The organism is Streptomyces araujoniae (genome assembly GCF_050871195.1).
GTDB lineage: Bacteria > Actinomycetota > Actinomycetes > Streptomycetales > Streptomycetaceae > Streptomyces > Streptomyces bacillaris.
The window spans coordinates 3,032,907-3,145,835 of sequence record NZ_CP194070.1 but is presented as its reverse complement, the minus strand read 5'-3'; the positions used below and the strand labels follow the sequence as shown (position 1 = coordinate 3,145,835).

The following is a 112,929-nucleotide window of genomic DNA, read 5'->3' as shown; positions in this document are numbered from 1 at the left end:
CGGACGAACCTTTCGAGTGCCAGGCGGCGCTCAGAGGTGTCCTGGGGGTGGTCGACAGCGTCGACATCCAGTACGTACTGCCGCTTTTCGCCCTGGTGGGTACACGCCCCCACCGCCATGGCTCCGTGGTCCGCGATGGTGGCGCCGTCACCGATGCCGTCGGCCGGGGCCGGGTTCCCCAGCCGTCGCATGCTCTGCTCCGTGGCCTCCAGCGGGTCGAAGTCGGGCTCCACGATGTCTCCTCGCAGATAGAGATGGAGTGTGCCGTCCACGGACACCTTGCAGCGCGGCTGCCCCGGCTTGGAGAGGCTGTCGTCCACCTTCAATTCGTCGCCTTTGGGAAGGAAGGGTGCCACGAGGGCAGGGTCCGCCTTCGTTCCGCAGAGATCCGCCACCTCGAACGTCTCCTGACCGCTGCACCCTGTCGCGCTGAGCACTGCCACCGCGAGCAGCGCGGCTGCGCGCACCGGTGCCGTCGTCCGCTTCCTCGGTGTTCCCATCGTCATCCGCCCCCCAGGCCCTTGGCCCGGTCGTTCCCGTTGTACGCGGCTCCGTTGATCTCGTTGGTGAGGGTGTAGCGGGTGTTGGAGTGACCGGGGTTGGCCTTGGCCCACTCGTCGGCGAGTGCCTGCAACTGATTCTCCCGGCCCTCGAAGACCTTCTGGTTGTCGCGTACCAGGATGTCGTCGATCCTCTCCTGCTCCTGCGTCTGCCACTCGTACGCCACCGCGTCGATCCCCCGCTGGGCGAGGTCCCCGACGCCGGGGGCGAAGTTCACGATGGAGCCGAAGCCGTGGTACAGCCACTTCGCGTCCCACGAGGGGTCGTCCTTGTCGGTCTCCAGAGCCTGGTAGCGGGCCTGCTCCAGGAAACCGACGGTGTTGCCCGCTCGGAGCAGGGTCTCCTTCGGGTCCTTGGGGTTGTCCTCGTGGATGTCCCTGACCATCTCCCGGTTCAGCCCCTCGTTGAGCAGGCCGTAGGCGTTCTGGTCGCGGGAGATCTGCTTCGAGACCTCCAGCAACTGGTCCCGGTCCAGCAGCCTCGCGTCCCTGGGGTCGTCGGCCAGGGCGCTGGCGGAGTGGTGCACCACGTCCCCGTGGTTCGTCAGGACGATCGCCATGTCGTCCCGCAGCTCAGCGGGGAAGTCGTCGCCCCGCTGCGCGAGGTACTTGAGCGAGCTGTCGAGCACCTGCCGGTGCTGTCCGGTGTGCTCGACGGGCCGCGCGGACCGGTCGTCCGGGTCGACCCCGGTCGCCGCCGCGACCAGCGCGTCGCCGGTCGCCTCGTAACTCGCGTTCGGCCCCTTGTAGTCGCTCGCCGACTTCCCGTATCCCATGGAGTCGGGCACCACGTCGTTGAAGGGCTTGCGGTCCTTGAGGACGTGCTGGGCGTTGTCCTGCGGGTCGGTCGAGCTGAAGAACTCCGTCGCCGCGTCGGGGTTGTGTGCCAGCGCCTTCATGAACCCGGTCATCGGGTCCGTACCGGCGTCGTTGTTCTCCCCGTAGTGGAGCCGGTCGATCTTCGCGTACGACGGGAGCCTGTCCCAGGGCAGCACGTCCTCGCGGCGCTTGCCGCCGGGGCCCGGGTCCCTGACGTCCCCGGTGTTCTCCTTCTCGAACTTGACGAGTGCGTTGCCGTAGTCGTTGAGGAAGCCGGCCTCGTACGTGCCGTGGCGCATGAGGTTGCTCATCGCCTGGAAGCCGTAGACACGGGTCTGGCTGGTGCCCTTGCCGTTGCCGACGTCCTCGCCGCCGAGGGCGACGACCCGCTCCTTCCACGCCTCCATGCCCTCGCTGTTGGAGTGGGAGGCGGTGGCCAGCGTGGTGCCCAACTGCTTCTCCAGCGTGCCGAGCAGCTTCATGCGCTCTTCGCGCGCCTCCCGCGTGCCCGTACCGCCGCCGTCCCGGTTCTCCCAGCTGTCCAGGTCCACGGCCCCGGCGAAGAACTTCAGCGTCCCTTCCGGGCCGAGGCCGAGGGCCACGCGTTCGGCAAAGACGGGGTCGTTCGGGTGGGCCTTCAGCAGGGCGTTGAAGCGTTCCAGCTGCTCGTTGGTGATCTTGCTGGGGTCCAACTTGCCCAGGGCGATGAGTTCGTCGGAGTCGTCGATGGACTTCTGCGCCGCGTCGAAGCTCCGGAAGCCGCTCGATTCGAACCCGTGCTTGTCCTTGGCGTGGAAGCGCAGCGCCGTGGCCGCCGTGCTGTCGGTCTCACCCGCCGCGGTCAGAATCGTGCTGATCTCCTTGGCCACCGAGTCGATCTCCGCCTGCGTCGGCGGTTCGATCTTCGCGTCCCCGGCCGCCTGCGGCGAGGGGAGGGCGGCATTCACCACGCCCTTGTCGTTCACGTAGATGTTCTTCTTGGCCGCCCGGCTCACCGCGTCGGCCAAGTCGGCCTTGTGCCTGCTCAGTTTGGTGTGCGCGCCGCTCAGGATCGTGTGTACGCTCCGCGCGACGGTGACGACATCGTCGAACTCCCTGGCCGTGACCGTGACGAAGTCCTTGGTCACGGTCGCGTTCAGCCCTTTCCAGTCGGCCGCCTTGGCCTTGCGGTCCATGTCCGCCGCGCTGACCTGGCCGTTGCCGCCGTCGGCCACCTTGACCAACTTGTCGATCATCGCCTGCCAGTCCGTCACCGCCGCCTGGAGTCCGCCCAGCCGCAGATCGTTGAGCTCTTGGAAGGTGACCATGCCGTTCGCCCCCGTGGTTCGCCGTGGTTACGTGTAGTAGTCGCGGATACGCGATACGGAGAGGTCGTCCCCGTCGGCGGTGCGCATGTCCGTGGCGATCTTGACCTCGTCCTTCGCGCGCTCGGCGCGTGAGTAGTCGAGATGGTTGGAGATGTGCGCGCACGCCTGCTTGAGCGTTCCCGACTTCGTGATCCAGGCGTCATGCAGTTCGGTGAGGGCGGAGCCCATGTCCAGGCCGTCGTTGAAGAGCTGGACGGACGCGTCGAAGGTGTTCTGCCGGGCGTGGTCGGACGCGGTCGAGAACTGCTGCCGCAGGCCGTACGCCAGGTTGCCCAACGCTCCCAGGACGTCGTTGTGGACGACCAGGTCCCCCTGGCCGCCGCCCCCGCCGCCGCTCTCAGGCGCGACCTGGTTCAGCCGCATGGACGCATCCTGCTGCGTCCTGGTCTTCGCCTGCTCCCACTCGTCCCATGCCATAGGTCCTCCGTGAAGCCGTACGCCGATTCATCTTCCGCCGTGAGGTCGCCTCTTGTTCCACGTTATCTTCGCTCCTTGATCGTTTGCTGAAGGGGTGCCGGCGGGCATCCGGGAGCCTGCCTTCCGTTTCCTTCTGTCATGACCCGGGCAATTCTTGCGGGGGTCATCCCCGCCGCCACGTGCTGTCGAGACAGGAGCGAGAAAGCATGCGAACCCCGCCGATACCGGTATTCGTCCGCAAAGTCCGCCGTCAGACGCATGAGGCCGCAGGCGCCTCTCTTCGCCTGCGCAACCGCACCGCCACCCGCACCGCCACCGTCCTCGCCGCCGCAGGCCTCCTCGTGCTGGGCACCGCGTCCGCTGCCCACGCCGACCCGCCGCAGCACCTCCCGCAGAACGCCGGCGGTTACGAACAGAGCTTCTCGCCCGCCTACGACTACGACGGGGACGGCTGCTACGCCACCCCCGCCATCGGGCCGGACGGCACCCTCGCGCCCGGGCTGAAGACCACCGGGGCGATCAACGGGAGCTGCCGGGACAAGTGGGACCTGGACAACTCGCAGACGTACGCCCGCTCGAAGTGCAACAACGGGTGGTGCGGCATCGTCTACGCGAGCTACTTCGAGAAGGACCAGGCCGTCCACGGCAGTGGCCTCGGCGGGCACCGCCATGACTTCGAGCACGTCATCTCCTGGGTCAACCAGGCGTCGAACCAGGTGGATTACGTCTCGACCACCCAGCACCGCACGGTCAAGACCTACCCCCGCTCCCAGGTGCGGTTCGACGGCTCGCACCCCAAGGTCGTCTACCACAAGGACGGTGCGAGCACGCACTTCTTCCGGCTCGCCAACAACAACGACGAGCCGCCCGAGAACCACTACGGCAACTGGCGCTACCCCCCGATCGTCGACTGGAACGGCTTCCCCACCACGGAACTCCGCGACCGCCTCATGAACGCCGACTTCGGCGCCGCCACCATCAAGGTCACCGACAAGGACGACCGCTTCCGCAACCTGCTCAACAGCTCGAAGCCCGCCGGGATCCCCTTCGACCCCTGGGCCTGAGGCGAGGACCGTCGGGGGAGCTGTGCATCTATTGACTTTCGATAGCTGTCGATCGAAAATCGATAGATGCACAGTCTCCTGGTAGGCATCCTCCGTATCGGCATCGCGGTAACGGTTCTCTTCGGCCTCTTCGCCCAGGCCGTCATCATCCCGACGACCGCCGCCGACGAGGTCGACCTCTTCCCTCCGTACGAGCCCTACGCCCTGCCTTACACCATCGCCTCGATCATCGGCGTCGCCTGCGTGCAGGTCGCCCTGGGCGCGATGTGGATGCTGCTCTCGATGGTCGAGCGCGACGCCATCTTCACGCGCTCCGCCTTCCGTTGGGTGGACACCATCATCGGCGCGGCCGTGGTCGCGACCGTGATCGCCCTGGGGGCGGCGGTGCACCTGACCTTCGGCACCATCCCGTCACCCGACGACGGCATGGACGCCGAGGGCGCGCTGTTCGCGGCGGTGGCCTGCGTGGGGGTGGGTGCGGCATTCTCCATGCTCATGGTCATCATGCGCACGCTGCTCGGCAAGGCGATGGACATGCGGACAGAGCTGGCCGAGGTCATCTGATGCCGATCGTCGTCGACATCGACGTCCTGCTCGCCCGACGCAACATGTCCGTGGGCGAGTTCGCCGCGGCCGTCGGCATCACGCCCGCCAATATCGCCGTTCTCAAGAACGGCCGCGCGAAGGCGGTGCGGTTCGCGACCCTGGACGCGATCTGCCGCGTACTGGAGTGCCAGCCGGGGGACGTGCTGCGGTACGTCCCCGACGAGTGACCGCTCACGCCCCCGGCCGCGCGGACCGGGGCGCGAGCGGCGGGTGCGTTCAGCCCGCGGCCGCGAACTCCACGAAGGCCGCCCAGGCGGGGGCGGCCACGAGGAGCACCGGGCCCGTGGGGGCCTTGCTGTCGCGTACGGGGATGACACCGGGGTAGCCGTCGGCCACTTCGATGCAGTTGTTGGCGCCCCCGTCGCTGTAGCTGGACTTGCGCCAGGTGGCGGTCGAGAGGTCGGGAGTGCGCTTCATGATCCTCTGAACTCCTTCAGAACGCCCCTGATGAACGCGATGGAGGCGGGCGGGGGCAACGACCGATCCCGTGCCCGATCGTAGGCCAGCCGGGCGCGCGTGACGTCTTCCGGATCCTCCAGCAATTCGGAGCACTGGTTGCCTTCCATATAGGCAACCGCGCTGCCGTCCTCCTGCCACAGGAGCGTGAGTGAACCGTCCATCAGATGATGCGCACCGGCCGAGAGCGGCAGCACCTGAAGCGTGACCATCGGCAGCTCCGCGATCGCGATCAGATGCTCCAGCTGCGCTTCCCACACCTCCGCGCTGCCCACCTGACGCCGGAGCCCGTACTCATCGATGATGATCCGGACGGTCGGAGCCGGGTTGCGGTAGAGCAGTTGCTGACGGCCCAGGCGCGCTATCACCTGCTCCTCGACCGACTCGGCCTCGCTCTCCGTTTCCTGGTCGCCCGACAACAGGGCGCGGGCCACGTCCTCGGTCTGGAGCAGTCCGGGAATGCCGAGCGTGAACAGGTGCATGATGCGGGCCCCGAACTCCAGCCGCATGAACTCCTTGTACTTGTCCTTGAAGACCTCCCTCCGCGCCACCTTCCACAGCTCGACCAGCAGCCCGCCCGTCTTGTAGAAGCTGTCCAGGTCCTCCATCACCGCCGGTTTGGACAGCCGTTTCCCCGACTCCAGGCGTGACAGGTAGCTCTTGTCGTAGCGGGTCTTCTCCGCGAGCTGGCCGAGCGACAGCCCCGCCTGCTCCCGTAAGAACCTCAGCGCGCGCCCCAGCGCCGCCCGTCCTGACTCCGCTTCCACGTCCGCTTCCGCGACTTCGGTCATCCCCGACCCCTTGCCGTTGTCCTGTGCGCAGGCAATCGCGTGCCTCTGTCGAGCGTAGGGCGGCGGCCGTGACGATGGGGGCACGAACGGTAATCGCCACCCGTCAGGGTCACGTACCCCCACGCGCTAAGGACGATGACATGACCGACACCTCGCAGCTCCGTCTCCTGCCCTGGAGCTCGCCCGACGGCAAGCCCTGCTATCTGAGCAGCAGCAACCCCCACAGCCGGTTCTCCCGTCTCGCGGACGAGATGGAGGAGGACCAGATCGAGTGCGGCAACGTCGTGCTGGAGGGGGCGCAGGAGGTGCTGGCGGACGAGGCGGCCGGTGAGGTGGCCCTGCGGTTCGCGCTGACGCAGGCCCTGTTGTCCCTGCGGGACGTGCTGCTCGTCGCGTACAGCCGGGGGGAGCGGCTGCCGGATCCCGGGGACCGCTGACAGACTGGCCCTATGCCGCCGTCCAGCCCCCGCCGCCTCTCCCTCCAGCAGATCGTCGAAGGGCGGCGCCGGGCCGCGTTCGTCGGGCGGGAGGCCGAACTCGACCTCTTCCGGCGTAACTTCACCATCCCGCCCGAGGACCCCCGGCACCGGTTCGTCTTCCATGTGCGGGGCAACGCGGGGGTCGGCAAGACCTCGCTGGTACGGGAATGGCAGCAGGTGGCACGGGAGTTCGGGGCGCTCGCCGCATCCGTCGACGAGGGGGCCGACTCCGTGCCGGAGGTGCTCGCGGCCGTCGCCGCCCAATGCGCCGAGCAGGGGCACCCGTTGAAGGCGCTGGACCGGATGCTGGGCGCATACCGGCGGGCCCTCCACGCGGTGGCCGACCGGCTCGCGGCCGACGGGGACGACCCCTCGCCCGGGGCCCTCGCCGCCGCGCAGGCCGGGTTGATCGCGGCCGGGGCGATACCCGTGGTCGGGGCGCTGGCCGGGGGCATCGACCCGGCGGTCGTGGCGCGGGGCGCGGGCGGGCTGCGGGCGGTGTTCGGCGGGCGGGCGCGGCAGCAGGAGGAGGCACGGCTACTGGCGGACCCGGTAAGGGAGTTGACGCCGGTCCTGGTCGCCGAGCTGGGGCGGGTCGGGGACGCGGTGCCATGGGTCGTGCTCTTCCTGGACACGTACGAGCGCACCGCGCCCCTCCCGGACCGGTGGCTCGCGGACCTGCTCTTCTCCGGGCGGTACGGCGAGCTGCCCGCCAACCTGGTCCTCACCCTGGCCGGGCAGCGGCGCCTGGACCCCGCGCGCTGGGGCGACCGGGGCCGCCTGGTGGCCGACGTGCCGCTGGGGCCGTTCACCGAGGCGGAGTCGCGTCAACTCCTGCACGGGCGCGGGGTGGTGGCGGAGCCCGTCGTACGGGAGGTGCTGCGGCTCTCCGGCGGGCTGCCGGTCCTGGTGTCGACCCTCGCCGCCAACCCCGGCGCGGCCGGAGAGGCGAACGCGACCGCCGTCGAACGCTTCCTGGCCGGCGAGAGCGACCCGGACCGCCGGGCGGCCGCCCTCGCCTGCGCGCTGCCCCGGCGGTTCGACGAGGACCTGGTGGCCGTCGCCGCCCCCACCCCCGTCCCCGGGCTCTACGACTGGCTGCACGAGCTGCCGTTCGTCGTCGAGCCGCACTCGGGCCGCTCCCGCTACCACGGGGTCGTACGGGCCCCGATGCTCCGGCTCCAGCGCACCGGCTCCCCGCAGCGGTGGACCGAGGCGCACGACCGGCTGGCCGACGCCTTCGCCGTGCGCCGGGACGCGGCGGCGGACGGGGTCGACCCGGACCGGCTCTGGGCCGACGAACCGTGGCGCCGGGCCGCCCTGGACGTGCTGTACCACCGGCTCTGCGCCCGCCCCCGCACCGCCCTGCCCGACGCCCTGCGCGCCGGGATCGAGGTGTGCGGCCAGCAGCCCTCCGCCGCCCGCCACTGGGCCCGGACCCTGGTGGAGGCCGGGGAGGACGCCGACAGCGCCGTACTCCGCGACTGGGGCCGCGACCTCCTCGCCGCCGTCATGGACCACGGCCCCCGGCCCACCGCCGCCCTCGGCCTCCTCCTCACCCGTGCCGAGCTGACCGACACCGACCGGGCGGCCGCCCTGGTGGCGCGCGCCTGGGACCGCTTCCGCGCCGGGGAGCCGGACGCGGCCCTCTCCGACCACGGCCGGGCCATCGCCGTGGACCCGCGCAGCGAACGCGCCTACCAGGGGCGGTCGGTGGTGCTGCGGTCGCTCGGCCGGTACGAGGAGGCCCTCGCGGACCTGGACCGGGCCGAGGAGATCGCGCCCGCCTGGGCCTGGGCCGTGCGGGAGCGGGGCGAGACCTACCGGCGGATGGGGCGGCTCACGGAGGCCCTGACCGTGCTGGACCGGGCGCACGCCCTGGATCCGGCCGACGCGGTGCCGCTCGGCAGCCGCGGGCTGGTCCGGCACCGGCTGGGCCGCCACGAGGAGGCGCTGGAGGACTTCGACCGGGCGATCGCGCTGTGGCCGGAGTACGCGTGGGCGCTGGTGCGGCGGGCCCGGGTGCGGACCGCCCTCGGGGACCCCGTGGGCGCCCTGGCCGATCTGGACCGGGCCGAGGAGCTGACCCCCGGGCTCGCGGGCACCGAGGGGGAGCGGGGCGAGGTCTACCGGGCGACCGGGCGGTACGAGGAGGCCGTGGCCTGCTACGGACGGGCGCTGGCCCAGGACCCGGACTACGCCTGGGCCCACGGCAGCAGGGCCCTGGCGCTGGAGGCCCTGGGACGGGTGGCGGAGGCCCGCGCGGAGCTGGACCGGGCACTGGAGCTGGACCCGGAGTACGGGTGGGCACGGGCCCAGCGGGCGCGGCTGGGCGAGGCATGACGGAGAAGCTGCGCTGCTGGTACATATTCTGTACCATCGATGGTATGGCGCTGAAACGGACGAACGTGTACGCGGACGACGAGGACCTCGCCCTGATCAAGGAGGCGGCGGGACGGCTGGGCGTGTCCGAGGCGGAGCTGATCCGGGAGGGCATCCACCGGATCGCCCTTGCCCGGCGTGTGTGGGACGAGCCTTTCGTCACCGACGAGGAGACCTTCGACCTGGGCGGGCCCATCACGCGCGATGACGTGCGCGAGGCGGTGAACGACGCGTTCGGCGGCGGAGAGCCCCGCGACCGCGGGCGCGCCGCGTGATCGCAGTCGCTGACACATCCGGGCTGCTCGCTCTCTACAACAGCTCCGACCCGGCCCACCTTGCCGCACGCAAGGCTGTCGACCGGTGCGGCCTCCTGGTCGCGAGCCCGCTCGCCCTGACCGAGGTCCATCACGTGGCATCGGCCCGAGGTGGCCGACGGGCCGCCGACCACATCCTGCGCTCGCTCAGCAAACAGGTCAGGGAAGCGCGGCTCGTGCTCGCGCCTCCGACGGCCGACATCCTCGATGCCGCCCTCGCCGTGCGGGCCCGGTACGCCTCGCTGAACCTCGATCTGGTGGATGCCGTCAATGTCGCCCTCGCAGCTGAGTACGACACGGACGCCGTGCTGACCCGCGACATCCGGGACTTCCGGGCGCTGCGGCCGCTCGCGGGGCGCTACGCGCACTTCCGGATCCTCCCGGACGACTTCTGAGCCGTACGCGGAATCTCCTTCCTCAGCCGCCCAAAAGCGACCTGCGGGACGTCCGTCGCCATACCCGTACGTACGCCTTCCGTTCCCCGGTCGCCCCCTCTACCCCCCGTTCCCGTTCGATTACAGTGCTTGCGCGGTCGCCCGCAGAGGCCCGCACAGGCGGTGACCATGGCGGCGGCCAGGCGGCGGCGGGAGGCGGCGGGGTGAGCACAGGGACCACGGCGGTCTGGGGGCGGGCCGAACAGCAGGACTTCCGCAGCCGGGTCCGCGGGGCGCTGCTCGGCGGGGCCATCGGGGACGCGCTCGGCGCCGGGGCGGACGGCCTGGCGCTGGAGGAGATCCGGGCGGCGCACGGGCCCGAAGGGGTGACCGACTACGTTCCCGCGCACGGCAGACGCGGGGCCGTCACCGCCCTCACCCAGCTCACCCTCTTCACCGTGGACGGGCTGATCCGCGCCCAGGTCCGCCGCGACACCGGAGCCTGGCACCCGCCCACCGACGTCCACCGGGCCCATCTGCGCTGGGCCGCCACCCAGCACGACTGGGGGCCCGACGAGCGGCGCAAGGACAACGGCTGGCTGGCCGCCGAGGAGTGGCTCTACGCCCGCCGCGAGCCCACCCGGGAGTGCCTGGGCGGCTTCGGCGACACCGTCATGGGCACCCTGGAGCGGCCCAAGAACCCCACCGCCCGGGACGCCGGCGCGCTCACCCGGTCCGCGCCCTTCGGACTGCTCGTCGGGTGGGAGCCACAGCTCGTGCTCCAGCTGGCCGTCGAGTGCGCGGCCCAGACCCACGGCCACCCCGCCGCCCAGCTCGCCGCCGGGGCCTTCGCCGTACTCGTGCACGGGCTGGCGCGCGGGGAGACCCTGGACGGCTGCGTCCAGAACGCCCTGGCCCTGCTCGCCGAGCGCCCCGGACACGAACCGGTGACCGAGGCCCTGCGGCAGGCCCTCGGCTCCGTGCGCCAGGGCATCCCGGGCCCGCCCCTCATCGAGGCGCTGGGCGCGGGCGACGCCGCCGAGGAGGTGCTCGCCGTCGCCGTGTACTGCGCGCTCGTCAGCGAGGACGTACGGCACGGGCTGCGGCTCGCCGTCAACCACGGAGGGCCCTCCCGCGCCACCGGCTCCGCCTGCGGGGCGCTGCTGGGCGCGCTGCACGGCGAGACCGCGCTGCCCCCGGCCTGGCTGGCGGAGTTGGAGGGGCGCCCCACCCTCCTCGAACTGGCCGACGACTTCGCCATGGAGATGACCCAGGGCCCGGCGCTGCACAGCCCGACCGCCGCCGCGCCCGGCTGGCTGGCCCGCTACCCGCGCGGGGCGTGAAGCGGGGCCCGGGCCAGGGAGGTCCTCAGCGCATCAGCTCGCCCGCGTTGACGAGCAGCGACTGGCCGGTGATCGCGCGCGCCCGGTCGGAGGCCAGGAAGGCGACGGCCTCCGCCACATCCCCGTCCGTGGCCAGCTCGGGGAGCGCCATCCGCTCGGTGAGCCGGGCCAGCACCTCCGATTCCGGTACGCCTTCGGTGTCGGCGGTGAACCGTACGTACGCCTGCACCGGCGGCCCCCACATCCACCCCGGCAGCACGGTGTTGACGCGGATGCGGTGCGGCCCCAACTCCCGTGCCAGGGAGTACATCGCGGAGGTCAGCGCCCCCTTGGACGCCGCGTAAGCCGCCTGCCGCACCTGGGAGGGGGCGGCCACCGCGGACTGCGTGCCGATCACCACCACCGAGCCGCCGCGCTCCTTCAGGGCGGGCAGACAGGCCCGGGTCATCCGCAGCGTGCCGAGCAGGTTGACGTCGAGGACCGACTGCCAGGTGGTGAAGTCGGCGTCCTCGACCCCGCCGAAGTAGCTGTCCCAGGCGGCCACATGGACCACCGCGTCGATGCCGCCGAACCGCTCGACCGCCAGCGCCGCCAGCGCCTCGCACTGGCCCTCGTCCGTGATGTCGGTCGGCAGGTGGGCGGTGTGCCGGCCGCCGGGGTCGATCTCGGCCGCGCTCTTCGCCAGGTTGGCCGCCGTGCGGGCTCCGAGCACCGCGCGGCCCCCGTCCCGTACGACGGTCTCCGCGACCCGGTGGCCGAGCCCGGCGCCGACGCCCGACACGACGACGGTCTTCCCCGCTAGCAGCATCTCGGCGCCTCCCGGCCCTGGACGTTTTTCTGACGAATCGTCAGAGTAGGTGGCGGCGGGGGCCGATGGAAGAGGAAGGGGGCGCGGGGGATGGCGGACGAACGCGAGGGCGGGAACGAGCGGGGGCAGGGGCAGGGGCGCGGGCTCGGGAGGGCGGGCGGCGCGGGCTATGCCGAGCTGGCGGCGGTCGGTCCGTACGGGGTGCGCCCCGGGCACGCCCTGATCACGATGGTCGAGCCGCATCCGGGCCATGAGTACGCGTACAACCGCTGGTACGAGGACGACCACTACTACGCGGGCGCCCTGGCCATGCCGTGGATGTTCGCGGGTCGGCGCTGGGTGGCAACCAAGGAGCTCCAGGAGCTGCGCTACCCGGAGGATTCGGCGGTCGCGCAGCCGGTCGGGGCCGGGTGCTATCTGTCGACGTACTGGGTGACCGAGGGCCGCTACGACGAGCACATGAAGTGGACCGTCGCCATCAACAGGCGGCTCAACCGGGACGGCCGCGTCTACGGGGACCGGACCCACGTCTTCACGGCCTTCCAGGACCATGAGGCCACCGTCTACCGCGACGGGGCCGCCGGACCCCGGGACTTCCACGCGCTGGACCACCCGTACGAGGGGCTCGTCCTCCAGGTCGTCGACGCCGAGGGCCCGGAAGGGCGGGCGGAGTTGCTGGAGTGGCTGCGTTCACGGCATCTGCCGGAGCGGCTGAAGGGGTCCCCGGCCGCCTTGGTGACCGTCTTCCGGCCGACGCCGCTGCCCGGTGACCGGATGACGTACGTGAAGCAGGTCGAGGGGGTGGAGACCCGGCTGACGCTGCTGTGGTTCCTCCAGGAGGATCCCCGGGCCTGCTGGGACGCGCACTTCGCGGGGCTCGGCGCGGCTGTCGCGGAGGCGGGGCTGGGGCGGGTCGAGCTGGTCGCGCCGTTCATCCCGACGGTGCCGGGGACCGATCTCTACGTGGACCGCCTGCGGTGATCTGGACCGGCGGCTGAGCTGATGGGGTCCCACTGCGGTGATCTGGACCGGCTGAGCTGATGGGGTCCGACTGCGGTGATGTGGGCCGCATGCGGTGATCGGGGCCGGATGCGGTGATGTGGGCCGACTGGGGCGATAGGGACCGGCTGAGGTGATGTGCCCTGGGGGTGGGAGCCGTCGTGGTGACGGCCGTTGCCCCCTCGGCCAGGACGGCGGACCGGTCGAGAGGGCTCCATCAGGTGGTGCGGCCTGCGGTACGGTCAGGCGATTCCCGGACGTCGGGCGTCCGGTCAGGCGTTGATCGAGCCGGTGGAGACATCGCGCACGAACGCGTTCCACGCACCGGGGACGAAGGTGAGCGAAGGGCCCTCGGGGGCCTTCGAGTCACGCACGGCGATGGACAGAGCGACCGGGGACTTGACCTCGACGCACGCGCCGTTGCCCCCCGAGTACGACGACTTCGTCCACATTTCCGTAGCACCCTGAAGAATTGCCATGTTCACTCCGGTTCAGAGAGTCGAGCGAGTCGGGTGAGTCGCACCAGCCGGATTCCGAATTCCGATTGGCGTGATCGACGCTACTCGCCAAGCTCTGTCCGTGAGAGGGGCGTTCACTCGACCGGGTGGCATTTGGCGGGGAACCCTTACGTCATGAGGCGGCGGCGGTGTATCGTGCCGCCGCCTCATGCGCGAAGCCGTTGCGCAGCCGTTCGCTGTCCGGAGGTGCGGACCGTGCGGTGTCCTGATTCAGCCGGTGCACGGGGTCCGCGGGGTCTGCAGGGTCCATGGCGTGCACGACCTGCACGACCTGCAGGGCTGTCAGCCGTCGGCGGCCGTCGGTCGGCTCTCAGCTGGTGTACGACTTGGCGATCTTGGAGATGAACTCCCGCGTCTGGTCCACGTTCAGGGCCTGCGCCCGCAGGTGCTCGTACATCACGCTGTAGCGCTGCACGTCGTTCGCCTTCTCCAGATAGAGATCGCTCGTGACGCCCTCGATGTAGACGACGCTGGAGTCCGCGGCGTCCGGGAACTCCAGGATCGCGTACTGCCCGTTGATCCCCGGGTGCGCGCCCATCTCGAACGGCAGCACCTGCACGGTCACATGGGGCAGGTGCGACTGCTCGACGAGGTGCTCCAACTGGTCGATCATGATCTGGTTGTCGCCGACCCGCCGGCGCAGCGCCGACTCGTCGATCACGGCCCAGAGCCGCAGCGGGTTCTCCGGCGCGTTGACCCGGTCCTGGCGCCGAGAGCGTACGTTGACGCGCTTTTCGATGTCGGAGGGCGGCGCCTCGGGGAGCGCGCCGCTGATCAGGGCCTCGGCGTACGCCCGGGTCTGGAGCAGGCCCGGAACCATCTGGGGCTCGTAGACGCGCAGGGACTCCGCGTCCGTCTCCAGGCCGATGTAGACGCTGTACGGAATATCGCCGAAGGCGTGCCACCAGCCCTGCTGGCGCGAGTCCTTGGCCATCTGCATCAGGGAGTCGACGATGCGGTGGTCCTCGACCTCGTACACCCCGCAGAGGTCACGCACATCGCGCTGGCTGATGGATCGGCGGCCGTTCTCCAGGCGGCTGATCTTCGACTGGGAGACCAGCAGGCGCTCCGCCACCTCCTCGGCCGTCATGCCTTTGAGTTCGCGCAGGCGGCGCAGTTCCTGGCCCAACCTGCGTCGCCTGACTGTGGGATTGACGTTGGACGGCACGGAAAGTGCACCTCCGGCTATGTAGCTGTGCGTATCTACTGCTCAGCAGATTGCCACCCCGTGCCCCGGCCGCGCTGGGAAACAGCCACACGCAGGTGCGTGCGGTATAAGCGCCCGGCCGCGCACCGGAGCACGCACCGGCGCACGCCAGGGTGTGCGATACGGCGCGCAAGCGCGCGGGGCAGCCGGTCAAGACCGGCTGCCCCGCGCGTGGTGCGGCTCCCGAACCGGGTCCGATGACGACGGCACGGCGGTGTGCGATTGTCCGCGCGGTCCTCTGCGCGGGTCCTGCCCGGACCGTACGACGGTGTCGTACGGGCGGTGGTGACGCAGGCCTGCCCGGTCAGCTCGCGGCGGTGTGCGCCATGCTGCTCCGGCGTGCCTGTGCTTGCGGCTGCAACGGAACGCCCGCTGCCTGCTGCGTCCGGCGCGGCTGGACCGCCACACCGTTCTGGACGTCCATCACGGCGTGCGCCACGAGGCCGCCCATGGGGTCGTGCCTGATCAGGTCCCGGAGGCGGGAGCGCGATGAGCGCCCCTCGTTCCCGGGGTACAGGTGCTTGCCGAGTCCGACCGCGTGGGCCAGTGCGGCGAGCGCCGCGGTCCGCGGGTCCGGCGGTACGCCGGTGCGGATCGCACTGTCCAGCCGGGCCCTGATGTCCCGGCTGATCGCCGTGTCCGTCGCCTGGTAGCGAGTCGTCGGCAGCACCCCGCACATCTGGCCCGCCACGGCATGAACCATGCCGCACCGCTCCAGATGGGCGAGATAGATCTGGCGCAGCCCCAGCCGGGGCCCGCCGATCCAGTGGACCGCCCGGACCGGGCTGCCACGACGGCGCAGCAGCTCCAGTGCGGAGTCCAGTGTCGGATCTCCTGTCGGCCGTGGCATCACCACGGCGATACGATCCCCGTCAGGGGCTATCCGTCCTGCCAGAGCCAGCTCTACTAGCTGTGCCCCGGCCAGGCCGAGGTCGAGCGACTGCGGCTGCGCTGTGGTACCCGTGGCCGGGTCCAGAGCGAGCAACAGAAGCTCCTCCGGGATTGTTCTGCGGCTCCTGCCCATCCATGCCTCCCCGCGTGGATGTCTGACAGGGTGACCCCTCTCACATTCATCTGTCGAGAGCGCCTGACTGCTTTGTACGGGAACCAGTAGGTATGTCGTTCTCGTCTAGCAGCTCGGCCAGGGGTTCACACAGGACACTGGTAGATGGTTCGGACAACGCGGGGGTTGCCCCCGCAGTGCATCAGGAGGCATCGGTGGCGGGCGAGTCCCCCGACAAAACGGAGCAGCGGAAGTCGTCGGGGACGGCTGCGGAGGAACGCGACCCACGCATCGCGGTGTTCCGTGAACCCGGTGCGGACGACGGGGTGAAGGCCGCCGACGGGGTGACGCCGGACACAGCTCCGTCGGACACGTCTGCGTCGGACACGTCTGCGCCGGGCACGCCTCCGTCCGACACGGCCACCGCCGTCTTCCGCCCCCGGCTTCCGGAGGACGACGAGGCGGGTGCGGGTGCGGGTGCGGCCTCCGTGGCGGGTGCTGCCTCTGCGGCGGGTGGAACCGCTGCGGACGGCGTCGCTGCCGACGGTGTCTCCACCGCGGAGGAGCCTGCGGGTGGTGCCGACCCCGCCGCGGGAGAGGCCGCGAAGGCCGAGGGGGCGCCCGCGAAGGCCGAAGAGGCGTCCGCCACGGCTGAGAAGGAGCCTGCCGAGGCTGCGGAGTCCGTGGAGGGGGCCGGGAAGGCCCCTGAGGGCGCTGTAACGCCCCAGAAGCCCTCAGAGGGCCCCGGCGAGGGCCCCGAGGGCTCCGAAGCCTCCGGCGTGGCCGCGAAGGCCCCTGCGGCGGCGGGCGCGGCCGGGGACACGGACGTCGAGGCCGAGGCCGAGGCGGCTGACACGACCGAGCGTTCCGAGGACGCGCCGGAGCCCGGTGACGTACGGCTGCGCGCGGCCGTGGCCGCCTGGGTCGACGCGGCGGACGGGGACGAGAAGCCGTCGGAGGACGCGGAGCCGTCGAAGGCCGGAGCGAAGGACGAGGCCGAGGACGGGACCGAGGCCGAGGGGGAGCGAGAGGGCGAGCCGGCGGCGGACGCCGACGCCGACGCCGTCGCGAAGGCGGACGCCGAGGCGAAGGCGACATCCGAAGCCGGACCGGAGGCCGGGGCCAAGGCCGAAGGCGGACCGGAAGCCGACGCCGAGGCCGGACCTGTAGCCAAGACCGACGTCGGCACGGACGACAAGGCCGACTCCGGCACGGAAGCCAAGACCGAAGCCGGCACGGACGGTGGCACCGACACCGACACCGACAGCGACAGCGACACCGACAGCGCCCCTGCCTCTACCCCCGCCTCTGCCTCCGATACCGGCTCCGACCTGCGAGGAATCGATCAGCCCACGGCCGTCTTCAAGGCCGTCACGCCGCCCCAGAAGGTCGACCAGCCGACGACCGCGCTGAAGCTCCCGCCGCAGGACAAGCCGGCGGAGGGCGGCGACCGGGCCAGGCCCGGCCAGGACGAGCAGGGCAAGCGGGACGAGCCCGAGAGTGCCGTCGAGCGGACGAGTACCTTCGTGCCCCTGCGTTCCGACGACGTACGGCCCGCCGCGTCCACCACCGCCCCCGCACCCGACGGGACCGGCACCGACCCGGCCTCGACGAGCTCGTCCACCCCGACGGCGGCCCCGGCCCCGTCGGCGTCGGCCACCCCCTCCTGGGCGGCGGCCGAGCGGACCCGCCAGCAGCCGCTGCCGCCCAAGCCGCCGCTCGACCTGCTCGCCGAGCTGACGAACACCCCGCCCCCGCCCGAGACCCCGGTCCGTACGGCGGTCCGGCGGGTCAAGATCTGGACCCCGCTGATCCTCCTCCTGCTGATCATCTTTGCGATCGTGCAGGTGATGCGCCCGCTGCCGGAACCGGCCCTGGAGCTCACGGCGAAGCCGACGTACGTCTTCGAGGGCGGCGACACGAAGCTGTCCTGGCCGGGCCAGGGGCAGTCCGCCGTGATGGTGGACGGCGTCGGGTCGCTCGGCTCCGAGGGCGAGCAGAAGTCCGCGCCCATCGCCAGCGTCGCCAAGGTCATGACCGCCTACGTGATCCTCAAGGAGCACCCCCTCAAGGGTGACGAGCAGGGCGAGACGATCACCGCCGACCAGAAGGCGGAGGACGAGTCCAAGAACGCGGACGAGTCGGTGGCCCCGCTGAAGAACGGCCAGAAGCTCAGCCAGCGGCAGATGCTCCAGCTGCTGATGATCCCGTCGGGCAACAACGCGGCGCGGCTGCTCGCCCGCTGGGACGCGGGGAGCGAGGACGCGTTCGTCGACAAGATGAACGACGCGGCCAAGGACCTCGGGATGACCGACTCGACGTACACGGACCCGAGCGGACTGGACAAGGCGACCGTCTCCACCGCGACCGACCAGCTCAAGCTGGCCCAGGCGGTCATGAAGAACGACGTCTTCCGGACGATCGTGGACATGCCCGAGATCGAGATCGAGGGCATAGACGGCAAGATCTACAACAACAACACGCTGCTCCTGGAGCCCGGTGTGAGCGGCATCAAGACCGGCTCGTCCACCCCGGCGGGCGGCAACCTGCTCTGGTCCGCGAACACCAAGGTCGACGGCAAGGTGCTGTGGATCTACGGAGCGGTCATGGGCCAGCAGGCCGGTACGGGCCGGGTCTATGACAGCCTGTCGCTCTCCCTGACCAACAGCCTCAAGCTGATCAAGGACGCGCAGCAGGCCGTCACCTCCGCCACGGTGGTGAAGAAGGGCGATGTCGTCGGGTACGTGGACAACGGCTTCGGCGCGCGGACCCCGGTGGTGGCGACGAAGGACCTCAAGGCGGTCGGCTGGCCCGGCCTGGAGGTCGAGCTGAAGGTCACCGACAACGGCAAGGGCATCGGGCACGAGGCCAAGGCCGGCAGCGAGGTCGGCATGGTGACCGTGGGGACGGGCACCGGAAAGGTCACGGCACCGGTGGTGCTGCAGGACGACCTGGCCCAGCCGGCCTTCGGCGACAAGCTGACCAGGATCGGCTGAGCACGAGGCGGTACGGGGGAAGGCACGGGGCGGGGTGAGCGGTGTCGCTCACCCCGCCCCGATGTCACGGGAATGTGTCGGAGGTACGTGTTAGCGTCCCCGGACAACTGAAGGACGCCGGGACGCGTCCTGAAAGGTGTACGGGGCCGGCGGAGACGGGGAGAGACCGTAGTGACCACCGCGGAGCCGAGACCCGGCCGAGAGGCGGACAGCACCACCGGGACGACCGGTGGGACGACCGGCGGGACCGGCGACACCGCTCCCCAGCAGGAGGAGACCGCCGTAGGCAGCGCCGACCCGCGCGTCCGGCTGCCTTCGCCGCGCACGCCGGAAACGCCCCCGTCGGAATCCTCCACACCGGAATCCTCCGGCCTGGAGCGCTCCACACCCGGATCTTCCGAACCGGAATCCTCCGAACCGGAATCCTCCACGAAGCAGCCCGCTCCCTCCGAGGCGGGCGCCTCCGACCCAGGCGCCTCCGACCCGGGCGCCTCCGCTCAGGGCTCCGCAGACCGGGGCGCCCCCGCCCCCAACCCCAAAAGCCCGCCCCCCACCAGGACCAGGCGGCTGCTGCGCCACCCCGCGACCATCGCCACGGTGGCCGCGGCCGTCACCCACGTCCTGTGGTTCCTCTTCTTCGCCAACAGCGGCGGCGACCTCGCGGCGCAGGACGCCTGGGCCGAGTTCGTGGGACGGCACCCGGGCACCGCGTACAACCTGGCCTGGTACGGGGGCATGCACCCCGTCTCGTACAGCGTGGTCTCGCCGTATCTGATGTCGGTGCTCGGCGTCCGCACGACGATGATGATCGCCGGTACGGTCTCGGCGGGGCTGACCGCGCTGATCCTGGTCCGGGTCCGGGCCGTGCGCAATCCGCTGGCCTGTTCGCTCGCCGGGGTCTTCGCCTATCTGTGCAACGCGCTGTCGGGGCGGGTGACGTTCGGGCTCGGCATGATGTTCGCGGTCGGTGCCGTCGCCGCCGTCTTCTGCTGGCCCTACCGCTGGCGGTACAAGCGGTGGGCGAAGGCGGCCGTGGCAGCCCCGCTCGCCGCGCTGGCCACCGCCTCCAGCCCGGTGGCCGGGCTCTTCCTCGGGGTCGTGGCCGCCGCGCTCTTCCTCCACAAACGGCGCCCCGGCGCGTACGCCATCGGGCTGGCGCCCGTCGCCGTGGTGGGGCTGTCCTCCCTGCTCTTCCCGTTCTCCGGTACGCAGCCGATGTCCCTGGGGACGGTGTCGCTGCCGTTCCTCTTCTCGGTCCTCGTCTTCCTCCTCGTACCGCGTGACTGGAGCACGGTCCGCACGGCGGCCGCTGTCTACGGGGCCGGCACGGTGCTGACGTACTTCGTCGACTCGCAGATCGGGTCGAACGTGACCCGGATGGCGATGCTGTTCGCCGGGGTCGTGCTGCTGGCGGCGCTCCCGTACAGCGTCCCGCGCAGCCGCCGCTGGTACGCGCTGGTCCTCGCGTTCGCCGGGCTCAACTTCTGGATCGGCTTCAAGAGCGTCGACGACATCGTCCGCACCGCCCCCACCGCCTCCTGGGCCCGCGAACTGGCGCCCCTGGTCAACCAGCTCCAGCAGGTCGGCGCCGAGCGCGGCCGGGTCGAGGTCGTCCCGGCGAGCAGCCACCGGGAGGCGTCGGCGCTGGCCGCGTACAACCTGGCCCGCGGCTGGAACCGGCAGGCCGACATGAAGCGCAACCCGCTCTTCTACGACGACACCCTGAACGCGGTCAACTACCGGCAGTGGCTCGATCGCTGGGCCGTCCACTTCGTCGTGCTGCCCACGGGCAAGCCGGACGGCGGAGCCCAGCAGGAGGCCGAGCTGGTCGGCGGCGGGCTCTCCTACCTCCGCGAGATCTGGGGCGACGAGAACTGGAAGCTCTACCGGGTCCTGGAGCCGACCCCGCTGGCGGACCCGCCCGCGACGGTGGAGCGGGCGGGCGCCAACGAGCTGACGATCCGGGTCGAGTCGGCGGGCAGGGTCCTGATCCGGGTCCCGCACTCGCGCTGGCTCGCGCTCGTCGACGAGAACGGCAAGAGCCTGGAGCGCCCGCAGGAGACCGAGGAGTCCAAGCTGCGGACGCAGGAGGACGAGACGGCCCCCCGGACCTTCGAGAACATCCACGGCTGCCTGAACAAGATCGAGGACGAGGGTCCGTACGGCGACGAATGGACCGAACTCCTCGCGCCGAAACCGGGGGTGTACCGGCTGGCGGCCCCGTACCAGCTCCAGCCGGGGACACCGTGCCCGGAGGAGCTGAGCTGAGCGTGGGCGGTGGGTGTACGCGTAGGTGTACGTGTGCACGGACACATACGCCCACAGCCTAGGGCGGATGTTCGCTGTACGGGCCATTGTTCGTGGGCCCTCCCTCTGCGGGCGCCGCCCTGGCAAGGTGTCCTGGCATGAGGTGCCAACACTGCGGTGGTCAGCGCGGCGCGCTGCCGGGGATGGTCTGCCCCGGTTGCGGGGCGGCCCGCTCCCGTACGGCGGCCGGGGACGGCTCCTGGGTCGCGCACGAAACCCTGGCAGGCCGCGTCTCCACCCTCCCCCGTCGGCGTAAGGCCTTGCTGGTGGCGGGAGTTGCGGTGGCGGCCGGAGGGCTGGCGGCGGTGGCCGCGCTGCTCCTGGCCGGCGGCGGGAGCGTGGGCGGCGGCACGAGCCGTACGGACGCGGCGGGCCGGGCGGGCGCGCTGCCGGACGGGACCGGGGGCGGCCCGCCGACGCGTATCGGCCCCGGGGAGGAGGCCCCGGCCACGCCCCCGGTGCGGGAGCCCCCGCCGGAAGGCCGCTTCACGGAGTGGGCGGGCCCGGGGTGCGAGGCGGGGGAGTACCGGGAGTACGGCCGCTTCGAGAAGGGCGAGGCGGGCTGGTACGGGGTCGGCTCCGGCGGCTTCACCGGCGGCGGCTGCGACGGCCGGTTCAGCGCGGTCCCGATGTCCGGCAGCCCCACCGAGGACCGGGGCTCCACCGCCACCTGGTCCTGGCACCTGGGCGACGGCTTCCGGGAGTGCGCGCTGACGGTGTTCGTACCGGCCGCCCCGGAGGGCCGCGCCCAAGATGTGGCGGGCGACCCGACCGTGTACCGGGTGCTCTCGGACCCGGACGACACGGACTCCGCGTACACCGGTTTCGCGGTGCGCCAGACGCGGCACCTGGGGAGGCCGGTGGAGGTGGGCAACTACCCGGTGAAGGGCGACACGTTCGCGGTCCTGCTCATCGACCGGGGCCGGGACTGGGGCGCGGCGGACCGGGTGGGGGCACACCACGCGGCGGCGCAGATGAGGGCGTCGTGCCGGTGAGGAGTCCCGGCGGGCCCAGCAGGGCGACTCCGAGGGCGGGAGGGCAGAGGCCCACCGCTTTTCACACCCCGGACCGGACCGGAATCGGCCTGTTCCCGCCCGGCCCAGACTGTTCGGCGGCAGGCGGGGGCAGGGGTCAGAAATGACCTTGCCCCGCCACGAACGCACCTGGTCCACTACCGGGATGCCCCCGCACTCCGCCACCCTCGTCCGCACGCTGATCGCCGCGCAGTTCCCGCAGTGGGCGGACCTGCCGGTGGAGGCGGTGGACGCGAGCGGAACGGCGAACGCCGTCTACCGGCTGGGGGACGACAAGGCGGTACGGCTGCCGCGTACGGCGAGCAGCGCGGCGGACGTGGCGACGGAACACCTCTGGCTGCCCCGGCTGGCGCCGCAGTTGCCGGTGCCCGTACCGGCCCCGCTGGCGCAGGGGGAGCCGACGGAGGGCTTCCCGTGGGCCTGGTCGGTGTGCACATGGCTGGAAGGCCGGAACCCCATGCCGGATGAGGGGACTTGGGCGCCGGAACTCTTCGCGGTGGATCTGGCGGAGTTCGTCCTGGCGCTGCGCCGGATCGAGGTGGCGGGCGCCCCGCCCGCGTACCGCGGAGAGTCCTTGGCCTCCCGGGAGGAAACGACCCGCAGGGTGATCACCGACCTGGACGGCGTCATCGACGCGCGCGCCGTCACGGCCGCCTGGGACAAGGCGCTGACCGCCCCGGCGGGCTCGGGGACACCGGTGTGGGTGCACGGCGACCTCCAGCCGGGGAACGTCCTGGTCGCGGAGGGCCGCCTCACCGGGGTGATCGACTTCGCGTGCATGGGCCTGGCCGATCCGGCCGTCGACCTGATCGCCGCCTGGTACCTGCTGCCGGCCGGGGCCAGGGAGGCGTTCCGTACGACGGTGGAGGCCGATGACGCGAGCTGGGAGCGGGGGCGGGGCTGGGCCCTGTCCATCGCGGTGATGGAGCTGGCGGCCTACCGGGAGTCGAACCCGGTGATGGCGCGGAACGCGTGGTGGGTGCTGGAGGGCCTCCTGGCCGCGTAGAACTGGCGGCACGGCCTTCCGTCCACCTCGTGGGACCGGTGGCACGACCTTCCGGTCACGTCGTGGAACCGGCGGGACGGCCTTCCGGTCACGTCGTGGAACCGGCGGGACGGCCTTCCGGTCACGTCGTGGAACCGGCGGGGCGGCCGCGTGGGTTCGCCCTGGCCCCCGGTCGAGAGGGGCGGTGCCCCCCGGAGAAAGTGGGGGGCCAACCCCAGTGAGTCCCAACGCGCGGACTTCTAGCGTCTGATGGGTGAGAAACACAGAGAAGAGCACCCGTAGCCTGGCCGTTCGCAGCGCCGCCGCCATGGCCCTGCCCCTGACCCTCGCCGTGGGCCTCACCACCTCCCCGGCCCTGGCCGCACCTCCCCGGCCCTCCCCGCCGGCCTCGCCCTCTCCGGACGCCGACGGGTCGGGCCTCCGCACGGGCGGGGGCCTGGACCGCTACTACCACCAGCGCCTGTCCTGGGGCACCTGCACGCAGTCGCCCGGGGACACGGCGGGTCAGGACCTGGACAAGGCGGGCGTGCAGTGCGCGGACGTCACGGTCCCGCTGGACTACGCGGCTCCGAGGGGCCGGACGATCACGGTCGCGATATCCCGGCTGAAGGCCACCGACACCCGCCACCGCATCGGCTCGATCCTGCTCAACAACGGCGGCCCCGGCGGCCCGGCCGTGGACTCCCCGCCGGCCATCCGCACGGCGATGAAGGAGGTCGGCCCCCGCTACGACATCGTCGGCTTCGACCCGCGCTTCGTCGGCCGCAGCACCCCGCTGGACTGCGACTGGCCCGTCAGCTTCACCTGGTTCTCGGCCGGCGCGGGCCGGGCGGGCTTCGATCGCCAGGTGGCCCTGAGCAAGAGCCTGGCCGCCAAGTGCCGGGCCACCAACGCCTCGGTGCTCCCGCATGTCACCACACGGAATACGGCCCGAGACATGGACGTGATCCGGGGCGCGCTGGGCGAGCGGAAGATCTCCTACCTGGGCTATTCGTACGGCACCTACCTGGGCACGGTCTACACCCAGATGTTCCCCGGCCGCTACGACCGGATGGTCCTGGACGGAGCACTGAGCCCGGACGACTACGGCCCCCGCCTGATGAAGAACGCGGTGCGGGAGAACGATGAGGCGCTCTCCGCCTGGGCCACCTGGGCGGCCGCCCGCCACACGACGTACGGCCTGGGCCGCTCCCGTACGGCGGTGCTCGCGACCATCGACCAGGTGATGGCGAAGGCGGCCCGCGGTCCCCTCACGCTGGGCACGGCCCCCGACGTCTTCCGGATCGACGACACCCACATACCGACGCTGCTGTTCATGGGAGGGGCGGACGACACCGACGGTTCGAGGGCGTTCCTGGCCGAGCAGGTGAAGACCCTGCGCCAGGCGGCGAAGAACCGGAGGACGCCACTCCCCCCGGAGTTCGCGGAGATGCTGCGCTTCGCCCTGACGGGCGCGGACTCGGCCTTCGGCAGCGCCCAGACGGCGATCATCTGCGGGGACGTACGGGCCCCGCGCGACCCCGAGGTCTACTGGCGCGACATCCAGCGCACCCGAGCCGCGCACCCCCTCTTCGGCCCCCTCACCGAGAACGTAGGCCCCTGCGCCTTCTGGAACACCCCCCGCGAAGCCCCCACCCGCATCACCCACGGCGCCCAGGCCCTCATAGTCGCCGCCACCGGCGACCCCCGCACCACCTACCGCAGCAGCACGGCCCTGCACGCCCAACTCCCCGGCTCCCGGCTGCTCACCCTCAAGAACGCCAACCGCCACGCCCTGTACGGGGAGTACGGGAACGCCTGCGTGGACGACAAGGTCAACCGCTACCTGGCGACGGGCCAGCTGCCGAGGAAGGACGAGACCTGCGTGAAGTGAGGCCGAGGGGAACAGACCGAGAGGAAGAGCCCGAGGGGGAGAGTCCGGGAGGAAGAGATCGCGGGAGGAGGAAGGCCGGCATGGTCCCCTTCGATTTCGGTCAGTCCACCTCGATGCCGTAATCCTGGACCAGCTCCTCCAGCCCGCCCGGATATCCACGACCGCCGGTGACGAACTGCCAGTCCCCGTTGGCCCGCCGGCGGAAGGACCCCAGGACGAGGGCGGTCTCGTCGTCGCGGCCGTCGGAGACGTCCAGCCGGTCGAGCTGGGTGCCCTCGGCGTCGAGCAGCCGGATTCCGGCGTCGCTGAACCCGGAGAGATCGGCCGTGGGATCGGCGACGGGGTCGACGGCGGCGATGACGACCACCCGGTCGGCGCGGGGCGGCAGCGCGTCGAAGGAGACCTGGATGGCGGCCTTGTCCGGCGGCACGGGGGCGAGCGCACGGACCGTGCCGTCGGGCGTCCGGGGGTTGTTGTAGAAGACGAAGTGGTCGTCGTCCAGGACCTGGTTCCCGTGGCAGACGAGGGCGCAGACGTCGAGGGCGACATCACCCGACCAGTACATGCCGAGCACGTTGTGGTCGTCACCGTCGCCGTGCCCCGCACGGTCCGGCGCACCAGGCTCCGCAGGCACAGCACCGGGTCCCTCCCCACCGCCCAGCCGCCCCCGCAGCCCGTGCCGGTGGAGCAGATCGACCAGCTCGGAACCGGCGACCAGCTCCAGGGGCTTGCCGTTGGCGAAGGTGTGGGCGCCGGGCCCGAAACGGGAGGTGGTGACGAGCACGCCCTTGTTGGCCCCGGCGTCCTGGACGGTGCCGTACAAGTCGCGGACGGCGGAGGGCGGCACGGTGTTGCGGTAGCGCTTGACCTGAACGACGATCTTGCCGCCGCGGATCGGGGCCGGGTCCAGCGCGTCCACGTCCACCCCGCCGTCGTTCGAACGCTGGGTGGTCACCGCCTGCATGCCCATGGCCCGGAAGAGGTCGGCGATCAGCCCCTCGAAGGCGATGGGGTCCATCTCGTTCAGGTCCGGCTCCTCGTCACCGCCATGGGTGATGATCCCGTTGCCGACGTCCTCGGGGACCCGTCCGGGCCGCACGGCCGCGTACTGGTCAGGGCGCGTCGACAACTGCCCCCGCAGCCCCTCCACCAGGCAGGTGACGGCGTTCACCTGCTCCAGGTGCAGGGCGGCGAAGGTGGAGCGCGAGGCCATGACGGTGCCGAGGACCATGGGCGCCCGCCGGCCGGTCGTCGGATCGTGATCGTCCACGAACCCGTTCAGGGCGACCGACTCCAGCGCCCCGAACTCATCGGCCGCGAAGAGATCACGCAGCACCAGCAGCAGGCACTGCGCGAGGACGTCCCGGTACAGGGTGCGGCGCTGAGTGACCGGCCTGGGCGAGTCCTTCACCTGATCTGCGTTGATCATGTAGCGCGCCGACTTCGCCTCCGGCACGATCCCGTACCGCGGCAGCTCCCAGTCCAGCACCAGCTGCCGGGCCCCGGAGTCGTACGCCGCCGACACCTGCCGCGGCAGCCCCTCCGGCCACCCGGTCGAGGCGTAGAGCGCGGCGGAGAAGTACTCGACGGTGGCCTCGGGCTCCCCGCTGCGCAGCCCCGCCGCCATCTCCGCTATGGCCGCGTTGTGCCCCCGTATCTCGGCCAACTGCCCTGCGGCCCACTGCTGGTACTGCTGCCGGTAGGCGGCCGACTGCCCCGGCGCACAGGGCGGCACACTCTCCGCCCGAGCCAGGGCGCCCACCCTGAAGGCCGGGGCCCGGCACCCCGCCGCCAGCAGCCCCTGCAACGCCTCGACCTGCGCGTCGAGTTCCTCGGTACGCCGCCGAGCCTCCGCCTCCCGCAGCTCACGGTGTATCCTCCGCTGCTCGCGATAGCTGGGCCCGAACTCCCGCTGCCGGGAGCGTTGTTGCCAGTCCAGATCCCGCTGGTAACCGGCTTGCGCTTCCTGTCGACGTTGCTGTTGGCGCTGCGCTTCAGCCCAGGCGCCGACCCACCCATTGGAGCGACGGCTCATGCTCTACAGGCCCTCCCCACCAGCGCCCCGGCATACCCGCACCTGGCCCCTGGCCCCATAACCAGCAGTGATGAACCGACTCTAGTCGGCAACCAGCCATAGGCCCATGCCCTTGTCGCATATGCCCGTACGAGGTGGGGCAGAGGGCCTCCGCGTATGGGGAGGGCACGTGCCGGGGAACGCGAGGGAGGCGCCTCGGGGGTGATCCCGAGAGGTTCCCTGAGGTGTGCCCCCGGCAGGGTCCGAACCTGCGACACCGGCGTCAGGAGTGGGGTCGGATCTTCGCCGGAGGCTGCTGAGGCGCCGGTGGATCGGCCCGCTCGGCCCCAGACGGGTAGGGCTTGTGGGCGGCGCGGGGCCGGAGCGGTCGAGCGAGTCGGATCAGGCGTCCGCTTGAAGCCTGCTGCGCGGCACGGCCGGTGGCGGGGACGGCCTCCAGTCGCAACCGGTCACCGCCTCCGCCAGGCCGGAGAAGCCGGTCTGTACGGGTTCCAGCCGCTGGAGGCCGACGAGGCTGATCGTCTTCTGAGCAGGGCACCGCTCGTCCAGCACCCGGGTGGGCAGGACGTAGAAGGTCCACTGCGTGAGGTCGAGAGGGTCCAGGCTCTGCTTGTCCTGATGGTGCAGCAGGCAGAAGACATACGCGTCCGAGCGGCGGACGACCTCGGGCGACATCATGCCCGGTGTGGCCTCCCACCGGGCGGTGGGAGCGATGGAGAAGGAGATCTTCGACAGAGATTTCTGCGCCCAGGACTGCAGATAGGCGGCCGACTTCACCTCGATCCGGCACCCCTCGGGGGTGCGGATGTCAACCGTGTCCCATTCCACACGGGTGCCGTCGACGCAGCCCAGCGCGGTGCCGACGATGTACTCGGCCAGGACTCCGCGCATGGTGTTGCCCACGAGATCGGAGCAGGCCCACTGCCAGAAGTCACCGAGCGTCCCCACAGCACCGCCACCGGCTCGCAGGGGGTCGCTCTCGCTTCGCCTCTGGGCGGTCAGCGGGCCGAGGCGGACGTTCATGGGTTCCTCCAGTGAGGCGAGGGGCATCGCAGACGGGGGCAGCGCTGGTATGGGTGGGCCCGGTGGACGGGTGGGAACGGCTTCGGCTTTCACCGCATTCCCAGTGACTTGTGCACTGCGTTGGTCAGGGCCGTCGCTCGCATGTCGTCGGAGCCGCTGATGATGTGGTTCATGACGTAGCCGAAGGCGACGAGGTGCTCCGGGTCGGCGAAGCCGAGTGAGCCCCCGCGGCCCGTGTGTCCGAAGGCGGCAGAGCCGGTCATAGGAATAGCGGCGGTGGGCAGCATGAATCCCGAGCCGAAGCGGCTCGGGACCACCATGACCTGGTCGCGCCCGTGGGCCTGCTCCTCGGTTGCCGAGGCCAACGTCTCCGGGGTGAGCAGGCGTACCCCGTCCACCTCGCCGATCAGCGAGGCGTACATGCGTGCCAGGCTGTGCGCGGTACCGATGCCGTTGGACGAGGGGAGTTCCGCGGCCTGGACCTCGGGGGAGTCGAAGTCGATGTTCGCGGGGTCGGTGACCGCGAACGCCGTGTTGCTGAGCGAGTTCGGGTCGCGCCAGGCGGTGACGAGGTCGCGGAGGTCCTCGGGGACCGCCTCCTCGGGCACGGTGGTGAGGTCGACGTCCGGCCTTCGGTACGCCATGCGGCTGACCCGGTCGCGTTCACCGGCCGGCAGCCCGATGAAGAAGTCCAGCCCGAGCGGTGTGGCGATCTCCTCGGCGAAGAATCGGCCCGGTGTCCGGCCGGACACCCGGCGGATCACCTCGCCGACGAGCCAGCCCCAGGTCCGGCCGTGGTACCCGTGTGCCGTTCCCGGAGTCCACTGCGGGCGCTGGGCGGCCAGGGCCGCCGTCATGGGGTGCCAGGCGAGCGCCTGGTCCAGCGGTACCGCCCGGTCGAGGGCGACCAGGCCGGCGCGGTGGGACAGCAGCCAGCGCACGGGGATCTCCGCCTTGCCGTTCGCGGCGAACCCGGGCCAGTACTCGGCTACCGGCGCGTCCAGGTCCAGGGCGCCGCGCTGGACCAGCAGATGCGCTGCGGTCGCGGTCGCACCCTTGGTCGCCGAGTAGACGAGCTGAAGGGTGTCCTGCTCCCACGGGCGGCCGGTGTCCGGATCGGCGACGCCGGCCCACAGGTCCACCACGGGGCGGCCGTCCTGGTAGACGCAGACCGCCGCACCGATGTCCTCGCGCTGGGCGAAGTTCGCCGCGAACGCATCCCGTACCGGTTCGAACCCTGCCGCGACCTCACCGTTGATCACCGTCATGACGCCCATCCTGGCACCCGCGGACGCTCGCTCCGAGGTGCGAGTTCCTGAGCAGCGGAGATCAGGCCGTGACGGGTACCGCGTGGAGACGTTCGCGGAATTCCCGTACGGACGGGACGGTCCTGTGGGGTTCGAGTTGGCAGGAGAACTCCTTCAAACGGTCCAGTGCCCGTACGGAGCTGACCTCGTCCTCCAGGAGCGCGGTGCCGTAGTTCGCGGCGTCCAGTGCTCCGTCCAGATCACCGCCGGCCAGCCGGGCTTCGGCAAGTCGGCTGGAGCGTACGGCCTTGTCCCGGGGCGCGGCCCGCTCGACGGAAGTCTCCAGAGAGCGTGTCGCTCGCTCCACCTGGCCCGCGCGGAACAGCACCTTGCCCTCCGTCGATTTCACCTGCGCCTCGCCGAACCATCCGAGCCAGTCCGGGGCATCTCCCGCCGTCTGGCGTTCCCATAGGGAGGCGGCACGGTTGAGGGCTGTACCCGCCCTCTGGTGATCGCCGTCGCGTGACAGCGCCTCGGCCTTGTGCAGGTGGAGGAAGCACTGAGCGGCGGGCGGCAGTGTGCGGGGAGCGTTGTCGATGCCGACCGAGATCAGGTCGACCCGCTCGGCCGTGCGTCCGGCCTCGGAGACGTGGACGCCCATCTCGGCCAGGATGAAGGCGCCGAAGGCATCGTCCCCACCGGTACGGGCGCTGCGAAGCGCCCCGACGTAGTACCGCTGCCCTGCGGACCGCAGCCCTGCGTCGTATGCCATCCATCCGGTGAGATGCGATGTCCGGGCGGCCAGTGCGTACAGGCGGACGCGGATGCCGTCCGTGTACCGGCCGCCGCTGAGCAGACCCGTGACCAGGGAGAGGTCACCCCGAGCCTGTTCCAGGAGCCGGGCCCCTCCCAACTGATCATCGAGGGTACGAAGGGTGCTGACGCGCTGCTCGATCGTCGAGACCATCACGTCGGTGACGCGGTCTCCGTTGATCGCCGATGCGAACGCGGAGGGCGCCTCGACCCAACTCGACGCGAGCCCCGTCAAAGTGGCACCGGTGATGGTGAGAAAGCCCCGTCGATCCAACCGTCCACTCCCCACGAGATCCGCCAGCGCCTCGACGGTGCCGGCCTCGGTCCATGACGCGGTGAGCTCAGTCACCTCCCAGACCGGAAGCCATCGGGGCCAGCCCTCTGCCCGTGCCCGTTCGTACGGGATGGACAGCAGGTCGCTGAGCACGCGCTGGGCGTCCGCGTCCGGTTCCTGCCCCTGCTCCCACTTCCAGACGGTCGTGCGATTCGTCGCCAGGGGGATGCCGAGCAGCTTCCCGCGCGCCTGCATGAGGCGGGCGAACTCGGCCTTTCCCCATCCGCGCGACTGACGCACGAAGGTCAAGGGGTGGACGGCTAAGGACTCACCGGGCACGTCATCACTCCTGCCGTATCCCAACAGGGCTGCTGTGGACCGCATTCCATCCCTGTGTACGGGGGTGGCGTCCCCTGGAGAAACCCCCTGGAAACGTTCCGCACCCGAGGGGCCCGGCCGTTCACTGGACATCGGTCGTCCTCCGGGACGGGACCCGTTCGGCCGCGGCAAGCGAGTCCGGGCAGGGACCGCACTCCCGGGGCAGGCGGCGGTCGGCGGTGCCGTCGGTTCTCGGTGGCTCTCCGAGATCCCGCTCCGTCCGGCTGTCTCCCCGCCTCCCAGCAACCGCACTCAAGTCGTCCGTGCCCAGCACGAATACGGGCGCGGCCCCCAGCCTGCGCCGGAATTCCGGCGAAGGAACCCAAGAGGAAGGAGAGCGAGATGGCAGAAGTCACGACGCCGTCGTCGGCCCGGAGCGGCCTTCTGGTGGCGGTCGAGGAGCTGGCCTCCGTCCACGACCGGTACGACAGCCTCCGGTCGGACAACGCCGGTAGCTCCGGCGACTCGCCGTGGCCCGGAGGCGACGGCAACCTGCACGACAGCGAGTAGCGGGCGGCGGCGGGGTCGCCCGGTTCTCCGTGCGGCCCCGCCGCTCCCTGGCAGCCGATCTCATGAGGAGGAAGAGATGGAACACCGACTGACCAGTGCCATCGAGACGGCGCTCGGGTGGAACGGCGCGGGCGGACTCGGCAAGGGCTTCGCGCGGGGAAGCATCGACGACCCGGACCTGATCTCGCGCGTACTCACCCCGAACCGCCTGCTCGACATCGTCATGCGCCGGAGCATGAACCGTCCGCAGTTCCGCGTCTTCCAGGAGAGCAGGGAAGTCCACCCAGCCATCTACTTCACCGACAGCGTCAGCCCTCGGGGTCAGAGCATCCCCATGGTGAACATGCACAGCCTCGGCCGGTTGCTGGGGGAGGGGGCCACGGTCATCCTCGACCAGGCCAACGTCTTCGACCCGACGATGGAGGTCGCCTGCCGGGCGCTCCAGTGGTGGACGCGCGAGCGTGTCCAGGTCAATGCCTATCTGACGACGAACAAGGCGTCGGGCTTTCCCCTGCACTGGGACGACCACGACGTGGTCATCGTCCAGCTGGCCGGCGAGAAGAGCTGGGAGGTCCGCGGCACTTCCCGGGCCGTACCCCTGTACCGGGACGCCGACCCCAATGACACCCCGAGTGAAGAGGCCATCTGGTCCGGGACGATGAAGACCGGTGACGTGATGCATATCCCCCGCGGACACTGGCACCAGGCGACCCGCGACGGCCACGGTTCGGGGAAGAGCCTCCATGTCACGTTCGGCATCACCAAGCGCACCGGGGCAAGCTGGCTGGCGTGGCTGGGCGACTGGTGCCGCGAGAAGGAGATTTTCCGGCACGACCTCGACCGTCGCGATGAAGCGCCGCTCCACGCCCTGGCTGAGGCCGCGGCCCAACTGGTCACCGACCGCCCGCCGACCGACTTCCTGGCCGCGTACGAGCAGGCGATGCCGCTCCCCAGGCAGGTTCCCTTCCTGGACGTCTTCGGAACGCTGGACGCGGTGGTGTGCACCACCCATTTTGCTCCACGCATCGAGGAGCACGGTGAGACCGTCGATGTTCTGGCCTCGGGCAAGAAGCTGACCTTCATGGCCAAGGCGCTGCCTTCACTGCGGCTGCTGCTGAGCGGCAGGCCTGTCCCGCTGGCCCAGGCGGTCTCCGTCGTCGGGGCCGAGGCCGCAGCGGTTGCCGAGATCCTGGTGAAGGAGGAGCTGTGCGCGGTGCTCACCCCCGAGTTGTCCTCGGGCTACACCGGTCTCGTCACGAACGCCGCCTCCTGACCGGAGCGCTGGAGCTCGGCGTCACCTCGATCGACACGAGCACCAACTACTTCGGCTTCCACGCACACACCGTCCTGGCGCGGGAGGCCGGCGACCTCCTGCCGAGGTTCACGGTCTCCACGAAGGTGGGCTACTTCCCCGGACGGGAAAGGGCCGAGCACTCCTTGGACCCCGTACGGCTGTACGAGGCTGTGGAGCGCGCCGCCCGGGATCTCGGACGGGAGCCTGACCTGGTGTTCCTGCACAACCCGGAACACTCCCTCGGCGGCACCGTCGGCAACGGACGGGACGCACTGGCTCAGGCGTGCGCCGCGCTGGATGACGCCACATCAAAAGGGCTGTGCGGCAGCTGGGGCGTCGCCTCATGGGACCCGATACCACTGGTCGGCCTGGTCGATCCGACCGCGCTGAAACCATCGGTTCTCATGGCGCGCGCCGGGCTGCTGGTCGGCGCCGGAACACTGGACGCCGTGGAAGCCCTCACGGCGGCCTGGGGCCTCGACCCCGGTCGAGCGTGGGGCATGAGCCCCTTCGGCGGCAGCACGGGAGACCCTGTATGGGATCGGATCGACCCTCGGGTCTTCCTCCGGGACGGTGACGGATTCTCCCGTGTCCAGGCCGCCTTCCGGGCCTCTTACCGCCTTCCCGATGTCGGGACCGTAGCCGTGGGCACGGACGATCGGACTCACCTGGGTGAACTGCTCGACGCCCTGGTCGCCGAACCTGATGAGCGGACGATCCACGAGTACCGCGTCCTCCTCCGGGAGCGGTTGACCGCTCAGCCCGCCTGAAGCTCCGCGATGACCTGGCGTGCCCGGTGCCGGGCGGGTTCGACCCGAGGGTCCTCCGGGTGTGCGTCCGGCCCGAGGACCTTCGCACACACGAAGAGCGTCATCAGCCTGCCGTCCCGGCTCTCGAAGTCGTGCCGCCGCTCGCTCCGTACACGGTCGGCCAGGGCGGGGACGGCGAGCGAGGCGCCCCAGAGCGTCGCCGCGTCAAGCCCTTGAGGTGCGTTCCCCCAGTCCTCCCAGTCGAAGAGCGAGAAGGCCGGCGCGCTCATATTGGCCCAGTTCAGGTCGGCGTGGGCCGGAACCCATCGCCCGACGGCCGTATCGATCACCTCGGGGAACACGCCCTGGACCGACTCGGTGACCAGGCCCTGCGTGATCGTGACCGTGTCCGGAGTGGCCACGCGCCCGGTGGTGTTCCGCGCGAGCGCGTCCAGGGAGGATCCGAAGGCCCGCCACCACTCTCCGGACAGCGCCGGCTCCTCGACCAGGACGGCGGTTCCGATCGGCGTACCGGGAAGGAGATCAGTTTCGTCGGCCCGCCACATCACGGGCTCGTCCGCGTCCCGCCAGACCACACATCCCCACCACGCGGGCTGGGCGACGCCCTCAAGGCGGGCTGCGCTCTCCGTACCGTTCCATCCCTGGCCGGTGATCCTGTCGAGCGGGCGCCGCTCCACCCGTACCCAGGTGTCACGGTCGGTCCGTGCACCGACGGACCGGCGCTTACGCACCACCGTGCTCGGATCCAGGCGGGTCCGAAGGGAGCGCTCGACGCGGTCGAGAACCCTGTCGACCGGCTCAACTCGGAGGTCGACAGGGCGAGCAGCGGAGACCGAGTGCGTCATGCCGGGACCGTAGCAGCGAGCTGCGGTGCTCAGGGGGCATCTGAGCCAAGAGGGGCGAGCGGCTACCTCATGCCTACGGCGTGATCCGGGTACAGCGACGGCCTTCTTCGGATGGGCCCGGTAAAGCCACGGTTGCGTTCACTCTGCGGGTGCTGGGCCCATGCCGGAGCCGGAGCCCGGCACGGCGGAGGATCCCGGCCCGGATTCCGTGCCGGATGGTGTGTTGATCCGTTGGGAACTTCGGAGATCAACTCTCCGTCCGCTCACGCAAACGGCCCCGGACGAGGAGTCCGAGGCCGAGCAGGAGCCCCTCCCGGGAGGAACCCCAGGTCAGAGCGGCAATACGTTGTGCCCCCGGCAGGATTCGAACCTGCGACACCCGCTTTAGGAGAGCGGTGCTCTATCCCCTGAGCTACGAAGGCGGGGATCCGTAGGAGAACCCGGCGGGAGTGGTGGCCTCAGCCCTCGTCCCGGTCGCGTTCGCCCACTGGTCCAATGTGCCCCGGCGGACCGGCGCACCGCCGTCAGTGTAGCGGGTGCGGGGTGGGCGGGCGTGGGGCTGCCGGGGGAGTGGCCCGGCCTGGCCGGGGGGAAGGCGATGGGCGAAGGGGGCGGACCGCCTTCAGGGAGTGGGGCCCGCCGGTGGTCCAGGCCGATCGCGCGGGAGACCCGGGACAGATCGGCGTCGCCCGGCGCGGTCGGCGGGGTGTCGACGCAGGCGAAGAGCGTCTCCGCGCCGAGGACGGCGATCCCGTGGGACGCGCCGGTCGTGGTCCTCTTCCGTTCTTCCGTTCCCGCACCGGCGGGGTCAGGTGCGGCGGCCCTGGTTTCTCGGATGGTTGCGGGCGGTGCGCTCGTTGCCGAACTTGTACGCGCCCGTCCAGCGCGCCATCACCTCCTGTGCGTCGCCCGACTCCACCTCCTCGGCGAACTTCGCCGCCCGCTCGCCCCGCAGGGTCGCGGCCTTCCGGCGGCGGTGGGTGATCACGATGGTCCCGTCGGCCCGGGTCACGTAGCTGAAATCCGATGGGTTCGGCATGGGGTCTCGTCCGTTCCGTTCCGTCCGTGCGTCGGTCAGGTGTGCTGGGTGCGTCCCTCGGCGCTCACGCCGTGTTGTCCGTCCGTGTCGCCGCCCATGACGCGTGCTGGGGGAGCACCCTCGGTACGGAGCCCTCCTCCGCTGCCAGCATGCCCTGTGCGAACAGCCGCACCAGCGGGTGCAGCCGGTAGGCGGGTCCGCGGGGGTGGCGGAGAGCCTCGGCCCAGTGGGCGGAGGCCAGGTCGGCCAGCAGGTCGTCGGCCTCCTCCGGACCGGTCCCCAGGAGGCGGGCCACCGTGCCGGGCTCCACCGGATGCGGGCCCGGCGCCGAGAGGAACCGCAGCGCCCGGCGGGCCGGCGGGGCCAGCCGGCCGTACGCGTCCGTCAGGCGGTCGCGCACCGACAGGTCGGCGACGGCCAGCTCCGCCAGGGTGCGGTCGGGGTCGCCGAGCCGGTCGGCGTACCGGGACAGCGGCAGGTGCGGTCGCGCCATGACCTTCGCGCCCGCGACGCGCAGGGCGAGCGGCAGGCCTGCGCAGGCGTCGACGACCGCGGCCGCGGCGGCGGGTTCGGAGTCCGTGAGGGACGTGCCCGCCAGCCTGGTGAACAGGGCCCGTGACTCCGGCGGTGTCAGCGGGGCCAGCACCGTACGGCTCACCCCCTCCAGCGCGTACAGGCCCGACCGGCTGGTGATCAGCACCGCGCACCCGTCGGTCACGGGCAGCAGGGGGCGCACCCCCCGTTCGTCGGCCGCGTCGTCGAGCACCAGCAGCAGACGGCTGTCCGCGGTACGGCTGCGCCAGGCGCGGGCGCGACCGTCCGGGTCGGCGGGGATCCGGTGCGGTGCCACGCCGACCAGCCGCAGCAGTTCCCCCAGCGCCTCGGCCGGGTCCAGCGGGCGCGGGCCGGAGCCGCGCAGGTCCAGGTGGATCTGGCCGTCCGGGTAGGAGCGCTTGACGCGGTGGGCCGTTTGGAGCGCCACGGACGTCTTGCCGATCCCGGGCATGCCGGTCACCACGTGGACCGCCTGGTCCGGGCGGCGTGGACGGTGGCCGGCCAGCGCGGTGGCCAGCCGGATGACCTCCTGGTCCCGGGCGGTGAAGTCCGCCGGTGCGGGCGGGAGTTCGGCCGGGGGTGGAACGGTCTCCGCGCGTGCGGGCGCGGTCGGTCGGGTGGCCCGTACGGTGGTCCCGCCGCGCCGCGGAGGCCCGGCCGTTGGTGCCTCCCGCGCACTCCTCGCCGTACGGGACAGCAGCGACGGGTGGCCCGTCAGCAGCGCCTGCTGCAGCCGGCGCAGTTCCGCCGAGGGCTCCAGGCCCAGCTCGGCGGCCAGGGTGGCGCGGGCCGCCCGGTAGGCGGCCAGCGCGTCCGCCTGGCGGCCCGACCGGTACAGCGCCGTCATCAGCTGGCCGCGCAGCCCCTCCCGGAGCGGGTCGGCGGCGATCAGCGCGATGAGTTCGGGGATGAGGGCGGCATGCCGGCCGAGCTCCAGATCGGCGTCGATCCGCCGCTCCAGGGTGACCAGCCGCTCCTCCTCCAGCCGGTCGCGCTCGGCGTCGGCGAGCGGGTCGCAGACCCCGCCCAGCGCCACGCCCCGCCAGACCGCCAGGGCCCGGCGCAGCTCCCCGGCGGCGGTCGCCGGGTCCCCGGCCGCCAGCGCCTGGGCCCCGCGTGCGGCGCGCTCCTGGAACTCCAGGAGGTCCACCCGTACGCCCTGTTCCGGCAGCCGGATCAGATAGCCCGGCCGCCGCCGCTCCACCGCGACCCCGGGGCCCAGCAGATGGCGGACGCGCGAGGCGTAGGTGTGGAGCTGGGCCGGGCAGGTGGCGGGCGGGTGGTCGCCCCAGAGCAGGGCGGTCAGCCGGGTGTCGCTGATCACCCGGCCCCGGGCGAGGATCAGCGCGGCCAGTACGGTGCGGGGTTTCGGCCCGCCGAGTTTGACCGGCGCGTCGCCGCGCTGGGCCTCCACGGGGCCGAGCAGGTTCAGGTGCAGGGTCTCCACCGGGATCACCGCCGTGGCCGCCCCGGTCACGGGCCCCATATGTTGCCGTTCGGCGTGGAGCCGGCGAGTTTGCCGTCCAGGCCGCCGGTCACCGGCAGGGCCGTCTGGGCCCGGAGCGTCGCCGTGTGCGTGTCGCCGGCCGTCGCCCCGGACGCCGTTCCCGCCCCCAGCAGTACGGCGCCGAGCGCGGCCGCCGCGCACACCGTCGTGAACGTGGTACGGATGAGAGTCTGCATGGTTCCCCCTGAACGCATCGGCTGAGCAGTGTGGTCCGGGTACGTCCGCCGGCCGGGCCGGCCAGGTGCGCGCCCCTCCCCTTCGACCGGCGCGCCGTCCCGGTGAGGACACTCTGCTCGCAGCCCCCGGCCTTGCCCAGGGGTTTCCGTTGACAGGGACCTGCAATGGCAGGACGAGGACACGCCCGCCCGGCCGGGTCAGCCCTCCAGGGCCAGCAGCTCCACCAGCAGCGTGAGCGGGATCGCCGAGAGCCTTCTGAGCCGCAGACCCCGCCTCGTACAGCGCTCCAGCAGCGCGTCGGCCGCCCGTTCGGACTCGGTGAGCGTGAGGTGGGAGAGGAAGAGCACCGCGTCCAGGCAGAGCGCGGCGTCCCGCAGGGGGGCCGGATCGGACGGTGGGGGTGCCCCATCGGACCGCGGGGGAGCCTGGTCGGACGGTGGGGGTGCCCCATCGGACCGCGGGGGAGCCGGATCGGGCGGTGGGGGTGCCCCATCGGACCGCAGGGGGGCCGGAGCTGGTGGCAGGGGGGCCTGATCGGGTGGCAGCGGTGTGGGGCATGGCGGCCGGGAGGGCTGGACGTAGATGTGTTCCACCCCGTCCCCGGGAAGGGCCGCCCTGGACAGCAGACCGCGTACGTCGGCGGGGGAGAGGCGGGCGGCGGATTCCAGCCGGATGTCTACGAGGTACACGGCCCTCCCGCCCTCGGGAAGGAGCGCGTCGCCCGGTGCGGCGCGGCCGTCGTACGTCCCTGGCCTGCGCGGACACCCGCCCGCGGCCCCGAGCCGCCGCAGCCGATGCTGTCCAGAATCGGCCATGGCGTATATTCTTCGCCCGCATCCGCGTCCGTGACCACGCGCGTGGAAGCGTTGTGCGGTGCGACCCACCGCCACTCTGGGGGAGGGGAACCATGCTCGGTCGACTGGGGATCGGCCCGGATGAGGAAGCGGTCTACCGCGCCATGCTCAAGGACGGGCCGGGAGCCGTCGCCGGGCTCGCCGACGCCCTGGGGTGGCCGGAGGCGCGGGCGCGCTCCGCGCTGGACCGGCTGGCCGCGCTCTCCCTCGTACGGCCTTCGGCGGACGGCGGGCCGGGGCGTCCGGTCGACCCGGAGGTGGGACTGGCGTCGCTGCTCGCCAGCCAGGAGACCGAACTCCTGGAGAAGGAGAGGCAGATCAGAGCCAGCCGGATCGCCATGGCCGGGCTCCTCGCGGACATCCGCGCCACCGGCCAGGGCGTCTCCGAGGTGCAGAAGCTGCGCTCGATGGACCAGATCCAGTCGAAGATCGAGCATCTGGCCGGGACCTGTACGAGCGAGATCGCCGCGTTCGTCCCCGGCGGGGGCCAGAGCGCGGAGCATCTGGAGGCGGCCCGGCCGCTGGACACCTCGACCAGCGACCGGGGGGTGCGCCTCCGGTACATCTTCCTCGACAGCTGCCGCAACTCCTCCGCGACCAGGGAGTACGTGGCCTGGCTGGGGGAGCGCGGCGGGCTGGTGCGCACGGTGCCCCGGCTGCCGCTGCGCATGCTCATCTACGACCGCAGCCGGGCGATCGTGCCGATGGACGCCACCGCCGCGGACCGGGGGGCGCTGGTCTTCGACGGAACCGGGGCGCTGACCGGACTCCTCGCCCTCTTCGAACAGACCTGGCAGCAGGCGAAGCCGCTCGGCGAGAGCACGGCCGAGGCGCCCGCCGGCCAGGACGGTCCGCTGAGCCCGCCGGAGCGGGCCGTGCTCGATCTGCTCACGGAGGGGTTCACCGACGAGGCCATCGCCCGCCAGCTCGGCGTCTCCGTGCGGACCGTACGGCGCGTCACCGCCGATCTGATGCACCGGCTGGGGGCGCGCAGCCGCTTCGAGGCGGGGGTGCTCGCCACCACCAAGGGGTGGGTGGGCGTGTGACCGCCGTCGGCCGCGCCCGCCCGCCGACCCCCGACCTGTCACCTGTGTCCCCGTTCCGGTAGCTCCTGCCGCGAAGAGTGGCAGCGGCTTCTACATTTCCTCTGCACCGGCGAGCTGCAGGTCCGCCAGGGCGCTCCCGGAGCGCAGGTCCTCCAGGGGAGCCCCAGGCCGCAGCTCCTCGGCCGCGGACTCCGGGCGGGTGCGGAACCAGTCGATCGTGGCGGTCAGGCCGCGCTCCGTGGTGAACTCGGCCGCCCAGCCCAGCTCTTCACGTGCCTTCGTGGTGTCGGGGCGGCGGATCGACGGGTCGTCCGTGGGGCGCGGTACGTGCACGATGCCGGAGGCGGAACCGGTGAGGTCCCGGATCCACTCGGCGAGCCGGAGGACCGATATCTCCTCCTGGTTGCCGAGGTTGACCGGGCCCGCCAGCTCCGATTCCGTCATCCGCACGATGCCGTCGACCAGGTCGGGCACATAGCAGAGCGAGCGTGTCTGGGAGCCGTCGCCGGCCACGGTGATCGGCTGCCCGGCCAGCGCCTGCCGGATGAAGGTGGGCACCGCGCGGCCGTCGTGGGCGCGCATCCGGGGCCCGTAGGTGTTGAAGATCCGGACGATTCCGGTGTCGGTGCCGTACGTCCGCCGGTAGGCCATCGTGATCGCCTCGGCGTACCGCTTGGCCTCGTCGTACACCGAACGCGGCCCGACCGGGTTGACGTTGCCCCAGTAGCTCTCCGGCTGCGGGTGCACCAGCGGGTCGCCGTACGTCTCCGAGGTGGACGCCAGGACGAACCGCGCGCCCTTCTCCCGGGCCAGGTCCAGCAGGTGCCGGGTGCCCTCGGAGCCCACCCGCAGGGTCTCCAGGGGCAGTCGGTGGTAGTCGACCGGAGAGGCGGGCGAGGCGAGGTTGATCACGGCGTCGACCGGGCCCTCGACGCTCTGCGGGCCCGCCGTGACATCGGCCTCGACCAGCCGGAACGCGTCGCCCATCAGATGGGCCACGTTGTCGGGGGAGCCGGTGACGAAGTTGTCGACGCAGAGCACCCGCCAGCCGTCCGCGAGCAGCCTTTCGCACAGATGCGACCCCAGGAATCCCGCTCCGCCGGCCACCACCGCTGTTCTCGTCATCGTCCTTCTTCTCCCTGTCATCCGCACAGACTCCGTCATGCGCACGAGATTTATGCGGCGGAGTTCCATGAGTCCCCCGCTTCCTCTGGGATTTGACCGCAAGGAAACGACTCCCGCAAGCCTGCGTATTTCATGGAGCAGGGGCCGTGTGAGTTCCTCATACGGCAGGTGAGATCTTCACATCCGGTCGGCGTATGGCTTCCTCACGGGTAATCGGTGAGCCCGGCACTACCGGACCCCTCGCGCTTTCGTGAGACTCCAGGTGTCAACAGCGGAGGCGGATGCGGCTCCACCGCGGAGCCGTTCTCCGGGAATGTCCGCAGCGCCTGAATCGAGGGGAAGTTCACCGTGTCGCAGAACAGCATCACCGCCGAGAACGTGGAAGAGCTGATCGCGAAGAACATCGCGGAGCGGTTCGCCGACGACCACGAGGTGCTCGGGCTCTCCCAGCACTTCCGCCGCGAGGGGTACGTCAAGCTCCCCGGCCTGGTCTCCCCGGAGGTCTTCGAGGCGGTCGCCGCCGAGACCCACGAACTGATCGACACCCACCAGAAGCGCATCGACATCCGGCTCAAGGAGACCGGTGACTCCCCGCGCTACATGTCCACGGTCGGCCAGAAGGCCATCGCCACGGACGGCTCGCTGATCCCGGCCGTCTACGAGTCCCCCGCGCTCAAGGAGTTCCTCTCCCGGCTGGCGAAGGAGGAGGTCATGAGCTGCCCGTGGGACGAGGAGAAGTACATCATCACCCGCCAGCACCAGAAGGGCGACACCCACGGCTGGCACTGGGGCGACTTCTCCTTCACCGTCATCTGGCTGATCGAGGCCCCGTCGCTGGAGTACGGCGGCATGCTCCAGTGCATCCCGCACACCGACTGGAACAAGGACGACCCGCGCGTCCAGGAGTACCTCCAGAAGCACCCCATCCGCAGCTACGGCCACGCCAGGGGCGAGCTGTACCTGCTGCGTTCGGACACCACGCTGCACCGCACGGTCCCGCTGAACGCCGACAGGACCCGCATCATCCTGAACACCTGCTGGGCCAGCCGCGCGGACCAGGAGAAGGCGGCCACGCACGAGACCATGAACGCGATGTTCGACTGACCCGGAACCGGAACCGAGAACGGAACCGGACAACGGAACCGGAACCGGACGCGAACAGAGGAACGACGGACGATGGCCAGGATGCCTGCCACGCTTTCCATCACCGCGATGGTGCCCTGTTTCAACGAGGAGGAATGCATAGAGCAGGCATACCTGCGCATCAAGGAGGAGGTGTATCCGTACGGGGACGCCGAGATCCTGTTCGTCGACGACGGCAGCACGGACGGCACCCTCTCCATCATCAAAAGGATCGCCGCCGCCGACCCCCGCGTCAGCTATATCTCATTCGCCCGCAATTTCGGACTCGAATCGGCTTTCACCGCCGGATTCTCGTACGCGTCGAAGGAATGGACCGTACAGCTCGACGCCGATCTCCAGTCGCCGCCCGCCGAGATCCACAAGCTCACCCGCAGGGCCGTGGAGGGCGGCTACGACGCGGTGTTCGCGATCCGCACCGGCCGGCAGGACCCCTGGTACCGCCGACTGGGCACGGTCGGCCACCAGGCCATCGCCACCCGCATCCTCGGCATCGAACTCCCGGTGCACGCCTCGGTGTTCCGGGTGGTCCGCACGGTGGTGGCCCGCAAGGTCGCCGACTGCAGGGTCAGCACCCCCTACTTCCTCGCCACCCTCCCGCTGATCGGCGCGCGCTACACCACGGTGGAGACCGCGCACGCACCCCGCGCGGCCGGGCGGGCCAAGTGGTCGCTGGGGAAGCTGTTCCGGCACGCCGTCGACCTCTTCGTGGGGTTCTCCTACCGGCCGCTCACCCTCATCCACCTCGCGGCCCTGGCCGCGGCGGGCACGGCCGCGGCCCTGGCGGCGGCCGGCAGCGGGCTCCAGCCGCTGGCGCTGGCCTCCGTCCTGCTGCACACGGCGCAACTGGGCGCCCTCGCCCTGCTCGCCCGCTACCTGGTGCGCATCATGCGCGGCAGCGCCGGGCTCCCGCGCTACCAGATCCGCGAGGCCAACGTGCCCGTACGGCCGGGGGACCACCTCTACGCCGACCCCCACACCCATCGGAACGAGTCCACCGGCCGGGCGGCGCCCGCGCCGCTGCTCCAGACAGGGAACCTGCCATGACAAAGCCTCACATCCTCGTGCTGGGCGGCGGCGAGGACCAACTGCCCGCCTACCACGCGGCGCGCCGGCTCGGATACGGAGTCGTCGGCGTCGACCAGCGCCCGCACGCGCTCGGCGCCTCGGCCGCCGACCTGTTCCTCTGCATGACCACCCGGGCCCCCGAGCGGATCGCCGCCATGATCGGCCACCTCCACATCGCCGCGGTGATCTCCCCGGCGAGCGACGCCGCCCAGGAGTCGGTGGCCGAACTGAGCCGACTGCTGGGCACCCCCTACCGGCCGGCTCCGGACGCGGTCCGGGCCTCGGTCGACAAGGGGTACTTCCACGAGGTGCTGGAGGGGCTCGGACTGCCCACCTACGCCTACGTCCAGTCCGCGGACCCGGTGGAGCTGCGCCTCGCCGCCGCCGCGCTGCCCCTGCCCGTCATCGTGAAGCCGAGCGACTCCTCGGGCAGCAAGGGCGTCCAGGTCGTCGCCGACCAGGCCGCGCTGCCGGAGGCCGTCGCCGAGGCCCGTACGTACTCCTTCTCCGGCGAGGTGATCGTCGAGGAGATGCTGCTCGGCCGGCACCTCTCCGCCGAGGCCTTCCTCCGCGACGCCAAGCTCGCGACCATCGCGGTCACCGAGCGCTCCACCACCGGGGCGCCCCACATGATCACCACCGGCCACATGGTCCCGGCCGAACTGGCCCCGGTCACCGAGATCGCCCTGCGCTCCATGGTGATGGACATCTGCGGTGCGCTCGGCCACACGGACGGGCCGGTCAACTTCGACTTCGTGGTGGACCGCACCGAGGAGATCCGCTTCATCGAGATGGGCGCCCGGCTCGGCGGCAACGGCATGCCCCTGCTCGTCCGGCACGCGTACGGCATCGACACCTACGAGGCCGCGCTCCGCCTGGCGCTCGGCCTCCCCTTCGACATCCAGGCCCGTCACGACAGGAAGACGGCCCTCCAGATCCTGACCACCGACACCGACGGCATCCTGCGCGCCGTCGAGGGCGCCGACGAGGTCCGCGCCCTGCCGCAGACGGCCGAGCTGAGGATCTTCCCGACCCCCGGCAGCCGCGTGCGGCGCTACACCCAGGCGGGGCACAAGCTCGGGTACCTGCTGCTCGTCGCCGACACCTACGCGGAGCTGCGCGAGGCGCAGACCAGGGCGAAGTCCCTCCTCCGCTTCGAGGTGGAGCCCGACGCGCCCGCCGCCCCCGGACCGGCCGCCGCGCCCGCCGCCACCCCCATTCGCACCGAACTGCTTACGGAGAAGCGTTGACCACGCTCCGGCGCCATGCGCCCTTCCTGATCCTGGCCGGGCTCGCCCTCGCCTTCGCCTCCGTCGTGTGGTTCGTGATGCCGCACGACCGCGAGGTCAAGAGCCTCGGCATCATGCTCTTCAAGCTGGTGCCCTTCGTCCTCGCCACCGAGGCGCTCGCCCAGCTCGACCCCGAGTGGGCCCAGAAGCTCAGACTGCACCTTTTCGCGCCGCTGTGCTTCATGCTCTACTTCCTCTACTTCGTGCCGAAGATCTTCTTCCACGCGGAGAACCACCCCGAGCTGTACTACTACGTCCTGACGCTGACGCCCTTCCTGATCCTGACCTTCCTCTTCTGCTTCCGGATCGGCGGCGGCGCCGCGCACCTGGTGCGCCGGCTCGGCTACGCGATGCTCCTGATCATGCTCTCGGGCCTGGAGGACCTCGCGTACCTCACGATCAACGAGCACACCGACCCGCAGTGGCAGACCATCCCCGAGGTGTGGACCTGGGCCTCCCACATGACGGTGCGGCTCGGCCACCCGGCCAGCAAGTACGAGGCGTTCGCCCTGATCATCACCCATGTCGTGCTCGCCCTGTTCGTGCTGCTCGCCCCCACCCGCTGGTTCGCCGCACTCGGCCGCCTCGTCCCGGGCCGCCGCTCCGCCGTGTCCGGCACCACCGCCTGACGGCCCGCCCGCGGAAGGGGAGTCGACGAGATGTTCCTCCGAGAGGCCTGGTACGTGCCCGTCACGTTCGCCCGGCAGTACGGGTCCCGGCGCGCCCTGCGCCGACGCCAGCTCAGCCGGCTGAACCGGATGCTGGCCCACGCCAGGACCCGGGTCCCGTACTACCGGGAGCGCCCCGGCTACCGCACCGGGCGGCTGCGCTCCCTCGCCGAGGTGGCGAAGCTGCCGGTCATCGACAAGGAGGTCCTGCGGGACCGGCCCCTGGAGGAGCTTCTCGCGGACGGGGCGGAGCCCGGCGCCCTGCCCACCTTCCGCACCAGCGGGTCCACCGGGCGGCGGGTCACCGTCGTCCACGACCACCACAGCCACGACTACCACCTCGCCTCCTGCGTACGCCGGTTCCTGGCGACCGGGCGCTACCGGCCCACCGACCGGCTCTCCCACATCCGGCCCTTCGCCCCGCCCTCGCGCGGCTACCAGAAGGCCGGGCTGTTCCGCCGCCACGTCCTGCTCACCGACCGGCCGATGGACGAGATCAAGGCCGAACTGCTCGCCGCCCGGCCGCAGGTCGTCATCGGCTACCCGGTCCATCTGCGGGCCCTGCTGCGGGCGCTGGACCCGGACGAACTCGCCGCCCTGCGCACCACGCTGAAGCTGGTGATGACCGAGTCCGAACTGCTCGTACCGGAGCACCGGGCCCTGCTGGAAAGGGAGTTCGGGGCGCCCGTGCACGACGAGTACTCCGCCTTCGAGGTGCTCAACATCGCCTACGAGTGCCGCCACCAGCGGGCCCACCTCGCCGAGGACCGGCTGCTCGTGGAGATCCTCGGCCCGGACGGGGACCCGCTGCCCGACGGGGCGGAGGGGCGGGTCGTGGTGACCGCGTTCATGGAGCGCGCCATGCCGCTGATCCGCTACGACCTGGGGGACGTGGGCCGGATCGACACCCGGCCGTGCCCGTGCGGGCGCCGCTTCAGGACCCTGCGGCTGACGGCGGGCCGCGTCAACGACGCCGTCACGCTGCCCACCGGACGCCAGCTGTACCCGGACACGTTCCTGCACCTGGCCGCGACCTTCCCCGGCATCGCGGAGTGCGGTGTGGTGCAGGACCGTACGGGCGCGGTGCGGCTCCACGTCGTACCGGAGGGGGAACCCTCCGCCGGTGAGTGGGACGAGCTGACCGCTCGGGTCCGGGAGCGGCTGTTCGCCGTGGCCGACTGCGACTTCCCGCTGGAGGTGGCCAGGGCTTCGAGCGTCGAGATCACGGCGGGCGGCAAGGGCCGCTTCGTCACCTCCGAGGCGACGGCTCCCGGTCTCCCCGGCGCGGTGCCGTCGTCCGGCTCCCCCTCCCTCCCCGACGCGGCGGCGGCCTCCGGGCCCGCCCGCCCCGCGCCCGCATGACGGCGGGGCCGCCCGGCGGGCAGCGGGGCCGACGCCCCACCCTCCGGTCGCTGGCCTCGCTGCTCGCCGGGCGCACCGCCTTCCGGCTGGCGCTGCTCGGGGCCAACGCGGCCCTGCTGGCGAGCTGGGGGGATGCCGGGTACGAACCGTACGCCGCGGCCATGGGCACCGCCCAGGTGCTCACCACCCTCACCGCCCTCGGCATCGAGAAGTCCGCGCTGAAGCTCGTGCCCAGGGCCACGCGCACCGGGCCCCAGCTCATCACCGTCCTGCTGCTCTCCGCCCTGCTGCTCACCGGCGCCGCCGTGGTCTGGCTGGGGTGCGCGGCGCTGTTCGTCCGCTCCGGCGACGCGGTCGCGCTGGGCCTGCTCGCCGGCCTGTACGCCGCGCTCCTCGGGCTGAACACCGTGCTGGTCGGGCTCTGCCGGGCCCTGGACCGCAACCGTGCCGACGTCCTGAACTTCGCGGCGCTGTCGCTGGTCATCGCCGTCGGGGCGGGGGGAGTGGCTCTGCTCGGCTGGGGACCGGTGGCCTTCACCGGGTGGATCCTCGGCGGCACGGCGCTGCTCGACCTGGCCCATCTGCCCGCCCTGTACCGGGCCACCGGCAGGCCGGTGCGCGGCGCGGTCGTCCGGCCCGTGGTGACCACCTCCGCCCTGATGGCCTGCGGTGACATCGCGGCGGCGGGGACGGTGAGCCTGCTCTTCCTGATGCTCGGCGCCTCCCGGCACCACGAGCAGACCGGCCATCTGTACCTGATGATCCTGGCCTCGTCCGTGCTGCTCAACGGCTTCGGCTATCTGCTGCGGCTCTTCCAGCCGCATGTGTCCCTGACCCTCCGGTCGGTGGACCCCGCCTCGCTGGACCGCAGGGTGGTCCGGCGGCTGCTGCCCGTCGCGGCCGCCGGAGCGGTGTGGAGCGCCGGGAGCCTGGCGCTGGCGTGGTGGGCCGAGCGGACCGCGCTCGCTCCGCCCCCGGTCGTCGTCCTGCTGCTGTACGTGCTGTGCGTCCCGCTCTTCTTCACCGTGGGCAGCCTCAACTACCTGCTGGAGAACGCGACTCCGCACACCCTGCGGGCCACCGCCCTGAGCGCGCTGGGCGGACTGCTCTGCGCCGTCCTGCTGGGCCTGGTGCTCGTACCGGCGCTGGGCGCGCTGGGCGCGGTGGCCGCGCTCGCCTCGGGCGAGGTGGCCCACGCGGTGCTCGCCCGCCTCCTGCTCCGGAGCCCCCTGTCCGCCGGGCCCCCGCGCGGGAGCCGCCCCGCCCACCGTCGGCAGGAGCCGCCCGCGCGCGTCCCACGGACCCCCGCGGCCGCACCCGCCGCACCCGCCGCACCCGTGCCCACCGCGAACCCCGCCGTGCCGACCGACCTTGGAGCCCCACGATGACCCAGCCTCCGCCGCGCGCCGCGGCACCGCCCGCCTGGCGCGGCATCGTCTACCCCCTGCTGATCTCCGCCGCCGCCATCGGCGTGCTCGCCGCCGCGCTCGCCCTCGGCCTCGGGGCGCCGGAACCGGGCGGTACGGGCGGCGCCGGAGCCGGGCCGCCCGCCGAGGGCCCGCACATCGCCGGGACCGTGCTCCGCGTCGTCGTCGCCCTCGCCGCGGTGGCCGCCGCCGCGACGGCGGGCGGTCTGCTGGCCCGCAAGCTCGGCCAGCCCCCGGTCATCGGGGAGATCGCCACCGGTCTGCTGCTCGGGCCGTCGTTCCTGGCCGGGATCTTCCCCGGCTCGACCGAGCTGTTCTACCCGGAAACGGCGAAACCGCTCCTCGGCGTCCTGGCCCAGGTCGGGCTGATCCTCTTCATGTTCGCCGTCGGCTCCGAGTTCGACGCCTCCCAACTGCGGCGCAGCGGACGGGTCGTGGGCGCGGTCAGCCAGGGCAGCATGATCATCCCCTTCGTTCTCGGGGTGCTCTCCGCCGCTCTGGTCTACCGCGAGTTCGCCGGGGGCGGCATCGGCTTCGTCCCCTTCGCGATCTTCCTCGGTACGGCGATGAGCATCACCGCCTTCCCGGTCCTGGCCCGGATCGTCCAGGAGTCGGGCCTGTCCCGCCACCCGCTGGGCACCATGGCCATGACCTGCGCCGCCGCCTGCGACGTGATCGCCTGGTGCGCCCTGGCCACGGCCATGGCGGTGGCGACGGCGGGCAGCGTCTGGGGCGCGGGCGGCACGGTCCTGCTCGCCGCCGCGTTCGCCGCCGTCGTGCTGATCGCCGGCCGCCCCCTGGTGCGCGCGGCCGACCGGTGGGCGGACCGGGCCCGGGTGTCCTCCGCCGTCCGGCTGCTCGCCCTGCTGCTGCTCGCCTTCTCGCTGGCCTGGGTCACCGACCTGATGGGCGTCCACTCGATCTTCGGCGCGTTCCTGGCCGGGATGCTGGTCCCGCACCGTCCGGGCACCGCGCTCACCGCCGTACAGACCCGGCTCGACTCGGTGAACCGCAGGCTGCTGCTCCCGCTGTTCTTCGTCTCCGTCGGCATGACGGTCGACCTCACCGAGGTGACCGGTCACGCGGGCCTGCTCCTGGCCGGGACCGTCGCGGTCGTCACCGCCGTCGTGGGCAAGCTCGCCGGGACCGCCGTCACCGCCCGCACGGCCGGGCTGCCCTGGCGGATGTCGCTCGGGCTCGGCGTCCTGCTCAACGCCCGCGGCGTCACCGAGATCGTGGTCCTCCGCGCCGGACTCGACGCCGGGCTCATCAACCAGAACGCGTTCACCGTGCTCGTCGTGATGGCCGTACTGACCACGGTCATGACCGGGCCCGCGCTGCACCTGCTGAAACTCTCCCGCCCGTCCGGCGCCGCCCCGGCGGCCGACGACCCGGCCCCCGCACCCGCACCCACCCCCGCCCAGGAAAAGGAAATGGAACCGGCATGAACCTCGACCCTTCCGCACCCGTCTCCCTCGTCACCGGAGGCGCCGGCTTCATCGGCTCGCACGTGGCCCGCGAACTCCTCGCCGCCGGCCACCGGGTCGTCGTCCTCGACGACCTCAGCGGCGGTGAGCGCGCCAACGTCCCCGACGGCGCCGAGTTCCGGCACGGCAGCGTCTGCGACCCCGAGGTCGTCGACGCCGTCTTCGCCGCCCACCGCGTCGACTACGTCTTCCACCTCGCCGCGTACGCCGCCGAGGGGCTGAGCCACTTCATCAAGCGGTTCAACTACATGAACAACGTCGTCGGCAGCGTCAACCTGATCAACGCCGCCGTCAACGCCGGTACGGTCAAGTGCTTCGTCTTCACCTCGTCCATCGCGGTCTACGGCGCCAACCAGCTGCCGATGAGCGAGGACCTGGTGCCCGCGCCGGAGGACCCGTACGGCATCGCGAAGTTCTCCGTGGAGCAGGAACTCCGCGTCACCCACGAGATGTTCGGCCTGCCCTACATCGTCTTCCGGCCGCACAACGTCTACGGCGAGTACCAGAACATCGGTGACCGCTACCGCAACGTCATCGGCATCTTCATGAACCAGGCCCTGCGCGGCGAGGCGTTCACGGTCTTCGGCGACGGCGAACAGACCCGCGCCTTCAGCTACATCAAGGACGTGGCGCCCTCCATCGCCCGGTCCGTGGAGATCCCCGAGGCGTACAACGAGGTCTTCAACGTCGGCGGCGACCACGTCTACAGCGTCAACCGGATCGCCACCGCCGTCTGCGACGCCATGGGCGTGGAGCTGCGCGTCAACCACCTGCCCGAACGCAACGAGGTGCGCGACGCCTACGCCACCCACGAGAAGGCCCGCAAGGTCCTGGGCACCGGCGACCGGCACATCGGCCTGGAGGAGGGCATCGGCAGGATGGCCGCCTGGGTGAAGGAGGTCGGCCCGCAGGAGCCGTCGGTCTTCTCCGGCATCGAGGTGGTGCGGAACCTCCCGCCGTCCTGGCGGGCCGCGCTGGAGGAGCGCCGCGCCATCTGAGATGGCGGCGGACGCACGGGGAGGGCCCGGCCACCCGGCCGGGCCCTCCCCGCCGCTCAGACCGAGGCGGCCGGCTCCACCTTCACGATCCTGATCTTGCCGTTGGCCTCCGGCGCGATGGCGTGCACGGCCTCCACCTCCACGTCGAAGCCGGGAACGGCCTCCCGCACCGCCGCCGCGATCCGCTCCGCCACCCGGCTGGCCCCGGTCCCCGCAGCGAGGACCACCCGGACGGTCACCTGCGCCGGGCGCCGCTGCACCAGCTGCATCCGGGAGACCTCGGGGAAGCGCTGCACCGCGTACGTGAGGAAGTCGGCGTAGAACTCCCGCCCGTCCGGGCCCCGGAACCGGTCCTGGCTGCGCCCCTGCACCCGGAGCACCACCGGGGTGTGCCGCCCGCACCCGCAGTCGGCCGGGCCGACGGCCACCCGGTCACCGAGCCGGTAGCGGATCAGCGGCATCGCCTCGCTGTGCAGCCGGGTCACCAGGATCTCGCCCTCCGCCTCGCTGCTCCCGTCGGCGGGCACGACGGAACCGTCCTCCTGCTCCAGCTCCACCACGACGTCCGCGGCCCGCAGATGCAGGGAGCCGCGCCGGCAGGTGCGGGCGATCGTGAACACCTCGACGGAGGCGTACACCTCGTGGCAGCGCGCCCCCAGATGACCGAGGACCCGGGCCCGGGCGGTCGGCGTCAGCCGCTCACCGCCGAACAGCACCCGCCGCGCGCCCCGGTACCGCACGCCCCGCCGCTCCAGCTCCTCCACCACGGAGGCGATCACGTGCGGGAAGCCGACCAGGAAGGTCGGCCGGGCCGTGAGGAAGGCCTCGACCTGGTCGTCCAGCGTCGCGCTGGTGTCGATGTGGAACGTACGGAGCAGCCCGAACCGCTCCAGCGGGTGCCGCAGGAAGGGGTTGACCCGGAAGTAGGCCATCCGGTCCCACGGACGGAGGCCCGTCGCCAGCATGTCGTACAGATAGGACGCCCGCAGATAGCCCAGATCCCGCTCGGAGTTGCGGATCGTGATCGGGATGCCGGACGAGCCGCTGGTGGTGCCCGCCTTGGTGTTCGCCGGGGTGAAACCGGCCGCGAGCAGCTCCTCGGGGGGCCGCTCGTGGAACTCGGCCCGGTCCAGGACCGGCAGCGACGGCAGATCCTCCGGCCCCCGGAAGGCGGCCGCCGTCTCCGGTGCGATCAGCTCCCGGTAGCGCGGTACGTCGGCCTGCGCGTGCCGGACCAGCCGTACCAGCAGCCGCCGCCGCTCGGCGTCGAGGCGGTCCGGAGCGGCCCGTTCCAGCCGGTGGGTGCGGACCAGGCCGCGCAGGACGGGCACGAGCCGCATGACGGGCGAGACGGCTGACTTCACGGTGTTCTCCCCAGGGTCGGTACGCCGTGCCGGGGGCAGGCGGCGGGAGCGAAGGACCCGGCGCCCTCCGGCCGGACGTGGACGAGCGTGGGGCGGCGCCGGCGCAGCAGCGTCAGCACCGTCGCCCCGTCGAGCAGCCGGGCGTGGACCCGGGCGGTGTTGAGGTGCAGCTCCCCGCAGTCGGCGGGGACAGCGCCGAGGTGGCCGAGCCACGGCTCGTACCAGAGCGAACCGGGAGCGGGACGGGTGCGGGCGGCCGCCGCGAGGGCGAAGCGCTCCACCGCCTCCGCCCCAGCCGCCGGACCCGCCGGCTGCCCGGCCTCGCCGACCACGAGCGCGCCCCGCGCGGGCGTGGGGAGCGCGGTGACGGACCGTCCGGCCTCCGTGGCCTCCGCCGGGTCCACGGTCTCCGCCGTGTTCGCGAGCACCACCCGCCAGTCGGTGCCGTGCGCGCGCACGGGGTCGCGCAGCGCCGTGGCCACCTCGTACACTTCGCGGCCGCCGGTCCGGTGGCCGGCCAGCCGCAGCGCCTCGTACAGCTCCGCGACGTGTTCGGCGGCCGGGCGGCCGGGGTCGCGCCGGGCGAGCAGCGCCGAGCCGAGCGGCATCAGCAGATGGCGCCGCAGTTCGGCCTCCTCGCGGGTCAGCGGCGGCAGGGTGCCGGTCGCCGCGTACCGCTCCCGGTAGTACGGGACGGTGGCGACGGCCCGGCGCACGGCGCGTGCGTAACGGTGTCGGCCGCGCATCTCAGAGGACGGTGTTCTGGTCGTGGACGAGCAGCCAGTCCCCGTCGACGAGGGCGAAGACCAGCCCGAGGACCTGGCGCATCGTGTACGGCCTGCCGTCCCCGTCCAGGTCCCGGTAGTCGACGTCGAACACCGCGACCGCGGTGTCCCGGTGCAGCACGGTGCGGGTCCTCGTGGCCGTCATCGTCCAGTCGGGGTCGTCGAACCACTTCCGGTGGAAGGCGCGGATGGCGTCGGAGCCCGTGAGCGTCCCCCCGCCGGGGAGGACGATCGTCGCCTCGTGGTGGACGGTGGCCATGTAGGCCTCCAGGTCACGGGCGTCGATGGCCGCCAGGTGGTGGTCGAGTGCGGTGGTGAAGTCCATGGGTCTGCTTTCGGTCATGGGGTGTGCGGTCGGGGTCGAGGGGTGAACGGGGGGCGCGGAGAGGGCGGGAGAGGTCAGAAGGGGACGGCCACCGCGTGGCGGGGGACCGCCGTGGCGCCGAACGACTCCTTCAGCCGCCGCATGCCGGGGCCCAGCTCCACGGCGGGCACCCCGGTGGCGATCAGCCGGTCGATCTCCCGCAGATACAGGTCGAGATAGAGGTCCCGGCCGCCGTCGGAGCCGGTCACGGTGGTCAGCCAGCCGCCCGGGGCGTCCAGGACCAGGTCGAAGGAGACCGGCCGGCCGGAGCTCCTGTCGCGGTGGGCGAAGTACGAGGCGCCGGGCGAGTGGTTGAGCCGCTCGAAGTAGGCGGGCAGCAGGGGGACGACACGGCTCGGGCGGCCGGTGTGCTTCATCCGGGTCAGCTGGTCCAGCCGGCTGGCGTGCACCGGGTCGATCACGGGCACCGCCGACTCCACGACCAGCTCCGGGTCCCCGCCCACCCGCCGGTGCAGGGCCGACAGCCGGCGCCGCCTGCTCCGGGGCAGGTCCGCGAAGTACGCGTCCATGCTCTCCCAGCGGTTGTGCAGGACGGTGTTGGGGGCGGTGGCCCGCGCCCACCTCAACGGGCCACCCAGATGGGGGAGTTCGGAGGTGCCGGCGTCGAGGTGCACGATGCCCAGGCAGCGCGGGCCCAGCCGGCGGCGTACCTCCCGCTCGAAGGCGCGCGTGGCGGCCCGGCGCCCGGCGGTGTCCAGGCCGGGGGCGTACAGCCGCCCCGGGCTGAAGCTGTTGGGCACATGGACCTGGAACCAGCCGGGCACGGCCGCCCGGCCCGGCGGCCGGAACCGGAGCGCGAGCGGCCGGACGCCCAGCCGCCCGCAGAACGCCGCGACGGGTTCGCCCGCCTCCCGGACCAGACCGGCGAAGACCGGCCGGGGGCTTCCCCAGGCGGCCGCCTCCAGCAGCCCCGCCTCCCAGAGCACGCAGGCGCGGCGGTCCCCGACGAAGGCGTCCCAGCCCTCGGGCACCGGACCGTCACCGCCGGGTGTGAAGAGTTCAGCTCGCACGGCTCACGGCCTCCTGGAGGACGGGGTCGGATGCGGCGGGTACCCGTACGCACAAGGGGCGTTCACCCCGGTCGCGGTAGGCCTCCAGCGCGTCGGCGAGCACGGCCGGGCCGAAGACGTCGGCGAGGGTGTCCAGGCGGGGACCGTGTTCCGTGCCGAACAGCGCCCCGTAGATCTCCCGGAAGTCGGCCCGGGTCCGCCCGGCCCGTGGCGCGCCCGGGCCCGTGTGCGCCCTCAGCTGTTCGATGAGCAGGCCGACCGCGCCCCCGTCGGGCGGGTCGCCGGCCGCCGGCCAGTAGCGGTCCCGGCCGTGGGCCGTGAGCCAGGAGAGCGCATGGCCGATCCGCTCCTCCAGCAGGGCCGTGTCCGCACCGGGGTGACGGGCCGTGAGGTGGCGCCGTGCGGCCCCGGGCGCGCAGCCGTGCCCGTACAGCGCCCCCAGGACCGTACGCATCGGGGGCAGCGTGCCGTACCCGTCGGGCCGCTCGTCGGTCAGCAGCTCCCACAGGACGCGGGCCCGCCCGTCGCCGGACCCCGACGCCACGGACCGGGCGAACCGGTCGAACTCGTCGCAGGCGCCCAGGAACGCGGCCGGGCCGAAGCCCAGCCGCAGATCGGAGAGGCAGTTGCGGCGGGCGTACAGCCACAGCACCAGCGGGGCCGGGTGCACGGCGAGCAGATCGCGTACGTACGGGCCGCCGCCGCGCGAGCCGGAGATCTTGCCGCTGCCCCGCTCGGCGCGGACCAGCCCGTACGGGACGATCACCGGCTGCGGCGAGCCCAGATAGCCGTCGTACACCGGCCGGGTCCGGTCCATGGTGCTGCCCGCGCTGCAGTGGTCCTGGCCCGCCGGTTCGCAGTCGATGCCCTCATGGGCGACGCGCAGGGTCCAGTCCAGGGCCCAGGAGGGCTTGACGTGCGCCGGGTCGCGGGCGGTCAGTTCGGCCCCGCACGCCAGGCACCGGTAGCGCGCGGCCCGCCCGTCCAGGTGGTGGATCTCGGTGCTGTTGCGGCCGCACTGGAGGCAGTAGACGGAGAAGAGGTCCCGCCCGTCGTCCTTGCCGAGCAGCGCCGCCAGCCGCCGCGCGTCGCGCTGGTAGCGGCGCTGGATCGGGCGGTACGCACCGGACCGGTAGCGCTCGTACTGGTAGTGGGTCTGCCAGTCGCCGTCACCGTCCGGGGGCGTCCGTCCGTCGTCGTCGGCCTCCGCGGGCAGGATGCCCACCGCCCGCAGCTCGGCGAGGTAGGCGCGGCAGATGCGGGCGGCGCGCTCCCGGTGTGCGCCGAGCGGTCGCTCCCCGTGGCCCGCCAGCTCCGGCTCCCGCGCGGCCTGGCCCGCCCGTACGGGGTCGTAGTCGTCGAAGCTGAGCAGGATCGCGGAGCGGCGGCCCATCCGGCGCAGGGCCCGGTGGACCAGGTGGGCGCAGACGGTGTCCCGGAAGTTCCCGACGTGGAAGTAGCCGCTCGGGGACATGCTCGTCTGGATCAGGATGCGGTGGTGGGGCGGATGGCGTTCGGCGAGCCGGTGCGCGTAGTCCAGGGCCCAGTGCGGCGCGGTGCGGTCCTGGGCGTGCAGCGCGGGCGGCGGCGGCCCGCCGGAGGGCGCCTCCTCCGGCTCCGCCGGGCCCTGCTTCCGCGCACGTGGTCTCCTTGGCATGGCGGGAGTACAGCGCGCGTTCCGATAAAGGCCCTATACGCCGGGGAGGGCGTCCCGGTCCGCTGCGGCCGGCGTCACAGCCAGCCGTTCTCCCTGGCCGTGCGCAGGGCGTCGATGCGGTTGCGGGCGCCGAGCTTGTTCACGATCGTCGTGAGGTAGTTGCGGACCGTCCCCACGGACAGGTTCGTGGCGGTGGCGATCTGTCCGGTCTCCGCCCCCGCCGCGACGAGCCCCAGCACCTCCACCTCCCGCCGGGTCAGCGGGTTGTCCCCGATCTCCCAGGCGGACATGGCCAGTTCGGGGTCGATGACCCGGCGGCCCGCGCCCACCCTGCGGACCCCCTCGACGAGTTCCTCCGGCGACGCGTGCTTCGGCAGGAAGCCGCTCACCTGCGCGTCCAGCGCCCGCCACAGCTGGCCGGGCAGGGCGGCCCCGGTGAGGATCAGCGTCCGGCAGCCGGGCACCTGGTCCCGCAGCAGACCGGCGGCGGTGATGCCGTCCATCCCCGGCATGTCGATGTCGAGCACCGCCGTGTCCGCCTCCGTCCGGATCACCGCGGGCACCACGTCGCTGCCGCGCCCGACCTGGGCGACCACCTCCATGTCCTCCTCCATCTCCAGGAGCGCGGCCAGCGCCACCCGGATCATGTGCATGTCCTCGGCCAGCACGATCCTCTGCATGGGTACCCCCGTTGTCCGTCCAGGCCCTCCCGGTGGGCGGGCCGTTGCGACTCCGGCGCCCTGTGTACCACCGGGGAGGGCACGGGCGGCGGGGCTCGTATAGCCGAGTGATAGCGGGGCCGGTGAAGCTCTGCCACCACCACTGGAGGCAGCATCTCCCGGAAGGGGACGACATGGCGCAGGCCCTGCACGTACCGTCCGCACCGGCGGCGGAGGACGCCGGTACCGCCGAGGCCGACGCCCTCCGGCGGCGCATCGCCGTACGGGAACGGGTGCGCTTCGCCCGCGATCTGCACGACCTGCTCGGCCCGCGGCTCCTGGCGATCACCCTCCAGTGCGAGCTGGCCCTGCGCCTGATGGACCGCACACCGGAGTCGGCCCGCACCCGGCTGGCCGAGGCGCTCTCCGGGATGCGGGAGATCCAGCAGGAGGCCCGGCGGGTGGCGCACGGCTACCACTGCCTCTCCCTCGACACGGAGGTCGATGCCGTCCGCGGCCTGCTGGAGGCGGCCGGTGTCCGTGCCGAGGCGGAACCGGGACCGGCGGGCGTCGCGCTGCCCCCGCTCCTCCAGACGGTCCTGGCCACGATCGTCCGGGAGGCGTCCGCCAACGTGCTGCGGCACAGCCGTGCCCGTGTCTGCCGGATAGCGGTGGACGCACCCCCGGGAGAGGTGGTGCTGACCGTGACGAACGACGGGGCACGCGAGCCGGGACGGCCAGACCCGAGCGCGCGGGAAGGGGATTGCGGGCGCTCAGGGGAGGGCGGGGAACGCGAGGAGGGCGGCGGGGGCGGTACCGGCGGACCGGCGGTGGGCCCGGGACTGGGGCTGCGCAGCCTCGCCGAGCGGATCGCCGCCGTCGGCGGTGTGCTGGCCCACGGCCCGTATCCTTCCGGGCACTACACGCTGACGGCCCGCTTCCCCTTCCCCGGCCCCGCGCCGGACGGTCCGGTGGTGTCGCTGCCCGTGTAGCCTCCGCCCCGCCGAGTCAGCGTGAGAAAGGCCGTCGCCCGTGCCGCACACCGAGCCGTCCCCGCCCCTGACCGGCCGACCTTCCGACCGGGAGAAGCGGAAGGAGCGGGAGAAGTGGGCGGGGGCCGTCGCCCGGCTCACCGCTCCCGGCGCCCCTTTCGCCGTGGTGCTGGGGGAGCGGGGAACCCCGGAGTACGCCGACGGGCCGCGCACGCTGCGGGAGTTCGTGGAGACGACCTGGGCCTACGGGGACGCCGTCTTTCTCGTCGACGGTGAACGGCGGTGGTCGTACGGGGAGTTCTTCGCCGCCGCCTCCGCGTTGGCCGTCCGGCTGACCGAGCGGTACGGGCTGCGCCCCGGGGACCGGGCCGTCGTGGGGACGCGGAGCCTTCCGGAGTGGCAGATCGCCTTCTGGGGCGCCCAGTTGGCCGGGATCGTCGCCGTGCCGCTCGACGGGCGGGAGGACGGGGACGCGCTCGGGGCCGTACTCGACGACTGTGCGCCCGGGGTGCTGCTCGTCGACGGGGAGTGGCTGGAGCGGGCGGGGGAGTGGGCGGCCCGGCGGGACGGGGTGCGGGTGGTGCTGTTCCGGGAGGGCCGGGCGGAGGGGCGGCTTCCGGGCGGTGCGGCCGTCGAGCGGTACGCGGACTTTCCCGCGCCCGATCCGTGGGCCGCGCCCCCGGCCGTCGAGCCGCGGCCGGAGGACGACTCCGTGATCCTCTACGGGGGCGGTGCCCGGGGGGCCGTGACCACCCATCTCGCCCAGGCCGGGGCCGCGCTCGATGCCCGCTACCGGGCTGCCGCCGCCGCGCTGGCGCGGGGAGCCGTTCCGGGGCTGGGGCCCGTCCCGGAGACCCCGGTGGCGTTTCCGTTCTCCCACCCCGTCGCCCTGGCCGCCGTCTACGGGGCGATGGCCGCGGGCGGCTCCGTCGTGGCGGCGGAGGCGGAGGGCGGTGGGGGCGTCCCGTACGAGCTGGAGCCCACCCCCGTAACGGAGTTCCGGGTCACCGGCCCCTCCGGCGAGCCGGTCCCCGAGGGTGGACCGGGCCGCCTGTGGGTGCGCGGCCAGTCGGCCCCCCGTGGCCACTGGCGGGACCCGGGGGCCACCGCCGAGGCGTTCGACGGCGGCTGGTTCCGTACGGGTGATCTCGCCGTGCGGCACGGAGGAGGCGTCACCGTCGTCGGCCGGGCGGGGGAGTGAGCGCCGGAGCGGGCCGGGGCACGTCAGGGGCCGGGCGGGTCAGGGGCCGGGCAGGGCCGGGCGCGGCCGGGGAACGGGCAGGTCGGGAGCCTGGTGGGTCAGGGGCGCGGCCGGGGACCGGGCAGGTCGGGAGCCGGGTGGGTCAGGGGTGCGGTCAGGGACCGGAGAGGCCGGGGGTGCGGTCGGGAGCCGGGCGGGTCAGGGGCGGGTGACGCGGATGCGGTAGTTCCCGTTCCCGTCCTCGTCCAGTACGGATATCCGTACGCCGTTCGCCCGGTCCGTGAAGGTCTGGCCGGGGCGGAACGGGGCGTCCGACAGCTCCGCGTGGACGTTGGGGCGGCGGGTGCAGCCGCCGCTGTCCTCGGTGGCGTCGGCGACGGAGACCGGGCCCTGGCCGGTGTCCACGTCCGAGCTGACCTTGTAGATCAGCACCCCGGGGCGGCAGACCGCCTCGTCGTTGCCCCCCTCCGTACGGACCTCCACGGCATAGCCGGACTGGGCGCTCAGCGGGACGAAGGCGAGCTTCGTGCCGCCCGCCGTGGCCAGCGGGCCGAGGGTGTGTTCGCTGACGCCGGGCTGGGAGGCGCAGCTGATCTGCTCGTTGTCGAGCCAGCCGAGCTTCCACTTGTGCCAGCCCAGGAAGTCGTTGTTGGCGCCCCAGTCCTCGGACATGATGTCCCAGTGCCCGACGGAGCCGCCGCCCTCCATCGTGTAGAGGTCGGGCAGGCCGAAGACATGGCCGTTCTCGTGCGGCAGGACGCGGTAGCCCGTCTGCGCGTACGACCCCGAGCCGTCGTCCTGCCGGCTGTAGACGAAGGACGTGTTGGCCAGCGGTACGCCGTCCGCCTCCGGGGCGTCCCCGTTGCCGGAGAAGGTCACCGAGAGCACGGTGTCCAGGGCGGAGGGGCCCGCGTTGGGCGTGACCAGCACGTTGACCAGGTCGTACGTGGAGAAGTCCACCTGCGGGTCGGCCGCGGCGACGATGTCCTCGACCAGCTGCCGGTAGCCCGGTTCGAACGGGGAGCCGCGCTCGATCCCGTACTCCGCGAAGGGCAGCGGCATCCGCAGCCACTCCTTGACGGGGGCCTCGGGGCGGTAGTCGAGGCGGCCGTAGGAGCTGGTCGTGAACCAGTCGGAGGTCTGCGGGAAGAACTCCGCGAGCCGGTCCTCCGCCGGTTCCGTCGCCTCCGCGTCCGGGAAGTCGATCATCAGGTTGAGCGCCCTGATCTCGCCGGTGGAGCGGGCGTAGCCGGGAGGTGTCGGCATGCCCAGTGACATCTGGACGCCCATGGCGGTGGCGATCCGGCACGGGGCGACCGCGGAGTCCTCGGTGGTGGCGGCAGGGCCCGCCGCGGCCCGGCCGGTGCCGGGGAGGGTGGTGCTCGCCGATGCCATGGCCGCTATGACCAGGGCGGTCACCCCGGCCAGGGCGACGGGGCGGCGGTGACTGCGTATCCGGTGGCGGGGCTGCTGCATAGAGGCGCCTTCGGGGTCCGCGGCAGCCGGCCGACCCTGACTGCGCTCTGGCGATCAGCCTCTGCCGGGCGGTCCCGGGGCGCTCGCTGGGTGCGCCGATCGGTGGGTTTTCGCCTCCGGGTGATGTGACTCAGGTCACGTCGAGGGGTGGAAATAAGCGGGGAGCTGTTCCCCGTTTGCACCCGTGTCCCCCTGAAGCGGGGAGATGGTCCCCGGTTACGGATGGGGGTCGTCCAGCTACACATCGTCCAGCTGTCCATCGTCCCGCCGCGCATCGTCCCGACGGAGAGAGAGGGGAGGCCGCAGTCGTGGAGACCGTCGCCGACACCACCACCGCACAGGCGGCATCCCCGCGCCGTACGCCGAGGCCGCGGGCCGACGCGCTGCGCAACCGCGAGCGGATCATCGCGGCCGCCCGCGAGCTGTTCGTCGAGTCCGGGCCGGACGTGCCGCTCGACGACGTCGCTCGCCGCGCGGGCGTCGGCAACGCCACGCTCTACCGGAACTTCCCCGACCGCGCGGCCCTGACCCATGAGGTCGTGCTCGCGGTCACCTCCCGGACCACCCGGAGGGCCGAGGAGGCCGTCGCCGCGGAGGCCGACCCGTTCGCCGCGCTCAGCCGCTTCGTGCACGCGGCCGCCGACGAACGGATCGGCGCCCTGTGCCCGATGCTCTCCGGCGTCTTCGACCGGGACCACCCCGATCTGCTCGCCGAGCGCGACCGTCTCGAAGAGGCCGTCGAAGGGCTCGTGGCGCGCGCCCAGTCCGCGGGGCGGCTGCGCACCGACATCGCCGTCGGTGACGTGCTCGTCGCCCTCTCCCAGCTCACCCGGCCGCTGCCCGGCATCGCCTGCCTGGACATCGACCGCTTCACCCACCGCCATCTGCAGCTGTTCCTGGACGGGCTGGAGGCCCCGGCCCGCTCGGAGCTGCCCGGATCGGCGGCGACCCTGGAGAACCTGAGGCGCCGCGACTGACGCCCGCCCCGGTTCCGTACCTCGCAGTCCGTACCTCATGGCCCATAGCCCATAGCCCCGTAGCCCATACATAGCCCATGGCCCGCAGTCCGTAAGTCGCGGGCCGCAGGGCTCGCTTCCCACGTCACTTCCCCGTCCTTTCACGCACGCGTCCGTCGCTCACGCCGATGCCCGGCGCTCCCGTCAGTCCCTAGGTGGCTACTCCCATGTCGAAAACCGCTGACACCCCGCTGCCCGAGGCAGCCGAACCGCTGTCCACGGCAGCCGAACCCCGGATCCCCGATCCCGGCCGCTGGAAGGCGCTGGCCTTCATAGCGCTCGCCCAGCTGATGGTCGTGCTCGACGCGACCATCGTGAACATCGCCCTGCCCTCCGCCCAGACCGACCTCGGCATCTCCGAGGGCAACAAGCAGTGGGTCATCACCGCCTACGCCCTCGCCTTCGGCGGTCTGCTCCTCTTCGGCGGCCGGATCGCCGACCTGCGGGGGCGCAAGCGCACCTTCGTCGTCGGGCTGGTCGGCTTCGCCCTGGCCTCCGCGCTCGGCGGGGCCGCCCAGAACGAGGCGATGATGTTCGGCTCCCGGGCCCTCCAGGGTGTCTTCGGCGCCCTGCTCGCCCCGGCCGCCCTCTCCCTGCTCGCCGTGATGTTCACCGACGCCAAGGAGCGCGCCAAGGCCTTCGGCATCTACGGGGCCATCGCCGGTGGCGGTGGCGCGGTCGGGCTGATCCTCGGCGGTTTCCTCACCGAGTACCTGAACTGGCGCTGGACGTTCTTCGTCAACATCCCGTTCGCCGTGATCGCCGCCGCGGGCGCGTACTTCGTCATCCGCGAGCCGTCCGGGGCCCGTAACCGCTCGCCGCTCGACATCCCCGGCGTCGTCCTCTCCACCCTCGGTCTGGTCGCCCTGGTCTACGGCTTCACCCGCGCCGAGTCGGCCGGCTGGTCCGACGGGCTGACCGTCGGCATGTTCGCCGCCGCCGCCGCCCTGCTGCTGGCCTTCGTCGTGACCGAGTCGCGCGTACGGTCGCCGCTGCTGCCGCTGCGCGTCCTGACCGAGCGCAACCGCGGCGGGGTCTACCTCTCGCTGGGGCTCGCGATCATCGCGATGTTCGGGCTGTTCCTCTTCCTGACGTACTACCTGCAGATCGTGAAGGGCTACTCCCCGGTCCGCACCGGCTTCGCCTTCCTCCCGATGATCGCGGGCATGATCACCGGCTCCACCCAGATCGGCACCCGGCTGATGACCCGGGTCCCGCCCCGGCTGCTGATGGGCCCCGGCTTCCTGGTCGCCGCCGTCGGCATGCTGCTCCTCACCCAGCTGGACCTGGACACCAGCTACGCGGCCGTCATCCTGCCCGGCATGCTGCTGCTCGGCCTCGGCATGGGTACGGCGTTCATGCCGGCCATGTCCCTGGCCACGCACGGCATCGAGCCGCGTGACGCGGGGGTCGCCTCCGCCATGGTCAACACCTCGCAGCAGGTCGGCGGCGCCATCGGCACCGCCCTGCTCAACACCATCGCGGCCGGCGCCACCACCGCGTACGTCGCCGACCACGCGGCCCGCGCCACGGACCCGAAGCTCCTGGAGCTCCAGGCCATGGTCAACGGCTTCGCCAGCGCGATCTGGTGGGCGGTCGGCATCCTGATCGCCGCCGCCGCGGTCGCCGCCGTACTGATCAACACCGGCCGCCCGGGAACGGGCGCGGGCGGCGGCGGTACGGGAGGTGCGTCCGGCGCGTCCCGCACGTCCGGCGCTTCGGACGGGAGCGCCGAGGGTTCCGAGGACGAGTTCCGGATTCCGGTCATCGCCCACTGACACCCTGCTTCGCCGGCCCTTTCGAGCCCGTCCGGCCCCTTCGGGCCCCTTCCGGCCCCGAGACCTGCCCTGGTTCCGCCGCTCAGCGGAGCCAGGGCAGGTCCGCGTCCGCGCCTTCCGGTTCGAGGCCGTGGGCGAGCACCCGCATGATGTCGCCGAGGCTGCGCACCTGCTCGGGCGTGAGCCGGTCGAAGAGCGCCTGGCGTACGGCGTCGACATGGCCCGGGGCCGAGCGGCCGAGCATCGCGTACCCCTCCTCCGTGAGCACCGCGTTCTGGCCGCGCTTGTCGGAGGGGCAGTCCTCGCGCCGCACCCAGCCGTTCTTCTCCAGCCGGGCCACGGCGTGCGAGAGCCGGGAGCGGGTGATCTTCGCGTTCCTGGCCAGCTCGGTCATCCGCATCCGGCGCCGGGGGGCCTGGGAGAGCTGGACGAGCAGTCCGTAATAGGTGTGGGGCATGCCCGCATCCCGCTGCAACTGGCGGTCGAGGTGGTCCTCCAGCAGCGTGGTGGCATGCAGATAGGCACGCCAGACGCGCTGCTCCTCATCGGTGAGCCAGCGGGTCGCGCTGGGGGATGCCGTGGTCATGTACTCCACTGTACGACCTTTTCTTGAAAGTTGAACTAGATAGGGCTAAGATCTCCGAAGGTAGGAACTTGAAGTCTCAAGAACCTCTCGGGAACCTCTCACATGCCTTCGGATCCATGATCAGATCCGATTCCAGTGTTCCGATTCCAGTGTCCAGTGGATGGGGAGACGCCATGACCGTCACCGCGGAGCGCATGCCCGCCCTCTACCTGTCGCACGGCGCCCCGCCGCTCGCCGACGACCCGGTCTGGCCCGGCCAGCTCGCCGCCTGGTCCGCCGATCTGCCCCGGCCCCGCGCGATCCTGATGGTCTCCGCCCACTGGGAGGAGGCCCCGCTCGCGCTCGGTGCCGTCGAGCCGGTCCCGCTGGTCTACGACTTCTGGGGATTCCCCGAGCACTACTACACCGTGCGCTACGACGCCCCCGGCGCCCCGGAGCTGGCCGACAGCGTGCGCAAGCTGTTGCGCGGAGCCGGGACGCCGGTCCAGGACATCCCCGACCGGGGGCTGGACCACGGAGCGTACGTACCGCTGGTGGAGATGTTCCCGGACGCCGGCATCCCCGTACTCCAGATCTCCATGCCGACGCTCGACCCGCAGAAGCTGATGGCCATCGGGCGCAAGCTCGCCCCGCTGCGCGACGAGGGCGTGCTGATCGTCGGCAGCGGCTTCTTCACCCACAACCTGGCCGCCCTGCGCCACCAGGGCGGCGGGGTCCCCGGCTGGTCGGCGGAGTTCGACGACTGGGGCGACCGCGCGCTGCGGGCCCAGGACATCGACGCCCTGCTCGACTTCGAGCACACGTCCCCCGCCGGAAAGCTGGCCCACCCGCGCACCGAGCACTTCGCCCCGCTCTTCGTGACGCTGGGCGCCGCCGAGGAGGAGCTGGACCGGGGGCGGAGCGTCATCGACGGCTTCTGGATGGGGCTGGCCAAGCGCTCGGTGCAGTTCGGCTGAGCCCGGCCCGGGAAGCTCCGGCTCCGGTCCGGGGGAGGCCGGCCCGGGGGAGGCGGACTCGCCCGGGACCGGTCGGGCCGCTTCCGGTCCCGCGGAAGCGGCCCCTCCCGGGCCCGGTGCGGTCCGGGCCGACGGGGCCGCGGGGTGCGGCGGCGGTCGGCCCGCCGGGGCGGCGGACGGAGGCCCGGGGTTCACCAGACGGGGGTGTTCAGCTCGGCCGCGCGCCCCGCGGCGATGAGCGCGGTCGCGTCCCCCACGTCCAGCGCCGTGTCGGCGAACTTGATCGTGTGGTCGTCACCGTGTGCCGCCGCCCGCTCGAACACCTCCTGCGGATCCCGCGGCCCGCTCCGGAGCTCCGCTACCGCCACCCCCTCGCGCGGCCCGTAGGCGGAGGTCACCGCGGCGCTCGCCGTCCAGGCCGCGTGCAGGCTCGGCACCCACAGCGAGTCGGGGAGCGCGGGCAGGGCGCGCAGGACCGCGTTGGGCGCGGTCGCCGCGTGGACCAGCATGATGGGCGAGGCGTGCCCGTGGGTCGCGTAACGGTGGGTGGCGGCCGTGATGAGCTCCTGGAGCGCGGTACGGACCGCCTCCGGCCCCTGGGGGAGCGCGCCGGGCCAGTCGGGAAAGGCGGTGAGCCGGCCGAGCCGGACCAGCATCTCGCCGTCCTGCTCCGCGATGAGCGGCACCCGTTCCAGGGCGTCGGCCGCGTCGGCGGGCCCGGCGAGGCGCTCCAGCGGGGGCAGGGGCTGGAAGCGGGCGGCCCAGTAAGCGAGGGCGTGGGCCAGTTCCCGTACGCGCGGGGCGGTCTCCTCGCCGTCCAGCAGCGTCAGTACGGAGTGGCCGACCCGGATCACCCCGTGGGTGGCACCGCCCGTGATGCCGGGCAGCAGCCGGGGCCACCACTCCGCGAGGACGGCACGCCACGGGAGGCTCTCGGTCTCCCGCTCGAAGAACACCGTCCAGTCGCCGACGCGGTCGATGTCGCCGAGGGCCTCGTGCCAGTTCCCGGAGGTCACCGGTTCGACGGAGCCCGGCATGTCCTCCAGCCGGGAGCGGTACTGGTCGAGCCAGCGGTGCACGGCCGGTGCCTGCCCGCGCCGCACCAGGGCCTCGACGGCCATGGGCGCGTGGTTGCTGAGCCAGCCGTCGCGCTCGGGCCCCGCCAGATGGATGCGCTCCAGGGCCTCGTCGAGGGTGCCCGAGGTGTCGTGGGCGTCCGGGGAGCCGTTGGAGCCGTTGGAACCTTTCGGGCCGGAGGTGCCCGAGGCATCGGATAAGGCGGAGGTGCCCGAGGTGCCGGGTGCCGGGCTCCGGCGCCCGTCCCCGTTCCGGTGGCCGTCCGCCGGGGTGACCGCGTGGTTGCGCTGGGTGTCCGTCATGGATCTCACGGTAGGCGCGCGGACGGCCCGGCGGATCGGGCTGAGGTCCCGGTCGGCGGAGGACGGACCTCCGCCTCGGGACCTAGGGCCTGCCGCCGAGGACCCCGGGTGTGACCCGGGCCGGGGGTGACGCGAGCAACCCCGAGGCGATACGGATCGTCTTCCTGGGTAGACGCGAGGTCGGAGCGGTTCGGGCGCTCCCGGGGGTTCCGCGGCCCCCGGAGGCCCGGACGCCGGGGTGATCCGGACGTGGCGTTCTGCCCCAAGGGTGTGGCATCCGGTGAGCGCCATCTCACCGGACCGGCTGTCACCGGCCCCGCCAGGGCCTCCGGTGCACCGGAGAAACCAGCCCTGACCTGGGCTTACGGGGGTACCCGCACGAGGCGTCCGCCGCTCGGCGCCGGACAGGGTACTGCATGATCGCGAAAATGAATGGGTGGCATGGGAATTCTGTCCGGATTCCAGTCGTTGTTTCCATCGGATGCAGGGCACCCGGAAGGGTGTCGCGACCTACTCAGCAAGGGAGCACGCATGGCAACCCGTGCCGTCGCCCGTCGTTCGTCCACCACCTCCGGTGGGACCGACCGGGCAAGCAGTGTTCGCGCCGTGGGCGGGGAGATCGCCGATCGCGACCTGGTCGGCATGTACCTGGACGAGATCGCTCGTACGCCGCTGCTCGACGCCGCCAAGGAAGTCGACCTCTCCCAGGCCATCGAGGCGGGCGTCTACGCCCAGCAGATCCTCGACGGCGAGGCCGAGAGCGAAGCCGGTGGTGCGACGCGTGAGGAGCTGGAGGCGCTGGTCGCCGATGGCGAGCGCGCCAAGGACATATTCATCCGTTCCAACCTCCGCCTCGTCGTTGCCGTGGCCCGGCGCTACCCGCGCGCGGGGCTGCCCCTGCTCGACCTGATCCAGGAGGGCAACGCGGGCCTGGTGCGCGCGGTCGAGAAGTTCGACTACGCGAAGGGCTTCAAGTTCTCCACGTACGCGACGTGGTGGATCCGCCAGGCCATCACCCGGTCCATAGCCGACCAGTCCCGCACGATCCGGCTCCCCGTCCACCTGGTGGAGGAGCTGGGCCGGATCCGCCGTGTCCAGCGCGAGTTCAACCGGGAGAACGGCCGCGATCCCGAGCACGAGGAGATCGCCGCCGAGCTGGACACCAACGCCGAGCGCGTGGGCAACGTCCTGGACTGGGCCCGCGACCCGGTCAGTCTCAACATGTCCGTCGACGACAACGGGGACACCCAGTTCGGCGACCTGCTGGAGGACACCTCCGCCGTCTCGCCCGAGCAGTCGGTGCTCTCGCTGCTGCGCAGCGAGGAGCTGGAGGACCTGATCGGCAAGCTCGACAACAGGACCGCCTCCATCATCAAGATGAGGTACGGCATCGAGGACGGCCGCGAGCGGACGCTGACCGAGGTCGGCAAGCAGCACGGCCTGACCCGGGAGCGGATCCGGCAGATAGAGAAGCACGCACTGCTCGAATTGAAGCGAATGGCACACGACACGGGCTTTGACGCTGTGGCGTGAGCGGATAACCCGCTAGCCTCCCCATCAAGCCGGTTCACCCCGGCCGACCGACCGGTTCTCCACCGGTCACCCCGACCGGCCCTCGCGGCCGGTCCCCGGAACTGAGTCCCGGCGCCCACCCCCCCCGGCGCCGGGGCTCATCCATGTCAGGGGTCCCACGCGCAGGGGCTGCCCTTCCCCGCCCCCCCCCGGTAGGCCTGCCAGGCAGTCAGCCGCACGCATCACGCACATCACCCGCATCACCCCGCACCGCACACATCACGTGCGCCGCACACACCACGCGCATCAAGGCGGCGTGCCCGCCGCCCGCATCACGCGGATGAACGGGGCGTGCCCGCCGCGCGAGGTCACCGGGGCGCTTTCGCCGCGCGGGTCAACCGGGCGCCCAGTCGCCCCAGGTGTTCCACCAGCTCCGGCGGCCCCTGCACCGTGAACTCGCAGTCCACCAGCGCCAGTCGCAGTGCCACCCACTCCAGCGAGTCCGTGCAGGAGGAGCGCAACCGGCAGGCGCTTCCGGTGTTCTCCCCGCCAGGGTTCTCCCTCTCCGGCCCGGACACCGGCTCCGGCCCGGACACCGGCTCCGGCCCGGACACCGGCTCCGGCCCGGCTGCCTCCGGCACCCCGAGCGTCGGAGGCAGCCGGGCCGCCACGAACTCCGCCGGAGCCGCGAACCACACATCCAGCCGCAACTCCGGCTGCCTGCCCGCCATCGACCGGGCGAAGTAGCGGGCCGCGTCCTCCGCCCCGCCCCCGTCCTCCCCGGGGAGCGGCCGGGGCGTGAACCGGGCGCCCGTCGCGAACGGTTCGGAGACCCGGTCCACCCGGAACGTCCGCCAGTCCTCCCGCAGCAGGTCGTACGCCACCAGGTACCAGCGCCGCCCCGTACTCACCAGCCGGTACGGCTCGACCTGCCGCTTCGTCTCCGTACCCTCGCCACTGCGGTACGCGAACCGCAGCCGCTCCTGTCCGGTGGCCGCCGCGGCGAGCGCCGTCAGGGTCCGCGGATCGATGGTGGACCCGTCGCCCCGGGCCAGCGGCACCGTGGCGTTCTGCAGGGACGAGACCCGGTGCCGCAACCGTGCGGGCAGCACCTGCTCCAGCTTCGCCAGCGCCCGTACGGAGGCCTCCTCGACGCCCTCGATGGCGTGCCCGGCGCCGGCCCGCAGCCCCACGGCGATGGCGACCGCCTCCTCGTCGTCCAGGACGAGCGGCGGCAGGGCGGCCCCCGCGACCAGCCGGTAGCCGCCGGCCGAGCCGCGCGAGGCCTCGACCGGATAGCCCAGTTCGCGCAGCCGGTCGATATCGCGGCGGATCGTGCGCGGAGTGACGTCGAGCCGCTCGGCCAGCTCCCCGCCGGGCCACTCGCGCGGGGTCTGGAGGAGCGACAGCAGTTTCAGCAGGCGTGCCGGGGTGGTGTCGGTCATGGGAACCAGGATGCGACCCCAACAGGACAGGATCAGACCTAAAGAAGATCTAGGTTCTCCCCATGTCTTCCTCCGCAGCGCTGCCGCACCCGGCAGCGAACTCCGCCCCCGCCCCCGCCGACCGGCGTCGCTGGTTCGCCCTCGCCATCGTGATGACCGCGGCCTTCATGGACCTGGTCGACGTCACGATCGTCAACATCGCGATCCCCAGCATCACCCGGGACACCGGGGCCTCCGTCTCCGCGATCCAGTGGATCACCGCCGGTTACGCCCTCGCGTTCGCCGCCGGACTGATCACGGGCGGACGGCTCGGCGACATCTACGGGCGCAAGCGGCTCTTCCTCATCGGCATCGCCGGGTTCACGGTCGCCTCGGCCCTCTGCGGTCTCGCGCCCAACTCGGACGTACTCGTCGCCGCCCGCATCCTGCAGGGCGCGACGGCGGCGCTGATGGTGCCCCAGGTCCTCTCGATCGTGCACGCCACCTTCCCGGCGCACGAGCGCGGCAAGGTCTTCGGCCTCTTCGGCGCGGTCGTCGGCCTCGGCGCGGTCTCCGGGCCGCTGCTGGGCGCGCTGCTGACCGAGTGGAACCTCTTCGGCCTCGGATGGCGACCGATCTTCCTGATCAACCTGCCCGTCGGCATCGCGGGGCTGGTCCTCGGCGCGAAGTTCATCACCGAGTCCAAGGCGCCCCGGGCCATGCGGCTGGACCTCGTCGGCGTCGGCCTGGTCACGCTCGCGATGCTGATGCTCATCTACCCGCTCACCCGCGGACACGAACTGGACTGGCCGCGGTGGGGCCACTTCTCGATGGCCGGCAGCCTCTTCGTCTTCGCCCTTCTCGTACGGCACCAGCGGCAGAAGGCGGTCATCGACGGCTCACCGCTGATCGAACTGTCCCTGTTCCGGGTCAAGAGCTTCGCCGCGGGCATCGCCGTGCAGCTCACCTTCGGCGTCGGCCTCGGCATCTTCTTCCTGGTCTGGACCCTCTACATGCAGATGGGGCTGGGCTGGAGCGTGCTGCGGGCCGGTACGACGGGCATCCCGTTCTCCGTCGCCGTCTCGGTGGCCGCCGGGATCTCCGTACAGAAGCTGGTGCCCCGCTTCGGCCGCAAGGTCCTCCAGGCGGGCGCGCTCCTGATGGTCGCCGGGCTGCTGGTCTACCTCTGGGAGGCCGAGCACTACGGCATGGCCATCACCTCCTGGCAGATGGCGGTCCCGCTGGTCGTCATGGGGGTCGGGATGGGGCTGATCGTGGCCCCGCTGACCGACGCGATCCTCTCCGAAGTGCCCAAGGAGCACGCCGGTTCGGCGTCCGGTCTGATCAACACCGTGCAGCAGATGGGCACCGCGCTCGGCCTCGGTCTGGTCTCGGTGGTCTTCTTCGGCGCGATCGGCGACCGGCTGGCACCGCAGGAGATCGGCCCGGCCTTCGTGGACGCGTTCCAGCAGTCGCTGTGGTGGGTGGCCGGAGTGCTCTCGGTGATCTTCCTGCTGATGTTCGCCCTGCCGGCCCGGCCGAAGGCCCACGTGGAGGGCGAGGCCGCGGCGCCCGACGACACCCCGCTCACGGCGGAACCGGTCCTGAAGGTCTGAGCGGCGTCCGGGGTGATGGCGGGGCGGTCCGGTGGCGGGGGCGGCCGGTCGTCCGGACCGGCAGCCGGGCCGGTCCGCGTCCGGGGCCGGTGGCGGCTCCCTTCATCGGGGCCCGCCCCGGTCCGGGACCCGTCCCGGGTCAGCAGATTCCGGTGCGGCTCTCCATCGCCGCGCGGGCGGTCTCCTCGTCCTCGTACACCTCGCACATGTGGCGGCCGTCGGGGGTCGCCGTGTGCTCGACCTCCCACAGGCTCGTCTCGCTGCCGTCCAGCAGCAGGAACGCGTGCTCGTAGAGCGTGAACCCGGCCTTCTGGCCGTCGACTTCGCACTGACGCCCGAAGACCTGGGTGATGTGGTGGGCGAAGGCGGCCCGGAGCAGCCGGGCCTTCTCCTCGCCCGGGCGGTCCCCGTTCTCCGCGCGGCGCAGCACCCGGCGGGCGTGGTCGGCGGAGTTGTCGGGGGCGTACGTCCGGGGTGCCGGGACCGGGGGAGCGGACATCAGGACCGTCAGGGTCTCCATGTCCCCCCGGCCCGCCTCCTCGCCGAAGGCGGGGGCGTCCGAGAGGCTCCCGGCCAGCCGGGCGGCGGCGATGTGGGCGTCGCCCTCGTCGGCGTACAACTCGTGGCGCCGGGGCTCCCGCTCGTCGCGGCCGCAGCTGTGCACCAGCTCCCACAGGGTCAGATCGGAGCCGTCGGTCAGAAGGAAGGTGTGACGGTAGGTCTCCCGGTGCAGGACGGGGCTGTGGTGCGAGGAGTGCAGTGAACTGCTGTGCGCCAGCGCCGAACCGAGCAGGTCGACCGTGCTGTCGGGAAGGTCGAAAGAGTTGAGGGCGCGTCGCAGGAGTCGGTCGAGGTGTTGCTCGGTTGTCTCATACGGATCGCTCAAGGTGCTGTCTCCAGGCCGTCGCCGCGTGTTACTTGGTGCGTGCTTAACGTAGTCCCTGGGTCTGACATCGTGACCGGGGTTCGTAAAAACGTAAGGCGTACGAGATAAGTTCCCCGTCTGTTCCCGGTGCATTTCGGGCGGTTGCGGGTGAACTCCCCTGCCACAGTTGCGAGTCGAGCGCCCGCGCGCCCCTCCCCGGACCGCCGCGCGCCCCCGCCGAGGGGGTTCGATGGCGCGGGGTCGGGGAGTGGGGCCCTGGTGCGGCGGGGTCTGGCCTCAGGCGCCGGCGCTCAGGCCAGGGCCACCCCCGGCCCCGCCTCCGGTCCCGTTCCTGGCCCTGGCCCCGTCCCCGGTCCCGTTCCCGGCCCGTAGAGGTCGGTGTAGGCGAGGAAGGTGCCGCCGGGCCCCTGGGCGCTCCGGGCGGCGCGTACGGCCTTCACGATCGCGCGGGCCAGTACGTCGGCGCCCGCCGCGAGGATCTCGTTGACCGCGGCCGGATTCTCCGACTCCACCGCCACCCGGCCCGTGGCGAGCGCGAACACGGTGTCCCCGTCGGTCAGCAGATGGACCGGGCGCACCGCACGGGCCATGCCGTCGTGGGCGGTACCCGCCAGCTTCTGCGCCTGGGCCCGGACGAGCGCCGCGTCCGTCGCGACCACCGCGATCGTGGTGTTGAACGGCGGGACCCCGCCGGCGGCCGCCTCCGTCGCCTCCCGGGCCTGCTCCAGCCGCCGCACCGCCGCCGCATGGGTCGCGGCCGCCGGGAACGCGGGCGGCTCCTCGGCCCCGTACTCCCCGTACAGCACTCCGGTACGGGGATCGAGCACCGAGCCCGCCGCGTTCACCGCGACCAGGGCGGCGACGGTGACCCCGGAGGGGAGCCGCACGCTCGCCGTGCCGATGCCGCCCTTCAGCTGCCCGGCCACCGCACCCGTGCCCGCGCCCACGCTCCCCTCGGCCACCGCCGCCCCCGGACCGGAGGCGGCGGCGGCCTCCACGGCGGAGCGGCCGGTCGACGCGTCGGGGCGGGCCCGCCAGGCGCCGCCCCGGCCGAGGTCGAAGAGGGCCGCCGCCGGAACGACCGGCACCACCTGTCCGGGCTCCGCGCCGACCCGGACGCCCCGGCCCTGCTCCTCCAGCCAGGCCACCACCCCGGACGCGGCGTCGAGGCCGTACGCGCTGCCGCCCGTGAGGACCACCGCGTCGACCCGCTGCACCAGGTTGCGCGGGTCCAGCGCGTCCGTCTCCCGGGTCCCCGGCCCGCCGCCCCGCACGTCCACGGCGGCCACCGCCCCGCCCTCCGGCGCCAGCACCACGGTCGTCCCGCTCAACGCCCCGGCCCCTGCCACCTCCGCATGCCCGACCCGAATCCCGGCCACGTCGGTCAACGCATCCCGCACCGAACCACCCGGCGCACCCTCCGCCGAGCCGCTCCGCGCACCCTCCGCCGAGGAGTCCAGGGCATCCGATGAGCTGAGGGCGCCCGGGGCGTCCGGCGACAGCGGCTGTGGTTCCTCGGCGGTCATGGCGCGCTCCTCGGTTCGGCGCCCGCGACAGGCGCAGCCTCGTACCCACGCCCCGAACGTACCGCCGCCCCTGCGCCTGCCCCCACTCCAGCCTCCCCACCACCCTCCTGGGGGCCTCCCCCCCCGCCCCTCCCCACCCACCCCCGCGCCCCCTGCCCCCTGCCCCCGCCCCGCGCCCGCACCCCCACCCCGCCCCCGCCTCCTGCATCTGTCCGGGCGACCCCCTCACCCCCGTATCGCCTAAAACGGAACCAAGTGCAGTAAATCGCCCTACGGTGGCCGAGTGACCGAGCCGCCAGAGCCCCCTGCACCCCGCGCAACCCCCACCGCCCCGGCCACCCCCGCCCAGGCCCCCGCCTCCGCCGAGCCGCCACCCTCCGGTGGTTCCGAGGCCGGTGGTGCCGAGACCGGTGGTTCCGAGGCCGGTGGTGCGTCCCGTACCGCGGCCGGCCTCCGGTCGGTCACCGTCCGGGCGAGTCTGGCCGGGGCCGTGGTGTCAGGCCTGCTGATCCTCGCGATCGTGCTCGGCAGCCGCATGCTGCGGAACTTCGACTCGGCGCTCCTCCCGTACGCCGTCGCCACCGTCTTCCTCGCCTTTGGCGTCGCCTACCGCTACACCGTCTGGATCTCCGCCCCCGGCGCCCGGCGCCTCTTCCGGCAGGGGTGGCGCAGCCTCTTCTCGTACGAGAACTTCCGCAGGGCCCCCACCGCCCTGCCGAGGATGATCGCCACCTACCTCGGCTTCCAGAAGTTCCTCGGCGCCCGGTCCCACGCCCGCTGGGCCGCCCACCAGCTGATCTTCTGGGGCTGCGTCCTCGCCGCGCTGATCACCTTCCCGCTCACCTGGGGCTGGTTCACCTTCACCTCGGGCAACGGGTCGGGGCCCGGCTACGAGATGCGGATCTGGGGCTTCAAGATCCTCGGATTCGACTCGCTCTCCCTTCTCGGCTGGTTGATGTTCCACGGCCTCGACATCGCCGCCGTGCTCGTCATCCCCGGCGCCTCGTACTTCCTCTGGCGCCGGATGAAGGACCGCGGCGCCTCCACCGGCCAGCGCTTCGCCTACGACCTGGTGCCGCTGATCGCGCTGATCGTCATCTCCGTGACCGGACTGCTGCTCACCTTCTCGTCGATCTTCCTGCACGGCGGCGGTTACCAGTTCCTGGCGATCCTCCACATGGCCTCGGTCGTCTTCACGCTCATCTACATCCCGTTCGGGAAGTTCTTCCACATCGTCCAGCGCCCGGCCGCGGTCGGTATGCAGCTGTTCAAGTACACCGGCCGCCAGGACGACAAGGTCTTCGCCTGCCGGCGCTGCGAAGAGCCCATCGACACCGGCCCGTACGTCGAGAACCTGCGCGGAACCATGCGGGACCTGAGCCTCGACTTCGACGCCTGGGCCGAGTACTGCCCGCGCTGCAAGCGGGTGCTGCGCGGCAGCGCCTATCTCTCCCATGTGAAGAAGGGCTTCAAGTGACCGCGGAACCGCGAGCCGCCGCCGACCGCCGCACCTTCATCCCGCTCGACCCCTCCCTCGCACCGCCCGGCACCCGCGCCTTCCGGGACGCGGGCGGTATCCCGGCCGACCGGTGGCACGCCGACCAGAACGGCGAGACGCTCGTCCCCACCCACTGCTGCTTCTGCGGTGTGCAGTGCGGGATGTATCTGCGCGTGGACCACTGCGGCAAGGTCTTCGGCGTCGAACCCCGCAACCACGACATCAACCGGATGCGGCTCTGCCCCAAGGGCATCAACGCCTACCAGCAGGTCAACCACCCCGACCGGCTCACCGCCCCGCTCATGCGCCGCTCCCGCGACGAGGAGTTCCGCGAGGTCTCCTGGGAGGAGGCGCTCGACTTCACCGTCTCCGAGATCAGGCGCATCCAGCAGACCTACGGCAACGACGCCTTCGGGCTCCTCGGCGGCGCCAGCCTCTTCTCCGAGAAGACGTATCTGGTGGGCAAGTTCGCCCGGGTCGCCCTCAAGTCCCGGCACGTCGACTACAACGGCCGCCTCTGCATGGTCAGCGCGGCCGGTGCCAACAAGCTCGCCTTCGGCATCGACCGGGCCGGCAACCCCTTCTCCGACATCCTCCTCACGGACTGCCTGCTCATCGCCGGTTCCAATGTGGGCGAGTGCTTCCCCGTGATGACCCAGTACGTCTGGGGAGCCCGGGACCGCGGGGCGAGCCTCATCGTCGTCGACCCGCGCGAGACCGCCATCGCCCGGACCGCCGACATCCACGTCGCCCTCAAGCCCGGCACCGACTCGGCCTTCTTCACCTCCGTACTGAACGTCGTCATCGCCGAAGGGCTCACCGACGAGAACTACCTCGCCGCCCACGCCACCGGCTGGGAGGAGGTCAAGGCCAAGGCAGCCGAGTACCCGCCCTCCCGAGCCGCCGCCATCTGCGGCATCCCCGCCGAGCAGATCGTCCAGGTCGCCCGCGCCTTCGCCCGTGCTCCGAGGGCCATGGCCTGGCACGCCCGTGGCATCGAGCACCACTCGCAGGGCGTCGAGAACTGCCTCTCCGTGATCAACCTGTGCGCCGCCACCGGCCACATCGGCAAACCCGGTGCCGGATACGGGACCATCACCGGCCAGGGCAACGGGCAGGGCGGCCGCGAACACGGCCAGAAGTCCGACCTCCTCCCGGGCGGACGCTCCATCACCAACCCCGAGCACCGCCGTCAGATCTGCGAGATCTGGGGCATCGAGGAGTCCGAACTCCCGCCCGCCGGAACCTCCATGATGGAGATGGTCTGGCAGATGCGGCGCCGCGAGATCCGCGGCCTGATCGGCATCTGCAACAACCCCTTCGTCTCCCTCCCCAACTACGGGGTGGTCAAGGAGGGGTACGACGCCACCGAGTTCCACGCCCAGTTCGACTTCTTCCTCTCCGAGACCGCCGCCAACGCCCACGTCGTCCTCCCCGTCACCACCTGGGCCGAGGACGAAGGGGTGATGGCCAACGCCGAGGCCCGGGTGGTCAAGCACAACAAGGCCCAGGACCCGCCCCCCGGCGTCCGTACCGACACCTGGGTCATGTGCGAACTCGCCCGCCGCCTCGGCGCCGGCGACAAGTTCGACTTCTCCGACTCCCGGTCCGTCTTCGAGGAACTGCGCACCGCCTCCGCCGGAACCGTCAACGACTACTACGGCATCACCTACGAGCGCCTGGAGGAGACCGGCGGCATCGCCTGGCCCTGCCCCACCACCGACCACCCCGGCACCCCGCGCCTCTTCGAGGACGGGAGGACCTACCACCCCGACGGGAAGATCCACCTCCAGGTCGTCGAGTGGCACCCGCCGATGGACCCGTACGACGACGAGTTCCCCATGTCGCTCACCACCGGCCGGACCGTCGCCCACTTCCTCTCCGGCAACCAGACCCGCAGGCTCGGCGCCCTCGTGGAGCAGACCCCGCGCCCCTGGGCCGAGATCCACCCCTCCCACGGCTTCCGCAACGGCGAGCCCGTACGGATCGTGACCCGGCGCGGCAGCGAGGTCTTCCCCGCCCTGGTCACCGAGGCGATCCGTCCCGACACCGTCTTCGTCCCCTACCACTGGCCCGTCCCCACCGCGGCCAACGCCCTCACCATCGACGCGCTCGACCCCCGCTCCAAGATCCCCGAGTACAAGGTGTGCGCCTGCCGCGTCGAGCACGCCGACCGGATCGACGAGGTCCCCGCCCCGCCGGTCGCCCCGGGCCATGTCGCCTACCCGGAGACCCAGGTCTCCCGTACCGACCCGCTGCCGCCCACGTCCCCCCAGGGCCGTGGCACCTCGGAGAGGAGCTGAAGGCCCATGATGGGCAGAACGATCTTCATCGACCCGGGGCGCTGCATCGGCTGCCAGGCCTGTGTCTCCGCCTGCCGCGAATGCGACTCGCACCGCGGCAAATCGATGATCCATCTCGACTACACCGACGAGGGCCACTCCGTCGCCTCCCTTCCGACCGTCTGTATGCACTGCGAGGACCCGGTCGCCCCCTGCGCCGAGGTCTGCCCCGCCGACGCGATCCTGGTCACCGCCGACGGTGTGGTGCAGCAGGCCGACACCACCCGATGCATCGGCTGCGCCAACTGCGTCAACGCCTGCCCCTTCGGCGTGCCGAAGATCGACCTCGGCGCCAAGCTCCAGCTGAAGTGCAACCTCTGCTACGACCGCACCGCCTACGGCCTCGCCCCCATGTGCGCCACCGTCTGCCCGACCGGCGCCCTCTTCTACGGGACCGTCGAGGAACTCCAGGCCGAGCGTCCCGGCGTGCAGGTCGCCGACACCTTCGTCTTCGGCGAGACCGAGGTCCGCACCGGCGTGGCCATGGTCGTCCCCGCCGAGAAGGTGCAGTGGCCGGTCCCCGGTGGACTGCCCGTCGTCGAGATCAACGGGAAGGACGTCCGCCGATGAGCGTCACCGAGCAGCAGCCGGGCGGCGAGCGCCCGGCCGGGGGAGACCCGCGCGAGGCGCTCCAGGACCGGATCGCCGCCGACTCCCTCACCACCCGGCGCGACTACCTCCGGATCGTCACCACCGTCTCCGGCGGCCTCGCCCTCGGCGGCATCGGCGTGGCCGCGGGCATCCTGCACCGCCACGGCGACGACGAGGACGGCCAGGCCCCCGAGGCCAGACGCATCGCCCAGCAGCTCCCGCCCGGCGAGTCCATCGCCTTCCGCTACCCGGGCGAGGAGGACCGGGCCGTCGCCGTGCGGCTCGACGACGGCACGCTCGTCGGCTACTCCGCCGTCTGCACCCACCTCGCCTGCGCGGTCCTGTGGCGCAAGGACCGGGGCCGGGAGGGCGAGCTGTACTGCCCCTGCCACGAGGGCGTCTTCGACGCCCGCTCCGGTGAGGTGACCGCGGGGCCGCCTCCGCGCGGACTGCCGAAGGTCGTCGTCATCGAGGAGGAGGACGGCAGCATCTGGGCGATCGGGACCACCCGCTCCGGCGAGAGCGTCGAGGCGGGTCTCTGCCGCGGGCTCGGGGGCGAGCGCCCCGACCTCGCCGCCCGTATCGGCTGTCCCGACATCGGCGGCGGCGCCGAAGCCCCACCCCGGGCGCCGGGCCCCGGGGCCTCCGCCACCGCCGATGCCACCGAGACCCCCGGCGGGCGGGCATGACCGACGCCCCGCACCCCGAGCAGCCGCTGCCGCCCCCGGGCAGTCACCACCCGACGTACCACCCGGGCAGCGCCGACCCCGCGCTGAACCGGCCCGTCCACGAGCGGTATCCCCAGATCCGCCCCACCAGCGGGTACGGAGACCCGCGCGTCCGCCACACCGGGCCCGGCCCCGGGGCGGGCACCGACCAGGAACCCGAGCGCTCCTCGAAGCTCACGGCACGCCTCGCCCTGGCGATGACCGTGGTCGTCGGCCAGCTCTGGGGGCTGACCGTGCTGATCGACGAGTGGATGGAGGGCAACACCGGCACGGCCTGGTGGGGAGCCGGCTTCCTCTGCCTGTCGTTCCTCGTCGTGCTGGCTCTCTGGCTGCTCGACCCGAAGGACCGCTGACGGCCGCCCTCGACGGCCGTCGCCCGGACGCCACGGCCGACGGCCGTACCCTGGAACCATGAGTGCCACCCCCGGTCCGCGAGACGCGAAGCAGCAGCCCCGGCCACAGCAGCCCCAGGTACAGCAGCCGCGGGAACCGAAGCCCAGGCCGGCTCTGATCTTCGACGATCCGCTGGACCAGCAGTCCGCGGACGACACGGACCGGGGATGGGGCGAGCGGCCCTCGGGCGGCTCCGGCGCCGCCGACCTCGCCCGCTTCCTCGACGAGAAGCCGCCGCACCACATCTGAACCGGCGAGAAGCCGCCCCACCACATCCGAACCGGTGACCGGCGGGCTACCGGCCCTCGTCCCGGCCCGGCAGCGCCCCGCCGCTCTCGCCGGGCCCACCGGCGCCCCCGACACCAGGCCCGCCGGCACCGGGCCCGCCGACACCGGCCGCGCCGCCACCACCGCGCTGCGCGATCAGGGCGTCGCGGATCTCCTTGAGCACCTCCAGCTCGCTGACCTCCAGCGTCTCCTGCACGCCCTCCTTCGCGGCCTGCATCTGCGCTCGCTTGGCCAGGTACTTCGCCATCGGCAGCACCAGCAGGAAGTACACGACGGCTGCGGTGATCAGGAAGCTGAGGGCGGCGCTGAGCACCGATCCCCACAGGATCTCGATCCCGTCCATCTCGCCGGTGGCCGGATCCGTCGTGCACGGGCCCCGGAGGCAGGAGCTGTAGTTCTCCAGGTCCTGCGTGCCGAACGCGCCGACCAGCGGATTGATGATGCCCTTGACGAACGCGTTCACGATGTTCGTGAACGCGGCGCCGATGACGACGGCCACCGCCAGATCGATCACGTTGCCGCGCGTCAGGAAGGCCTTGAAGCCCTCCAGGAGACTGACCTTCTTCTCGCTCACAGGTGAGCCTTCTTTCGCATGTGCGGTGAGGGGAGCAAACTGCTCCGCCACCTAAGGCGGGAGAAGGTGAAGCTGTCCAATCCGCTAATGCGCACGGGTGACTTGAGAGCGCGTCAGTTCGCATCGGACACCGCCACCGCCAGCCGTCCCGCGGCGCCCGCACCCAGCAGCGCCGTGGCGGTGGACCGCTCCACCGACAGCATCACCAGCGCCCCGTCCGCCGCCGGAGCCCCGGCGGCGGGCCCGCCCGGCACCCGGGCCACCCGCACGTCCCGCGCGACCAGTCGGGCGTCGTCGCCCGCCTCGCCGACCGCGATCACGTCGACCCGGTCTCCGGGGCGCAGGAGCCGTACCGTCGCCGCGTCCGCGATCCGCACCGGCGCGGAGACGAGACGAGCGGACGGGTGCCCGGCCCCCACCGCCGTATCGGACGCCGCACCGGACACGGCGGCCGCGCCGGGGACCGGCATTCCCGAGACCCCCGTGCCCGGGGATGCCGTGTCCGATGCCGCCGCCTCCGGGGCGCCCGTGCCGGAACCGGCGCTGCTCAGGCCGCCCGTCGTGGCCAGGGCCGCGCCCGCCAGGGCGAGCCCCGTGGCGAGTGTGCGCCGCCGCCTGCGCAGTATCCGCCGCAGCCGGTACGCCCCGCCGCCCCGAACCCGCAGGGGCGCGAACGGCCCCACCCCGCACGGTGCGGGCGGCGGTGCCGGGGGCCTGGGCGGCGGCTTCGCACGGCCGGAGGCGCCGGAGGGAGCGGAGTGGCCGCAGTGGTGGAGGGCGGAACGGTCGGGGACGGAGAAGGAGGACGGAGACATGGCTTCACCTGCGATCGGACGCGACGAGGGGAGCCCGGCCGGAGGTCCCGGCCGAACTCCCCTCACGATCCACGATCCGCGCACATCCCGCCGGGGCCTGTGGACAACTCCGGGATTGTGGAAAACCCCGTCACCCGATCCGGCGGACCGGCCACCTCGCGACCCGGCAGCACTGCCCCGCAGCACGACCCAGCAACACGATCCGGCAGCACGACCCGTACGGTCACCCGGCCGCTACGGTTCGGCACCGCCTGCCCCCTTCGGGCACCACGGTCCTGTGCCGGCACACCCCTACGGCAGGGCGATCCCCGTGTCGATCCCGTCCAGCGCGTGGGAGCAGACGCAGTCGCGGCTGTCCGTGGCCGGCAGCCCGCCCACCGCGTCGAACAGCACCGACCGGAGCCGGTCCACGTTGGCCGCGAAGACCCGGAGCACCTCCTCGTGGGAGACGCCCTCCCCGGCCTCCGCGCCCGCGTCCAGGTCGGTCACGAGGGTCATCGTGGTGTAGCAGAGCCCCAGTTCCCGGGCGAGGACGGCTTCCGGATGCCCGGTCATCCCCACCACCGACCAGCCCATCGCCGCATGCCAGCGGGATTCCGCCCGGGTGGAGAAGCGGGGCCCCTCGACGACCACCAGGGTGCCGCCGTCCACCGGCTCCCAGTCCTGGCCGCGCGCCGCCGCCAGCGCCGCCTTACGGCCCTCGGGGCAGTACGGATCGGCGAAGCCCAGGTGCACGACGTGGGGTACGGTCCCGTCGGCGCGGGTCTCACCGTCGTAGTAGGTCTGCACGCGGTTCTTGGTGCGGTCCACCAGCTGGTCCGGGACGAGGAGCGTGCCCGGTCCGTACTCCGGGCGCAGCCCGCCGACGGCGCAGGGGCCCAGCACCTGGCGGACCCCGACGGAGCGCAGGGCCCAGAGGTTGGCCCGGTAGTTGATGCGGTGCGGCGGCAGGTGGTGACCGCGGCCGTGGCGGGGCAGGAACGCCACCCGGCGGCCCCCGATCTCGCCGAGGAAGACCGAGTCGCTGGGCTTGCCGTAGGGGGTGTCCACGGATACCTCGGTGACGTCCTCCAGGAAGGAGTAGAAGCCCGAGCCGCCGATGACACCGATCTCCGCGGAACCCTCGGTACCCGTACCGGAGCCCGTTTCCGACGTTTCCGTATGTGCGTTCGCCATGTGATCACCGTATCCGGAGGAGCGATTTCCGGGACGGACGTGACCGGACCCGCCGAGCGCGCACACGGAGGCCGGCACACGACCGGACCCCGCCGAGGGGCTCGGCGGGGTCCGGTGAAAAGCAGGGTGGTGCGGATGGTGCAGGTGGGGCGTACGTGGGCTCAGGCGGCCGACGTACCGCTCGACGACGAAGCCGGCGCGGGGGCCGACGACGAGGAGGCGGACGACTTCGTGTCCGAACCCGTCGACGTGGACGACGAGGACGAACCCGAGTCGGACGACTTCGAGGTCGACGAGGCCGGCGTGCTGCTCGACGAGGAGCCGCGGCTGTCGTTCCGGTAGAAACCGGAACCCTTGAAGACGATGCCGACCGCAGAGAACACCTTCTTCAGGCGTCCGTCGCAGCTCGGGCACACGGTCAGGGCATCATCGGTGAACTTCTGCACCGCCTCGAGGCCCTCGCCGCACTCGGTGCACTGGTACTGATAGGTCGGCACTTGCTCCTCCTGGCACTCTCACTCAATGAGTGCTAACGACGCTCCATACTGACGCATTCCGCGGGATCAGTCCACCGTGACCGGCTCTCGGTGACCGATCCCACGTGCCACCGTGCGGCCCGCGGACTTCGGTGCCAGCCGCGAGCGCAGGGCCAGCAGGGTCGCCAGCGCCAGTACGGTACCGGCCAGCGGGACCAGGAATCCGGTGCTCGCACCGCGGGCGTCGGCGAGTTGGCCCGCCACGGTCACCGCGGCCGCCTGGCCCAGCGCCACGGCGCCGGTCAGCCAGGTGAAGGCCTCGGTACGGGCGGTGGCCGGGACCAGCGACTCGACCAAGGTGTAGCCGCTGATCAGCGCCGGAGCGATGCAGAGGCCCACGAGCAGACCGAGTCCGGCCAGCAGCGGTACGGAGTGCACGGCCCAGAGGCCGGAGGCCATGAGGGTCAGCGCCACATAGCCGACGACGAGGCGGCGTTGCGGGCTGCTCTTCCAGGCGACGGCACCGCAGACGATGCCGGCCAGCATGTTGCCCGCGGCGAAGATCCCGTACAGCAGACCGTTCATGCCGGGGTGGCCGATCTCCTGGGTGAACGCCGTCAGCGAGACCTGCATCCCGCCGAAGACCGCGCCGATGCCCAGGAAGGCGACGATGAGGACCCGGACGCCCGGCACGGAGAGCGCCGAGGTGTGCGGCCGCTCGGCCGTGGCGGCGGGCCGGGGGGTGGGCTCGGTGGCGCGCTGCGCGGCGAAGAGCAGACCGCCGACCAGGGTGAGGGCGGCCTCGGTGATCAGTCCGGCCGCCGGGTGCACGCCGGTGCAGAGCGCGGTGGCGATCACCGGTCCGAGCACGAAGGTGAACTCGTCCGTCACCGACTCGAAGGCGGCGGCCGTGGACATCAGCGGGGAGGCGGGCCGGTCCGGGGTGGCCCCCAGCATCGCGGCCCAGCGGGCCCGCACCATCGGGCCGATCTGCGGGACCGAGGCGCCGGTGGGCACCGCGGCGGCGAACAGTGCCCACAGGGGCGCGTCCGCCAGCGCCAGGGCCACCAGCGCGCTGCCGGAGGCGGCGTGCAGCAGGACGCCGGGCAGCAGCACGGCCCGCTGGCCGAACCGGTCGGCGAGTTTGCCGCCCTGCGGGGCCACCAGAGCCATGGAGACGCCCGCGACCGCCGCCACGGCCCCGGCGCTGCCGTAGGAGCCGGTGGTGTGCTGGACGAGCAGCACGATGCCGATGGTCAGCATCGCGAAGGGCTGCCGTGCGGCGAAACCCGGAAGGAGGAAGGTCCACGCACCAGGGGTGCGGAGCAGTTGCCCGTAACCGGGGCGGTCGGTGACCGTGGTCGCCACGGTCCTTGCCTTTCTGCCGCCTGGTAGCGCTGCTTCCTGGCGCCTTTGTGGGGCGGGCCGGACGGAAGCGGCCGAGAGCTGTCCTCTTCGCGCGGAACTGCGGTAGATGCCGGGCGACTCGCTGCCAGCGGCGGAGAAACGCCGGGCGAAGAGACACCACGACCGCCATACGGTCGCGCCAGCTCTGCATCAGACAGAGTTGGTCGATCAGTGTGCCTTTATCGTACAGGCCGGGAAGCCCTGTGTGCCTGTGAATGTGCGCAGGGCTTCCCGGTGGGCCTGTGATCAGCGCCCTATAGGAGTGCGTCCTATGGGAGTGCGTCCTATAGGGGGGGGCGTCCCTTGGGGATGCTTCCTTGTCAGGGAATGGGCAGGTCTACTGCGGGCGTGCGGGCGTGCGGGCGTGCTGGCAGGTGATGCCTACTGCTGGCGCGCGCCGGCGCGAGGGGTGTCGTCCGCGAGTCCGGCCTTCCGCGCGGGGCTGTTGCCCGTGCCCAGCCAGCCGGCCAGCTTGCCGCCCTCGTCGATCGCCCGGAGCCGGGCCTCCGCCTGGTCGCGCACCGGATCGGTCGCCACCACCAGCAGCTCGTCGCCGCGCCGCAGCACCGTGGTGGGGGAGGGCACGAAGCTCTGCTCCTCGCGGACCACCAGCGTGACCGCGGCTCCGGGCGGCAGCCGCAGCTCGCCGACCTCGACGCCGTGCATCCGGGACTTCGCGGGGATGTCGACCGACAGCAGGTGGCCGCGCAGCCGCTCCAGCGGGGCGGACTCGACGCCCAGGTCGTCGGCCTCGGCCTGGTCGTCGGCGATCTTCAGCTTGGCCGCGACCCACGGCAGGGTGGGGCCCTGGATCAGGGTGTAGACGATGACGAGCACGAAGACGATGTTGAAGATCCTGGTGCTGCCCTCCACCCCGGAGACCATCGGGATGGTCGCCAGGATGATGGGCACGGCCCCGCGCAGCCCGGCCCACGACATCAGGGCCTTCTCGCGGGCCGGCAGCCGGAACGGCGCCAGGCTCAGGAAGACCGACAGCGGCCGGGCCACCATCGTCAGCACCAGCCCCACCACGACGGCGGGCCAGAAGTCCTGGACCAGGTCATGCGGGGTGACCAGCAGGCCGAGCAGCACGAACATGCCGATCTGGGCCAGCCAGCCCAGCCCGTCCGCGAAGCCCCGGGTGGCGGGCCAGTGCGGCAGCTTGGAGTTGCCGAGGATCATGGCGGCCAGGTAGACCGCCAGGAACCCGCTGCCGTGGGCCATGGCGCCGGCCGCGTACGCCATCACGGCGATGGCCATGACGGCGATGGGGTAGAGGCCGGAGGCGGGCAGGGCGACATGGCGCAGTCCGAGCGAGCCCAGCCACCCCACCGTGATGCCGATGGCGGCGCCGATGGCCAGTTCCAGGGCGATCTCGCCGATCAGGACGTACCAGTGCTCGACCGGGCCGACGGCGGAGAACGCGACGACGAGGATGACCACGGGGGCGTCGTTGAAGCCGGACTCGGCCTCCAGCACGCCGGTGATCCGGGACGGCAGCGGGACCCTGCGCAGCACGGAGAAGACGGCCGCGGCGTCGGTGGAGGAGACGACCGCGCCGATGATCAGGGCCTGGCGCCACTCCAGGCCGACCAGGTAGTGCGCGGCGGCGGCCGTGATGCCCACGCTGATGCCGACGCCGACGGTGGAGACCACCGCGGCGGCCGGCAGGACGGGCCTGACCTCTTTCCACTTCGCTCCGAGTCCGCCCTCCGCGAGGATGACGACCAGGGCGGCGTAGCCGATCACCTGGGTCAGCTCGGCGTTGTCGAACTTGACGTCGAAGATGCCGTCCTGCCCGAGGGCGATCCCGATGCCGAGATACAGGAGCAGGCTGGGCAGCCCGCTGCGCGAGGAGATCCGTACCGCCGCCACGGCGACGAGCAGGACGAGCGAGCAGACGAGCAGGAGTTCGTTGAGCGCGTGGACAGTCAGGGTCCGTTCCTTCCCTGCGTACGCCGGCCGGATCGTCCTCCGGCAGCCAGTACTTCGTTACCTTACCTAATCTTTAACGCTTTCTTGATGGGTTCCGCGTTCGTTCTTGACGGCTTGTGCGTTCGTTCCCGGTGGTTTGCGCGTTCGTCCGTGACGGCACCGGCGGGTGCCCGGTGAGGTCGGCGGGGCTTCGCGTGCCCGTACGAGGGATACGCGCAAATGGATGCATCCCTATACCGCGTCCGAGTGGCTTCTCGGCTGCGCCTATGGTTGCTCCTGCACCCCCAGGACCACCCTGCCCCTCGAAGGACAGCGATGCCCGCCAATACAACCGACTCTTCCGCTCCTTCCGACGCGAAGAAGCCCGGTAGGAAGAAGAAGGGGCGCCGCGTCCGCCTTCTTCTGCTCGTCCTGGTGCTGGCGCTCGTCGCGGGTGTCGGGTTCGGCGCCTACTGGTCCGTCTCGACGGTGCGGGCCTCGTACCCGCAGACCACCGGGACGATCACGCTCGAAGGCCTCTCCGGCGACGTGGAGGTCAAGCGGGACGCGTACGGCGTTCCCCAGCTCTACGCGGACACCGACGCCGACCTCTTCCGCGCCCAGGGCTTCGTGCACGCCCAGGACCGCTTCTGGGAGATGGACGTACGGCGTCATATGACGGCGGGCCGGCTCTCCGAGATGTTCGGCTCCGGCCAGGTGGAGACCGACGCCTTCCTGCGCACGCTGGGCTGGCGGAAGGTCGCGCAGGAGGAGTACGACAAGGTCCTGGACGACGAGACCAAGAAGAACCTCCAGTCGTACGCGGACGGCGTCAACGCGTATCTGAAGGGCAAGGAAGGCCGGGACATCTCGGTCGAGTACGCGGCGCTCGGCCTGACCAACGACTACAAGCCCGGCGCGTGGACCCCGGTCGACTCGGTGGCCTGGCTCAAGGCGATGGCCTGGGACCTGCGCGGCAACATGCAGGACGAGATCGACCGTTCGCTGCTGACCAGCCGGCTCGACCAGGCCCAGATCCGGGACCTGTACCCGGACTACCCGTACAAGACGCACCAGCCGATCGTCGACCGCGGCGCCGTCTCCCCGGTCACCGGGAAGTTCGACCCCGACGCCGCCCCGTCCGGCACCATCGGCTCCCAGACCGCGCAGGGCGCCACCGAGGGCCTGAACACCCAGCTCTCCGCGCTCGCCGACACCCTGGACGAGATCCCCGCGCTGCTCGGCCCCAACGGCAACGGCATCGGCTCCAACTCCTGGGTCGTCAGCGGCGAGCACACGACGACCGGCAAGGCGCTGCTGGCCAACGACCCGCACCTGGCGCCGATGCTGCCCTCGCTCTGGTACCAGATGGGGCTGCACTGCCGGGAGGTCTCCCAGTCCTGCCGGTATGACACCGCGGGCTACACCTTCTCCGGGATGCCCGGTGTGATCATCGGCCACAACAAGGACATCGCCTGGGGCCTCACCAACCTCGGCGCGGACGTCACCGACCTCTTCCTGGAGAAGGTCTCCGGTGACGGTTATCTGTACGACAACAAGGTGAAGTCCTTCGTCACCCGCGAGGAGATCATCAAGGTCGCGGGCGGCAGGGACCGGAAGATCACCGTCCGTGAGACGAACAACGGCCCCCTGGTCTCCGACCGCAGCAAGGAGCTGGACAAGGTCGGCCAGAAGGCCCCCGTCGGCAACTCCGCCCCCGACCGCGCCGACGGTTACGCCGTCGCGCTGAAGTGGACCGCGCTCCAGCCGGGCAAGTCCATGGACGCGGTCTTCGCGATCAACCGGGCCAAGGACTTCACCACCTTCCGGGCCGCCGCCAAGAACTTCGAGGTCCCCTCGCAGAACCTCATCTACGCCGACACCGAGGGCAACATCGGCTACCAGGCGCCGGGCACGATCCCGGTCCGCCTCAAGGGCGACGGCACGCTCCCCAGCCCCGGCTGGGACCCGGCGTACGGCTGGAAGAAGGAGCCGGTCCCGTTCGACGAGCTGCCCTACGAGTACAACCCGGAGCGCGGCTACATCGTCACCGCCAACCAGGCCGTGATCGACGAGAGCACCTACCCCCACCTGCTGACCAAGGACTGGGGTTACGGCACCCGCAGCCAGCGGATCAACGACCTCATCGCCCAGAAGATCAAGGGCGGCGAGAAGGTCTCGACCGACGACATGCAGAAGATGCAGATGGACAACACCAGCGAGATCGCCGCGCTGCTGGTGCCCGAACTGCTGAAGATCAACGTCTCCGACCCGAGCGTGCGCGAGGCGCAGAAGCTGCTGGAGGGCTGGGACTACACCCAGGAGCCCGACTCGGCCGCCGCCGCGTACTTCAACGGCGTCTGGCGCAACATCCTCAAGCTCGCCTTCGGCAACAAGCTCCCCAAGGAGCTGCGGGTCAAGGGCGACTGCATCAACGTGCCGCCGGCCAGGAACAGCGGCCCGGCCGACCAGCAGCACAAGCTCGTACGGGAGTGCGGCCAGCGCGACGGCGACTCCGCACAGCCCGACGGCGGCGACCGCTGGTTCCAGGTGGTCCGCGACATCGTCAAGGACCAGGACAACGAGTGGTGGAAGGCGCCCTCCCGGGGCCGCGAGCAGGCGCTGGAGAACCGTGACGACCTCTTTGCCCGGGCGCTGGAGGACGCGCGCTGGGAGCTGACCGCCAAGCTCGGCAAGGACATCTCCACCTGGAGCTGGGGCCGGCTGCACCGCCTGACGCTGACCAACCAGACCCTCGGCACCGAAGGGCCCGACCTGCTCAAGCGGGCGCTGAACCGGGGTCCCTGGAACCTCGGCGGCGGCGAGGCGGCGGTCAACGCCACCGGCTGGAACGCGGCGAGCGGCTACGAGGTCGTCTGGGTGCCGTCGATGCGGATGGTCGTCAACGTGGGGGACTGGGACAAGTCCCGCTGGATCAACCTCACCGGCGCCTCCGGGCACGCGTTCAACGCGCACTACACCGACCAGACGGACAAGTGGGCCAAGGGCGAACTGCTCGACTGGTCCTTCGGTACGGAGACGGTCGACGAGTCCACGGTCGACACGCTGACACTGAAGCCGTAGCCGTAGCTGTTGGCACGCTGATACTGCGGCTGCGGCTGCGGCTGCGGCTGGGGCTCAGGCGGTGAAGCGCCGGGCTCCGGCCGGGGTGACCACGGCGTCCACGGGGTGGTCGTGCGGTTCCACAGGGACCCGCGCGACCACCTCGTCCGCGTACAGGAGCACGATCAGCGCCGGGTCGGCCCCGGCCGCCGAGAGCCGGGCCAGCACCCGGTCGTAGCTGCCGCCGCCGCGCCCGAGCCGCATGCCCGCCCCGTTTACGGCCAGCCCCGGCAGCAGGACCGCGTCGGCCTCGACCACGGCCGCCGGGCCGAGCCGGGGCCCGTCCGGCTCCAGGAGCCCGCGCCCGGCCGGAAGCAGGTGCTCCGCGCCCCCGTACACCGCCCAGTCCAGGTCGTTGTCGGCCAGGAGTACCGGGAGCAGCACCCGGACGCCCCGCTCGCGCAGCGCGTCCAGCAGGGCCCGGGTCCCCGGTTCGCGTCCCACGGAGACATACGCGGCGACCGTCCGGGCGTCGGCCAGTTCAGCGAGCGCCAGGGCACCGGCCGCGAGAGCCGTGGCGGCCGCCGTGACGTCCTCCGCGCTCAGGCGGGCCCGGGCGGCGAGCAGTTCGCGCCGGAGAGCGGCCTTCTCGGGCACCCGCACAGGGCTCTTTCCGGACTTTTCGGTGTTCACCAGAGACTCACACAGTTCTCGTATGGGCATATTTAAGGACAAAGTTAGTGGCAGCTCATCTTCTGAGCGTGTGCAGCCGTTATGGTGCTGCGCATGACTCAGTCGCCCTCCAGGATCAGCAAGGCCGTCATCCCGGCAGCAGGTCTCGGCACCCGGTTCCTGCCCGCCACGAAGGCCACTCCCAAGGAGATGCTGCCTGTCGTCGACAAGCCGGCGATCCAGTATGTCGTCGAGGAAGCCGTCGCGGCCGGACTCTCCGACGTACTGATGATCACCGGCCGGAACAAGCGTCCCCTGGAGGACCACTTCGACCGCAACTACGAGCTGGAGTCGGCCCTCCAGAAGAAGGGTGACGCCGACCGGCTGGGCAAGGTCCAGGAGTCCAGCGACCTGGCCACCATGCACTACGTGCGCCAGGGCGACCCCAGGGGCCTCGGTCACGCCGTGCTGTGCGCCGCCCCGCACGTGGGCGACCAGCCCTTCGCCGTGCTGCTGGGCGACGACCTGATCGACCCGCGCGACCCGCTGCTGGCCCGCATGGTGGAGATCCAGGAGCGTGAGGGCGGCAGCGTCGTCGCGCTGATGGAGGTCGACCCGGCCCAGGTGCACCTGTACGGTTGCGCCGCCGCGGAGGCCACGGTGGACGGCGACGTCGTCCGCGTCACCGGCCTGGTCGAGAAGCCCGAGCCGGCGGACGCGCCCAGCAACCTCGCCGTCATCGGCCGGTACGTCCTCGACCCGGCCGTCTTCGACATACTGCGACACACCGAGCCGGGGCGCGGCGGCGAGATCCAGCTCACCGACGCCCTCCAGCTGCTCGCCCAGGACGAGAAGATCGGCGGCCCGGTGCACGGCGTGGTCTTCAAGGGCCGCCGCTACGACACCGGGGACCGCAGCGACTATCTCCGGGCCATTGTCAGACTCGCGTGCGAACGTGAAGACCTGGGGCCGGACTTCCGGACCTGGCTCCGCACGTACGTCACCGAGGAGATGTAACCGCTGTGAGCAGCACGATCTGGTCGGTGGACGAGCATCTGGACGACATCCTCGCCACGGTGAGGCCGCTCGAACCCATCGAGCTGCAACTGCCCGACGCCCAGGGCTGCGTCCTCGTCGAGGACGTCGTCGTGGAGGTGGCCCTGCCGCCCTTCGACAACAGCTCGATGGACGGTTACGCGGTGCGGATCGCCGATGTCGAGGGGGCGAGCGAGGAGTTCCCCGCCGTCCTCACGGTCATCGGTGACGTCGCCGCGGGCAGCACCGGACTCGCCGACGGCCGGGCCGTGGGCCCGGGGCAGGCCGCCCGCATCATGACGGGCGCCCCGCTGCCCGCCGGGGCGGAGGCCGTGGTCCCGGTCGAGTGGACGGACGGCGGTACGGGCGAGGGCCCGGCCGCCGCCATGCGCGCCCACTCCGACGCGCCGGAGGGTGCCACCGGGGAGGTCCGCGTCCACCGGGCCGTGGAGGCCGGCGCCCACGTCCGTGAGCGCGGGAGTGACGTCCGGCCCGGCGATCTGGCGCTGCGCGCGGGCTCGATCGTCGGCCCGCCGCAGATCGGGCTGCTCGCCGCGATCGGCTGCTCGACCGTCGTCGTACGGCCCCGCCCCCGCGTCGTCGTGCTCTCCACCGGCAGCGAACTGGTCCAGCCCGGCGAGAAGCTGACCGGCGGCCGGATCTACGACTCCAACAGCTTCGCGCTCACGGCCGCCGCCCGCGACGCCGGAGCCATCGCCTACCGGGTCGGCGCGGTGACCGACGACGCCGAGACCCTGCGCGCCACCATCGAGGACCAGCTGATCCGAGCGGACATCCTCGTCACCACGGGCGGCGTCAGCGTCGGCGCGTACGACGTCGTCAAGGAGGCGCTCTCCTCCGTCGGTGACGAGGACGAGCCGGGCAGCGGGATCGAGTTCCGCAAGCTCGCCATGCAGCCGGGCAAACCGCAGGGCTTCGGCTCCATCGGCCCCGACCACACCCCGCTGCTGGCCCTGCCGGGCAACCCCGTCTCCAGCTACGTCTCCTTCGAGCTGTTCGTCCGCCCCGCCATCCGCGCCCTGATGGGCCTGACGGACGACCTCCACCGCCCCACGGTCCGCGCCCGGATCAGCGCCGACAAGGCGCTGACCTCGCCCGCCGGCCGCCGCCAGTTCCTGCGCGGCAGGTACGACGAGGAGGCGGGCACCGTCACCCCCGTCGGCGGCTCCGGCTCCCACCTGATCGCCGCCCTCGCCCAGGCGGACGCGCTGATCGTGCTGCCCGAGGAGACCACCACCGCCGAGCCCGGCACGGAGACGGACGTGATCCTGCTCCGCTGACGGCCACCCGGTGGCGGTACTATCTGCCGCCGTGCCTTCCGGAGGACCCTCTCCGGGCCGGGCCGACCGGTGCCCCTACCGCTAGGCGGAGTGAGTTGAGTACGCAGAACAGGCTGACGCACATCGACGAGGCGGGCGCGGCCCGCATGGTGGACGTCTCCGAGAAGGACGTCACCACGCGCGTCGCCCGCGCCAGCGGCCGGGTCCTCGTCTCGCCGCGCGTCATCGAACTGCTCCGGGGCGAGGGCGTCCCCAAGGGCGACGCCCTCGCCACCGCGCGGATCGCCGGGATCATGGGCGCCAAGCGCACCCCGGACCTGATCCCGCTCTGCCACCCCCTGGCCGTCTCCGGGGTCAACGTCGATCTGGGCGTGGCCGACGACGCCGTGGAGATCACGGCCACGGTGAAGACGACGGACCGCACGGGCGTCGAGATGGAGGCCCTGACGGCGGTCTCGGTGGCAGCCCTGACGGTGGTCGACATGGTGAAGGCGGTCGACAAGAGCGCGGTCATCACCGACGTGCGGGTCGAGGCGAAGTCGGGCGGCAAGTCCGGCGACTACCGGCGCCCGGCGCCGGAGGGCCCGACGGGACCGCACGCGTGACGCCGCCGCACGGCCCGGGGACGCCGGGCGACGAACAGGCGGGGCGCGCGCCGGAGCGCGGAGAGCCAGGACACGGGCAGTCGGCGCACGCGCCGGGCCATGCCACCCCAGCGCCCGCCGCCCCGCCCGCGCCCGCGCACACCCCCGACCCCGCCGCCGCCCGCGGACCCGGGCCCGGAGCCCCCGCCCACGGACAGCCCGCGCACGTGCCGGAGCCTGCGGGTGCCGCGCACCCGCGGCCGTACGCCGCCCTCGTCGTCACCGCCTCCAACCGGGCCTCGGCCGGGGTCTACGCGGACAAGGGCGGCCCCCTGATCGCCGAAGGGCTCACCGCCCTCGGCTTCACGGTCGACGGACCGCAGGTCGTGCCCGACGGCGACCCGGTGGAGGCGGCCCTGCGGGCGGGCGTGGCCGCCGGGTACGACGTGATCGTCACCACCGGCGGTACGGGCATCTCGCCCACCGACGCCACCCCCGAGGCCACCCGCCGCGTCCTCGACCACGAGATCCCCGGCATCCCCGAGGCGATCCGGGCCGAGGGGCTCGCCAAGGTCCCCACCGCCGCGCTCTCCCGGGGCCTGGCGGGCGTCGCCTCCCGCACCCTGATCGTCAACCTGCCCGGCTCCACCGGAGGGGTCCGCGACGGCCTCGCCGTCCTCTCCCGGCTGCTGGTGCACGCGGTCGACCAGCTCCGCGGCGGCGACCACCCCCGACCGGGGAGCCCGAGCTGAACATCGCGACCTGGCCGGTGACGCTGACCGACGGCGAGATCGTCCTGCGCCCGATAAAGATGCGCGACCAGCGGGTGTGGCGTGAGGTCAACCGGCGCAACCGCGACTGGCTGCGCCCGTGGGAGGCCACGGTCCCGCCGCCCGCGCCCGGCGGCCCGGTCGCACAGCGGCCCACGTACCGGCAGATGGTCCGTCATCTGCGCGCCGAGGCACACGCCGGGCGGATGCTGCCGTTCGCCATCGAGTACGAGGGCCGGCTCGTCGGCCAGCTCACGGTCGCGGGGATCACCTGGGGCTCGATGTGCTCGGGCCATATCGGCTACTGGGTCGACCAGGCGGTCGCCGGGCGCGGAGTGATGCCGACGGCCGTGGCGCTCGCCGTGGACCACTGCTTCCGCTCGGTCGGGCTGCACCGCGTCGAGGTCTGCATCCGCCCGGAGAACGCGCCGAGCCGCCGGGTGGTGGAGAAACTCGGGTTCCGCTCCGAAGGCGTACGCCCGCGCTATCTGCATATCGACGGGGCCTGGCGGGACCACCTGATCTTCGCGCTCACGGCCGAGGAGGTCCCCGAGGGGATGCTCCGGCGCTGGCGGCGCACGCGGCCGACGGCACCCCGGGGTCCGGCTCCGGGGCCGGGGACAGGTCCGAGGCCGAGTCCGGGTGCGGGGCCGGGTGCTGCCGGTCCGGCTGAATAAAATAAATGTTCGAATTTAATCGCCGGGCGACCGTGATGCGCCCACTCGTCGGCATCTGCTGATCGGATCAATCACAAAAAAAGTCCGTGATATCAGCCGGATCGTGCGACACACCGGGCCAATTGGCGGATGCCTCCGCGTAAACCCCTCTACGGTGTGAGCGTGAGCAGCAGCGGCCTCATCTACGCAGTCATCGTCGGGGCCTGGGCCGCCTACTTGGTGCCGATGTGGCTCCGCAGGCAGGACGAGCTGAACGAAGCCCGTCCGACGGAACGCTTCAGCACGGCCATCCGGCTGCTGTCCGGACGGGCTGCGATGGAGCGCCGGTACGCCAGGGAGCTGCGGGAGCGCACCGCCGAGGAGGCGGGGCCCGACGTCGACCCGGACGCCGAGACGGACCGTATGGATTCCGTGGACGTCCGGGCCTTTGCCGCGCCTCCGGCGCATACGGAAGCCAGGGTGCACGACCCGGCGCACGCTCCCGAGCGCGCCCCGGGACCCCAGGGCTCCGATCGTCAGGCGCACGACCGGCGGACGCCCCATCAGACCCCGGACCAGCGGCAGCCGTCGGACCGCCAGGCGCACGACCGCCGGTCCGGCGAGCGCCCCGCGTCGCCCGGTGTCCCCCCGGCCCAGCGCCGCCCGCGCACCGGAGCCGCCGACGCCGAGCGGGCCCGGCGCGCCCAGCGCTCCCAGGTCCTGGCGCGGCGCAGACGGACGACGATCGTCCTCTTCCTGGCCTTCACCCTCGGCGCGATCGTGGCGGCGGTCGGCGGACTCGGCTTCCTCTGGGCGCCGGCCGTCCCCGCCGTCCTGCTGAGTACGTACATCGTGCATCTGCGGGCCCAGGAGCGGCGCCGGTTCGCCTTCACCATGGACCGCCGCCGGGCCGAGGTCGCGGCGCAGCGGCTGCGCGAGAACCGGCCCCGCGGGCACCAGCCCGCCGCCTCGGCCCCCGCCGGGCAGGACGACGACTCCGAAGCCCACCACCCGGCGCCGGAGCCCACCCCCACGGTCTCCCCCCAGGAGGCCGGCCGCCGCGCCCTCGTCGAGCAGACGGACCACGCGGAGTGGGTGGACCAGCAGCGTGACCGCGACCGGGGCCAGGGCGACAGCTGGGAGCCCGTCCCCGTACCGCTGCCCACCTATGTCACGGCCCCCGTCGCCCCCCGGGCCACCGGCGGCGTCGAGGTCGGCGACCCGGAGACCTGGAGCGCGGCCCGCTCCAGTACCGCCGAGCCCACCCGTACGGGCACCTCGCACCCCACGGTGGACCCGGCCCCGCGCCAGCGCACCAACCAGTCCCGCCGCACCCGCGACCGGGGCCGGACCCCCCTCTTCGACCAGTACGACGACGAGGACCGGCCCCGTGCTGCCAACGAGTGAGACCCCCGGAACCCCGACACCGCTGACCAGCGGAGGAACGGATTTCCAAGCACCCCGGTGAGGGTGCTAGAGTTTCACTCGTTGCAAGGGCCTGTGGCGCAGTCTGGTAGCGCACCTCGTTCGCATCGAGGGGGTCTGGGGTTCAAATCCCCACAGGTCCACAACAACAGACTGTCTCGCGAGTCAGCTCGCAGGCGGTTGACGGGAATCCCGTCCGATCACATCGATCGGGCGGGATTTCTGCGTCCGCCCTCTGTCTCCGGCTCTCCGCCGGCTCTACGCTTCCCCTGCCGCGCGGCGCCCGCCGTGCTGCCGGGGCGGCCCTCGACCGGGCGGCCACCCTGCCGTTGTGTGGAGGGGGAATCATGTCCGTCGTCCGCAAGTCCCTGACGGTTCTCGCGCTCAGTGCGCTCTTCTCGCTGGGGTTCGCCGGTACCAGCTTCGCCGGTGACGGCTGCGACTTCAGCTTCGACGTGCCGATCGCGTACTGCCAGCCGGCCTGATCGGCCCGACCGGTCCGGTCGGTGGTCCTCCTGTCGTCTGCCGCCGCGGGTGACGGGAGCTCGTAGGCGTTCGTTTCCTGGCCGTCCGGGTGTGCCCGGGCGGCCAGGGTGTGTGTGGGGACCTTCTCCGGCGTGCGGTGCGCGGGGGCGGGTGCCGAGGCGGGTGTCGTCGTCCCCGGTGGGGAAGGGCCCGTTTGTTTCTGCCGCGTTTCACTACAGTTCTCGGCCAGTTCTGTAGAAAAGAGCCCCATCTCCGGTCCTTGTCGCGGGAGTTCCGTTTACGCGAGAGTTCGGGACGCGGCGACAGGAACATGTCATCGCCGCCGGGCAGTGTCCATGGAACACATCGCGTGTCCCCAAGCGCGGTGTGGCCACCCCCCCCATTGTCTGGACACTCCGCCCGTGTAGCGGAAGGAATCGCGTGAAGCACGGAAAGCAGAAGAACGCGCGCAGATACATCGTGGCGGCCTCCATCGGCGCCCTCCTGTCGGCCGGAGTCGCCACAGGGGCTTACGCCGGTACGGAGGAATCCGCGCCGCTGCGGTACCAGCCGGAGATGGTCCGGGCTCTCGCCACCACCCTGGGCGTGAGTGAGCAGGCGGCCGTGGAGCGGCTCGACAAGGAGGCCGGGCAGCAGGAGCGGTTCGCGAAGCTGCGGGCCGAGAAGGTCTCCACCCTCGGGGCCTTCTTCGCCAAGGACGGGACGCTCGTCGTCAACGCGGCCGACGCCGAGGCCGCGAAGGAGGTCAAGGCGGCGGGGCTCGCAGCACGGGTCCCCGAGCGCGGCGAGAGCGAGCTGGACCGGATCAAGGCCCAGCTCGACGCCAAGGCCCTCAAGAGCGCCCCGGCCGGGGTCTCGGCCTGGTCCGTCGACCTCGCCTCCGACACCGTGACCGTCGAGGTCAACGGGGCGTCCGACGCCGCCACCCGTGACTTCCTCAAGGCCGCGAAGAGCAACGGTGACGCGGTACGGGTCGTCCAGGGCCAGGAGAAGCTGGAGACGCAGGCCGTCGTGCCGCCGGGCAGCCGCATGACGTTCAACGGCTACCTCTGCTCCGTCGGTTACGGCGCCAAGGACCGCAACGGCAAGCAGGTGCTGGTCACCGCAGGGCACTGCATCGAGGACCTGCCGGCACTGGCGTACAACGGGACCCGGTTCGCCAAGGGCACCCACACCCGGTTCGCGCTCGGCACCCGCAGCGTGGACATGGGCATCGCCACCGTGGACGCCGGCCACTCGATCGGCCTGGACATCACCACGTACGGCAAGGCGGGCACCGTCGCCGTCCGGGGCAGCCAGCGGGCCCCGCAGGGCTCGGCGCTCTGCAAGTCCGGCCAGACCACCGGCTGGACCTGCGGCAAGGTCGGCTCGTACAACGTCAGCGTCACCTACACCGACGAGAACGGCGGCCCCGACACCGTCGTGACCGGCCTCGCCAGCTCCTCCGTCTGCACCCAGGGCGGCGACAGCGGCGGCGCGTACGTCTCCGGCAACCAGGCCCAGGGCATGACCTCCGGCGGGCCGATCGGCCAGCGGTGCAACGGCCAGGTGAACTCGCCCGGTTCGTCGTACTTCCAGCCGCTCGACGATGCCCTTAAGTACTACGGGCTGACGCTCAACACCAAGTAGCCCCGACCGGGTGAAGGTGCCGCATACGCGGGAGACCGTCCACTGACCCTGGGCGGTCTCCCGTTTCCATCATTTCCGTCGGCTTCCATCGGTCATTCCGGGGTGCCGAAATCCCAGGCGACTCCGTGCACTCCGGGTTTGCAGCGGGAGACGAGCACATGGGTGCTGTGGGAATCGTTCATCGAAATGGGCCGCTGCCCGCGCGGCGGGGAGCCCACCTGGTCCCGGAAGTACCGCCGGCAGCCCGAGGGAAGCGCGTCCGGATGGAAGAAGACCTGCTGAAGATATTCGTGCAGATTCGCCCGCGACCACCGTTCGTAGTGGGTGGCCGGCTCCCGGGACGGGCTCACGTCGACCGCGTAACTCACCACCGTCGTATCCAGTTTGGCGAGTTCCCGGCCGAAGTGGATTTCCAGTACCAGGGATTTGAGCCCCTTGAGGTACGTGGCCTCGCCCAGCCGCCCGCTGGTGACGCGTATGTCGAGCGGCTCGGCCTGTTCGTCGTCGAAGCTGAGGACGAACAGCGCGCGGTCGGCCCCGGCGCGGCTGGCCCGCAGCACGTTGGTCGTGGTGAGGTTGCTGAGCGTGCCGCGCTCGCCCAGTGTCACCACGTCGTGGATCAGCAGCGAGCCGGTCTCCTGGTTGAAGTGGCGGAACCGCTCGCCGAGCGCCTTCTCCACCACCGAGTCCTTGCCCAGCACCTGGAGGGCCGCGCTCTCGCCCCGGGCCGGTGCGACCCGGCCGCGCGGTCGGCGCGGGCCGAGCAGCGAGCGCAGGGCCCCGCCCGGCAGCTCCAGGATCTCCTCCAGCACCTCCACCGCCCGCAGCGAACGGGCCCGCTCCGGCTGGCTCCGGCCGCGCTGCCAACTGCTCAACGTGGCCTGGCTGACCGCGATACCGCGCGCCCGCAGCCGTTCGCTGACCCGCTCCAGGGAGAGGCCGCGCCGGCCCAGCGCCTCCCGCAGCGCGGCCGGGAAGGCGTCGGGGGCGGGGGTGGGGGCGTCGGCCGGGGAGGACCCGGCGCCGCGGGTCCCGTCGCCGGGTGCGCCGTTGCGGGCGGACCTGTCACGGGGTGGGCCGCTGCTGGAGGACCCGTCGCCGACCGGGCCGCCGCGGGGAGACCCGCCGCCGTGCCCGGGGCCGTCGCCGTGTCCCGGGCCGTCGTCGGGCGTCGAGCCGCCGGCCGCCGAACCGCCTCGGGGCGTGCGGGCCCGCCCCGCCGCCCCGGCGCCCTCCGGCACGCCCGCCTTCAGCGCCGTGCGCAGGTCGCGGGCGCTCGTGGCTCTCGTTGGCCTCGTGGCGCTCGGGGCGCCCTCGGCGTCCGGCGGCCCGACGCCGGCTTCCATTCGGCTCGACATGTCCCTCCCGCATCCCCGCACTCACCCGGTGCACCCGGTACTCCCGCCGCGGGGCACCCGTCAGGCCCCCGCATACTGGTTGACCACCGGAGAGGCACCGGATAACAAAACCCCCGGGAGTGACCTGCCCCACACTCCCGGGAGGCACCGCCCGGCGCCCTCCGCACGGCCCGAGGAAGTGAGCACGTGGTGAACAGCGTGAACGGCGTGGACGTCACCGCTCTGGTCGTCGCGGCCAGGGACGGGGACCAGGCGGCGGGGGAGCGGCTCGCCGCCCTCTACCTGCCGCTGGTCTACAACGTGGTGGGCCGCGCCCTCAACGGGCATCCGGACGTCGACGACGTGGTGCAGGAGACCATGCTCCGGGCGCTCTCCGGGCTCTCCTCGCTGCGCGATCCCACCCGTTTCCGGTCCTGGCTGGTGGCCATCGCCATGAACCAGGTCCGCACCCGCTGGTCCGTCCTCGGCCACCGGCCCGCCGCGCTGGAGGAGACCGACGAGCCCGCCGACCCGGCCGCCGACTTCGTCGACCTCACCATCCTGCGGCTGGAGCTCTCGGGACAGCGGCGCGAGACCGCCGAGGCCACCCGCTGGCTGGACGATGCGGAGCGCGACGTGCTCTCGCTCTGGTGGCTGGAGACCACCGGTGAGCTGACCCGGGCCGAGCTGGCGGACGCCCTCGGGCTCTCCCCCCAGCACGCCGCCGTACGCGTCCAGCGGGTGAAGAACCAGCTCGACGTCGGTCGTGCGGTCGTCCGGGCGCTGGCCGCCGAGCCCCGCTGCCCCTTCCTGGCCGACCTGGTGGCCGACTGGGACGGGGTGCCCACGCCGCTGTGGCGCAAGCGCACAGCCCGCCACATACGCGGCTGCGCCTCCTGCTCGGCCGGCAGCTCGGGGCTCGTACCGCCGGAGGGGCTGCTCTCCGGGCTGGCTCTGGTGGTGCCGTTGTACGAGGGCGGCGGGCACGCCGCCGCCGCTGTCGCCCCGGCCGTGGCACCGGCCGCGTTCTCGGCGGGCAAGGCGGCGGGGCTCGTCGCCGCCGGGGCCGCCGCCGTCTCCGTCGCCGTACTCCTGTGGCCCTCCGCGCCCGCCCCGCCCGCGCCCCGCGCCGAAGGCGGTACGACCCAGCTCCCCGCGCCCGGGCCGGTCACCACGGCGGCCACCCCGTCCGCCTCGCCGACGCCCACCCCCACACCGTCGCCCACGCCGAGCACCGCCGCCCCGAGCGCCTCGCCCTCCACCACGCCCCTGGCGGCCTCCCCGAGCCCGGCACCGCGGGCGCGGCCCCGTCCCCAGACGCGCCTGGTCGCGGAGGTCAACACCCTGCGCGCCCGCAACCACTGTCCGCAGCTGACCACCGACCCCCGGCTCACCGAGGTCGCCCAGCACCACTCCGAGGACATGGCGGAACACGCCTACTTCGGCCACACCGACTCCACCGGCCGGGGCGCGGGCGACCGGGTGACCGGCTCCGGCTACCTCTGGTCCGCCGTGGGCGAGACCATCGCCACCGGGAACACCGACCCGGCCGCCGTCGTGGAGGAGTGGCGCCGCAGCTCCGGGCAGGGCGACGACATCCTCAACTGCGACTTCACGCACGTGGGCGTGGGGATCGCGGACTCGCCGCGCGGGCCCTACTGGACCCAGGTGCTGGCCACGCCGCGCCGGTGAGTCACGGCTGCCGGAGCGGCTTCGCCATGCAGATGCTGCTGTCGTACGTCCGGTAGTGGCCGAACTTGACCTCGCAGACCGTGTAGCCGCACGAGGTGTAGAGCGCGACCGCCTCGGGCTGCTGGTCGCCCGTCTCCAGGACCATCCGGACGCGGCCCGCCGCGCGGGCGTCCTCCTCCAGGGCGGCGAGCATCCGGCGCGCCAGCCCCCGGCCACGGCCCTCGGGGATCACGAACATCCGCTTGATCTCGGCGTCGCCGTCCTCGTACCCCTCCGGGTTGCGGTCCTGCGTCCGCCAGCCACCGGTCGCCACCGGGCGCTCCTGCTCGTCGTAGGCGAGCAGATACAGGCCGTGCGGCGGGTCGAACATGGCCGGGTCGAGCGGTGTGACGTCCCCCTCGTCGCCGTAGCGCTCGGCATACTCGAGCTGGACCTGGTCGTTGAGCTTGACGGCGTCGGGGTGGTCGAAGCGGCGGGGGTGGATGTTCATGCTGAGTATCGTATATCTATGAGTTCGGGTGAGGTAGGTACTGTTTTCCGATGCTGACTGTTACATCTGTGAATGTTAATGGCCTCCGTGCCGCCGCGAAGAAGGGCTTCGTGGCATGGCTGGCGGGCACCGACGCCGATGTGGTCTGCCTCCAGGAGGTCCGCGCCGAGCCCGGTCAGCTGACCGCCGAGGTCCGTGACCCCGAGGGCTGGCACACCGTCCACGCCCCCGCCGCCGCCAAGGGGCGCGCCGGGGTCTCCCTCTACTCCCGCCAGGCGCCGGAGCGGACCCAGATCGGCTTCGGCGGGTTCGGTGTCCCCGGGGCCGAGGAGTTCGACGCGAGCGGCCGGTACGTCGAGATCGACCTCCCCGGCGTGACCGTCGCCAGCCTGTATCTGCCCTCCGGCGAGGTCGGAACCGAGCGGCAGGACGAGAAGGAGCGCTTCATGGCGGCCTTCCTGCCCTACCTCCGTGGGCTGAAGGCGCGGGCGGCCGCCGACGGGCGCGAGGTCGTGGTCTGCGGCGACTGGAACATCGCCCACCAGGAGGCCGACCTGAAGAACTGGAAGGCCAACCAGAAGAGTTCGGGCTTCCTGCCCGAGGAGCGGGCCTGGCTGACCCGGGTCTTCGACGAGGCCGCGTACGTCGACGTCGTACGGCGGCTGCACCCGGACGTGGCCGGGCCGTACAGCTGGTGGTCCTACCGGGGGCGCGCCTTCGACAACGACGCCGGGTGGCGCATCGACTACCAGGTCGCGACGCCGGGGCTGGCCGGGCGCGCGGTCAAGGCGTGGGTCGAGCGGGCCGCCACGCACGGCGAGCGGTGGAGCGACCACGCGCCGGTGACGGTCGTCTACGAGCGGTAGTCCCGCTCGCTCACTCCGCCCTCGGGGGCTGCGTGCCGTCCTCGCGGCGCAGCCTCCGGTCCAGGGCCATCGACAGTTCCGCGTCCACCACCGCGCGGGCCAGCGGCCGCAGTTGGGCCGGTTCGGTCTCCTGGGCGTGGGCATGCAGTACGCGTACGAAGATCTCGGCGAGGGCGTCCGCGTGCTCGCGGACGCGTCGGCCCGAGGAGAGCACCGTGGCGAGCGGCACCCCTTCCCGTACGAGCTGCGCCGACACCTCCAGCAGGCGGCGGCTGATGTGGACGATCTCGTCGCCGTCGGTGGCCAGATAGCCCAGGTCCAGGGCGGTGGCCAGGTTCTCCGGGGTGACCTCGCCCTCGAAGTAGTCCGCGAGCTGTTCCGGGGTGAGCCGGACCGGGGTCTCCTCGGTCGGCTCCCCGAGCCCCAGCACCTCGGCCACATCGCGCCCGCTCTCGAAGGTGGCGGCCAGGTCCGCGATGCCGTTGAGGGTGTGGCCGCGCTCCAGCAGGGCCGCGATCGTCCGCAGCCGGGCCAGGTGGTGGTCGTCGTACCAGGCGATCCGGCCCTCGCGGCGGGGCGGCGGGATCAGACCGCGCTCCCGGTAGAAGCGCAGGGTCCGCACGGTGATCCCGGCCTCCTCGGCCAGCTCCTCCATGCGGTATTCGCGGTGCTCGCGTCCGTCAGCCACAGGGGCACCCTATGTTGTACCGCCAGTAACTTTCCTCGGTCGGACCCCTACCCATCAGTACGGCCCTGCTCTACTCTCCGAACCATGCCAGTGATTGCTGGCACAGTCGCGTGACGTACCGCGGGAGGCGGCAGCATGGCCCAGCAGGAACACGTACGTGTGGCGGTGATCGGAACCGGATTCGGGGGCCTGGGGGCCGCCGTCCGGCTGCGCCGCGAGGGCATCACCGATTTCGTCGTCCTGGAGCGGGCCGACTCCGTGGGCGGCACCTGGCGCGACAACAGCTACCCCGGCTGCGCCTGCGACGTGCCGTCCCACCTCTACTCCTTCTCCTTCGCGCCCAACCCCGACTGGCCCCGCACCTTCTCCGGCCAGGAGCACATCCGGGCCTATCTGGAGCGGGTCGCGGACACCTTCGGGCTCCGCCCGCACATCCGGCTGAACCACGAGGTGAAGCTGATGAGCTGGGACAGGGAGAACCTGTACTGGGTGATCGAGTCCGCCAACGGCACCACCCTGCGCGCGGACGTCGTCATCTCCGCCACCGGGCCGCTCTCCGACCCCAAGACGCCCGACATCCCCGGGATCGGCTCCTTCCCCGGCAAGGTCTTCCACTCCGCCCGCTGGGACCACGACTACGACCTGGCCGGCAAGCGGGTCGCGATGGTCGGAACGGGTGCCTCCGCGATCCAGATCGTTCCGGCCATCCAGCCGAAGACGGCCAAACTCACGCTCTTCCAGCGCACGCCTCCGTGGGTCATGCCGCGCATGGACCGCACCATCAGCAAGGCCGAGCGCACGCTCCACCGGGCGATACCCGCGACCGGCACCGCCCGCCGCGGACTGCTCTGGGGCATACGGGAGTTGCAGGTGAGCGCCTTCACTAAGCACCCCGACCAGCTGGGCCTGGTGGAGAAGCTGGCCAAGGCGAACATGGCGCGGGCGATCAAGGACCCGGCACTGCGGGCCAAGCTGACCCCGGACTACCGCATCGGCTGCAAGCGCATCCTGCTCTCCAGCACCTACTACCCGGCCCTCGCCCAGCCCAATGTGGACGTGGTCGCCTCCGGGCTCAGCGAGATACGCGGCTCGACCGTCGTCGCCGCCGACGGCAGCGAGGCGGAGGTCGACGCGATCATCTTCGGCACCGGCTTCCACGTGACGGACATGCCGATCGCGGAACGGGTCGTCGGCGAGGAGGGGATCACCCTCGCCGAGACCTGGAAGGACGGGATGAACTCGCTGCGCGGCGCGACCGCCACCGGGTTCCCCAACTGGATGACGATCATCGGCCCCAACACGGGCCTCGGGAACTCCTCGATGATCCTGATGATCGAGTCCCAGCTGAACTACATGGCCGACTACCTGCGCCAGCTGAACGTGCTGGGCGGCCGGGCAGCGCTCGGCGCCCGCTCCGCCGCCGTCACCGCGTGGAACGGCAAGGTCCAGGAGCGGATGAAGCGCACGGTGTGGAACACCGGCGGCTGCACCAGCTGGTACCTGGACGCCGAGGGCCGCAACACCACGGTCTGGCCGGGCACCACGGGCGAGTTCCGGCGCCAGACGCGGACGGTGGACCTCGCGGAGTACGACGTCATCCGGGCGACCGGGACGCCGGGCGCGGCCGGGGGCGTGCGCGCGGGCGAGGCGGGGCGGCTCGGCGGGAGCGGGCTCGTACCGGAGCAGCCGGGGCGCGGCGAACGCGAGACGGTCGCCGCGGGGGACACGGTGGCCGAGGAGGCCGCTCGATGAGCCGGATTCCGCAGCGCGTCACGGGTACGGAGGCTGCCGAGCCTCGCCTCCCGTACCGGGTCACGGCCGGGGAGGCTGCTGAGCATCGCCTTCCGCGCCCGGTCACGGCCGGGGAGGCCGCCGAGCGTCGCCTTCCGCACCGCGTCATGGCCGAGGAGGCCGCCCGATGAGCCGGCTCCTGCACCGTGACGGTGCTCCGCCCGTCCCCGCGAGTGAACTCTTCGTCACCTCGGCCGACGGCTCCCGGATCCACGTCGAGCTGCACGGCCCCGAGGACGCCCCCGCGGTGGTCCTCGCCCACGGCTGGACCTGCAACACCCACTTCTGGGCCGCGCAGATCCGGGACCTCGCCGCCGACCACCGCGTCATCGCCTACGACCAGCGCGGCCACGGCCTCACCCCCGAGCCCGGCCCCGGCGGCTACAGCGTCGACGCCCTCGCCGACGACCTGGAGGCCGTGCTCGCCGCCACCCTCGCCCCCGGGCGGAAGGCGGTGCTGGCCGGGCACTCCATGGGCGGGATGACGCTGATGGCCGCCGCCCGCCGGCCCGGCCTGCGCGAGCACGCCGCCGCCGTCCTGCTCTGCTCCACCGGCAGCGGCCGGCTCACCGCCGAGGCCACCGTCGTACCGCTGCGTCCGAGCGGGTTCCGGACCCGGCTGACGACTGCGGTCCTGGGGGCGAAGGCGCCGCTGGGGCCGGTCAATCCGGTGTCGAAACGCATCCTCAAGTACGCGACGATGGGCGCCGGTTCGGCCCCCGACCGGGTCGACACCTGCGCCCGTATCGTGCACGCCTGCCCGCGCCGCGCGAGGGTGGGATGGGGGCAGGTGCTCGCGGAGCTGGAGGTGACGGCCGAGGTCCGCGAGCTGCGGGTGCCGACGGCGGTCATCGCCGGTACGGACGACCGGCTCACCCCGCCGGTGCACGCGCGGGCCATCGCGGCGGCGCTGCCGGTCGGCCTCGGGCTCACCGAGCTGGCGGGCACGGGGCACATGACGCCGGTGGAGGCCCCGGAGGCGGTCACGGCGAAGCTCAGGGAACTGACCACCCGGTACGTCGCGATCACCGGGGCCACCGGGGCGAACACGGCCGCCACGTCCGAGAAGGAGGATGTCGCATGAGCAGCAGGCGGAGTCTGGAGGGCCAGGTCGTCGTCGTGACCGGCGCGGCCCGGGGCGTGGGCGAGCTGCTGGCCCGCAAGCTGTCGGCGCGCGGTGCGACGCTGGCGCTGGTGGGGCTGGAGCCGGACGAGTTGAAGCAGGTCTCCGACCGGCTGCACGGCGAGAGCGACCACTGGTTCGCGGACGTCACCGACCACGCGGAGATGGCCCGGGTGGCGCGCGAGGTCAAGGAGCGGTTCGGCAAGGTCGACGTGGTCGTCGCCAACGCGGGCGTCGCCGCGGGCGGCCCGTTCGTCGACTCCGACCCGGACGCCTGGCGGCGGGTCATCGAGGTCAACCTCATCGGCGGGGCGGTCACCGGGCGGGCGTTCCTGCCGGTGCTGATGGAGAGCCGCGGCTACTTCCTCCAGATAGCCTCGCTGGCCGCGATCACCCCGGCGCCGATGATGACGGCGTACTGCGCCTCCAAGTCGGGCGTGGAGGCGTTCGCGCACAGCCTGCGCGCGGAGGTCGGCTACAAGGGCGTGAAGGTGGGCGTCGGTTACCTCTCCTGGACCGACACGGACATGGTGCGCGGCGCCGATCAGGACGAGGTGATGCGGGAGTTGAGGCAGCGGCTGCCGTGGCCGATGAACCGCACGTACCCGCTCGGCCCGGCCGTCGACCGGATCGTGGACGGCATAGCCCGGCGCTCCCCGCATGTGTACGCCCAGTGGTGGCTGCGCGGGATGCAGTCGGTCCGGGGCTATCTGCCCTCGGTCATCGCGATCGGCGGACAGCGCGAGATGCGGCGCTTCGAACCGCGCCTGCACACCGTGCCGAAGGGGCTGGTGGGGGCCGGGGGAGCGGCGGACCAGGACGCGCGGGCGGAGCGTACGTAGCGGAGTGGGCTCGCGGTGGCCCCCGGGGTGGCCCTCGCGTGGGGCCTCCCGGCGGGGCGCCCCGGCGGGTGTCACGGTGGGTAGCGGTCCGAAATGCGCGGGATGTCGGGGCGTGCAACGCTGAGCACGGCCCCGCTGGGGCCATCCCCCACGTACCCCACGCATCCCACAGGAGTGAACAGCATGGGTATCGCAGACCAGTTCAAGGACAAGGCGCAGGAGCTCGCGGACCAGGCCAAGCAGAAGGTCGGTCAGGACAAGGACCAGGCCCAGGAGCGCGGCCAGGAGGGTCAGGAGCGCGGGCGCCAGGCCCAGGAGCAGGCCCGTGACGCGGCCGAGCAGGCGCGTGACCGCTTTGACCGTTGACGGTCGCTGAGGTGTGACGCGTGCGCGCTGCGCTGTGCGCGTGCGTGCGCGTCGCGTCAGGAGGCGCATCCGGGTGACCGGATGCGCCTCCTTCTTGCTGTACGGGGCTTGCTGCACGGAACTTGCCGTACCGGGATCGCCGTACGGGGATTGCCGTACGGACTTGTCGTGCCGTGCCGAGCCGGGTCCGGGGCGCACGTTTGATCATCGATCGAACAGTGATGCGTACGATGCGGGGTCGGTGGGGGGCCGCAGGGGCTTCCCGCCCTGCCCTGCACGACCGCCGTCACCCCGGGAAGCTCCTCCGTGTCCACAGCTCGCACCGCCCGTCTCCTCGTCCCTTCGGCAGCGGCGCTCTGGACCTTCGCCCTCGGCCTGTGGGGGCTCTCACGGCAGAACAGCGTGTGGCGGGACGAGGCGGCGACCTGGCAGGTGGCCCGGCGCTCCACGGCCGAGATCGCGCAGCTGCTCGGCAACGTCGACGTCGTGCACGGGCTCTACTACCTGCTGATGCACGGCCTGTTCGAGCTGTTCGGCCCCGGCACCACCGTGCTGCGGCTGCCCTCGGTGGCGGCCATGGCGGTGGCCGCCGCCTGCGTGGCGGCCCTCGGCCACCGGCTGGCGGGCCCATGGGCCGGGCTGGGCGGCGGAGCGGCTCTGGGGCTGCTGCCGGCCGTGCAGTTCTACCTCCAGGAGGGGCGGCCGTACGCGTTGGTGGCGGCCGGGGCCGGCGTCTCCACGCTGCTCCTGGTCACCCTGCTGGAGGGGCGGGGGAGGGCGGTGCACTGGATCGCGTACGGCGGGACGGTCGCCCTGTGCGGTCTGCTGAACTGGCTCTCGCTCATGATCCTCCCGGCCCATCTGCTGACGCTGCTGCTCAGCGTCCGGAGCGTCCGGAGCGGCCACGACGTCGGCGGACCGGGCGGACCGGGCGGACCGGGCGGACCGGGCGCACCGGGCGGACTTGGTGGATCAGGCAGGATCGGCGGACTTGGCGAATCCGGCGGACCGGGCGGACCAGGCAGGCTCGGCGGACCGGGCAGACCAGGCGGAGCGGCCGGACCCGGCAGGCCCGGCGGACTCGGGAAGCGCTGGGCGGTCGCCGCCGGGGCCGCCGTGGTCTGTGTGCTCCCGCTGGTCCTGTTCAGCCGGAGCCAGTCCGCGCAGGTCTCGTGGATACCTCCGCTGACCTGGCACATGCTGATCGGCCCGGCGGTCCTGCTGGCCGTCGGCGGGGCGGGCGCGCTGCTGGACCGACGGTCCCCGTACCGGCCGGACGGGCCCTCGGCGGCGGCCGTCGGGCTGCCGCTGCTCGTGGTGCCCCAGCTCGGCCTCGCCGGGCTCTCCCTGGTCCAGCCGCTGTTCCTGGACCGGTACGTCCTCTTCAGCCTGCTGGGCCTGGCGCTGCTGATCGGCGCGGCGATCGGGGCGGGGGTCCGGACGGTGTCACGGCGGCTCCCGCGGGCCGGCCGGTGGCTCCTTCCGGCGGTCGTCGCCGTGGCGTCGGTGGCCCTGCTTCCGCAGGCGCTCGCCAAGCGGTCCCCGGAGAGCCGGGTGGACGACGTCCTCGCGGCGGCCGACGCCGTACGGCGGCTGAAGCGGCCCGGGGACGCGGTGCTCTTCTTCCCGTCGGCCCGGCGCGACACCCGGCTGGTCTCCCCGGACGCCTTCTCCGGCCTGGAGGACATAGCGCTGGCCCGCACCCCGGAGCGGTCCGGCACCCTGAAGGGCGTGGAGGACGGCCCGGCCCGCATCCGGACGGCGATGCTCACCCACCGCCGCATCCTCCTGGTGACGGACGCCCCCGCCGTCTCCCGCCCGCCCGCCACCGAACGGGACCGGATGAAGCGCTCCGTCCTGCGCAACCACTTCAGGATCGTCACCGACACCCAGACCCGCGGCCGCCGGGTGACCCTCTACGAGAGGCGTGCGGCACCGCGGTGAACCCCGGGTGGGATCAAGCCGCGGAGTGTTGTCCATGTGTGGACGCTTCGCCCGGCCGACGGGGCTCGTGCGGAGTGAAGACGAAAGCCGATGCGTCTCCGTCCAGATCGATGGTCAGTGATGCGTCGAGTGCCGTGGCCAGACGGCTCAGCAGCGCCAGGGTGGGGACGGAGTCACCTCCCTCGATGTTGGAGATCTGCGGCTGACTCATCCCGGCCCGGCGTGCCAATTCGGTTTGGGAGAGCCCGAGGGCGGCCCGGCGGTCGTGGACCGCTTGGCCGAGGGCGAAGGAGTGCCCGGCTTCGGTGTAGGCGGCGGACTCCTCGACCTTCTCGCCCAGGAGCTTGCGAGTCCGGCGGGTTCTCCAGGCGGAGTGGTTCATGGGCTCTGCTCCTCTGTCCGGTCGTAGCTGTGCTCGGCAGGGCCGTGCTCGGCTTCGCAGGTCTGCTGGGCTTGCCGGGCTCTTTCGACCTCTGCCTCCTCGCGCTGTCTGGTCTTGCGGAACACGGTCAACAAGACGATGCGCCGGTAAGGGGCGAGCCAGTAGGTGATGCGGACCGCGTTGCCGTCCATGGTGAAGCGTAGTTCCCGCACTTTGCCGCCGAGGTGCCTGGCATACGGCTCTCCCAGGGTCGTCGGCCCGGCCAGAAGCATGTCAACGGCACGCTCGGTCTTGTCGTAATGCGCGTCCGTGAGTAACTCCAGCCATTGCCGGACCTCCGGCTCGATCTCGACCTGCCAAAGTTTCTCCATCCCATCCATTATATGGAAATTTATATGGGGTGGGGGCCCTGTCCCTGCGCGCCCCCGCCCTCAGGAAGACCTCGGCGGCAGTGGCGGCCGGCGCAGGTCCGGGGCGGTGTCGTACGTGGGCGGGGTCGAGGCCGGGTGGGCGGCGAGGAGGTCGAGGGCGACCCGGACCGCGTCGTCGAGGACGGCGTACCGGCCCTCCGCCCAGTCCAGGGGGGTGCGCAGGGCCTTCACGTCCGGTTCGACGCCGTGGTTCTCCACCGACCAGCCGTATGTGTCGAACCAGGCCGCGTTCATCGGGACCGTGATCACCGTGCCGTCGCCCAGCCGGTGGCGGCCGGTCATGCCGACCACCCCGCCCCACGTCCGCTGGCCCACCACCGGGCCCAGCTTCAGCAGCCGGAACGCGGCGGTGATCATGTCGCCGTCGGAGGAGGTCGCCTCGTCGGCCAGGGCGACGACCGGGCCGCGCGGGGCGTTGGAGGCGTAGCTCACCGCCTGGGCGTTGCGGGTCAGGTCCCAGCCGAGGATCTTCCGGGTGAGCTTCTCCACGACCAGCTCGCTGATGTGGCCGCCCGCGTTGCCCCGTACGTCCACGATCAGCGCCGGGCGCGAGACCTCCAGCCGCAGGTCCCGGTTGAACTGGGCCCAGCCCGAGCCGCCCATGTCCGGGATGTGCAGGTAGCCGCACTTTCCGCCGCTCAACTCCCGTACGACATCACGCCGTTTGGCCACCCAGTCCTGATAGCGGAGAGGGCGCTCGTCCACCAAGGGCATGATCGCCACCCGGCGCGAGGGGCCGCCGCCCGCCGGGGTGAACGTCAGCTCCACCGTCGTGCCGCCCGCCGCCGTCAGCAGGGGGTACGGGCCCGTCACCGGGTCCACCGGGCGGCCGTCCACATGCGTGAGGACCGCGCCCTCGCGGATGCCCGTACCGGCCAGCGGGGAACGGGCCTTGGAGTCCGAGGAGTCGCCGGGGAGGATGCGCTGGACGACCCAGGACCCGTCCCGGCAGACCAGGTTGGCGCCCAGCAGGCCGATCGCCCGCTGGTAGTGCGGCGGGCCCTCGTTGCGGCGGGCGGGGGTGACGTACGCGTGCGAGGTGCCCAGCTCGCCCAGCACCTCGCGCAGCAGATCCGCGAACTCGTCGGGGGAGGACACCCGTTGGACCAGCGGACGGTACTGCTCCAGCACCCCGTCCCAGTCGATGCCGCACATGTCCGGCTCCCAGAAGTAGGAGCGGATGATCCGGCCCGCCTCCCCGTACGCCTGCCGCCACTCCGCCCCCGGGTCCACCTCGTGCAGGATGCGGCGCAGGTCCAGATAGACCGTGGAGTCGCCGTCGCCCGGCTCGGTCGCGGGGACCGCCCGCAGCTCGCCGTCGTCCATCACGACCAGGCGCGAGCAGTCCCCGCTGACCGCGAACCAGTCGAGGTGGTCGACCAGTTCGGTCTTCCGCGCCTTCGCGATGTTGAAGTGCTCCAGGGTGGGGCGGCCCGACATGTCGGCCGGGTTGGCGAAGGTCTCGCCCAGCGCCCCCGAGATCGGCCACCGCAGCCAGACGAGACCGCCGCCGCTCACCGGGTGCAGCGCCGAGTACTTGGAGGCGGAGACCGGGAACGGCGTCACCCGGCTCTCCAGGCCCTCGAACTCGACCATGACCGTGGACCCCTCGCCCGTACCCCCTGCCTCCGGAACGTCTATCGGGTCCAGGCCGCCCGCCGCCGGGCGCCCGTCCGGCGAGAGCGCGAAGGGGGACGGGGTGGCCGAGGAGAGCGGGACCAGATACGGGCGGCAGCCGAGGGGGAAGGAGAGGTCGCCGGTGTGGACGTCGTACACCGGGTCGAAGCCCCGCCAGGAGAGGAACGCCAGATAGCGGCCGTCCTCCGTGAAGACCGGGTTCTCGTCCTCGAAGCGGCCGTTGGTCACGTCCACGATCACCGGGGCGCCGGGGCCGGAGATCCGGGCCAGCTTGATCTGGCGCAGCGAGCGGCCGATCCCCGGGTGCGACCAGGTCAGCCAGGAGCCGTCGGGCGAGAAGGCCAGATCGCGGACCGGGCCGTTGACCGAGCGGATCAGCTCGGTGAGGCCGGGGTGCTCGTCGACGGACGCCGTGATGCTGTCGGGGACGGCTCCGCCCGTGGCCGCGTAGAGGTCGGCGCGGGTGGAGCCGGTACGGGGGCGCTCCCGGATCTCCTCGGTCTCCTCCGTCACCCCGGCCGTCCCGGACCCGTCGGCCGCCCCTGTCGTCGCGACCGCGCCCGTCTCCTCCGGCTCGCCCGTGTCCAGGAGCAGCAGCCTGCCGTCGTTCGACGCGATGGCCAGCCGCTCCCCGTCCGGGTCGGAGACCATCTCCTGGACGCGGCCCAGCTGCCCCGAGGCGAGCCGGCGCGGGGCCCGGTCGCCGCTGGCGCGCGGGAGGTAGCCGATCTCCACCGCGTCCTCGCCGTCCGCGTCGGTGACGTACGCGACCCGGCCCCCGCTCCCCAGCATCTCCGGCAGCCGCACCCGCACCCCGGGGGTGTCGCTGATGGTGCGGGCGGGGCCGTCGCGGTGGGTGAGCCAGTAGAGGCTGCCGCGTACGGTGACGGCGCTGGCCCGGCCCGTCTCGTCGACCGAGAGCGAGTCGACGTTGCTGGCGGCGGGCACCTGGTGGCAGCGGCGGCCGGTGCGCGGCCCGCCGAGCCGTACCTCCAGCTTGCGCGGGGTGGCGTCCGGCGAATCCAGGTCCTCCACCAGCCAGAGGTCGCCCGCGCACTGGTAGACGACCCGGTGGCCGTCGCTGGAGGCGTGCCGGGCGTAGAAGGCGTCGTGGTCGGTGTGGCGGCGCAGGTCCGTGCCGTCGGTCCGGCAGGAGTAGAGGTTGCCGACGCCCTCGTGGTCGGAGAGGAACGCGATCCGGCGGCCCACGAACATCGGGGAGGCGAGGTGCCCGTCGATGTCCGGCAGCAGCCGCTCCCCGTGCAGCCAGAGGCGCCCCATGGCCCCGCCCCGGTAGCGCTTCCAGGCGGCCGGTTCGTGCGGGGGCGTGCCGGTGAGGAGCAGGGTGCGGCGCTCGCCGTCCAGGTCGGCCACGGCGATGTCGGAGACCGGGCCCCAAGGGAGCCGCCCGCCGGGGCTGCCGTCGGTGGGGACGCTGTAGGCCCAGGAGAAGTACGAGAACGGCTGGTTGTGCGAGGAGACGGCGAGGATCTGCGAGGCGTCGGGCGGATCGGGGGTCCAGCCGCAGACCCGGGCGTCGGTCGAGCCCCAGTGGGTGAGCCGGCGGGCCGGGCCGCCGTCGACGGGGGCGAGGTGGATCTCGGGGTCCAGCGTGCGCCAGGTCGTGTAGGCGAGGGAGGTGCCGTCGGGCGAGAAGCGGGGGTGGCTGACCCGGGTCCGGTCGACGGTCACCCGCCAGGCCCGCCCCGGCCGGTGGCCCGCCGGGGCGAGGGGGGCGACCCAGAGATCGTCCTCGGCGGCGAAGCAGAGCATGTCCTGGTGGAGGTGCGGGAACCGGAGATACGCGACGTCGTCACTCACCCCCCAATGCTTTCCGCGCGCAGGGCCCGGGGCAACTTGTGGTGCAGCCCACAAGCGAAACGATTTCGTTTCGCTGGGGGAAGGGGGTACGGTTCTGCTGTACGAAACAGTTTCGTTCGATGGTGAGCGGAACGGACCGGGCGCGGCATAATCCGTGACCGGAACGACGGATACGCGTGAGTGAGCGAAGGAGGTCGGCCCATGGCACGCACCAGGCTGACGCCCGAGCGTGAGGGCGAGCTGTACGAGGCCGTCCTCGATCTGCTCCGCGAGGTCGGCTACGACGCCCTGACCATGGACGCCATCGCCGCCCGCACCCGGTCGAGCAAGGCCACCCTCTACCGCCAGTGGGGCTCCAAGCCCGAGCTGGTCGCCAAGGCGCTCCGGCACAACAAGCCGGGAGACCTCTCCGACATCGACACCGGCTCGCTGCGCGGCGACTTCCACACCGTGCTGAGCCGGACCGACGACTGCCAGATGGAGAAGGACGCCGCGCTGATGCGGGGTCTGAGCCATGCCGTCCACGAGTACCCCGAGCTGCTCCAGGCCCTGCGCGAGCTTCTGATCGAACCGGAGATGAACGGGTTCGACGAGATGCTCCAGCGGGCCGTGGCCCGGGGCGAACTGCGCGCGGACAACCCGGCGCTGAAGTACATCCCGCACATGCTGGTCGGCGCGCTGGCCGCCCGGCAGCTGATCGAGGACCGTCCGGTCGACCGGGCGTTCCTCACCGACTACGTGGACTCCGTGGTGCTCCCCGCCCTCGGCGTCTGACCGCACGCGGCTCCGTGGCGCTCCCCGGCTTCGGAGTCCGACGTCCCCGGTAGGGCCCCTCCCCAGGGTCCCGCCACCGTACGGCCCTCTCCCCGACGCATCACTCGTACCTGACACGCCGCTCTCGTCGTCGGGCCGGCACCTCACGCCCGATTTCCACTCATACGACCTGACCGGGAGTACGCCCCCGTGGCCACTTTCCTCTACAAGCTCGGACGGCTCACCTTCCGCCGCCGCCGCTATGTCGCCCTGATCTGGGTGGCACTGCTGGCGCTCGCCGGATTCGGTGCCGCCTCCGCGTCCACCGCCGCCTCCAGTTCCTTCTCCATCCCCGGTACCGAGGCGCAGCGCGCCTTCGACCTGCTGGAACAGCGCTTCCCCGGCTCCAACGCCGACGGGGCCACCGCCCGGGTCGTCTTCAAGGCGCCCGAGGGCGAGAAGGTGACCGACGCCGAGAACAAGGGCGAGATCACCGGCATCGTCAAGGAGCTCCAGTCCGGCTCCGACCAGGTGGCCGGTGTCGCCGACCCGTTCGAGGCGCAGGCCGTGAGCGAGGACGGTTCGACGGCGTACATCTCGGTCTCCTACAAGGTCAACTCCATGGAGCTGACCGATGAGACCCGGGACGCCCTGGAAGGCGTGGGCAAGGACGCCGAGAGCAGCGGCATGAAGGTGGAGATCGGCGGTGACGCCCTCCAGGTCATGCCGCACACCGGGACCGCCGAGATCATCGGTGTCGCCATCGCCGCCGTCGTCCTGGTCATCACCTTCGGTTCGCTGATCGCCGCCGGGCTGCCGCTGGTCACCGCGCTGGTCGGGGTCGGTATCGGCGTCTCCACGATCACCGCGCTGGCCAGCGTGATGGACCTGGGCTCCACCACCTCGATCCTCGCCATGATGATCGGCCTCGCGGTCGGCATCGACTACGCCCTCTTCATCGTCTCCCGCTACCGCGCGGAGCTGGCCGAGGGCCGGGAGCGCGAGGAAGCCGCCGGGCGGGCGGTCGGCACGGCCGGATCCGCCGTCGTCTTCGCGGGCCTGACCGTGGTCATCGCGCTG

Annotated in this window: 101 protein-coding genes and 2 tRNA genes (2 of these 103 running past the window's edge); 58 read left to right on the top strand and 45 right to left on the bottom strand. The window is 72.2% G+C overall.

Features of this window, described 5'->3' with window-relative positions; genetic code table 11:
- The 3 genes from ACQ9ZG_RS13320 to ACQ9ZG_RS13310 form a co-directional block, all read right to left on the bottom strand.
- A protein-coding gene (locus tag ACQ9ZG_RS13320; RefSeq protein WP_258312146.1) for a hypothetical protein crosses the window boundary here: on the bottom strand, positions 1-356 show its 5' portion. Its footprint begins 46 nt before the window's first position; 356 of the gene's 402 nt are visible here — the first part of the coding sequence; the start codon lies at positions 354-356; its stop codon lies off the left edge, out of view.
- Positions 357-502: 146 nt separating this feature from the next.
- Complete coding sequence (locus ACQ9ZG_RS13315) at positions 503-2,686, bottom strand: hypothetical protein (RefSeq protein WP_109915298.1); 2,184 nt, start codon at positions 2,684-2,686, stop codon at positions 503-505.
- A 27-nt stretch (positions 2,687-2,713) separates the two neighbouring features.
- Positions 2,714-3,163 (bottom strand): hypothetical protein, encoded by a 450-nt coding sequence (locus tag ACQ9ZG_RS13310; RefSeq protein WP_109915297.1) that lies wholly within the window; start codon positions 3,161-3,163, stop codon positions 2,714-2,716.
- 206 nt (positions 3,164-3,369) lie between these two features.
- Between ACQ9ZG_RS13310 and ACQ9ZG_RS13305 the strand changes: the two genes are divergently transcribed.
- The 3 genes from ACQ9ZG_RS13305 to ACQ9ZG_RS13295 all read left to right on the top strand — a co-directional run bounded on the left by ACQ9ZG_RS13305 (position 3,370) and on the right by ACQ9ZG_RS13295 (position 5,000).
- Complete coding sequence (locus tag ACQ9ZG_RS13305; RefSeq protein WP_109915296.1) at positions 3,370-4,227, top strand: NPP1 family protein; 858 nt, start codon at positions 3,370-3,372, stop codon at positions 4,225-4,227.
- Positions 4,228-4,293: 66 nt separating this feature from the next.
- Positions 4,294-4,791 carry a DUF2975 domain-containing protein gene (locus tag ACQ9ZG_RS13300; RefSeq protein ID WP_109915295.1) on the top strand — a complete coding sequence of 166 codons (498 nt, stop codon included), beginning with the start codon at positions 4,294-4,296 and terminating at the stop codon, positions 4,789-4,791.
- Positions 4,791-5,000, top strand: a complete 210-nt coding sequence (locus ACQ9ZG_RS13295) for a helix-turn-helix domain-containing protein (protein ID WP_018490018.1) — start codon at positions 4,791-4,793, stop codon at positions 4,998-5,000. The genes ACQ9ZG_RS13300 and ACQ9ZG_RS13295 overlap by 1 nt, the downstream gene beginning before the upstream one ends.
- 49 nt (positions 5,001-5,049) lie before the next feature.
- Here the strand turns inward: ACQ9ZG_RS13295 and ACQ9ZG_RS13290 are convergent, their stop codons facing one another.
- Entirely contained in the window at positions 5,050-5,250 is a 201-nt protein-coding gene (locus tag ACQ9ZG_RS13290) for a DUF397 domain-containing protein (RefSeq protein WP_109915294.1), read from the bottom strand.
- Complete coding sequence (locus tag ACQ9ZG_RS13285; protein WP_109915293.1) at positions 5,247-6,080, bottom strand: helix-turn-helix domain-containing protein; 834 nt, start codon at positions 6,078-6,080, stop codon at positions 5,247-5,249. The genes ACQ9ZG_RS13290 and ACQ9ZG_RS13285 overlap by 4 nt, the downstream gene beginning before the upstream one ends.
- A 140-nt stretch (positions 6,081-6,220) precedes the next feature.
- Here ACQ9ZG_RS13285 and ACQ9ZG_RS13280 point away from each other — a divergent pair, with 140 nt between their 5' ends.
- The 5 genes from ACQ9ZG_RS13280 (at position 6,221) to ACQ9ZG_RS13260 (ending at position 10,972) form a co-directional block, all read left to right on the top strand.
- On the top strand, positions 6,221-6,517 hold the full coding sequence (locus ACQ9ZG_RS13280; RefSeq protein WP_109915292.1) for a sulfatase: 297 nt from the start codon (positions 6,221-6,223) through the stop codon (positions 6,515-6,517).
- A 12-nt stretch (positions 6,518-6,529) separates the two neighbouring features.
- The gene (locus tag ACQ9ZG_RS13275; RefSeq protein ID WP_499280554.1) at positions 6,530-8,902 is read left to right on the top strand and encodes a tetratricopeptide repeat protein; all 2,373 of its coding nucleotides are present in this window, start codon (positions 6,530-6,532) and stop codon (positions 8,900-8,902) included.
- A 44-nt stretch (positions 8,903-8,946) separates the two neighbouring features.
- Positions 8,947-9,216, top strand: a complete 270-nt coding sequence (locus ACQ9ZG_RS13270) for a ribbon-helix-helix domain-containing protein (protein ID WP_032780241.1) — start codon at positions 8,947-8,949, stop codon at positions 9,214-9,216.
- Positions 9,213-9,650, top strand: a complete 438-nt coding sequence (locus tag ACQ9ZG_RS13265) for a type II toxin-antitoxin system VapC family toxin (protein ID WP_018490012.1) — start codon at positions 9,213-9,215, stop codon at positions 9,648-9,650. The genes ACQ9ZG_RS13270 and ACQ9ZG_RS13265 overlap by 4 nt, the downstream gene beginning before the upstream one ends.
- A gap of 203 nt (positions 9,651-9,853) precedes the next feature.
- The gene (locus ACQ9ZG_RS13260) at positions 9,854-10,972 is read left to right on the top strand and encodes an ADP-ribosylglycohydrolase family protein (protein ID WP_109915033.1); all 1,119 of its coding nucleotides are present in this window, start codon (positions 9,854-9,856) and stop codon (positions 10,970-10,972) included.
- Positions 10,973-10,997: 25 nt separating this feature from the next.
- Here ACQ9ZG_RS13260 and ACQ9ZG_RS13255 read toward each other — a convergent pair whose 3' ends face one another.
- A complete protein-coding gene (locus tag ACQ9ZG_RS13255; protein ID WP_109915032.1) occupies positions 10,998-11,780 on the bottom strand; it encodes an SDR family oxidoreductase in 783 nt (260 codons plus the stop codon).
- A gap of 90 nt (positions 11,781-11,870) precedes the next feature.
- Here ACQ9ZG_RS13255 and ACQ9ZG_RS13250 point away from each other — a divergent pair, with 90 nt between their 5' ends.
- A complete protein-coding gene (locus tag ACQ9ZG_RS13250; RefSeq protein WP_258312107.1) occupies positions 11,871-12,761 on the top strand; it encodes a hypothetical protein in 891 nt (296 codons plus the stop codon).
- 290 nt (positions 12,762-13,051) lie between these two features.
- Here ACQ9ZG_RS13250 and ACQ9ZG_RS13245 read toward each other — a convergent pair whose 3' ends face one another.
- From ACQ9ZG_RS13245 to ACQ9ZG_RS13235, 3 genes are all read right to left on the bottom strand, one after another.
- Positions 13,052-13,258 (bottom strand): DUF397 domain-containing protein, encoded by a 207-nt coding sequence (locus tag ACQ9ZG_RS13245; protein ID WP_026237876.1) that lies wholly within the window; start codon positions 13,256-13,258, stop codon positions 13,052-13,054.
- Positions 13,259-13,607: 349 nt separating this feature from the next.
- A complete protein-coding gene (locus tag ACQ9ZG_RS13240; protein ID WP_026237875.1) occupies positions 13,608-14,465 on the bottom strand; it encodes a helix-turn-helix domain-containing protein in 858 nt (285 codons plus the stop codon).
- Between the two features lie 343 nt (positions 14,466-14,808).
- Positions 14,809-15,528 carry a GOLPH3/VPS74 family protein gene (locus tag ACQ9ZG_RS13235; protein WP_018490006.1) on the bottom strand — a complete coding sequence of 240 codons (720 nt, stop codon included), beginning with the start codon at positions 15,526-15,528 and terminating at the stop codon, positions 14,809-14,811.
- Between the two features lie 194 nt (positions 15,529-15,722).
- On the opposite strand from ACQ9ZG_RS13235, the gene ACQ9ZG_RS13230 reads away from it, so the two are divergent.
- The 5 genes from ACQ9ZG_RS13230 (at position 15,723) to ACQ9ZG_RS13210 (ending at position 24,723) form a co-directional block, all read left to right on the top strand.
- The gene (locus ACQ9ZG_RS13230; protein WP_499280550.1) at positions 15,723-18,503 is read left to right on the top strand and encodes a D-alanyl-D-alanine carboxypeptidase family protein; all 2,781 of its coding nucleotides are present in this window, start codon (positions 15,723-15,725) and stop codon (positions 18,501-18,503) included.
- Between the two features lie 171 nt (positions 18,504-18,674).
- Positions 18,675-20,771: a DUF8823 domain-containing protein gene (locus ACQ9ZG_RS13225; protein ID WP_109916774.1), complete on the top strand. Its 2,097-nt coding sequence runs from the start codon at positions 18,675-18,677 to the stop codon at positions 20,769-20,771.
- Positions 20,772-20,908: 137 nt separating this feature from the next.
- Positions 20,909-21,805: an adhesin gene (locus ACQ9ZG_RS13220; RefSeq protein ID WP_499280549.1), complete on the top strand. Its 897-nt coding sequence runs from the start codon at positions 20,909-20,911 to the stop codon at positions 21,803-21,805.
- 184 nt (positions 21,806-21,989) lie between these two features.
- The gene (locus ACQ9ZG_RS13215; protein ID WP_109916604.1) at positions 21,990-22,850 is read left to right on the top strand and encodes an aminoglycoside phosphotransferase family protein; all 861 of its coding nucleotides are present in this window, start codon (positions 21,990-21,992) and stop codon (positions 22,848-22,850) included.
- A 307-nt stretch (positions 22,851-23,157) separates the two neighbouring features.
- The gene (locus tag ACQ9ZG_RS13210; RefSeq protein WP_109916605.1) at positions 23,158-24,723 is read left to right on the top strand and encodes an alpha/beta hydrolase; all 1,566 of its coding nucleotides are present in this window, start codon (positions 23,158-23,160) and stop codon (positions 24,721-24,723) included.
- Between the two features lie 100 nt (positions 24,724-24,823).
- On the opposite strand, the gene ACQ9ZG_RS13205 is transcribed toward ACQ9ZG_RS13210, so the two are convergent.
- The 4 genes from ACQ9ZG_RS13205 to ACQ9ZG_RS13190 form a co-directional block, all read right to left on the bottom strand.
- On the bottom strand, positions 24,824-26,758 hold the full coding sequence (locus ACQ9ZG_RS13205) for a restriction endonuclease (protein ID WP_109916606.1): 1,935 nt from the start codon (positions 26,756-26,758) through the stop codon (positions 24,824-24,826).
- 381 nt (positions 26,759-27,139) lie between these two features.
- Positions 27,140-27,781, bottom strand: coding sequence for a hypothetical protein (locus tag ACQ9ZG_RS13200; RefSeq protein ID WP_109916607.1), 642 nt, complete (start codon positions 27,779-27,781; stop codon positions 27,140-27,142).
- Positions 27,782-27,870: 89 nt separating this feature from the next.
- Positions 27,871-29,049 carry a serine hydrolase domain-containing protein gene (locus tag ACQ9ZG_RS13195; RefSeq protein ID WP_109916608.1) on the bottom strand — a complete coding sequence of 393 codons (1,179 nt, stop codon included), beginning with the start codon at positions 29,047-29,049 and terminating at the stop codon, positions 27,871-27,873.
- A 61-nt stretch (positions 29,050-29,110) separates the two neighbouring features.
- Complete coding sequence (locus ACQ9ZG_RS13190; RefSeq protein ID WP_499280546.1) at positions 29,111-30,454, bottom strand: NsdA family TPR-like regulatory protein; 1,344 nt, start codon at positions 30,452-30,454, stop codon at positions 29,111-29,113.
- Between the two features lie 381 nt (positions 30,455-30,835).
- Between ACQ9ZG_RS13190 and ACQ9ZG_RS13185 the strand changes: the two genes are divergently transcribed.
- From ACQ9ZG_RS13185 to ACQ9ZG_RS13175, 3 genes are all read left to right on the top strand, one after another.
- Positions 30,836-31,003 carry a hypothetical protein gene (locus ACQ9ZG_RS13185; protein ID WP_165273173.1) on the top strand — a complete coding sequence of 56 codons (168 nt, stop codon included), beginning with the start codon at positions 30,836-30,838 and terminating at the stop codon, positions 31,001-31,003.
- 76 nt (positions 31,004-31,079) lie between these two features.
- On the top strand, positions 31,080-32,276 hold the full coding sequence (locus ACQ9ZG_RS13180) for a JmjC domain-containing protein (protein WP_109916610.1): 1,197 nt from the start codon (positions 31,080-31,082) through the stop codon (positions 32,274-32,276).
- Positions 32,210-33,067 carry an aldo/keto reductase gene (locus ACQ9ZG_RS13175; RefSeq protein WP_109916611.1) on the top strand — a complete coding sequence of 286 codons (858 nt, stop codon included), beginning with the start codon at positions 32,210-32,212 and terminating at the stop codon, positions 33,065-33,067. Before ACQ9ZG_RS13180 ends, ACQ9ZG_RS13175 begins: the two co-directional genes overlap by 67 nt.
- Here the strand turns inward: ACQ9ZG_RS13175 and ACQ9ZG_RS13170 are convergent.
- The 6 genes from ACQ9ZG_RS13170 to ACQ9ZG_RS13145 form a co-directional block, all read right to left on the bottom strand.
- Positions 33,055-33,912, bottom strand: coding sequence for a hypothetical protein (locus ACQ9ZG_RS13170; RefSeq protein ID WP_109916612.1), 858 nt, complete (start codon positions 33,910-33,912; stop codon positions 33,055-33,057). The genes ACQ9ZG_RS13175 and ACQ9ZG_RS13170 overlap by 13 nt on opposite strands.
- Positions 33,913-34,261: 349 nt before the next feature.
- Positions 34,262-34,334 (bottom strand) — tRNA-Arg (locus tag ACQ9ZG_RS13165).
- A gap of 386 nt (positions 34,335-34,720) precedes the next feature.
- Positions 34,721-34,951: a hypothetical protein gene (locus ACQ9ZG_RS13160; protein ID WP_109916613.1), complete on the bottom strand. Its 231-nt coding sequence runs from the start codon at positions 34,949-34,951 to the stop codon at positions 34,721-34,723.
- Between the two features lie 64 nt (positions 34,952-35,015).
- Positions 35,016-36,992 carry an AfsR/SARP family transcriptional regulator gene (locus ACQ9ZG_RS13155; RefSeq protein ID WP_499280544.1) on the bottom strand — a complete coding sequence of 659 codons (1,977 nt, stop codon included), beginning with the start codon at positions 36,990-36,992 and terminating at the stop codon, positions 35,016-35,018.
- Positions 36,980-37,189: a hypothetical protein gene (locus tag ACQ9ZG_RS13150; RefSeq protein ID WP_109916148.1), complete on the bottom strand. Its 210-nt coding sequence runs from the start codon at positions 37,187-37,189 to the stop codon at positions 36,980-36,982. The genes ACQ9ZG_RS13155 and ACQ9ZG_RS13150 overlap by 13 nt, the downstream gene beginning before the upstream one ends.
- A 198-nt stretch (positions 37,190-37,387) precedes the next feature.
- Positions 37,388-37,537, bottom strand: a complete 150-nt coding sequence (locus ACQ9ZG_RS13145) for a hypothetical protein (protein ID WP_203237968.1) — start codon at positions 37,535-37,537, stop codon at positions 37,388-37,390.
- Positions 37,538-38,097: 560 nt separating this feature from the next.
- Between ACQ9ZG_RS13145 and ACQ9ZG_RS13140 the strand changes: the two genes are divergently transcribed.
- Positions 38,098-39,090 carry a LuxR C-terminal-related transcriptional regulator gene (locus ACQ9ZG_RS13140; RefSeq protein WP_109916147.1) on the top strand — a complete coding sequence of 331 codons (993 nt, stop codon included), beginning with the start codon at positions 38,098-38,100 and terminating at the stop codon, positions 39,088-39,090.
- A 90-nt stretch (positions 39,091-39,180) separates the two neighbouring features.
- Here the strand turns inward: ACQ9ZG_RS13140 and ACQ9ZG_RS13135 are convergent, their stop codons facing one another.
- Positions 39,181-40,215: a UDP-glucuronic acid decarboxylase family protein gene (locus ACQ9ZG_RS13135; RefSeq protein WP_258312229.1), complete on the bottom strand. Its 1,035-nt coding sequence runs from the start codon at positions 40,213-40,215 to the stop codon at positions 39,181-39,183.
- A gap of 348 nt (positions 40,216-40,563) precedes the next feature.
- Between ACQ9ZG_RS13135 and ACQ9ZG_RS13130 the strand changes: the two genes are divergently transcribed.
- The 8 genes from ACQ9ZG_RS13130 to ACQ9ZG_RS13095 all read left to right on the top strand — a co-directional run bounded on the left by ACQ9ZG_RS13130 (position 40,564) and on the right by ACQ9ZG_RS13095 (position 49,654).
- A complete protein-coding gene (locus ACQ9ZG_RS13130; protein WP_018489986.1) occupies positions 40,564-41,319 on the top strand; it encodes a HalD/BesD family halogenase in 756 nt (251 codons plus the stop codon).
- 81 nt (positions 41,320-41,400) lie between these two features.
- Positions 41,401-42,402, top strand: coding sequence for a glycosyltransferase family 2 protein (locus ACQ9ZG_RS13125; protein WP_499280543.1), 1,002 nt, complete (start codon positions 41,401-41,403; stop codon positions 42,400-42,402).
- Entirely contained in the window at positions 42,399-43,673 is a 1,275-nt protein-coding gene (locus ACQ9ZG_RS13120) for an ATP-grasp domain-containing protein (RefSeq protein ID WP_028417472.1), read from the top strand. The genes ACQ9ZG_RS13125 and ACQ9ZG_RS13120 overlap by 4 nt, the downstream gene beginning before the upstream one ends.
- Positions 43,670-44,341 (top strand): hypothetical protein, encoded by a 672-nt coding sequence (locus tag ACQ9ZG_RS13115; protein ID WP_028417473.1) that lies wholly within the window; start codon positions 43,670-43,672, stop codon positions 44,339-44,341. Before ACQ9ZG_RS13120 ends, ACQ9ZG_RS13115 begins: the two co-directional genes overlap by 4 nt.
- Positions 44,342-44,371: 30 nt before the next feature.
- Entirely contained in the window at positions 44,372-45,742 is a 1,371-nt protein-coding gene (locus ACQ9ZG_RS13110) for a phenylacetate--CoA ligase family protein (RefSeq protein ID WP_499280541.1), read from the top strand.
- A complete protein-coding gene (locus ACQ9ZG_RS13105; protein WP_499280539.1) occupies positions 45,739-47,130 on the top strand; it encodes a hypothetical protein in 1,392 nt (463 codons plus the stop codon). Before ACQ9ZG_RS13110 ends, ACQ9ZG_RS13105 begins: the two co-directional genes overlap by 4 nt.
- Positions 47,127-48,617: a cation:proton antiporter gene (locus ACQ9ZG_RS13100; RefSeq protein WP_499280538.1), complete on the top strand. Its 1,491-nt coding sequence runs from the start codon at positions 47,127-47,129 to the stop codon at positions 48,615-48,617. The genes ACQ9ZG_RS13105 and ACQ9ZG_RS13100 overlap by 4 nt, the downstream gene beginning before the upstream one ends.
- The gene (locus ACQ9ZG_RS13095; RefSeq protein ID WP_018489979.1) at positions 48,614-49,654 is read left to right on the top strand and encodes an NAD-dependent epimerase/dehydratase family protein; all 1,041 of its coding nucleotides are present in this window, start codon (positions 48,614-48,616) and stop codon (positions 49,652-49,654) included. The genes ACQ9ZG_RS13100 and ACQ9ZG_RS13095 overlap by 4 nt, the downstream gene beginning before the upstream one ends.
- Before the next feature lie 56 nt (positions 49,655-49,710).
- On the opposite strand, the gene ACQ9ZG_RS13090 is transcribed toward ACQ9ZG_RS13095, so the two are convergent.
- From ACQ9ZG_RS13090 to ACQ9ZG_RS13065, 6 genes are all read right to left on the bottom strand, one after another.
- Entirely contained in the window at positions 49,711-51,018 is a 1,308-nt protein-coding gene (locus ACQ9ZG_RS13090) for a phenylacetate--CoA ligase family protein (RefSeq protein WP_109917109.1), read from the bottom strand.
- Positions 51,015-51,764, bottom strand: coding sequence for a hypothetical protein (locus ACQ9ZG_RS13085; RefSeq protein ID WP_499280535.1), 750 nt, complete (start codon positions 51,762-51,764; stop codon positions 51,015-51,017). The genes ACQ9ZG_RS13090 and ACQ9ZG_RS13085 overlap by 4 nt, the downstream gene beginning before the upstream one ends.
- A gap of 1 nt (position 51,765) precedes the next feature.
- A complete protein-coding gene (locus tag ACQ9ZG_RS13080; protein WP_237522911.1) occupies positions 51,766-52,146 on the bottom strand; it encodes a YybH family protein in 381 nt (126 codons plus the stop codon).
- A gap of 56 nt (positions 52,147-52,202) precedes the next feature.
- Positions 52,203-53,198 (bottom strand): hypothetical protein, encoded by a 996-nt coding sequence (locus ACQ9ZG_RS13075; protein ID WP_499280534.1) that lies wholly within the window; start codon positions 53,196-53,198, stop codon positions 52,203-52,205.
- A complete protein-coding gene (locus tag ACQ9ZG_RS13070) occupies positions 53,188-54,855 on the bottom strand; it encodes a nucleotidyl transferase family protein (protein WP_499280532.1) in 1,668 nt (555 codons plus the stop codon). The genes ACQ9ZG_RS13075 and ACQ9ZG_RS13070 overlap by 11 nt, the downstream gene beginning before the upstream one ends.
- Before the next feature lie 74 nt (positions 54,856-54,929).
- A complete protein-coding gene (locus ACQ9ZG_RS13065) occupies positions 54,930-55,535 on the bottom strand; it encodes a response regulator transcription factor (protein WP_084994687.1) in 606 nt (201 codons plus the stop codon).
- A 173-nt stretch (positions 55,536-55,708) separates the two neighbouring features.
- Between ACQ9ZG_RS13065 and ACQ9ZG_RS13060 the strand changes: the two genes are divergently transcribed.
- Positions 55,709-56,506 carry a sensor histidine kinase gene (locus tag ACQ9ZG_RS13060; protein WP_258312404.1) on the top strand — a complete coding sequence of 266 codons (798 nt, stop codon included), beginning with the start codon at positions 55,709-55,711 and terminating at the stop codon, positions 56,504-56,506.
- A gap of 40 nt (positions 56,507-56,546) precedes the next feature.
- Entirely contained in the window at positions 56,547-57,707 is a 1,161-nt protein-coding gene (locus ACQ9ZG_RS13055) for a class I adenylate-forming enzyme family protein (RefSeq protein WP_109917266.1), read from the top strand.
- A gap of 198 nt (positions 57,708-57,905) precedes the next feature.
- Here ACQ9ZG_RS13055 and ACQ9ZG_RS13050 read toward each other — a convergent pair whose 3' ends face one another.
- Positions 57,906-59,183 carry a M6 family metalloprotease domain-containing protein gene (locus tag ACQ9ZG_RS13050; RefSeq protein ID WP_109916081.1) on the bottom strand — a complete coding sequence of 426 codons (1,278 nt, stop codon included), beginning with the start codon at positions 59,181-59,183 and terminating at the stop codon, positions 57,906-57,908.
- 308 nt (positions 59,184-59,491) lie between these two features.
- Here ACQ9ZG_RS13050 and ACQ9ZG_RS13045 point away from each other — a divergent pair, with 308 nt between their 5' ends.
- Together ACQ9ZG_RS13045 and ACQ9ZG_RS13040 are read left to right on the top strand one after the other, a co-directional pair.
- On the top strand, positions 59,492-60,160 hold the full coding sequence (locus ACQ9ZG_RS13045; RefSeq protein ID WP_109916080.1) for a TetR/AcrR family transcriptional regulator: 669 nt from the start codon (positions 59,492-59,494) through the stop codon (positions 60,158-60,160).
- Positions 60,161-60,366: 206 nt separating this feature from the next.
- Complete coding sequence (locus ACQ9ZG_RS13040; protein ID WP_258312221.1) at positions 60,367-61,977, top strand: MFS transporter; 1,611 nt, start codon at positions 60,367-60,369, stop codon at positions 61,975-61,977.
- 82 nt (positions 61,978-62,059) lie between these two features.
- Here the strand turns inward: ACQ9ZG_RS13040 and ACQ9ZG_RS13035 are convergent, their stop codons facing one another.
- Positions 62,060-62,572, bottom strand: a complete 513-nt coding sequence (locus tag ACQ9ZG_RS13035) for a MarR family winged helix-turn-helix transcriptional regulator (RefSeq protein ID WP_028417488.1) — start codon at positions 62,570-62,572, stop codon at positions 62,060-62,062.
- Positions 62,573-62,736: 164 nt separating this feature from the next.
- Between ACQ9ZG_RS13035 and ACQ9ZG_RS13030 the strand changes: the two genes are divergently transcribed.
- Positions 62,737-63,519, top strand: a complete 783-nt coding sequence (locus ACQ9ZG_RS13030; RefSeq protein WP_084994701.1) for a dioxygenase family protein — start codon at positions 62,737-62,739, stop codon at positions 63,517-63,519.
- Between the two features lie 191 nt (positions 63,520-63,710).
- On the opposite strand, the gene ACQ9ZG_RS13025 is transcribed toward ACQ9ZG_RS13030, so the two are convergent.
- Positions 63,711-64,898 carry a questin oxidase family protein gene (locus ACQ9ZG_RS13025; protein ID WP_109915501.1) on the bottom strand — a complete coding sequence of 396 codons (1,188 nt, stop codon included), beginning with the start codon at positions 64,896-64,898 and terminating at the stop codon, positions 63,711-63,713.
- 531 nt (positions 64,899-65,429) lie between these two features.
- Between ACQ9ZG_RS13025 and ACQ9ZG_RS13020 the strand changes: the two genes are divergently transcribed.
- Positions 65,430-66,431 carry a sigma-70 family RNA polymerase sigma factor gene (locus ACQ9ZG_RS13020; RefSeq protein WP_026237871.1) on the top strand — a complete coding sequence of 334 codons (1,002 nt, stop codon included), beginning with the start codon at positions 65,430-65,432 and terminating at the stop codon, positions 66,429-66,431.
- A gap of 347 nt (positions 66,432-66,778) precedes the next feature.
- Here the strand turns inward: ACQ9ZG_RS13020 and ACQ9ZG_RS13015 are convergent, their stop codons facing one another.
- Positions 66,779-67,855 carry a helix-turn-helix transcriptional regulator gene (locus tag ACQ9ZG_RS13015; RefSeq protein WP_109915502.1) on the bottom strand — a complete coding sequence of 359 codons (1,077 nt, stop codon included), beginning with the start codon at positions 67,853-67,855 and terminating at the stop codon, positions 66,779-66,781.
- A 62-nt stretch (positions 67,856-67,917) separates the two neighbouring features.
- Here ACQ9ZG_RS13015 and ACQ9ZG_RS13010 point away from each other — a divergent pair, with 62 nt between their 5' ends.
- Entirely contained in the window at positions 67,918-69,450 is a 1,533-nt protein-coding gene (locus tag ACQ9ZG_RS13010; RefSeq protein ID WP_109915503.1) for an MFS transporter, read from the top strand.
- A gap of 139 nt (positions 69,451-69,589) precedes the next feature.
- Here the strand turns inward: ACQ9ZG_RS13010 and ACQ9ZG_RS13005 are convergent, their stop codons facing one another.
- Positions 69,590-70,336 carry a DUF6227 family protein gene (locus ACQ9ZG_RS13005; RefSeq protein WP_018489961.1) on the bottom strand — a complete coding sequence of 249 codons (747 nt, stop codon included), beginning with the start codon at positions 70,334-70,336 and terminating at the stop codon, positions 69,590-69,592.
- Between the two features lie 290 nt (positions 70,337-70,626).
- Positions 70,627-71,862, bottom strand: coding sequence for a P1 family peptidase (locus tag ACQ9ZG_RS13000; protein ID WP_499280531.1), 1,236 nt, complete (start codon positions 71,860-71,862; stop codon positions 70,627-70,629).
- Between the two features lie 283 nt (positions 71,863-72,145).
- On the opposite strand from ACQ9ZG_RS13000, the gene ACQ9ZG_RS12995 reads away from it, so the two are divergent.
- The 6 genes from ACQ9ZG_RS12995 to ACQ9ZG_RS12970 are packed head-to-tail and all read left to right on the top strand — an operon-like array spanning position 72,146 to position 77,663.
- Positions 72,146-73,339 (top strand): MFS transporter, encoded by a 1,194-nt coding sequence (locus tag ACQ9ZG_RS12995; RefSeq protein ID WP_375138340.1) that lies wholly within the window; start codon positions 72,146-72,148, stop codon positions 73,337-73,339.
- Positions 73,336-75,663: a molybdopterin oxidoreductase family protein gene (locus tag ACQ9ZG_RS12990; protein ID WP_109916457.1), complete on the top strand. Its 2,328-nt coding sequence runs from the start codon at positions 73,336-73,338 to the stop codon at positions 75,661-75,663. Before ACQ9ZG_RS12995 ends, ACQ9ZG_RS12990 begins: the two co-directional genes overlap by 4 nt.
- A 6-nt stretch (positions 75,664-75,669) precedes the next feature.
- On the top strand, positions 75,670-76,272 hold the full coding sequence (locus ACQ9ZG_RS12985; RefSeq protein ID WP_015609150.1) for a 4Fe-4S dicluster domain-containing protein: 603 nt from the start codon (positions 75,670-75,672) through the stop codon (positions 76,270-76,272).
- Positions 76,269-76,982 (top strand): Rieske (2Fe-2S) protein, encoded by a 714-nt coding sequence (locus ACQ9ZG_RS12980; RefSeq protein WP_499280529.1) that lies wholly within the window; start codon positions 76,269-76,271, stop codon positions 76,980-76,982. The genes ACQ9ZG_RS12985 and ACQ9ZG_RS12980 overlap by 4 nt, the downstream gene beginning before the upstream one ends.
- Positions 76,979-77,374: a hypothetical protein gene (locus ACQ9ZG_RS12975; RefSeq protein WP_109914855.1), complete on the top strand. Its 396-nt coding sequence runs from the start codon at positions 76,979-76,981 to the stop codon at positions 77,372-77,374. The genes ACQ9ZG_RS12980 and ACQ9ZG_RS12975 overlap by 4 nt, the downstream gene beginning before the upstream one ends.
- A gap of 58 nt (positions 77,375-77,432) precedes the next feature.
- Positions 77,433-77,663: a hypothetical protein gene (locus ACQ9ZG_RS12970; RefSeq protein WP_028417499.1), complete on the top strand. Its 231-nt coding sequence runs from the start codon at positions 77,433-77,435 to the stop codon at positions 77,661-77,663.
- A gap of 46 nt (positions 77,664-77,709) precedes the next feature.
- Here the strand turns inward: ACQ9ZG_RS12970 and ACQ9ZG_RS12965 are convergent, their stop codons facing one another.
- From ACQ9ZG_RS12965 to ACQ9ZG_RS12940, 6 genes are all read right to left on the bottom strand, one after another.
- Positions 77,710-78,276 (bottom strand): large conductance mechanosensitive channel protein MscL, encoded by a 567-nt coding sequence (locus ACQ9ZG_RS12965; RefSeq protein ID WP_499280527.1) that lies wholly within the window; start codon positions 78,274-78,276, stop codon positions 77,710-77,712.
- Between the two features lie 113 nt (positions 78,277-78,389).
- On the bottom strand, positions 78,390-79,091 hold the full coding sequence (locus ACQ9ZG_RS12960; protein WP_499280525.1) for a hypothetical protein: 702 nt from the start codon (positions 79,089-79,091) through the stop codon (positions 78,390-78,392).
- Positions 79,092-79,382: 291 nt separating this feature from the next.
- On the bottom strand, positions 79,383-80,267 hold the full coding sequence (locus ACQ9ZG_RS12955; RefSeq protein WP_028417502.1) for an S-methyl-5'-thioadenosine phosphorylase: 885 nt from the start codon (positions 80,265-80,267) through the stop codon (positions 79,383-79,385).
- A 161-nt stretch (positions 80,268-80,428) separates the two neighbouring features.
- Positions 80,429-80,764: an FmdB family zinc ribbon protein gene (locus tag ACQ9ZG_RS12950; protein WP_109915099.1), complete on the bottom strand. Its 336-nt coding sequence runs from the start codon at positions 80,762-80,764 to the stop codon at positions 80,429-80,431.
- Positions 80,765-80,830: 66 nt separating this feature from the next.
- Positions 80,831-82,111, bottom strand: coding sequence for an MFS transporter (locus ACQ9ZG_RS12945; RefSeq protein WP_018492690.1), 1,281 nt, complete (start codon positions 82,109-82,111; stop codon positions 80,831-80,833).
- Positions 82,112-82,531: 420 nt separating this feature from the next.
- Complete coding sequence (locus tag ACQ9ZG_RS12940; protein WP_258312120.1) at positions 82,532-84,025, bottom strand: potassium/proton antiporter; 1,494 nt, start codon at positions 84,023-84,025, stop codon at positions 82,532-82,534.
- A 375-nt stretch (positions 84,026-84,400) separates the two neighbouring features.
- On the opposite strand from ACQ9ZG_RS12940, the gene ACQ9ZG_RS12935 reads away from it, so the two are divergent.
- Entirely contained in the window at positions 84,401-87,148 is a 2,748-nt protein-coding gene (locus ACQ9ZG_RS12935) for a penicillin acylase family protein (RefSeq protein ID WP_109915101.1), read from the top strand.
- A gap of 54 nt (positions 87,149-87,202) precedes the next feature.
- On the opposite strand, the gene ACQ9ZG_RS12930 is transcribed toward ACQ9ZG_RS12935, so the two are convergent.
- A complete protein-coding gene (locus tag ACQ9ZG_RS12930; protein WP_499280524.1) occupies positions 87,203-87,820 on the bottom strand; it encodes a 5-formyltetrahydrofolate cyclo-ligase in 618 nt (205 codons plus the stop codon).
- A 93-nt stretch (positions 87,821-87,913) separates the two neighbouring features.
- Between ACQ9ZG_RS12930 and galU the strand changes: the two genes are divergently transcribed.
- The 9 genes from galU (at position 87,914) to ACQ9ZG_RS12885 (ending at position 95,685) form a co-directional block, all read left to right on the top strand.
- Positions 87,914-88,816 (top strand): UTP--glucose-1-phosphate uridylyltransferase GalU, encoded by a 903-nt coding sequence (gene galU / locus ACQ9ZG_RS12925; RefSeq protein ID WP_028417506.1) that lies wholly within the window; start codon positions 87,914-87,916, stop codon positions 88,814-88,816.
- A 5-nt stretch (positions 88,817-88,821) separates the two neighbouring features.
- On the top strand, positions 88,822-90,135 hold the full coding sequence (gene glp / locus ACQ9ZG_RS12920; protein WP_499280522.1) for a molybdotransferase-like divisome protein Glp: 1,314 nt from the start codon (positions 88,822-88,824) through the stop codon (positions 90,133-90,135).
- A gap of 95 nt (positions 90,136-90,230) precedes the next feature.
- Complete coding sequence (gene moaC / locus ACQ9ZG_RS12915; protein WP_028417508.1) at positions 90,231-90,740, top strand: cyclic pyranopterin monophosphate synthase MoaC; 510 nt, start codon at positions 90,231-90,233, stop codon at positions 90,738-90,740.
- 206 nt (positions 90,741-90,946) lie between these two features.
- Positions 90,947-91,471: a MogA/MoaB family molybdenum cofactor biosynthesis protein gene (locus ACQ9ZG_RS12910; RefSeq protein WP_109914267.1), complete on the top strand. Its 525-nt coding sequence runs from the start codon at positions 90,947-90,949 to the stop codon at positions 91,469-91,471.
- Between the two features lie 17 nt (positions 91,472-91,488).
- The gene (locus ACQ9ZG_RS12905; protein ID WP_084994750.1) at positions 91,489-92,166 is read left to right on the top strand and encodes a GNAT family N-acetyltransferase; all 678 of its coding nucleotides are present in this window, start codon (positions 91,489-91,491) and stop codon (positions 92,164-92,166) included.
- Positions 92,167-92,328: 162 nt separating this feature from the next.
- Positions 92,329-93,552, top strand: a complete 1,224-nt coding sequence (gene sepX / locus ACQ9ZG_RS12900; RefSeq protein WP_499280520.1) for a divisome protein SepX/GlpR — start codon at positions 92,329-92,331, stop codon at positions 93,550-93,552.
- An 87-nt stretch (positions 93,553-93,639) separates the two neighbouring features.
- Positions 93,640-93,713: transfer RNA gene (locus ACQ9ZG_RS12895), tRNA-Ala, on the top strand.
- A gap of 204 nt (positions 93,714-93,917) precedes the next feature.
- A complete protein-coding gene (locus ACQ9ZG_RS12890; protein ID WP_157841099.1) occupies positions 93,918-94,055 on the top strand; it encodes a hypothetical protein in 138 nt (45 codons plus the stop codon).
- Positions 94,056-94,476: 421 nt separating this feature from the next.
- Positions 94,477-95,685, top strand: coding sequence for a S1 family peptidase (locus ACQ9ZG_RS12885; protein WP_028417511.1), 1,209 nt, complete (start codon positions 94,477-94,479; stop codon positions 95,683-95,685).
- Between the two features lie 92 nt (positions 95,686-95,777).
- On the opposite strand, the gene ACQ9ZG_RS12880 is transcribed toward ACQ9ZG_RS12885, so the two are convergent.
- Complete coding sequence (locus tag ACQ9ZG_RS12880) at positions 95,778-97,031, bottom strand: helix-turn-helix transcriptional regulator (protein WP_499281597.1); 1,254 nt, start codon at positions 97,029-97,031, stop codon at positions 95,778-95,780.
- Between the two features lie 198 nt (positions 97,032-97,229).
- Between ACQ9ZG_RS12880 and ACQ9ZG_RS12875 the strand changes: the two genes are divergently transcribed.
- Positions 97,230-98,714, top strand: coding sequence for a sigma-70 family RNA polymerase sigma factor (locus ACQ9ZG_RS12875; protein ID WP_499280519.1), 1,485 nt, complete (start codon positions 97,230-97,232; stop codon positions 98,712-98,714).
- A 1-nt stretch (position 98,715) separates the two neighbouring features.
- Here the strand turns inward: ACQ9ZG_RS12875 and ACQ9ZG_RS12870 are convergent, their stop codons facing one another.
- Complete coding sequence (locus ACQ9ZG_RS12870) at positions 98,716-99,204, bottom strand: GNAT family N-acetyltransferase (RefSeq protein WP_109915662.1); 489 nt, start codon at positions 99,202-99,204, stop codon at positions 98,716-98,718.
- A gap of 50 nt (positions 99,205-99,254) precedes the next feature.
- Here ACQ9ZG_RS12870 and ACQ9ZG_RS12865 point away from each other — a divergent pair, with 50 nt between their 5' ends.
- On the top strand, positions 99,255-100,070 hold the full coding sequence (locus tag ACQ9ZG_RS12865) for an exodeoxyribonuclease III (RefSeq protein ID WP_109915663.1): 816 nt from the start codon (positions 99,255-99,257) through the stop codon (positions 100,068-100,070).
- Positions 100,071-100,080: 10 nt separating this feature from the next.
- Here the strand turns inward: ACQ9ZG_RS12865 and ACQ9ZG_RS12860 are convergent, their stop codons facing one another.
- Complete coding sequence (locus ACQ9ZG_RS12860; RefSeq protein ID WP_032755591.1) at positions 100,081-100,725, bottom strand: MerR family transcriptional regulator; 645 nt, start codon at positions 100,723-100,725, stop codon at positions 100,081-100,083.
- 168 nt (positions 100,726-100,893) lie between these two features.
- Between ACQ9ZG_RS12860 and ACQ9ZG_RS12855 the strand changes: the two genes are divergently transcribed.
- The 5 genes from ACQ9ZG_RS12855 (at position 100,894) to ACQ9ZG_RS12835 (ending at position 106,824) form a co-directional block, all read left to right on the top strand.
- Positions 100,894-102,510, top strand: a complete 1,617-nt coding sequence (locus ACQ9ZG_RS12855) for a flavin-containing monooxygenase (RefSeq protein ID WP_499280518.1) — start codon at positions 100,894-100,896, stop codon at positions 102,508-102,510.
- A gap of 166 nt (positions 102,511-102,676) precedes the next feature.
- A complete protein-coding gene (locus tag ACQ9ZG_RS12850) occupies positions 102,677-103,633 on the top strand; it encodes an alpha/beta fold hydrolase (protein WP_499280516.1) in 957 nt (318 codons plus the stop codon).
- On the top strand, positions 103,630-104,514 hold the full coding sequence (locus ACQ9ZG_RS12845; protein WP_028417518.1) for an SDR family oxidoreductase: 885 nt from the start codon (positions 103,630-103,632) through the stop codon (positions 104,512-104,514). Before ACQ9ZG_RS12850 ends, ACQ9ZG_RS12845 begins: the two co-directional genes overlap by 4 nt.
- A 183-nt stretch (positions 104,515-104,697) precedes the next feature.
- On the top strand, positions 104,698-104,880 hold the full coding sequence (locus ACQ9ZG_RS12840) for a hypothetical protein (RefSeq protein WP_018492710.1): 183 nt from the start codon (positions 104,698-104,700) through the stop codon (positions 104,878-104,880).
- Between the two features lie 306 nt (positions 104,881-105,186).
- Positions 105,187-106,824: a glycosyltransferase family 39 protein gene (locus ACQ9ZG_RS12835; RefSeq protein ID WP_499280514.1), complete on the top strand. Its 1,638-nt coding sequence runs from the start codon at positions 105,187-105,189 to the stop codon at positions 106,822-106,824.
- Between the two features lie 13 nt (positions 106,825-106,837).
- Here ACQ9ZG_RS12835 and ACQ9ZG_RS12830 read toward each other — a convergent pair whose 3' ends face one another.
- Genes ACQ9ZG_RS12830 through ACQ9ZG_RS12820 form a run of 3 tightly spaced genes read right to left on the bottom strand, consistent with a single transcriptional unit; the run spans position 106,838 to position 111,096 of the window.
- Positions 106,838-107,206: a helix-turn-helix domain-containing protein gene (locus ACQ9ZG_RS12830; RefSeq protein WP_109914445.1), complete on the bottom strand. Its 369-nt coding sequence runs from the start codon at positions 107,204-107,206 to the stop codon at positions 106,838-106,840.
- A complete protein-coding gene (locus ACQ9ZG_RS12825; RefSeq protein ID WP_109914444.1) occupies positions 107,203-107,577 on the bottom strand; it encodes a type II toxin-antitoxin system RelE/ParE family toxin in 375 nt (124 codons plus the stop codon). Before ACQ9ZG_RS12825 ends, ACQ9ZG_RS12830 begins: the two co-directional genes overlap by 4 nt.
- Positions 107,578-107,637: 60 nt before the next feature.
- Positions 107,638-111,096, bottom strand: coding sequence for a S41 family peptidase (locus ACQ9ZG_RS12820; RefSeq protein ID WP_109914443.1), 3,459 nt, complete (start codon positions 111,094-111,096; stop codon positions 107,638-107,640).
- 201 nt (positions 111,097-111,297) lie between these two features.
- On the opposite strand from ACQ9ZG_RS12820, the gene ACQ9ZG_RS12815 reads away from it, so the two are divergent.
- Both ACQ9ZG_RS12815 and ACQ9ZG_RS12810 read left to right on the top strand, forming a co-directional pair.
- Complete coding sequence (locus ACQ9ZG_RS12815; RefSeq protein ID WP_018492713.1) at positions 111,298-111,870, top strand: TetR/AcrR family transcriptional regulator; 573 nt, start codon at positions 111,298-111,300, stop codon at positions 111,868-111,870.
- 189 nt (positions 111,871-112,059) lie between these two features.
- On the top strand, positions 112,060-112,929 hold the 5' portion of the coding sequence (locus ACQ9ZG_RS12810; protein ID WP_109914442.1) for an MMPL family transporter. Its footprint extends 1,371 nt past the window's final position; 870 of the gene's 2,241 nt are visible here — the first part of the coding sequence; the start codon lies at positions 112,060-112,062; the stop codon falls past the right edge of the window.

Bases quoted from the DNA above. Each gene is read 5' to 3' on its own strand.
- ACQ9ZG_RS13205 (WP_109916606.1), bottom strand. From the start codon at position 26,758: ATGAGCCGTCGCTCCAATGGGTGGGTCGGCGCCTGGGCTGAAGCGCAG.
- ACQ9ZG_RS12870 (WP_109915662.1), bottom strand. From the start codon at position 99,204: ATGAACATCCACCCCCGCCGCTTCGACCACCCCGACGCCGTCAAGCTC.
- ACQ9ZG_RS13070 (WP_499280532.1), bottom strand. From the start codon at position 54,855: ATGCCAAGGAGACCACGTGCGCGGAAGCAGGGCCCGGCGGAGCCGGAG.
- ACQ9ZG_RS12890 (WP_157841099.1), top strand. From the start codon at position 93,918: ATGTCCGTCGTCCGCAAGTCCCTGACGGTTCTCGCGCTCAGTGCGCTC.
- ACQ9ZG_RS13220 (WP_499280549.1), top strand. From the start codon at position 20,909: ATGAGGTGCCAACACTGCGGTGGTCAGCGCGGCGCGCTGCCGGGGATG.
- ACQ9ZG_RS13245 (WP_026237876.1), bottom strand. From the start codon at position 13,258: ATGGCAATTCTTCAGGGTGCTACGGAAATGTGGACGAAGTCGTCGTAC.
- ACQ9ZG_RS13050 (WP_109916081.1), bottom strand. From the start codon at position 59,183: ATGCAGCAGCCCCGCCACCGGATACGCAGTCACCGCCGCCCCGTCGCC.
- ACQ9ZG_RS12970 (WP_028417499.1), top strand. From the start codon at position 77,433: ATGAGTGCCACCCCCGGTCCGCGAGACGCGAAGCAGCAGCCCCGGCCA.
- ACQ9ZG_RS13270 (WP_032780241.1), top strand. From the start codon at position 8,947: ATGGCGCTGAAACGGACGAACGTGTACGCGGACGACGAGGACCTCGCC.
- ACQ9ZG_RS12815 (WP_018492713.1), top strand. From the start codon at position 111,298: ATGGCACGCACCAGGCTGACGCCCGAGCGTGAGGGCGAGCTGTACGAG.
- galU (WP_028417506.1), top strand. From the start codon at position 87,914: ATGACTCAGTCGCCCTCCAGGATCAGCAAGGCCGTCATCCCGGCAGCA.
- ACQ9ZG_RS13200 (WP_109916607.1), bottom strand. From the start codon at position 27,781: ATGAACGTCCGCCTCGGCCCGCTGACCGCCCAGAGGCGAAGCGAGAGC.
- ACQ9ZG_RS13000 (WP_499280531.1), bottom strand. From the start codon at position 71,862: ATGACCGCCGAGGAACCACAGCCGCTGTCGCCGGACGCCCCGGGCGCC.
- ACQ9ZG_RS12980 (WP_499280529.1), top strand. From the start codon at position 76,269: ATGAGCGTCACCGAGCAGCAGCCGGGCGGCGAGCGCCCGGCCGGGGGA.
- ACQ9ZG_RS12935 (WP_109915101.1), top strand. From the start codon at position 84,401: ATGCCCGCCAATACAACCGACTCTTCCGCTCCTTCCGACGCGAAGAAG.
- ACQ9ZG_RS13060 (WP_258312404.1), top strand. From the start codon at position 55,709: ATGGCGCAGGCCCTGCACGTACCGTCCGCACCGGCGGCGGAGGACGCC.
- ACQ9ZG_RS13290 (WP_109915294.1), bottom strand. From the start codon at position 5,250: ATGAAGCGCACTCCCGACCTCTCGACCGCCACCTGGCGCAAGTCCAGC.
- ACQ9ZG_RS12975 (WP_109914855.1), top strand. From the start codon at position 76,979: ATGACCGACGCCCCGCACCCCGAGCAGCCGCTGCCGCCCCCGGGCAGT.
- ACQ9ZG_RS13160 (WP_109916613.1), bottom strand. From the start codon at position 34,951: ATGCCGAACCCATCGGATTTCAGCTACGTGACCCGGGCCGACGGGACC.
- ACQ9ZG_RS13310 (WP_109915297.1), bottom strand. From the start codon at position 3,163: ATGGCATGGGACGAGTGGGAGCAGGCGAAGACCAGGACGCAGCAGGAT.
- ACQ9ZG_RS13315 (WP_109915298.1), bottom strand. From the start codon at position 2,686: ATGGTCACCTTCCAAGAGCTCAACGATCTGCGGCTGGGCGGACTCCAG.
- ACQ9ZG_RS13125 (WP_499280543.1), top strand. From the start codon at position 41,401: ATGCCTGCCACGCTTTCCATCACCGCGATGGTGCCCTGTTTCAACGAG.
- ACQ9ZG_RS13150 (WP_109916148.1), bottom strand. From the start codon at position 37,189: ATGCAGACTCTCATCCGTACCACGTTCACGACGGTGTGCGCGGCGGCC.
- ACQ9ZG_RS12960 (WP_499280525.1), bottom strand. From the start codon at position 79,091: ATGTCTCCGTCCTCCTTCTCCGTCCCCGACCGTTCCGCCCTCCACCAC.
- ACQ9ZG_RS13275 (WP_499280554.1), top strand. From the start codon at position 6,530: ATGCCGCCGTCCAGCCCCCGCCGCCTCTCCCTCCAGCAGATCGTCGAA.
- ACQ9ZG_RS12830 (WP_109914445.1), bottom strand. From the start codon at position 107,206: ATGAACCACTCCGCCTGGAGAACCCGCCGGACTCGCAAGCTCCTGGGC.
- ACQ9ZG_RS13020 (WP_026237871.1), top strand. From the start codon at position 65,430: ATGGCAACCCGTGCCGTCGCCCGTCGTTCGTCCACCACCTCCGGTGGG.
- ACQ9ZG_RS12840 (WP_018492710.1), top strand. From the start codon at position 104,698: ATGGGTATCGCAGACCAGTTCAAGGACAAGGCGCAGGAGCTCGCGGAC.
- ACQ9ZG_RS12860 (WP_032755591.1), bottom strand. From the start codon at position 100,725: ATGGAGGAGCTGGCCGAGGAGGCCGGGATCACCGTGCGGACCCTGCGC.
- ACQ9ZG_RS12825 (WP_109914444.1), bottom strand. From the start codon at position 107,577: ATGGAGAAACTTTGGCAGGTCGAGATCGAGCCGGAGGTCCGGCAATGG.
- ACQ9ZG_RS13215 (WP_109916604.1), top strand. From the start codon at position 21,990: ATGCCCCCGCACTCCGCCACCCTCGTCCGCACGCTGATCGCCGCGCAG.
- ACQ9ZG_RS12955 (WP_028417502.1), bottom strand. From the start codon at position 80,267: ATGGCGAACGCACATACGGAAACGTCGGAAACGGGCTCCGGTACGGGT.
- ACQ9ZG_RS12880 (WP_499281597.1), bottom strand. From the start codon at position 97,031: ATGGAAGCCGGCGTCGGGCCGCCGGACGCCGAGGGCGCCCCGAGCGCC.
- ACQ9ZG_RS13185 (WP_165273173.1), top strand. From the start codon at position 30,836: ATGGCAGAAGTCACGACGCCGTCGTCGGCCCGGAGCGGCCTTCTGGTG.
- ACQ9ZG_RS13015 (WP_109915502.1), bottom strand. From the start codon at position 67,855: ATGACCGACACCACCCCGGCACGCCTGCTGAAACTGCTGTCGCTCCTC.
- ACQ9ZG_RS13110 (WP_499280541.1), top strand. From the start codon at position 44,372: ATGTTCCTCCGAGAGGCCTGGTACGTGCCCGTCACGTTCGCCCGGCAG.
- ACQ9ZG_RS13235 (WP_018490006.1), bottom strand. From the start codon at position 15,528: ATGGGCAGGAGCCGCAGAACAATCCCGGAGGAGCTTCTGTTGCTCGCT.
- ACQ9ZG_RS13280 (WP_109915292.1), top strand. From the start codon at position 6,221: ATGACCGACACCTCGCAGCTCCGTCTCCTGCCCTGGAGCTCGCCCGAC.
- ACQ9ZG_RS13010 (WP_109915503.1), top strand. From the start codon at position 67,918: ATGTCTTCCTCCGCAGCGCTGCCGCACCCGGCAGCGAACTCCGCCCCC.
- ACQ9ZG_RS13030 (WP_084994701.1), top strand. From the start codon at position 62,737: ATGACCGTCACCGCGGAGCGCATGCCCGCCCTCTACCTGTCGCACGGC.
- ACQ9ZG_RS13255 (WP_109915032.1), bottom strand. From the start codon at position 11,780: ATGCTGCTAGCGGGGAAGACCGTCGTCGTGTCGGGCGTCGGCGCCGGG.
- ACQ9ZG_RS12985 (WP_015609150.1), top strand. From the start codon at position 75,670: ATGATGGGCAGAACGATCTTCATCGACCCGGGGCGCTGCATCGGCTGC.
- ACQ9ZG_RS13155 (WP_499280544.1), bottom strand. From the start codon at position 36,992: ATGGGGCCCGTGACCGGGGCGGCCACGGCGGTGATCCCGGTGGAGACC.
- ACQ9ZG_RS13170 (WP_109916612.1), bottom strand. From the start codon at position 33,912: ATGACGCACTCGGTCTCCGCTGCTCGCCCTGTCGACCTCCGAGTTGAG.
- ACQ9ZG_RS13285 (WP_109915293.1), bottom strand. From the start codon at position 6,080: ATGACCGAAGTCGCGGAAGCGGACGTGGAAGCGGAGTCAGGACGGGCG.
- ACQ9ZG_RS13095 (WP_018489979.1), top strand. From the start codon at position 48,614: ATGAACCTCGACCCTTCCGCACCCGTCTCCCTCGTCACCGGAGGCGCC.
- ACQ9ZG_RS13195 (WP_109916608.1), bottom strand. From the start codon at position 29,049: ATGACGGTGATCAACGGTGAGGTCGCGGCAGGGTTCGAACCGGTACGG.
- ACQ9ZG_RS13105 (WP_499280539.1), top strand. From the start codon at position 45,739: ATGACGGCGGGGCCGCCCGGCGGGCAGCGGGGCCGACGCCCCACCCTC.
- ACQ9ZG_RS13120 (WP_028417472.1), top strand. From the start codon at position 42,399: ATGACAAAGCCTCACATCCTCGTGCTGGGCGGCGGCGAGGACCAACTG.
- ACQ9ZG_RS13180 (WP_109916610.1), top strand. From the start codon at position 31,080: ATGGAACACCGACTGACCAGTGCCATCGAGACGGCGCTCGGGTGGAAC.
- ACQ9ZG_RS13295 (WP_018490018.1), top strand. From the start codon at position 4,791: ATGCCGATCGTCGTCGACATCGACGTCCTGCTCGCCCGACGCAACATG.
- ACQ9ZG_RS13250 (WP_258312107.1), top strand. From the start codon at position 11,871: ATGGCGGACGAACGCGAGGGCGGGAACGAGCGGGGGCAGGGGCAGGGG.
- ACQ9ZG_RS13300 (WP_109915295.1), top strand. From the start codon at position 4,294: ATGCACAGTCTCCTGGTAGGCATCCTCCGTATCGGCATCGCGGTAACG.
- ACQ9ZG_RS13210 (WP_109916605.1), top strand. From the start codon at position 23,158: ATGGCCCTGCCCCTGACCCTCGCCGTGGGCCTCACCACCTCCCCGGCC.
- ACQ9ZG_RS13065 (WP_084994687.1), bottom strand. From the start codon at position 55,535: ATGCAGAGGATCGTGCTGGCCGAGGACATGCACATGATCCGGGTGGCG.
- ACQ9ZG_RS13140 (WP_109916147.1), top strand. From the start codon at position 38,098: ATGCTCGGTCGACTGGGGATCGGCCCGGATGAGGAAGCGGTCTACCGC.
- ACQ9ZG_RS13100 (WP_499280538.1), top strand. From the start codon at position 47,127: ATGACCCAGCCTCCGCCGCGCGCCGCGGCACCGCCCGCCTGGCGCGGC.
- ACQ9ZG_RS13040 (WP_258312221.1), top strand. From the start codon at position 60,367: ATGTCGAAAACCGCTGACACCCCGCTGCCCGAGGCAGCCGAACCGCTG.
- ACQ9ZG_RS13085 (WP_499280535.1), bottom strand. From the start codon at position 51,764: ATGCGCGGCCGACACCGTTACGCACGCGCCGTGCGCCGGGCCGTCGCC.
- ACQ9ZG_RS13025 (WP_109915501.1), bottom strand. From the start codon at position 64,898: ATGACGGACACCCAGCGCAACCACGCGGTCACCCCGGCGGACGGCCAC.
- ACQ9ZG_RS12850 (WP_499280516.1), top strand. From the start codon at position 102,677: ATGAGCCGGCTCCTGCACCGTGACGGTGCTCCGCCCGTCCCCGCGAGT.
- ACQ9ZG_RS13305 (WP_109915296.1), top strand. From the start codon at position 3,370: ATGCGAACCCCGCCGATACCGGTATTCGTCCGCAAAGTCCGCCGTCAG.
- ACQ9ZG_RS12865 (WP_109915663.1), top strand. From the start codon at position 99,255: ATGCTGACTGTTACATCTGTGAATGTTAATGGCCTCCGTGCCGCCGCG.
- ACQ9ZG_RS13135 (WP_258312229.1), bottom strand. From the start codon at position 40,215: ATGACGAGAACAGCGGTGGTGGCCGGCGGAGCGGGATTCCTGGGGTCG.
- ACQ9ZG_RS13080 (WP_237522911.1), bottom strand. From the start codon at position 52,146: ATGACCGAAAGCAGACCCATGGACTTCACCACCGCACTCGACCACCAC.
- ACQ9ZG_RS12845 (WP_028417518.1), top strand. From the start codon at position 103,630: ATGAGCAGCAGGCGGAGTCTGGAGGGCCAGGTCGTCGTCGTGACCGGC.
- ACQ9ZG_RS12855 (WP_499280518.1), top strand. From the start codon at position 100,894: ATGGCCCAGCAGGAACACGTACGTGTGGCGGTGATCGGAACCGGATTC.